The organism is Candidatus Berkiella aquae, assembly GCF_001431295.2.
Taxonomy (GTDB): Bacteria; Pseudomonadota; Gammaproteobacteria; order Berkiellales; family Berkiellaceae; genus Berkiella; species Berkiella aquae.
This window is the reverse complement of sequence record NZ_LKAJ02000001.1, coordinates 576,716-692,058: the sequence shown is the minus strand read 5'-3', so window position 1 is coordinate 692,058 and position 115,343 is coordinate 576,716. Positions and strand designations below refer to the sequence as shown.

Below are 115,343 nucleotides of genomic sequence, written 5' to 3'. Positions count from 1 at the left end.
AAATCTTCTTCAAAGCGCTGTGAAGGGGTTTCTTCTCCTGGCTTATTCTTATTGTCTGACATCGTTAACCTCGCTCAAAGCTAATCTTATTTAAATGCTGCGCATTCGGGTAAAAAGTACATATGGTGACTAATTATCGTGTTTCAAGAGTGTTTCTAATATTTTTGCTGTTAATTCAACTATTGGAATGACTTTGTCATAACGCATCCGGGTAGGGCCTATCACCCCCAATACCCCAACGGTTTCACCGTCAATCTTGTAGCATGAGGTAATCACGCTGCATTCACGGAAGGCATCATAACCGGATTCCTCGCCAATAAACATCTGAACACCTTCGGTTTGTAAGCAATGATCGAGCAATTGCAAAATATGCTGCTTTTGTTTAAAAGCATCGAAAACCCGTTCAAGCTGTGTAATACCCCCAGGCGTCACTAAATTTTGGTGACCAGCTAAATAATATTCTTCTTGTTGCTTTTTGGGGATAAAAGCTTGGCTTGCCACATCAACCACCGCTTTCATTAAGCTATCCATTTGGGTTCTATCTTGGCTTAATGACTGCAGCAGCTCCTGACGAGCCGCATACAAATCTTTACCAGCAAAGTGCTGGTTTAAAAAATTACTGGCTTGGGTTAATTCACTCGCTGTGTATTTTTGCTGCGTGACAATAATACGGTTTTGTACTTCGCGATCATTGAAAACCAACACCACAAGAACGCGATAATCGGCTAACGGCAAGAATTCAACATGGCGCAGGATCTGATGCTCCCGATGGGGCATGGTCACAATCCCCACCATGTGGGTTAATTCAGAGAGCACATTGGAGGCATTCACAATCAAATGATTGGTGGGTTGTGACGGATCGAGCTGTTCCTCAACCTTTCTCGCTTCTTTAGCATCAAGGGGATGCACCGACAATAAACTATCAACAAAAAAGCGGATCCCTGCCGTCGTTGGGATACGCCCAGCCGAGGTGTGGGGTGAGGCTAAAAAACCCTTTTCTTCCAGATCACATAAGACCTTGCGCACGGTAGCCGTACTCAAACTCGGAAACGCTTCGCAAACAAGCGTTTTTGATCCCACGGGCTGGCCATCTCGGATGTATAATTCAACAAGATGCTTTAGCAGCAGTTGTGCACGTTCAGATATACTATTTGCTGTCATTTTCTAAAATGTGGCTATCCACGGTTATGTTTGAAGGTTACCTAAATTCATAATGTCCTTCATTTTAAATGGTTGATAGCTAAAGATCATCCCATCTTGGCGGGAGTTTTGCTGTGTTAGTAGGAGAGCATTGATATGGCCCCGATATTTTCTACCATTGGCTTGATAGGTAAACATGCTAATCCAGAGGTACAAAGCACGCTGGCCTCACTGGTCACATTCCTGCAAGCCCAAGGGATTGAGGTATTGATGGAGGCCTCTTGTGCCCAGGTCATGTCCCCCAGTTTGCCTATCAAGGCCATCTCTCGTGAGCAATTAGGCGCATTATGCGACTTAGTTATCGTTGTTGGCGGTGATGGCAGCTTACTCGATGCCGCACGCTCGGTGGTTGATCATGACGTACCTGTGGTTGGCGTCAATCGAGGACGCCTTGGATTTCTTACCGATATTTCACCCCAAGCACTCACCCAATCACTTGGCCCCATCTTACGGGGTGAATTCCAAGAAGAATTTCGTTTCTTTCTCGAAATGCAGCTTGTACGTGAAGATAACATTGTTTCAACAGGGACAGCTTTAAATGATGTGGTTCTGTATTCTGGTGATATCGCTAGAATGATGGATTTCCAAGTCATCATTGACGATCAATTTGTTTATCGGCAACGCTCTGATGGCTTAATTACCGCAACACCCACAGGCTCCACGGCTTATGCCCTCTCGGGCGGTGGCCCTATTTTACATCCTTCACTCGCTGCAATTGTGATGGTTCCTATGCATCCGCACACCCTCAGTTCTCGTCCCATTGTCGTCGATAGCAATGCCAAAATTGAATTACACATCATGCCAGATAGTTTACTCAATCCCAGGCTCAGTTGTGATGGCCAAATCCATTTTGATGCCAAACCAGATGATAGAATTGTGATTAAACGTAAAAGCAAACAATTACGGCTCTTGCACCCTACCGACTATGATTATTATTATACGCTGCGTAGCAAGTTGGGCTGGAGTGCATAGCAATGTTGCAACATCTTTACATTAAAGATCTCGCCGTGGTCGCCTTTGCAGATATTCATTTTGCAACCGGTATGACGGTTATCACCGGTGAAACAGGCGCCGGCAAAAGTATTTTGCTTGATGCCCTAGGGCTTGCTATTGGTGAACGCGGCGATAGTCAGATGATTCGCCCAGGCGCCGAGAAGGCAGAAATTGCAGCTACTTATGATGTTAGCTCTCTGTCCGGTGCAATCTTATGGCTGAGCGATCTCGATCTTTGTAATGATGACGGCTCACAACTTTGTATTATTCGACGAATACTGTATGCCAACGGTCGCTCTAAAGCATTCATCAACGGCCGTCCTGTCACCAGCACCCAGCTACGATTATTGGGTGAATATTTGGTGCAAATTCATGGACAGCATCAGCATCAATTATTATTAAAACCGACGGAACAATGTCGTTTGTTAGATGCCTTTGGCCAACATGAAGCCCTGGTTAGCCAAGTCAAAACGGCCTATAAAGATTATGATCATTTGTTGCAACAACGTCAGCGGTTACTAAATGCCAGTCAAACAGATGAAGCAAAAATTGATTTACTGCATTATCAAATTGCTGAGCTACAAAATTTGCAACTTGGCGAACAGGAACTGCAATTACTCGATAAAGAATACGATCAACTAGCACATGCTCGCACTTTTGTTGAAAGTGGCGAACAAGCGTTAGCCTTATTAGAAAATGACCAAGAGGGCAATATTTTACAGTGGCTAGCGCAACTTGAAATTATTTTACGCCCTTTAGCGGAAAAGAATCATCGCTTGAAGAATGCCTTTGAATGCGTTGAAAATGCGAGCATTCAATTGCAAGAATCACAAAATGATCTGACTGCTTTTGTCAGCCAATTAGAGATTGATCCCGAAAGATTACATACTGTGGGGCAACGCTTAGAACGCATTCATGAAGTTGCTCGTAAACATAAAGTAGAAGCAACCCATTTATTTCAACATTTTTGCCAGTTACAACAACAAGCTTCTCAATATGCTAATCAAGAACAGCTGGTTGCTCAATTAGATCAAGATATTGCACTGGCGAAAAAACAATATCAACGGATCGCGCTGCAATTAACGAAAGCGCGAAAACAAGCCGCAACACAGCTTGCGCATGAAGTCACCGCTTGTGTACAACAATTAGCTATGCCAGGTGCCATTTTCACGATTGAATTACAAGCCTTTCATAATGATGAACTGCATATGCAAGGCAATGAAACCATTTGTTTTGGTATCAGTGCCAACCCAGGTCATCCAGCACAACCCTTACATAAGGTCGCATCCGGTGGCGAGTTATCGCGTATTAGTTTAGCGTTACAATTAATCACCGCAAAATTCGTTGCGACTCCCTGTTTAGTGTTTGACGAAGTCGATGTGGGAATAAGTGGCAAAGTCGGCGCGCTGGTTGGCAAAGCTTTACAACGTTTAGGACAAGATGCACAAGTCCTTTGTGTCACCCATTTACCGCAAGTCGCTGCCTGTGGAGATAATCATCTACAAGTGGTTAAAAAACGCTCAGAATCGCAAACCATCACTGAAATAACCTCCCTGTCACAAACAGAGCGTGTCGAGGCAATTGCGCATATGTTAGGCGGGGTTGATGTGACAGCACAAGCGAAAGCCAATGCGAAACAATTGCTACGTCAATCAGAGAAGACCGAAGCTTAACCTTTATTACTGGTCATACATCCATCACTTCATCCCATGCGCTTGAAAAGGATCGTTTAAAAGCCGATAGCCTTAGCATTCAAACCAGACTCATATCAAGTGGCATGCTAAAGTTATTCACAGGTAAAACCATTCTTTTATTAATATTGAGCATTGCCGCAGGTAGTGTCGATACCATTGGTTTTTTAGGATTTGAAGGATTATTTGCGGCTCATATTACTGGCAATATCGTGATTGTGGGTGCTCATTTTGTCACTGGAAAGTTTAGTCAAACAGGCCCTTTGCTGGCCGTACCGGTTTTTATGTTAGTGCTGTGTTTGGTCAGTGCGGCCGCAGGGCGCATTGAAAAAGCCGGCATTCCTGTATTAGTACCATTGCTTATTTTACAATCTTTATTGCTTATTTTTTCTTGGGTATTAGCGATTTGCTTTGGTCCTTTTGCTAATATCGATGGCGCTGTGGCTGTTTTAACTGGCATGCTACTGGTAGGCGCCATGGCAGTACAAAGTGCGGCGGTGAAATTAGCTATCAAAGGCGCTCCTTCTACCGTTGCGATGACTAATAATGCCACTCAATTAAGCTTAGATCTAGCGCTCTTAGCTCATCAACATCAAGCAAGTGAAGAAAAAACAATTGCTGCCAAACAACAAGTTAAGTTGACCAGCAGCAGTCTATTTGGCTTTATTATCGGTTGTGGGTTAGGGGCTGTGCTACAAGTGTTATTCGACTTGAACGCATTATTGCTTCCGATTGTCATGGCATTTCTTTGTATTTTTGTGGCATTAAAAATAAAAAACGGCACTGATTAAGTGCCGTTTCAAAGATATCACTATTTGCAATAATGATGTTCTAATTTGTCATTAATCTTATCTGCAATTTTTTTATAACCATCTTCTACCTTATCTAGTCCATCGTCAATAACTTCTTTTGTTTTATCAAAATAGTTTTGATCATCTTCTTTATGACCACCCGCAATTTGTTGAGTTTCATTGATTGATAAATTTTTCATGATTTTTCTCCTTATTTATTATGTCGTTATTAACCTAGTTAATCATTTAGCGTATCGTAATAATATTCCACATTCCACTTCTTATGCCTTTTACACCATCTCTTAGAGTGTTTCTTTTCATGGCTATTATTCAATGCATAGGAAAAATTATCTGATTCTTCTGAGCGTTTTTCTTTTCTTTTATGTTTTTTCATCATATATCCTCCCTATTAGTGTTGAACTTCCCAACCATAGGCTTTTATAAATTTCTTAATTTCAATTTCAGCACGCTCTTTAGTATAACCATAACGTTTGCGTAACAATGCACAAAGTGACTCAGTTTTATCTTCTAACATGGCAACATCATGCTGAGTAAATTCACGCCACCATAATCGAAGCTTTAATTTAACTTCCTCCCAATGAACTTGAATCAAATCGTTTGCATCTTTAATTTTATATTGATAATAATTGCGATTATTCAAATTTGAGCCTCCGTTTTTTCCGTAAAAGAATATGTTTTTTGTATAATGCATAACTCCTCCTTTTACTCATTAACTAAGCAAGCCAAACTTTTAATTCGGAACGCACTGCTCTGACTTCTTTAATGCTTTCAACTAAATTCAAAGCGACATTTTCTTCAAACTGGGTATCGACCTCCCCAGTTAGCACCACAATTTGCTCTTGCGTGTTAACATGAATATCGCGAGCTGACAAGGTTGGCTCTTGAATAAAAAGGGCCTTGGCCTTGACAGTAATCATCGCATCAACTGCAGCATCTTCTAGCTGAAATTCTGCTTTTTTGAACGATTCTTCCACTTTTCTTGATGCATTCACATTCAACACAATTAAGACAGGAATTAACAGTGCGAGAAATATGGCAATTTTTAATTGTTTCATTTTACCTCCTTGTTCATCATCTTTATGTCGAGTTAACAAAAATGATAACGAATGCCTATAGCGGTATTATTGGTAGGTAATCGTGAATGTTCCATTTCATCATGTCGATGACTGGTTTGAAATTCATGTGCAAGATAAGCATTCACATTAGGCGTAACATCGTAGCCTACCCCTAAAACAAATTTAGCGGCTAATCCATCTTTATGATTTTCAGAAGTCATCCCATTATGGTTGTATTTAAATTTCTGAAATGTTGCAGAAGGGCCTGCCTTAGCAAAAAAATCGACTACGGGCGTTACATAAACATCTAAAACCGCTAAAGCATCTAAGCCTATTCGTCTCACTGAACCAACATCATTTGCAGCTTGATTAGAGATTGTATAATGTGCATTTTCAAAAAAATTGATCCCCCCTTCAATGCCGACCTTAGTATCTTGATCATATCCCCATTGGTATCCTGCTGCGACTCTACCTTGCGCTTTTCTTGCTTCAAAATCAGAATAAGGTTTTTCTGCAATCTCTATTTGTGCACTGACATAAGGGGTTTCTGGCATAAATTCTGGAATACAAGCATATGTCGTTGGAATGATTGAAGAAACTAATATACCGAGGATGTTTGTTTTTATATTATTTTTCATATCTAACCTCCTTTTGAAAAATATTATTTTTTTATTCGGCCTCTAAAGCTATTTTTACCTTCCCTTATTTCATTTTTCATGTCAACCCAAAAAAATTATTTTATTTTTCGAATGCTTGTTTTTTTATTTTGAACATTTATTTGAAATTTAAGTAATTTTTTTTCAAATTCATCATCGCTTAAATTCGATAAAATATGCATGATTCTCATTTCTTTCCATGCACGATTCATTTGAACAATTGTTGAATTCCAATTGCTTTTAGGCATCGTCGATCCCTCACGAAAATGTCATCAATTCAATAACCATTTCTATTGGTAATTAAAAAATGAAATAGAATAGGCTTTAGAATTTAAGGAGGTAAAATCTTAATGCTAGGTAATAGGTGTATGAGTTTTGATATATCTAGTATTTTCATAAAAAGTCTCCAAGCGATGTTATTTTTCTGTTTGCAATGTAATTTATTTACATTGTCATCACTTTGTTTATTTTTATTTAGTTACTAAAAAAATTTAGCAAGGAATATCAGCTTACGCTTTTTTGCGATAAATGACAACCCTTTGCTTTAGTTAACAAACCTATCCCCTGTTAACTAAAGGTACTCAAAGAGTACCTTTAGGCTAATTTTCTCACTCTTAGGCTTTCAAACGAGCTTTTTTTCTTACTGGCATTTCATTTAACAAATGAAACATTTCTTCTTCAATAAATTTCTTTGATTCCTGCATTTTAATATTTTGGTGTAATAAAGCTTCAGGCGTTTCACTTAATTTAACGCTACTAGCATATGTGTTAAACATCGTTACCCAAACCTTGCCGCTTTTCAATTGCTTTCTAAACAAATTACGTCCTGGCTCTGTATCCAATTTTGTCAGATCATCACCCAGCGATAATAATCTCTTAACACAGACAAAGTGATTATATTCAAATGCAATCTCTAATGCCGTTCGACCTAATCTATCTCGATAGGAAAATTATTTTTGTTTTAATGAAGGTGAGGCATGATCAAGTAAATAAGTGGCCATTTCAGGTTCATTTCTGAACACAGCATGATATAAGTGGTTTTCATGTTGAGTAAGTAATTCAGGGTTAATCTTAATAAAAAGGGCACGGAGTGAGTACCCTTTTTTATTTGGTGAATGATTTTACAACGTATTTGCTTTGCAAATAGCGGTTGCTTCTGGTGTTGCATGTTGAGTCGCAAATCTTTGGAAAAATTGCTTTTGCTTTTCTTTATCCATTTTTGCAAGAGCAGTAAAAACTCTATCAAAGCATTCATGATTCACTAATTTTTCATGCGCGGTTGGTGTAAATTTCCCTACTTCTTCTGCCGCTTCTGGATTTTCGGCAAGAAATGCTTCTAATTTTTGTTTATGTGCTTCAATATCATCTAGTGACACAATACGTGCAACGGGTATAGCCGTGGTATCAACAACGTGAGTATTAGGTTTAATTTTGTTACGAACAACTTGCCCACCTTTTTGCGCAAGGGTTGTCGCCGCTTGAATCACAACAGGGGCACCTAAATAACCAAAGCCCTCTCGTGCAATCACATAAGGAACATAAGTATAAGGTGAGGTAGGACGGCCAACCGTATTATCAACAACCATGTCAAAGAGCTCTCTTAAGTAAGGCGCTGTAAACAAGCTTGCTGCTAAGGAACCTACATATTTAACGTTTTCTACGAATTTGTCTTTGAATGCTGCCCAAGTCATTATATCGAACCTTTAGTAAAATCAAGTTGGCTGACATAGTATTGGATAGCCCAGCAAAAAGCTAGCTTTCAAATAGCGCTTTATCAGGGGATAAACGGTCTAGTCGATAAGCTGCTATTCCTGGCAGCTCTTGCACGTACCATAAAGATAGAGGCAATGCTCTGTGATACTGAAACCAAATTGCTTAGCAATCGCTATCTGGCGTTCTTCAATAACCTTATCAACAAATTCTTCAACCTTCCCACATTTGATACAAACCAAATGGTCATGGTGATGCCCTGCATCGAGCTCAAATACCGCGTGGCCGCCCGTATCAAAATGATGGCGAATAACGAGTCCTGCGGCTTCAAATTGGGTTAGAACGCGATAAACCGTTGCCAGGCCCACATCATCACCGGACTCTAGCAAGGTTTTATAGACATCTTCGGCACTGATATGTCGCTGTTTGGCGTTTTCTAAGATACTTAGAATCTTCAAACGGGGGAGCGTTACTTTCAATCCTGCTTTTTTGAGTTCTTTATCATCAAGTTTATCTTCTGACATTTTTTATAAAGCATCTCTTTGATTTTGACTTGCCAAGGCTATCATTTCCCAGCACTGCATGCATCCCCACTAACTTGATACCCTGCTTGGGAAATGTTAGCCTTGCTCCCATTATAGAGTCTACAAAGTTATATTAAGCTTACTAAGATAATACGATGAAAGTTCAACCCCGTACTCTACGACAATGTGCCTGTTGGTTACTTTTAAGCTTGAGCTTAAGCGCTTGCTTTGTACGCCCCTATCGCTTCGATCTGATTCAAGGAAATGATATCTCAACAGAATCTATTTCATTGATTCATGCGGGCATGAGCGAAGAAGAAGTTCGCTATATTCTCGGTACTCCCATGTTACATGACGTTTTTCATACCAATCGTTGGGATTATGTCTATCTTGAAAAGCCGAATGAAGGTGAAGAAATACGTCGTCATTTAGCCATTTATTTTGAAAATGGCTATGTTGAAAAAATTACGCAGGATCCTTTGCCCGAAGTGGCTTAAATTTTTTCTTTTTGACCATTTGTATACGATCTTTTCTCGCTTGCATTGGATCTTTATGTAAGGGTCGATAGATTTCAACTCTATCCTCTTCACTTAAGATGTGATCGAGTGTTTTCAATTCCCCAAAGATCCCAACCTGATTTCGTCGCTTTAAATCCTCGGTGAAAAGATCGATTTCAGGAAAAAACGATAATAACCCCGAGCTTTCGATGGCTTGTAAGAGCGTCGTACCCGCAGGAACCGTTAAATCGACTATTTTGTATTGATCAGAAGCCGCTGCAAAAACGACTTTGACGGCAAGGTCATTATCCGGCATAAACTTGATGTGCTCGTTTGGTAAAAGATTCAACCATGCTACTGGCCATTTGATGAAAGAAAGGCCCTAGGGCAAAAGCTAATAGCTTATTGTTAAATTCAAATGATAAGTTCAGAGTAACTCTGCTACCTTGATCGGCAATGGATTCAAATTGCCATAACCCTTCCAGATGGCGAAATGGCCCTTGGAGCAAACGCATTTCAACACGTTTATGGGGTAGCAAACGATTGACGGTGGTAAAGGATTTAGCAAGCGCCCCTTTGGCAAAATGGACAGTTGCTTGGATTTCTTCTGATGTCCGGCTCAAAATCTCGGTATTTGGGCACCAGGGCAAGAATTGGGGATATTGTTCAATATCGTTCACTAAATCGTACATTTGGGCACAACTGAACGGTACAAAAGCGCTACGAAAGATGGTTGCCATCGTCTTTTGTCTCCCCCTTTATCATTTATTGGGCCTATTATAATAGTAATGATTTATTTTTCTAAGCACCCACGTATAATATTCTGACTATGAGTAAGAAAAAACCGTCAAACGACAATTCGCGGATTGCTGAAAACCGCAAAGCCCGCCATGAATACAGCATTGAAGAAACCTTCGAAGCAGGCGTGGTCCTGCAAGGTTGGGAAGTGAAAAGCTTGCGTGCTGGTAAAGGTGGTATTGCAGATAGTTATGTCATCATTAAAGGGGGCGAAGCGTGGCTATTAGGTGCGCAAATTACTCCTTTACTCAGTGCATCAACGCATATACACCCTGAACAAGGCCGTACTCGTAAGTTACTGCTGAATAAAAAAGAGCTAAGAAGGCTGATTGGTGCGGTTGAACGCAAAGGCTATACCATCGTTGCATTAAACATGTACTGGAAAAATAGTTTCGTCAAAATCAATATTGGCGTTGCTAAAGGTAAGAAATTGCACGATAAACGCCAAACTGAAAAAGAAAAAGATTGGCAACGCGAGAAGCAGCGGTTAATGAGCTTAAAGCGTTAGTATACTCTCGTAGGCTAAGGCCCTTAAATTGATTTTTGTAGTTATAAAGCGTATCCTATTTAGTTGGGGGCGACCTGGCTTCGACGCAGATCGTGAAACCCAAGGTGCATGCCGAGCATACAGTTTAATCCTCGTAAAACTTAACTGTCTTGTTATAGATGCAAACGACAACATCTATGGAGCTGCCGACAAAAAAGTCGCGTAAAGCTCTCCTTCTACCAGCTGTGCTTATGCGGTTGGCTAGGGGGTCGATTACATAAGACCGCTTAACTGTTTGCTCTCGTCAGTTGGGCTAAATAAACTGAGAGCTGGTTTGATGGGTCCCCGCTAGATCAGGACACATTGAACGACAACGATGGTCTAGATAAGCATGTAGACCCTTCGGCATAACATGTGCGGACGCGGGTTCAATTCCCGCCGCCTCCACCACATTCACTTCCAACTAAATCTCATAACGTCTCAAAACCCTTGTAAATAAAGGGTTTTTCGTTTATAACATTGTCCCACAAGATCTCACCAATACCCCCTACATCCCCACTCAAATTGGGGCCCCTGTCGGGGCACAATAACAATTGCTGAATATAGGAGCCCCCAATGGCCCTAAGCGACACTAAGGTTCGAAGCCTTAAACCCCGCGAAAAAGCTTACAAAGTAGCAGATGAGAAAGGGCTTTATCTTCAAATCACCCCAACTAATGCAAAGTACTGGCGCTTCAAATTCCGCTTTGCGGGTAAAGAAAAAAAACTCGCATTGGGCGTCTATCCTGATGTTTCATTAGCTGATGCCAGGAATAAAAGAGATGAAGCTCGCAAACTGTTGGCCAATGATGTCGACCCTAGTTTTCACAAAAAAGAAAAAAAACGTTCACTTAAGCTGTTAGCAGAAAACAGCTTTGAAAGCGTTGCCCTCGAGTGGCACATCAAGTTTTCAAACAAATGGACGCCAGATCATGCTGATCGGATCCTGCAACGACTAAAAAAAGATGTGTTCCCTTGGATCGGTAATCGCCCTATCTCAGGGATAAACGCTCCTGAGCTGTTAAGTGTGTTACGACGAATTGAAGATCGAGGTGCAATCGAAACGGCACATCGCACTCTCCAAAATTGCGGGCAAATCTTTCGATATGCTATCGCCACTGGCCGCGCTGAAAGAGATATTTCAAGCGATCTTCGAGGCGCTCTTCAACCGGTTAAACAGCGCCATCACGCCAGCATCACTGATCCTAAAGCAATTGGGAGCCTTTTAAGGGCCATCAATGATTACCAAGGCCACTTTGTTACCAAATGCGCTTTGCGCCTTGCCCCCCTAGTTTTTGTAAGACCCGGGGAACTGAGACAGGCTGAATGGGCTGAATTCAACTTTGAAACGAATGAATGGCATATACCCGCCCAGAAAATGAAGATGCGTGAAAAGCACATTGTGCCTCTTTCCCGCCAAGCGCTCACCATTTTAAATGAGCTCAAACCGCTAACCGGCAACGGCAAATATTTGTTCCCAGGAATTCGCACCCCCAACCGTCCAATGTCTAATAACACCGTATTGGGGGCTTTACGCCGTCTCGGTTACACAAGCGATGAGATGACGGGACACGGGTTTCGCAGCATGGCATGCACACTTCTTAATGAGCAAGGCTGGAATCGTGATGCAATTGAGCGACAGCTTGCCCACGCTGAAAGGAACTCGATTCGCGCAGCATACAATTACGCAGAGCACCTGCCAGAACGAAGAAAGATGATGCAGAAATGGGCTGATTATCTTGATGAATTAACAACCCTAAGGTAGCAAAAATGGATAAAAATACGGACATTGGTTTTTTAACTTTGATTTGTAAGCAAGACGAAGTCAAGCAAATTATTGAGCATCATGCAATCCATGGTGGTTTAACACTCTTTGTGAAAAAAGGAAAAAACAAGCAATACCATCAATTAACAGACGAAGATTTATATAATGTCCGCAGGAAACACCCGCATAAAGCAAAAATTATGATTTTACCGCCCGGCTCAATCAAACTGGGGGGTATTCGTTGTGAAGAGGGGGAGTTTTTAAAAATTGGGATAGATGACATATTGGTCGATCTGTCAATAGCCAGTGAATTTTTAGCTTTACAGCAACAAAACGAAAACAATTATGATAAGGATAACAATCCTTCTACTAATGAACGCTATAACAGATGGCGAATAGCAGCAAAAGAAATTAAAAATAAACACCCTCGCTTAACCAAGGAAGAAATTGCTAAGAAGGTTTTTGACAAGCTTAAGCAAGAGAATCCGTCTTATGTCACGAAGAAGGATGGCTCATACTACGAACCAACCTACATTGCGAGACAATTCACACTTTAATCCCCTTTTACCTACCGTACTTTAAAGTTGCCTCAAAGAGGCAACTTTAGGCAACTTTTGCCTCACGCTACTAGTTGATTTTTAACGTAATTTTTTTTACGGTGGGGCTCTTTTGCCTCATTTTTGCCTGTGTGATTCTTTAAGCGTTAAAAACGTTCTAAAAGGATCTTTTATGTCTAATCAGCTTCAAAGCATTTTAAGGCTGCCCGCCGTTAAACAACGGGTGGGACTTTCCCGGTCAAACATCTATTTAAAAATATCTCAGGGCAGCTTTCCGCACCCCATATCATTGGGCTCAAGAGCCGTTGGCTGGCTAAACACCGACATCGAAGCATGGATACAAATACAAATCAAAGAAAGCAAAAGCCAATATAAGAAATAACATGGCAAAAAAAGAAAAAGCCACCGAGGGTTACGCACCCGCAGCAGCTTCTAAAACAGACATCGAGATAAATAATAACGCAATTCATGCCTTCATAAAAACAGTAATTGTGTACCTCGGTATTAGAAGCCTAGTGCCGACCAATGTGGCCGATTGGTTGATTAAAAACTTAGGTTTAAAAGGTGCATGATGCAAAACGTATTAGAACAATTTCGTAACGCGATGGTTGCAGCTGGTGTTAATCCGCCAGCAACCATCGTAGCGGATGGAAAGATTCATCGCTTTCCAACTAAAAACAAAGATAGAGACAACGCCGGGTGGTATATTCTGTTTGAAGATAACATTCCAGCAGGTCGATTTGGGGATTATCGCAAAAATATAGATCAAACATGGCGTGCTGATATAGGCCGAAGCCTATCTATTGAGGAACAGACCCTATACCAAGCAAAAATGGAAGCCATACTCCAAGAAAGAAAAGCAGAAGAACATGAACGCCATGCCAAAGCTCGCAGTAAAGCTGAAAAGATTTGGAAAAAAGCTACCAAAGCACCAAATGACCATCCTTATCTTGTAAGCAAAAGAATAAAAGCGCATGGAGTACGGGTTTACCGGGGAATGCTCGTTATACCCATGCGTTATGAAGGTGAACTTCACTCATTACAATTTATAAGCCCCACGGGCGAAAAAAGGTTTTTAAGAGGTGGTCGTACAAGTGGGTGCTACTTCAGCATTGGCAAACCCGATAAGATTTTGTGCATTGCCGAAGGTTATGGCACTAATGCAAGTATTTATGAGGCAACGGGCTACGCTGTTGCTGTCGCTTTTAATGCTGCTAACCTAGTACATGTTGCAAAATACCTACGGCACAAGTTCCCAGATATCCAACTGATTTGCTGTGCTGACGATGATATCGAAGTGAAAGACAATCCTGGCCTTGCAAAGGCTACTGAAGCGGCCAAAGCAGTAAATGGTTTATTAGCTATTCCTGATTTTGAAAAAGAACGCCCCCAAGGGATGACAGACTTCAATGACCTGGCCTGCTATCAATCGCTTGAAGCGGTGGCTAATTGTTTAAAAAATGCTAAATCACCTTTCGACGTCAAAGTTGATCATAAAATAGACTTGAGCTCTCTCAATAATGAGTGGCCCGAGCTAGTACCTTTGAACACGCCTAAACTACCTAAACTCAACCTTGAAAACTTACCTACGTGGGTTGGCGGCTATGCTAAAGCATTGACTGACTTCACAGAAACACCCCCAGAGCTCGCAGCTGGAATGGTGCTTGTAAGTTGCGCCACGGCAGTTTCACGCCGCTTAAAGGTGATGGTAAAGCCGGGTTACGTAGAGCCTTGTAATCTATGGTTGGTCGTTGCGTTAGCGCCGGGAAATAGAAAAAGCTCAGTGCAATACGCTGCCACTGAACCATTAATAGCATGGGAGCGTGAGCAATCGGAAAAAATGACTCCTGAGAGAAAACGACTAGCTAGCGAACGCAAGACCATGGAAGCAAGAATAAAAGAAATTAGAATTAAAGCAGCTAAAGCAAAAGATCCATGTGACGCAAAAAGGTGGTGTGCTGAAGCTGCAAGCTTTGAAGAAGAACTTCCTGAGATACCCATTCTGCCACAACTTTGGACATCTGACGCCACACCAGAAAAGTTAGGTTGTTTATTAGCAGAGCAAGATGAACGCATGGCTTGGTTATCCTCTGAAGGTGGCATTTTTGATTTATTGCAAGGTAGGTACTCAAATGGTATACCGAATCTCGATTTGTATTTGAAATCGCATAGTGGCGATCCTGAAAGAGTCGATCGAACAGGGCGATCTCCGGTTTATTTACAAAACCCATTACTCAGTGTTGGTTTAAGCCCCCAACCCGATGTTTTACGTGGGCTGACATCTAAACCTAGCTTTCGTGGCCGTGGCTTACTAGCCCGCTTTTTATATTTACTACCACCTTCACCCCTCGGATTTCGAACATCGATGACCTCACCCATTCCCTCCAGTCTGAGTGAAGGTTATGCAAATGGGTTGAAAGCTATGTTGAATTGGGAACCTGCTGAAAATGAAAATGGCAAGAAAGTACCTCACATTTTGCAAATGAGTGAAGAAGCATATTCTGAATGGCATGCTTTTTATGATGCTATTGAAAAACTAATGCGACCTGGGGGCGATCTGGAGCATTTCACTGATTGGGCCGGTAAAGCGCCTGGGGCTGCTGCGCGTCTTGCAGGGGTGCTCCATGGAATACTTTATGCACATGGCAAACCATGGGAACACCAAATTTCTGTTGAAACAATGAATAACGCTCTAGACCTAATGGGAGTGTTTATGCGGCATAGCTTAGCGGCACTTGATTTAATGGGGGCGGATCCTAGTATTGCTTCAGCTAAACAAGTTTGGGAATGGATCGAAAGAAAAAAGCTGCCAAGTTTCACTATTCGAGAAGCATTTCATGCACTTCGAAGTGCATTCAATCGTGTTAAGCATCTTCGCGCAGCAATTGATGTACTCGAAGAACGTGGATATGTAGTGGTAGATGAACCGATAAGCTCTGGTCCAGGGCGACCACCATCACCCACAATCAGAATTAGGCCAGAAATTTTGGAGGGTTGGAAATGAGTTGGCGTAACATTCTTGGTATAAACAGCTCAACCGATACGCAGAATCCGCAAAATGTACAGAAAGAATGTATGCCAGTCAATAATGCGTATTCTGCGAGTTTTGCGTCTAAGGAATCAAAATTATTAGATGCTCTTACCGCACTCTGTCAAAACCTACCCATCACACCGAGGGAAGTCTATAAAGAGCTTTCTCAAGAGGATGTTGAGGATTGGCATATCGGTAAACTGAATACTAGTGAGTTAAGGGCCTTTGCGCGATCGCTAGTGCAATTTGAGAAGATGGGACAAGGAACGATTCCAGCTCATTTCACAGAACATGCCACTTGCAGTGGTTGTGGGCCGATTTGGCTTTGGTATTCTGGCGAGGTGTTAGGTTGTTGTTGGTGCCATGTTAGAGGGGCTGGCAAACCCATCCCTCGCCCACTCAGTGCTAAGTGCAACAAAATTGCTTAATGATTTCGATAAAATCCGAGAGATCTAATGGGTGAGAGAGGCAGTGGTTGGCAATGGAAATGGGACTAAAAAGATACAACCGATGATTATCTTACAATCGGCATTCGCTGTTGGCAGCGCAAAACGGTGTTACAGCCAAGCCAATCCTTCGTTGCATCACGGCGTAATTGCCTCTTTAGTTTAGTGTTGATTCATCCCAATACTTAGAACATTCAAATGGTGGAATATTCATGGTTGCAAATCAATAAGGACGTTTATGACAAATAAACCTGCACAAAAGCTCCAAACTAAAGAAGAAACCAAATCTGAAGAATCTCTTTTAAATTTGTATACAAGAAGAGCAGCTTTACCACATTTTCTTGGTGTAACAACTCAGCAACTCTATACCGAAGAACTCGGTTCACTTGATTTTATGGGGGCGATTAACAGACTTGTTGAAGAAGGCAAACGGATTCAAGATGGCAACTTAGTCCACGTCGAACGAATGTTGCTAATACAAGCACAAACGTTAGATGCCATGTTTAACAACCTCGCATGCAGAGCAACTACGACTAATTTTGTTGAGCCAATGGAAGCATTACTCCGAGTGGCTCTTAAGGCACAATCCCAATGTCGAGCAACTTTGGAAACGCTAGCTAACATTAAAAATCCTCCCCATATTGCATTCGTGAAGCAAGCTAATATTGGGCACAACCAACAGGTTAATAACAACGTTAAACCTGAACCAAAACCTGTTTCGCGCGCGAAAAAAATTAAAAATCAGCAAAACCAACTATTGGAGGAAAATCATGGCAAACGGTTGGACATCAGCTCGAAAGGCAAGGCAATCAAAGCTAATAAGAAATTGGCGTCCTTGGGAAAAATCAACCGGACCAAAAACAAATGAAGGCAAAGAGCGTTCTGCAAAAAGAAGCTTCAAAGGTGGCCAATTAGCTAATCTCAAGCAACTAAAAGCTGCATTAAAAGAGCAGGCAAAATACTTAAAAGAATATTTTCAGCATACCGTTTAAGCGTAATATTTTTACTTTTATAGGAAATATGGAACTTTTTTACCAATGTGCTTGTATTATATTATATAAGAAGGACGGAGAGAAAATGATTAAATTGAAGAATCGAAATAAAACTGATGATTTTGCAGCCTTTTTTATTAAAGAAACGGATTGCCAATCTATTGAAATAATGGTGTATATGCTCTTTTTATTAGACTTAAACCATTACTTTCAAACAGGTCGATGTGCAACGAATATTTCCTATAGACTAGCTAAAAATATTGAAATTGAATTTCAGCTAGAACAGCATTTAAAAGCCCTTATCAATAAAAATAACTTGGATTATGATAAAGACAAATTGAGTAAGCGAGAATTTCAAATCTTGCAACAAATAGCTAATGATTGGGCTAAAGCCGCTCCGGGTGATTTTTTAAATTACTTTCGAAGCAAGTTTAATATATCAACAGTTCAGAATCATTATGTCTCATTTAGTCAAACTCTTAAAAACACATCTGAAACAACGTATGAAATGCTAAAAGAAAACATAGAGGACCATGATAATTTCTTGAAAAATTTTTCTAGTCCAACAACCGAAGATGCACCTCAACAATGCGGCCGGGCCAAGTCTTAATTGACGATCAATTTGTAACAAGTGATGGCTCAGTATTGAAAAAATACTGCGTCGTCTTAGCACAAATAAGCACTAACAAGTATATATTGGTTAAAACCACATCAAGAGAGCGCCGATATTCTAATGCGCCCAAATGCCAACTACACCCTAATTTTCATTGCTACCACATCCCAAATGGCTCTGAACCAACCTGCTTTTCAAAAGCCACCTGGATACAGCTGGATGAATTTTATGAGACAGAAATTTCTTCAGTCATTCAAAAAGGCATTGAAAAAATTATTAGAAAAACTGATGTTATCTCTAAAGCAAATTTAAAAGCTCTATTGATTTGTGCAACGCATTCTCAGGATATAACGCCAGAACAAGAAAGAATTTTGAATACGACAATCAGCGCGCTAATATAAATTCACTGGTGCATGCACTCATGTATTTCAAGATACCTATCATCTGACACAAGGGCTACCTATCAAACCTTAATTAAAGCAGAAAATAAGATAAATGCTCTTTAATCTTTCGTTCGACCGCATTTTTCACGATGGATTGATGATGTAAGCCTACTGTTTTAGGCTCTTTAGGAGAAAATGAAAGGTGCATCAATTAAGAACATTTTTAAGATATTTTCCTTATCTATCTAAAATATCTAGAACTTTCAGAACGACATTCAGGATAAAAACAGTCAAAAACATACACTGATGCAACCACAAGCATTTATTAATTTTTAGACGTTCCCCACTTGCCAGCAAGCTTCTGTGCTTCTGAAATTTGCTCTTTACTCATTTTTTCGGAAATTTCATTTCTATATCTAGCGGCTTCAACATTACCTTGAGAAGCACTTAAGTTATACCACATATGTGCCTTTACATAATCTTGGGTTATACCTCTTCCATCTTCATACATTAATCCAAGCAATGTTTGAGCAGGTTGATTACCTTGGTTAGCGGCTTTTGCATACCATTTGACTGCTTCATAATAATTTTGAGTTACACCATCTCCAAGCTCATATTTCACACCCAAGTAGCCTTGGGCACGATCATCACCGTTCTCTGCAGCTTTATGAAACCATTGAATAGCCTTCATTATATCGCGTTGTACGCCTTGTCCATCTTCATACATTGAGCCTAGATACATTTGAGCTTCTGCATCTCCTTGGTTTGCAGCCATTTGAAAATATTCAACCGCCTTTGAGTAATTCTGGGACACGCCTTTCCCTTGGTGATACATGACACCTAAGTGAGTTTGACCAAGCGGATAACCTTGAGCAGCAGCTTTTTGAAATAATTTAACCGCTTCAATATCGCTTTGAGGAACTCCTTTACCATCATGATAAAGATTTCCAAGACAAACTTGGGCGCCTGGATGGTTTTGTTCGGCTGCTTTGCGATACCATTTCAAGGCCTCCGAATAGCTTTGAGGGACATCTTGCCCTATATCATATTGAGTTCCTAGGTAGGCTTGAGCTATTACATCACCTTGCTCTGCGGCTTTATGAAACCATCTGAATGCTTGAGATTTATCTTGAGTGACACCAGCGCCTGACTCATACATAAAGCCAAGTATACGCTGAAATTCTTTATTGCCGTTTTTTGCACCATTTATTACTTCTTTAGCAGTAGGTAATTGTTCTGATTTTACTGTGGGCAATGCCAATGCAATTGATTTCACTGATAACAACACACAAAAAACTAATAAAATTCTAAACATAGGTAATTTCTCTGTAACTCAAGCTAGGTGTAACTCAACCAATTTGGTTGGTTTTCAAGCAAAGATGGATGCTAAGAAATCCTTAGTATCGTGTCAAGCAAAAAACTAAGAATATCTTAGCTCACTCTCAAAATAATGTGAGTTATTGACTTTGACATTTAGCAAAAATTTAGTAGCAAAGCGGCTCAAGGAGGCTCGATTAAAGGCAAAGCTATCCCAAAAGAAACTGGGCATTGCAGCCGGCATTGATGAATTCACCTCGAGCGCGAGAATGAATCAGTATGAAACTGGCAAACATATTCCTGATTTATTGACCCTAAAACAAATCGCAAAAGTGTTAAATGTTCCTATCTCTTATTTCTACGCAGAAGATGATTTAATTGCCGAGATACTTATTTACACAGAAAAAATGAATAAAGTTAATCGCGCAAAACTACTAAGATACATCCAATCGTTATAAAGCAACCTTTCTGACAAATATATTTTTTGTAAATTCTATATCAATCTGTTTGCTCGACTGTATAATTAGCCAGTCATGTTTCCATCTCTGCTATCCGATAGAAAAGCATAAAAAGGAATTAATGAATGGGCACATCTACCTCGCAACCTTCTCCCATTGGCCGTACAGAGGTCGGGAGAAAATGGCATAATGTTAAACAATGCCTCAAAATTGGTGCTCCTGCTCGGGAAGTGGTACTTGCTATCAATAATGCATTTACTGCTGAATACGGAGAAAATTCTCCCCTTTTAGACAAGGGGGTAAAATTAATCATTTCACTAATCAAAAGTATTGAAAATAAACAAGTTGAGAAAATACCAACATTTATTGCCGAAGGACGACGAATTCTTGCATTAGAAGGATGTAATTCTTTTTTTGCAGAATTAGCTCTTACTTGCGCAGCAAAATCCCTTCTAAAAAATGACACAGATATTCATCAGCAGTTCACAAAAGAATATTGTAAAAAAGCCATTGATTATATTATTTCTCGTGATCTTGCTTTTACTATTGGTTCAAAAGGATTAACCAATCTTTATTCGGTTGAAGTCACATCAAAATCAATTAGCAACTATATTGACTCAATGGCTAATACCAACAAACATTTAAATTTTGAGCCAGAAGCCCTAATAAATAAAATCTTTAATTCTTTAAAAGGATCACCACTATGAAGTATCATATTATTGGTGATCGCACTAAACATAAACTTGAAATAAATGGGCAATCTATTCACTTACCTTTTTCTAATCGAAGTAAATTGCATACCGATTTATTAATGCCTGCAAAGCACTCCCCTGAAGGGAAAATCCCCCCTATCGTCCAAGATTTAATTGATGTAGCAACCATGATCTATCATGCAGATAAATTATGTAAACGAGGAGAACGAGAGCAATGGATAAGAAATTTTTCATTAGAAATTCAGCTACGTTGTCCAAAACAATTTGACAAAATAAAGTCAAAACTAATTGAGTGTCTCTCAATTCTAAGTTCAGATAATTTTAAATTCAGCTTTTTACCTGGCAAATTTAAACAACAGCCAATATTCTCCCCTGATAAGGACATTAATGACTGGGGAACATTGACAGATATAAGTTTATTGTCAGGGGGACAAGACAGTTTGGTTGGTGCATCAAGATTACTCGCAAATGGCAGAAATCCCTTATTTGTCCATGTTTTTACGCGAGACAAAGCACCTGCTGGCGAATTAAAAGACCGACTCAAAAAGCATCACAAGAGAAACAATATTGCTTATTTTAACCAAGTTATATCATCCTTAGCAACGACTCAAAAAGAGGACAATGAAAATTTCCAAGTCGAACCTAGCCAAAGACTAAGATCATTTTACTTTCTTTCTATTGCTTCAGCACTTGCATATTCCCATTCAGTAAAGAATATCTATATAAATGAAAATGGGATAATGGCTATTCATTTACCATTAGACACAGCAAGATCGTCCTCTTTTTCAACAAAGACCGCTCATCCTGCATTTCTTAAATTATTTGAAGAAATAATTTCTGAATTGTTTGAACAGCAAATGCATATTTTAAATCCATTTGTATTAGAAACAAAAGCAGAAGTAATAGAGAGAAGCAAAAAGCTAAAAATAGAAAAGCTTATGGGTTTAACTGTTTCTTGTGCTCATTCAGCAACTATAGAAAACAGTATAAAAAAGAATAAACATAAAAGAAATATATTAAATCCTTCCGCCCATAATAATCATTGCGGATATTGTTTTCCTTGTATTCTCAGAAAAATTTCAATGTGGGCAGCAGGATTAGAATTAAAAGATGTGCGTTATTGTTACGATCCTTTCATAGCTTTTGTTGATGCTGAAGCAGATGACTATGATTTTATTTATGAAGCAATGTCTGCAATTCTTGGGCTTCTAAGGATGACGACAAAAATCGAATCATCAACGGATGAAGAGCTTTTAATTGAATACCCTCAACTATTAGATTCAGCATCCAACTTAGAAAATGTTTCCGCTCATGCGTTGATTAAATTTCATAGAAAATTCGCTCAAGAAGTAAATTCATTTATCGTTAAAAAGGTGCCTTACTTAAAATTTCTTCTCGATCATAACGCCTCTCATACATTATCAATGCGCGTTAATGCCCTTCTTACTGAAGCAAATCTCGATGATTTAATTGCTGTCAATCAAAAGCGCTCAGTCACTGATGCATTTTATGAAAATTTTTTCAAAATGATAGAGCGATGGAGAATACATCTTCAGATAGCACTGTTTGAAAAAACATTCAGTGAAGCAAGTATTAAAAAAATGATGAAAGAAATTTTTCAAGAAGTTATTCCTAGAAACCAACCAAAAATCACTAAAAATGATCTTTCTCCATTGAGGGAAGGAATTTGGAAAAGGCTAAAAAGCAGGGATTGTCCACCATTTTGGGAAGCAAATAAATGACAGAAACAAAAGCAGCAGAAACATATGCAACTACTATTACAAACTTGGTTACTATTTCAGCAGCGGGCTTAGCAGGTTCTGTTGCATTATTTCAATTTTCCAGTAAGTCGTGGCTATATATTGTTTCAATTGTTTGCATGTCTGTCTGTCTGCTCGGTTGCTTTTTAACTTTGGCTGGATTAACAGGGGAAATAAAAAATGAAAAACCTAATTTGTTTATTTGGAATATTAGATATCCCTCTTTGCTTTCTTTCTTCGTGGTGGCGATAGGTTTTATTGCAATGGCATGGGGCCTCTGGACAGACAGCTCAGCAAATGATAAAAATCCAACATTATTAAAAATGCTCGAATGTCGTCAGATTAAAGAATCAGAAACGAGCAAAAAATCCACATGCTATGATTCCTATGTTGACTCATACTTAAATAAAGAACAGCTTAAAAATGCCTCCTTAGATACATTAAATGAAGAAGATAAAAAATGGGTACAACTGATTATTTTAAAGCTATCTTCTGAAAAAAAATAGTAAAATACAATGTGATGCACATACAAAAATTATTTATAATTTCAAAGGGCTATGATTTCATCATCAATTAGCCCTCAATATAGTGTGTGAATTTAAACATCTCCAACGGAAAGGTTGGCATGCAGTAACAGTACATCAACCATAATATGGTATTCATACTCATTAAGCGGCTGGCCTGCATTTAATTTACTGTAGATGCTGTTGAATAACTCATCATGCTGGTCTTTTGCTGGTATATTGTAAGGTACAAGATCAAGCGCAAGTTCGAGCGTTTTTCCCGTGAGAGGTTCATTTCTCGATAGACGTCGCTTTACATGGCCATAACTAGCCCCCCTAGATTTGCGTGCTTTTCTTCTTTCTTCATAATCCATACTCGATATAAGATCATCCATCACATAAATTTCATATTCACTCAGTGACTGCCTTGCAATCATTCTACTGCTTATATTATTTAAGAATTTAGAAAAAATATCTTCTTCATCAGCTCTATTGCAATTGCGGAGCAAGCAAATTTGAATGCTATTAAGAGCAATCTCAAGCATCTTGTCTGTAAGCGGTTCGTTTCGTTTTAGACAGTCAACAATTTCCTTTTGTTTTTTTTGCTTTTCTTCATAAACATCCATCTTGGCACCCTCATTGTTATTGAAGCGCGCATTCTACAAGTCCAATTTAGCCGTAACAAGTCTAAAAAATTCGTGATTATATATGTGCGGACTGACACCAAAGTAAAAAAATATTTTGCTCTCAGTTAAATACCCAACAAAAAGATCGCCAATTTAATGTGCGATAAACAATTCATGCTATATAATGCGTGCTCGACCCAAGAGGTATAATAAGGTTCTGGATTCAATTTAATAGCCAAGATAGATTTTAGGGGCCTTTTTGGGGGCCTAATTTAAAATAACTTTCAGATTATCTTTTTATTTCAATAGCTTAATGAACCTACTCAATTCCCGCCGCCCCACAGTTTCAAAAAAAGGCCACTCGATGAGTGGCCTTTTTTTTTTGAAACTGAAGAAGACAGGGGGAATTAAATTGCGGACATCGGACGCGGGGTGGAGCGCTTAAAAAAGCACTGCTTTTTTAAAGCGGAGCGCCCGGCCACGGATGGCCGGGCTGGGGTAAATAAAGAATGACATTGTTGCGCCAGGGAGGGCAGTGAAGCTTTGCCATACGAAGCCACGAAATCCTAAATCCCCCGCTTGTTTTCAACAAGCTGCCCCCTTTTATCAAAGTGGGCGAATGGTTCGCTATGCTCACCTTTAAATAAAGCAAATGAAGCGTCGACACCTTGGGCGCACCAGAAGTTGAGAAATTTTGTCTTACAAAGCCACGAAATCCTAAATCCCCCGCTTGTTTTCAACAAGCTGCCCCCTTTTATCAAAGTGGGCGAATGGTTCGCTATGCTCACCTTCAAATAAAGCAAATGAAGGATCAGGTATACCGATCCCACAAAACTCTAAATAACGTCATCCCGGAATTTATATTTTAATTTCTGCAACCTGGATCCCCGCTTTCTCGGGGATGACAAAATGGTTGATTTTTACAGTATTAGATTTGTGTGGATACCTCAGGGTATGCTAATGACCTTTCTTCACCAAGACAATCTAAGTAGGGTCATCGGTATACCTGTCCCTTTCTCTTTTTGGGCAATCGTACCGTGTCTGCTTCCGTAGACTCTGTCTTGTCGTCTTTTGCTTTCCTTTTAGTTAACATCACCTCTTCAGAAGGAAAATGCTCATCTTGCAGTGCCGTTGTCAGTGCTTGCTTACCATCGACCACATTATTCACCACATTTCTTAAGGAAACTCCCATATCTCTCATGGGTGTATATTGAAACTGATGATAAAGAGAATCCCATAATAACGCTTTTTCTTTTAGTGTAACCTCTTTAGCCTTTTGATAATCGATGATTAATATTTCAATGCGCATTAGTGTTTCTTGGGTAAGGCCATTTTCCTTCAAATGTGAAAGCGCTTCTGCAAATTTACCATTTGCAAGATATTCTGCTGTTTGCAAAAGCAAGGTATTACAATTTTCTAGCGATAACGATTGAAAGCACGGTCGTAACAAAGTGATGGATTGCATTTTGGTAATTGATTGTATTGAATTTGCATCCAAAAAATAAGTGTAAGGATTTTCAAGTGATTCATCTTTACTTTTTCTATAAATATCGGCTAATGCATGCGAAATCCACGGCCCACCAATATTCATTAATAATGCCATGACATAAAGTTCAAATTCTTCTTGATTTAATGCTCTTGACCCTCGTTTTTGTAATGCTTGATTTAAGGTTGCATATAATTCACCATAATTTCCTAAACTATCTCTAAATTGCTGTCTTAAAAATACGTCTTCATCTGAAAAATTAGCTTTACCTTCGATAATGTCACCCGCATTATATTGACTTAACATGACTAACGCATTGAACAATTTAGCTTGATCTGCTCGTGGAAGATTTTGGAACTTTTCTATTGCTAGCGTGCGTAGTTCTTCAACCAAGAGTTGAGGTACATCTGGAATGACGCTTTTACTATGCGCTATCCAAGTATCACCTGCGCGCGATATGCTACCTGGTAAACAGGAAGGATCATCAACGCTAAAGGCATTTTGATTATGAGCGCGGCGCGTCTCTGCTACTTTAGCAATAAAAGTCGTTTCTCTTAATTTCTGCTCTTCGATGGTACCTTCTTGATCCGTTACTAATAAATAGCTATAGGCAAACATCTCTCTGACGAGATCACTCGCCGTTTGAGTCGTCGGCGCTTCTAATCCAACTGAGTTGACGGTGAAAGCCGCTTTATGATGATTCTGTAAAGGTGGTGTCAACAAGTTAGGCCAATCTCCTCCCACTGGTGCCCACGGATCATAAGCCCTCCACGCCGTTTGCGCCTCGCTTTGCGTGCTATTAAAAACCGTTCTCGCTTGTGCCATTGTTTCTTCATCAGAGCCAAATAGTAAACGTCGTTTAGTATCACTATCCAACGAATCAACATATTCAATAACTCGACTCATTTGTGAGTCATCTTTACTCTTTTCCTTCGCTTCTTCCATCATCGCATTAAGCAAAAGCATTCTGATTTCTATCTCAATTGGATATAAACGTAGCCTTTCATACTTTTCTTGAAAATGAGGTTTTATTATTGCCAAATAATGTTTTCTAACAGCATCAATACGTTGTTCATCATCCACATTATTAAATCTTTCACGATTACGTTCTCTTTGTGCCTGTTGATATTTATGATTAGCAATTAATTGTTCTGTATAGAGAATTCTAACCGCTTCTATTATCGAAACAGATGCACCTTGTTTTTCTAAATACAGAATAGGTTGATGAAAGAAATCTTTTAAACAGTTAACTTGTTCCTCTGAAGCAATATCTTTTAACAACCAAGATAAAGGTACCCCGTATAGTGTCAGCGTCTCGCTCACCACAGATCGATATGCTGGGAATTTTTCAAAAAAACGGATAAGATTATGGTTGTCACCATCTGAAAACAGTTGTTGTTTGACTTCAGGAATATGGAGTAACTCTTTAACGATTCCGCCATTAAGATTGATTGATGCGGCTTTATACAAGATGAAATTATTTTCCACATTAACATTTTTTCTCACCGCAGGAACGGTTAGTAACATTTTGACAATATTAACATTTCTGCATTGAGCTGCGATATTGAGTACAAAATTATTTGACACATGTGCTCTCGCTCGTACCTGAGGCTGCATTAATAATATTTCTACTATTGCGGGATGACCATTTATTATTGCTTGTCGAAGGGCATAATTATTATCACTATGTGCATTTTCATTGATTCTTGGGATGGTTAATAATAATTTCATTATTTCAATATTCCCAGAAGCAGCTGCAAGTGAAAGTGAATTTAATTGAATACTGCTCCTAACGCTAAGAATAGCCAATAATTTTTTACAGACGCTCACATTGCTTTCTTTTATTGCAACATTAAGTATCGCTTGAGTTAATATCTGTGTATCAGGCCGTTCAACAAACATATTAAGATAACATTGTAAATGCTTGTCGTTTAATAGAACCGTTTTAATTAGAACATCTGTAAGATTAGGAAATTTTACAAAAAACTCAATGATATTATTTCCCTCAACTTTCATCAATCCTTGTTGTACATTGGTATTCTCCAACAAGCTCATAATTACATCTAACTGTGATCGAAACATAAATCCTGGATGTAACATTTCGAATAGTATTTCATTGGTCATTTTTTGCGACACATTAGGATGTAATAATAAGGCTTTTACAATTTCCCAATGCGCATTCTTAGCTGCAATCAACAAAGTTCTATTATTCTTTGCATGAGCGTTTTTTGCCACTTGAGGAATAGCTAGCAAGAGATTAACCATCCCAATATTTCCTGCCTGGGCAGCTAAATAGAGCGCTTCATTACTTTGTTTATGAGCATTTTCTTTCACACTTTCAACTTCTAATAATCTTAGTACGAATTCAACAGGAGCATAAACAAAGTGACAAAGCTCATTATTACTTTTTACTTGGAACGATTGTTTCACTGCAGGGATCGTCAATAAAATTTGAATGATTTCATAATGGTTATTAGCGATGGCAACTCGCAGTATTTGATTATCGACGAGATGAGCATTGGCACTCACCGCAGGTATCGCTAATAGGACTTGTACGATTTGTGTATGTCCTTTTTGAGCCGCTAAGCGCAGTGCTTCATTATTTTTAACATGCGCCGTTTCCTGAACATGAGGTAATGCTAGCAGAGTGGTAACCAGATCAATTTGACCATCATGGGCAGCATAGTGAAGTAGCAAATTGGCATTAGCATGTGCATTACTGCTCACAGTAGGGATCTTTAATAATTCTCTTATCAATTCGTGCTCATGATTTTGAGCACAGCGAAGGAGTACTTCATTGTTATGAAGATGAGCATTTTCTCTTACTGCCGGAATCGCTAAGAGCATTGCGACAATGCGAGGCTCGCCTTTGTCAACGGCTAAACGAAGGATGTCATTGCCATTACCATGCACATTCTCATAAATTTCTGGAATACTTAATAAGGCATTGACTCTATCAATATCCTTTTTTTGAATCGCAGAATAAAGGGATGCTAAAGTAGGTGGTGATCTCTTGGGCATAATACTTTCCAAAGGCAATGTTCGAACCTTTGCAAAGGGTAACCATTCTCAGCAATATGTAAAGCTATTCCCGACAAAATGACATTCTTGATAACTTATTTACGATAAGTGCATCAGCACAGATGAATAGTTAATTAATGTGCCCAAAATCTCCCTTTATTTTGTGTAAATTTACAATTAAAAACTAAATTTACACAATTCTGAATAATGGACCTAAACAACCCACTCTAAACCCCAAATTCTTGCTTAATAGTAGCATTCACCTTTTCATAAGCGTCATTAAGCAAAGGCTCTCCATGTGCACTCAGAAGATGTTTAAAAGACATCAATTTTAATCTGGCAAAATCTTGAGCTTTAATATTGCAGGCTTGTTGCCAAATTTTAGAAATGGTAGCTTCGCCTAAAAATCCTAAACTTGCATATAATTTCCCCGTTTCTTCACTGAAAAACGGATCGATGCTCGTCCAATTTTTAATACTGTCGCAGGTAATAAGGATACCGCCCTCTCGACTTACATGCAGGATGGCTTCAGGGTGCGTGGAAGTTTCAAATATAAACAAAGCACAATCTGGAAATGGCATTTTACCATGAGAGCTAAGCTCAATATCCTTCACCCCATTTAAAGCCCACAACTTTGCCTGATACCTATCAAGATAAAATGCATCGTGCCTTCCATGAAATGCCCCTATTCTCACCACGTTAGTGACTTGGCCTAAATTATCAAGGGCTGCAAGACCATTTTCATTCAATCTAACGGTATTAATCAGCGTTAATTCATTACCATGCTTTACTATGACCATATTACAACTATGTTGTAGCACGACGCCCTCATGGATAGTAACATTAGTGCCCATGACAAAAAATAGATTAGGAAAAACTTCCTTAAGTTCACCATGCGGCCAAGCTGGAGAATATTGAGTCATTCATTTACCTTTTAATATTTTTAAGTTTCAAACTATTTTCTCAAGGATTACTTAATTATGGCAAATAAAACCTCCCCAGGTAGTCAAAGTTACGCATTAGCAACGGGAAATGATGGCGCAAAACGCTTAAGCATACAAAACAATTTATTGAGTCCATTCTCTCAAGACTTATTAGCAAAGGCTGGACTAGCCAAAGGAATGCAGGTTTTTGATATCGCTTGCGGTAATGGCACAATGACATCGTATTTAGCAAAAACGGTTGGCTCACAAGGACATGTTTATGCTATTGATATCAGCCAAGAACAATTAAACGTCGCAAAAGAACAGATTGCTGCAGAAAAATTGACCAATGTGACTTTCATCCATGCCGATATCATGGATCCTCAAATCCTACCCCAAAATAAGGCTAATCTAATCTATGCTCGATTTCTGTTAATGCACTTAACTGAACCTGTTCAAGCGGTACAGCACATGAAATCGCTTTTAGTCTCTGGTGGCAAAGTTGCCTCTGAAGAAGCAACTAAAAATACTACCTTTAGTGCTTACCAAACGGCTCATTTTGCCGATTACATCGATAGTGTAATAAAACTCGGCGCCAGCTTAGGCGTGGATTACAACATTGGAAGACGTTTATACGATATTTTCCAACAAGCTGCATTCTCAAACGTGGAAGTCTATTATCAACAAAAAGACATGACGATTGAGGAAGCAAAAGCTCTATTTTCACATTCTTTGCAAGAACTCAAAAATAAGCTGCTTCAAGCTAAGCTTGCAACGCAAGATAAGATCAATCTGTGGGAACAGCTTTTTGCTAATATTCCTTTGGAAGATAATTCTTTATTATTTCGATACGCGGAACAAGCTTATTTAATTGCGCAAAAATAATTCGAATGGTTATACCATAAAATATGACATCGCTCCCCTATCGTTGATGAGAGCGGTGTCGACAATTTTATCACGGACAAGACATTCGATTGAGAGAGGATGGAGCCTCTTCCAATTTTTCTTTTATTGTCGGGGATGAATGCAAGAATGCCTTATAATAATTTAACAATTCACCCATGATTTCATAATGATCTTTCATTCCCGCTTTTCGAAAAGAATCCACATAACGAATATTTTCATAGTCACAAATTCGCTTTAAAGCATTTTCAAACTTATCAGCACTAATAGTAGAATTGTTATAATGTAAATACATTTTTCCCGGTCGTTCTATTGGGTAATGACGTAAATTCGAATTTTGATAGATAACATTGGTATTGCTGATAAGGCTATCTTCTGGAAAACTTGCTTGATAGAGTGTTAATAATTTACCCATTATTTCATAATGATTGGCCATCGCTGATTTTCGAAACGATTCAATAGGATTTAATCGATAATATTCACAAATTTGCTGTAACGACATTTCAAGCTCAGCATCATGTGTGAAATATCCTTTTTCAAATGCAGGTACTAAATAGATTTTACCAGGACGTTCTTCATATTCAGCAACCTTGGCGCCTTCTAAGATTCTTTCAGAGTGGATAGCAAAAGCGAAATGATTGTGCTTCGATGTGCGCAGTTGATAAAGACCGTCAAGACTCATGAACATGTTCTCTAAAATGTTTAAATGAAATAATGAATTGATTATATTTTTTATGGCACATAAGTAACTTCATTTACGACAAAGGTAAGTGATTTTCAGATGGCCACACTAATAGCAACAATATAAGCAAAATTCCTAGCAAGGAAAAGTGTTATTGTCATGACTACGCTTCTTTACTGTAGCGTAATTCTCCCGCAACATAGGTCGCTTGTACAGCTCTGTCATCTCCCATCATCATTTGAATGAATAACGCTTCCTGAATGTCTTCTGCAAACTGCATACGATATTGAATAATCGGCGTAGATTTCATATTCAGCACAACAACATCTGCCTCCATGCCAGGGGCAATGCTACCGACTTTATCTTCAAGATACATAGCCCGTGCGGTGCCACGGGTTGCCAAATAAAAGGCATGGCCTGCAGTGAGTTGATTGCTGTTAAATTGTGCTGCTTTATAAGCTTCACTCAAGGTTTGTAATATTGAAAAAGTGGTACCCCCGCCCAAATCGGTGCCCAGCCCAACTCGTACCGGCCTGTCATTTTGCATTGCGCGATGAATATTAAAAAAACCACTGCCAAGAAAGAAATTGGATGTCGGGCAATGTGAAATAGCAGAACCTGAGCGATGCATACATTGCATTTCATCATCATTAAGATAAATACCATGTCCAAAAACGGCTCGAGGACGACATAATTTGTGATAATCGTAAACGTCAAGATAATTTTTACGTTCAGGGAAAAGCGCTTTGACCCAAGCCACTTCGTTTTTGTTTTCCGACACATGGGTTTGCAGATAGCAATCGGGATATTCACTCCAGAGCGCCGCTGCAGATTCGAGCTGCTCTGCTGTGCTGGTGGGAGCAAAACGAGGGGTAATGGCATACATCAATCGGTTTCGACCGTGCCATTGATTGATTAGCGCTTTTGAATCATCATAGCCAGTCTGCGTGGTATCTAATAAATAGTCTGGCGCATTACGGTTCATCAGCACTTTACCGGCGGCTATGCGCATACCAAGACGTTCTGCTTCTTCAAATAAGGCATCGACAGATTGTGGAAACACTGTGCAATAAACACAGCTTGTAGTGATACCATTTTTTAGACATTCATTTAAAAAGACTTTGGCAACAGCACTTGCAAATGCTTTGTCAGCATATTTACGCTCAATGGGATAGGTATAGTTGTTAAGCCAATCTAACAGTTGTGCACCAAAAGCAGCAATCATCGGTATTTGTGGAAAATGTACATGGCTATCGAGAAATCCAGCTGAAATAAGCGAATCCGATCCATAGTTCTTGATCGTTATATCCTGAGGTAATTGCGACTTAATTTTATCTGCGGGACCAAAGTGAGTAATGTAACCGTTAGCAAATGCGACAATGGCATCGGGCTCGTAGATCATCGTCTTTTCTAATCCGTCTTTAAAGGCATCACCTTTAAAAGTGAGCACGGGACCTCGAATGGCATGGCTTGGTCCTGAGAGCTTGATAGTCATGCGATTCTTTTCCCCTTCCTTATAGGATTAGCGCCGCATTGAAGTATAGTTGAGGAATGGCCGATTAATCCATAGGCCGCTATTGCAGCCTATGGTTCTCGTTTCTAATGAGGTTGGGCAGATTGCTTATTTCTATCACTTTTTAACCTGTCGCAATTTAACAACGCTTTTGCTTCAGGAACCGTTGATTCCTCTAACCATTTCTGCAAATCACCATTGAATGCGGCATATTCCTTCATTTGTAAATTTGAAAAATGAATATCTGCATTGTGCTTATTGATTAATGTGGCAGCAACTGCATAGTCGCCTTCTAAAATCACCCGCGCTAACGAAGCCGCCGAAATTTCTTTAGGTACTTGGTTATGCAACAGCTTATCGAGTAATACCATGCCCGTTTCTGAATTACCCATAATGAAAGCCGTTTCGACAAATCCCTGTAAGTCTTCTGGTGTAAAATCTCTTCCATCGATTCCTTTTAAGCACAAGGTAGGTTGGATCATCTTGGGTTGCTCTTGACGATAGTGATTATAGCCCCAGTAATTATAATTCGCGTTAGGGTCTACCGGTGCAGGAATCGGTGCAAGTAATTGAGGAATCATTTGATGATTACCTGTTTGAGCGATGAAATCGAACAATGAAGTACCCAATAATTTCTCAATCTTTATTTGATCGAGAAAGCGTTGTCTTAAACCATAGTTCATTAGTGATTGAAGCATTGCATTGATAGTTATCACCGATGGATGAGTGCTATCAATCCCTCCTTGGTGCAATTTTTGCAAATGTTGCGACAACATCGTAAGCATTTTCATCAAATCATTTTCACATACAAAAGTCTTATTGAAATTTGCAGAAAATGCATTTGCCATTTTAGTCATTGCATTTAAATCAAGATCTTCTCTGCTGGGTGTCAACACAGGCAAAATCGAAGCCAAAATGGATATTGGATTAGTTGTAACCGCATTAACAAGATATGATAAATTGATAACAACCTCTAGATCAAAACGAGGCGGTAATGCTTTAAGATGATTTTCCCAAGTCATCATAATTTGCGCTATCGCATCATGAGTATGATGGCTTAAATCAGCAATAAGATTACCTATGGTTTGTGCCATTCCTTCGCTAATTGGTTTCATTTCGACGACAAGAGCGATTGCTTTTTGGATAATAGTTTGCAAAATTGCAACATCATCTTCTCTGCTTGATGAAAATTCATTATGCGTAGCAAACGCTAATAATAAATCATCTCTTAATGCACTCATCGTAGCAAAATCATCATTCTTTACAGCATCCTTCATCAAATTCAAGATATTATTGGCTGCATTTTCAAGAAAGAATTGTGTCATAGGCTTTTTATTATAAATTTTCTCACTCGCTCTGAAAGCTTGCGCATCGGTTATCAGTTTACTCATTCTGCCTTGCTCTAATACTAACAGAATGGCCTTTTGCGTTTTTGTTATTGCTTGATTATCTTTTTGATCACTTTCTAGCAAACGAGTCATTTTTTGCATTAATACGGCAAGTAAATAAGCATCAGGAAAGCAAGTACGTTCAGAAACAACTGGAGGAAGGCTCGCTAAATGTCTTATAGCCGTTTCTTCATGTTCAATAATATTGCAATAATTCTGATAACGTTGAGTTTCTTTAATTTCACTGACATTTTCAATCTCTACATATTCTATAAAATCTGCATTCAGTGCTTCTTTAGAGGGAATATTGGTGCCATGAGTCAACATATAAGCAGCCATTTTCCAATGTTTATTTTTTAAAGCATAAACCAGACAATCTTCATCAAAAATGAGAGCCAAATCAGTCGCCTCATATCCAGGTAAAATGATTGGTAATTCTGATTCAAGCTTTGCTAAATCACCTTTTTTCGCCATTTCACGCAATTCTTCCCAAGCAAAATATTCTAACAATGAAGTTCTGGCAGAATCACTGTCAACCATTTCCATAATCCCATTTTCTGCGATTGCCACAGCCAAGGGAATGCCTAATAAATCACTAGTACGTTTATATAATATTATTTGTAATTTTTTGTTTATATTATTATCTCTAGCTAAGATATTATTGAGCTTTTGTGCATCATTTTTAGTAAAGTGCTTTATTAATTCAGCAAGTAACCCTGCTTTATCAAGCGGAGGAAATTCCTTATTTTGCGTGTCTATATTTTTTTTAGTTAAAATTGTGTGCCTGTGCACATCAAAATCCGAAATTTTTGTTTTAGTAACATAAGACATCGTTTGAATCATATAAAGGTTTGATAAGCAATTAAGGATTGATTCATTTGCTCTTTCTAAAAACTCTTTTGCATAAAGATCTCTAATGGATTGAATACTAGCAAGTGGATTTTGTTCAAAAGACTTATTTAAATACTCATACAGAGGATAAATCAGTCCTTTATCCATTAATATTTCTGCGGGTTGTGCTAAATATTGTTCAACCCCTGCAAAATAAACACCTTGTGCAGCAAGGCGATGAATAAATGGCTTATATTGCTCTATCATGCTAAACCCATCGCGATGAGCGGGTAGCGAAGGAGATTTTTCAATTATTTTAGCGAGATTCTGTGGTGTTAAAAGTGTTGCTTTGGCAGCCACTTCACCATAGCGTTGATGATACTGAGAATAGTAGTTTTCAGCACTTTGAAGATGGCCATTATTTAAAGCCGCGATAAAACATTGAATTAACATTTGATTTCCCCTAATGAATACCGAACCTGGTAGATAGCTAACAGACTACGTTTTTTACATTATCAAATGTGTCAGGAATATTTTTGTTTGGATGAAGGGAGTGACTAATGGGAAGATTGCAAAAATAGCAATAACCCGTGTGCTAGCACGCATTTGGGGTTTAGACGAGATAAGGGATATTTTACTATCCCTTATCTCCATTTTTCTGTGCTCCTCGCAGATTACAGCATCTTTTTTCTTCTACTTTGCATCGCATTGGTAACGTCATGATTGAAATCTTCATAGCGACAAGCATCACTTAAAGATAAATTACTTTTCAAGTAAGGGAGCCACCCTCTGGCTGATTGTATTGTATTTACTTCTTCGACGGGTGCTTTCGCCTTATCACAAGCTAAAGCTTCAAATCGATAAGCGGCATTAGCCTGTTGACTGGACTTAACTTGATAGCCAATACCATACCTATCCGCCAGGTTATTTCCGGCCATTCCGCCAAGCATTCCAGCACCCGCAGCTAAAAGAAAACCTGCTCCAAAAAAATGAGCAGTAAGCGCAAAGAGAGTGATACCTGCTAATATTACACCATGTCGTTCCCAACTATATTCTTGATTCTTTGACATGGCATCTGGATGCACTGGAGTAAAAGTGGTCTTAGAGGTTATATCACAGGTGGTAACATCATCCGTATTTGCTCCAGAAGAACTAAAATAATCGGGTAAAAAGCGATAAATCCTTTTGCCTTTGGCTTTCTCATCTTTAACAACATGCGCTAACATTTTCGCTATCTGTCGCCCACCCATATTACTTGGCTCTATTTGACCTTCATAATTCTCGCTAAAATGGGGATTCAATGAAGAAGTCACATCTACCACGCAGATATTGCGTTTTCGCATACTTTCATCAGTACTGATAAATTTAAGAATACCGTTATAAGCATCTTTCATCACCTCAACGATGGTATCTTGTGCTCGGCCCTTGCCTAAAGCTTCTCCCATTTCAGACATAAAATCGTAAATATTACGATTGATCAGCATTTTCTGATTAATCGCAGGGTAATATTGTGTCATTAAGATAATCTTCGCTTGAGGATTACGTCTTGTAATTTCTTTAAGAATATTTTGATAATCCAGCTGCATTTTGTTGAATACTTTTGGATATTCATTTTTAATATACTCTTTTCTTTGTTCTTTATTACCAGAATTTAAAGCATTTAACATGAATTCTCTTAAGTTATTGCCGCCAATGCTTAAGATAATATGATCGGCATTTTCAAGTTCTGGTGTTTCCATCGGTTTAAACATTTCATGAGGAAAAAATCGATGGATTCCTCTGCCAAAGACTTTATCTTTGTAATCGCCGTTTAAAATACTTTGAGTGGTAAATCCGTCATTCGTTCTATCGACGATATCAATATCGGGTAGTTGCGCTGATAAGTTTTCTACGACCGATTTAGACTTAAATGGATTAAAGAAATCGATGAAATTAATGACTCCAGACACAATGGGAGCAAAACTAGACAACATGCTATTCGCAAATAGATGGTATTTCTCTTTACCCAACCAAACACGATTATCTATAGTCGAGTCACCTAGTATCAGAATTTTTTTTGCATTCGATGGCATGATTCCCTCTTGCTTTACCACAGATATTGGAAAATACAGGAGGGAAATTATATTGCAGCTTGCAAACTAAATCCATAGGAAAAGAACTTAAAGCGAGTAATATCCCGGATATACTTTAGGATTATTTTTTAATACCCAATGCATTATAACTTGTCATTAAATTACGATAATCAGGGATATGATTAGAAAACAAGGTTGCAAGACCTTCAACATCATTGCGCCAATCACGATGTAACTCACAGGCAACACCAAACCAGGTCATTAATTGAGCACCGGCTTGTGACATGCGATCCCATGCGGCATAACGAGTGACTTCATCAAAGGTACCTGATGCATCCATGACCACAAATACCTCAAACCCTTCTGCTATCGCAGATAATGCAGGAAATGCGACACAAACTTCGGTGACAACCCCTGCAATAATGAGTTGCTTTTTACCTGTTGCTTTAACAGCTTTAACAAAGTCTTCATTATCCCAAGCATTAATGTTACCTGGTCTTGCAATATACGGTGCATCGGGAAATTGTGCTTTTAATTCAGGGACCAAAGGACCATTAGGGCCCGTTTCAAAACTGGTTGTCAAAATCGTTGGTAATTTAAAATATTTGGCTAAATCGGCTAAAGCCAATACATTATTTTTAAATTTATCGGGTTCAATATCACGCACTAATGAAAGTAAACCAGCCTGATGATCCACCATCAACACGGCAGCATTATTTTTATCTAATCGAACATAAGGTCTGCTCATGGTGGTTTCTCCTAACAATAATAGCTTTTGACAACCCATTCTGTTGTTTCGGCATTTCCAATAAATTCTCAATTATAAAAATACTTGATTTGTTTGCTAGTTAACTATACAGTCAATTTTTACAAGTCATTTTGGGAGAAAATAGCATGCGAACATTATCGAATAATGAAATAAATCAAATCTCAGGTGCCAGTTATCAAGAAGATATTATTACGGCAGCCGCAAGCATTTATGTGGGCTCTGCTATTGGTAGTGCCGCTTCAAGCATTACCGCCGCCACTTTCGCTGGTGCAGCTAATGTATTCAGTGGAACTTGTGCAGCCCCGCTCGGATTTGCCCTTGGTACGCTTAGCTCAGTAATTACTCCTATTATGTTTGTTGCAGCCCCAGTTTTAGTTTTTGATGCTGTTTATCCTGGTGTTATTGCTGAAAAAGTTGAAGCGTATTTTAATTAATTTTAAATCAGAGAGCCCCTCTTTTGCAGGGGCTTTTATAAGCAATTTATTCACATCATTCCTTTGAGGGCTTGCTCTCAGCCACGCTAATAGATTTGTCGCAGAAAAAGAATTTGAAAGCATCCAATTGCTGGTCGAAGCAAAAGCCAATATTAATCATCGATTAAAAAATATCGATACATTTAAAGAACTAGAAGATGACTATCTATTAGAAAAAGTCGATAGTTGCACCCCTTATATTTATAGTTTACGGTATGCATCACCTGAGATAAGTAACTATCTTGTTGCGATGGGTGCCGATTCTCAGACACTAACACCATCGCAATATCAAGAATGGATTAAGCACTAAATCCACCATCAATATTAAATGAGGCGCCCGTAATATAAGATGCATCAGGACTTGCCAAAAAGGTGACTAAGGCCGCTACTTCATCAACGGTGCCATAGCGTCCCAGGGGAATACCGGCCATTAACATCTTTGCTAAATCACCCGTTGCAGGATTCATATCCGTGTCAATTGGGCCAGGTTGAACATTATTAACGGTAATCCCTCTTGAGCCAAAATCCCTTGCCCAACCACGCGTATAGCCTGCAATAGCCGCTTTGCTTGCACTATAATCTCCCATCCCAGGACCAGGCGTATGCTCGCCTGCAACAGAGCCAATCGATATAATTCGGCCATTCTTCGCGATATGCTTGGCTGCTGCACGCACAGCCGCTGCAACCCCTGTGACATTCACTGCAAACTGATGTTCAAAGCTTTTTGCATCATAAGAAGCATCGTCCGCCATTCCGGTGACAAAGACACCCGCACTATTCACCAAAATATCGATACGACCATGCTTGCTAACGACTTCTTCCACCATGCTCATAATGGCTTTGGGATCAGCGCTATCTGCGCGCACCGCCGCTGCATTTCCGCCTGTATTTTTAATTTCATTGACAACTGCTTCTGCTTTATCTTTGCCATTAATGTAAGTAATAGTGACATTCGCACCTTCACGCGCCAAATGTTTTGCAATAGCAGCACCAATACCACGCGAGCCACCGGTAACGATGGCAATTTTATCTTTTAGTTTCATAGAAATAACCCTTATTAGAATCTTGCTGGAATCACTGCTACCGTAATACGGCTAATACAAACGAGTTTTTGATCTTCGGTTACTATTTTAATTTCCCATACTTGAGTCGTTTTGCCAATATGGATAGGTACTGCGCGGCCAATCACTTTTCCTGTTTTTACTGCCTTAATATGATTAGCATTAATATCAAGCCCTACGCATTGCGTTCCTTCGGGTGCACAAAGTTGCGCGCCTATGCTTCCTAGCGTTTCTGCTAGCACAACGGATGCGCCACCATGTAAAATGCCAAACACCTGATGCGTTCGATGATCAACCGGCATTTCACCTTCGATTAAATTTTCATCTGCTTGGGTGATATGAATACCTAAATGTTCCAACATGGTATTCTTACCGAGCTCATTGATTTTATCAATACTGATATTTTTTAACATAATTAATGTGTGCTATCCCAGGTATAACCAAATCGATCTCGATTATTCACAATGCCTTCATCTTCTCTATCGTAGCCATAGTAACTTCTGAAACCCCTGGTTTGTAAATTCTCAAAACGATAAGCTGCAAATCCATCATTGCGATTATCATAGCCAAAACGATTGTTATATTGTAAATAACGATCAGCATGACTGTCACAATCACACGCAATGGTTGCTAAGGGAAAAGCAACGCTGGCAATGAATAATAAAGCATAGGATTTCATTCAGTTTCTCCTACTTAAGATAAGCTCACCCCTATTGAGAATAGACCCTATCAATTCTTTTATGTTTAAACATTAGGTGCATATACATTCATTTCTATTGTCTTCAAAAATGAGAGTGCGTATTATCTGAAGAGTGCTTGCAAAATGTGTGTATCGGCACCTAATTTGCATGGCGTTTTTGAGTTAATTATTGGAGTCAAAAATGGCAGTTACCGGTGTTAAAGGTATTAGAGAATTCCGTGACGATAAAGTGATTGCTTTATTAGGAACCAGTCATCAATACGACCTCACCCATCTTACCCTCTCGCAAATCGAAGATCTCACTTTTAGAATTAGAGAATTAAACATTACTTACTCAAAGATCTTAAGAGGATTAAACGCTGAACAATGCCAAAAATTGAGTGACGCATTTCGAGTCCATAGTACCCGTGCACTTGCGCAATGGTCTGAAACACAACCAGAATTTAAAGATCCCGCTCAGAAGCAGAAACTGGCAAGCGTTTATCACCGTGCCCCACATGGCGCAGAAATGCGAAAAGATGCAGAATTATTCTTGCAGCAAAAAAATATGCAAGCACTCTTTCTAGAACCTCATCACCGATTATTATTTATTAAAATGGCAGAAGCTGCTCATGCCATGCATGATGTAATTCAAGAATTTGGCCCACTTAAAAATGAAATAAAAAGCTATTTAGTCTTTATTGCGCATTGTAAACAAATTTTCTCAGATGCGTTTGATAGTCAGCTCCTTTCTGAAACAGAACGTGATGCTTTATATACTGCATCAAAGATTTTTGGTTGGGAAGTTATTGTTGTTGGTACTATTTTTGATTTTAAAGAAAAAATGCCATTAATCGATATTTTAAACAAGAAATCAGTACAAGAACAATTACAAGACACACCAACCACTTCCAAAGCCCTATACCCTGCCCAACCTGATCCCGCTATTGGTTGTGCCGCCTTTGCCGCTGGCAAAAACGATACTCGCCGGATGGAAGTGGTTCTGGATAATTATCTGACCGATGCCGGATTAAAAGCACTCATTAACGAACAATTTGAAGCAACCGGTGGTGCAAACAATACTTTCATGCGTTTCATGGCAGCTAACCCTCAATGCACCGAAAGAGAGTTAATCGCGTTTCGTCATATGTTAGGGCAAAACTGTCGCATGATTTGTGAAATTAAAACACATTTTGCCAAGAATAACGATGATGTTGAATTTGCAGAATTTTTTGCTAATCTGATTGCCAAAGCATCAGAACAATTCGATAAAGTACAATGGGAAAGCTTAAAATCTCTTTTTGCCGAATTAGATGATGAAACCCTTTCCGATTACTATCAAAAAATCATTGCCTCCTTTGAAGGACCATTTGGTGAGATTGCTTTTGCGAAAGGCTTAAACTCAACCATTCTGAATGATTCTATTTCGAATTTTAATCAACTCTACCCCGAATATGCCTTTACGAGATCAAAAAGCAATGAACTGTGGGGCCGTTATGCAGAGGTTTTAGAAGCCTTTATTCCCCATCTAAAAGCCCAAATTGGACAAACAACCAATGGGAAAACCGATAAAAAATTAGATAGAAAGAATATGGTACGCACCATTATTGATTTAGCGCTTTATGGCGGCCATCAAATTGGGCATGCCTTGTTACGATTAGATCATGATTTAACCGCTGAATATGAGATGGTTATTGGACGTATTCGAGAAATGACGCAAAAGATGTTCCATAAGCCTTTACCTTCGAACAAAACGATGCTTTTACTGTTAGTAAAATATCAAACCGCTCAAACGGATAATCTTAGCTCCCAGTTAAACCAATTGCTGCTTGATCCCGTACATAAGACACTAGGCAGACCAGAATATACGCCAGATGAAAAGCGGGCAGGTTTACATATGCTTTATAAAGCAACGGAAGAACAACAGCGTCTTCAAGCTCAAAGAGAAAATGCAGAGCAAGCTGCCAAGCGAAGGAATCGTTCAACCTCGGCTCCAACGTCACCAGCACCTAAATGACAATCTTCAATGGGTGTGGTATTTTATTGCTTAAGATATCACACCTGTGTTTTCAGGAAACATTGATTTATGAAATTATTTATTCTCACACCTTTTAATCCCAAATGGCCTGTCCATCAATTTAAAAAGCTGGATAACATTATTGTTCGTGCGGCTTCTGAAGCAAAAGCACGCCAACTGGTGAAGAGTGTGACCTTTAATTCTGAGAAATCTAAAATTGGCGGTCAAATTCATAACCCTTGGCAAAATCCTTCATTCTCGAAATGTGAAATTTACCAAGGCACGGATTTTTCTCAAGCAGGTAAAGAAGAAGTACTTGCACCGCAGAGTTTAAATGAACATTTTAAGAAGCTAAACAAATAACAGGCGAAAGGTGACTTATTTTGTCACCTTTCGTTTTTTAATCTCTTCTTTTTTGCTTTCACCGTTGCTATTAGTCAGAGTCAAAGAAATAGAGGATTCTGTCTCTGTGTGCAGTGATTCATTGTTAGCACTACTTTTCCTCAGTAATTCTTTTCGAGGCGAATTACTATTCACACTACTTTTCCTAAGAATTACCCCTTGCGAAATGTCATTGCCACCGCTTATCTTCCTAGGGGAAGGTTTGAGAACTGAGGTTGATTCTGTCGCACGAGGTGATTCACTGTTACTACTTCTTCTAAAAGGCGTTTTAGGAATTGAGAAGATAGTTCTATTAGGTGATTTCTCTTTTTTACTGAACATCAGCGTCGCATTATATTCATTGTCCGGAAGTGGCATATTTTTAAGATGCGCTTCTTCCCTTGTCGTTAGAGTATCCTTAATTTCATCACACGTTAGTCCTCCTAAATCTTCCAGTAAGGATGAAAATGCTTTCTTTTCTTTTGCAAATTCTTTCTGCTCACTATTAATATACATTGTCACATCAAAAGGGAGCGCAAAATGGGGATTTTTAATCAGTAAATATAAGATATTGGTTAAGCACACCAATTCTTTTTTAAGTTGATGCGTACCATAACGATCGACATTTGATCGTGTCCCAATTTTTCCTGTAAATTCTAAAGCATCATCGATACAGCTTGATGTTACCTCCGCTAAATTCCAAGAATGCATTTTATTAACATCTTTAGCTAAAGACGTTTTATGCAATAAATGAATAAAATTATGAAAGGCTTTTGCGGATTCATTTTGTCTCAACTGACACAGCTGGCCTAAGAAATTTTTCCAATTTTCTACTAATTGATTTTCAATCTCATCTTCACTACCTGCTTCAGGCTCTTCATCATTCAATAGATAGAGGGAATTATGTTTTATTGTATGTAGCAGGACTCTCCAAGCAACATGAACATCAAAATTACTCAAATCCATCAGCTGTGCATTTTGCATCACATGAATACATACCATTGCCCAGTCACGCGGTTCAATCAAATCGAATTTGTTCTTTTCACTTTCTTCACTATTGCTGCTTTCTGCTTTATTCTTTTCATCTTTATCACACTTTTCAGTACATTCAACAGAGTCTTTTTTTTCTTTTTTCTTCAAATCATCTAGAAAAATATCTTGCGCAGAACTGCACAATTGTTGAAAGGTATTATAATCATCTACTGCACCGACTACGGAAGTAAATAATCCTGATTTGACTTTTCCGACAGGAAATAATTTTTCTTTTAAAAGATCGAGAAACTTATTAAACCCCGTCACAGAACCATTTTCTCTGAACAAACCCACCTCTTGCATCTGAAGTTTATCGAGCAAAAACAATAACATGAGATTAACTTGCTTGGCGGTATAAAGATGTTGATTCATAAAATGAGTCCTCTAAGCTAATTTGCAGCTGAGCATAGGGCAAAACACATAATCCATTCAACTATCTCTAAGTTACTGCTTAATTTTCCAGGATATTTGTTAGTGCTTAACTATTTATTGCCCGCTGCTGCGCTGTTTTACGTAAGTTGCGTGCCACTAACACTGCCAAAACCTCTGAAAAGGGAATTTCACGAGCTCTTAACAACACTAATACGTGAAAAAGTAAATCTGCTACTTCTTCACAAAGCTTATTACCTTCAGACAATACTCCCGCTAAAGCCACTTCAACTCCCTCTTCGCCAACTTTTTGCGCTATTCTCTCAAGGCCCAAGCTAAATAATTTTGCTGTGTAACTTTCAGTCGGCATCTGTTTTTGGCGCTGCATTATAATCTTTTCTAATTGCTCGATAACGGTACTTATATTGTTGCCCTCACCATAACAAGAGTTTGTTCCTTGGTGACAGGTTGGTCCTAAAGGCTTGACCATCAATAACAGAGAATCATTATCGCAATCATTTACAATCTCACAAAATTGCAAGTAATTACCTGAGGTTTCACCTTTGACCCATAGTGTATTTCGACTACGACTATAAAAAGTAACGATCTTGGTACTTAAGGTTTGCTGAAGTGCTGCTTGGTTCATATAGCCTAACATCAATACTTTTTGGGTATTGATATCTTGTACAATCGCGGGAATAAGACCATTCATCTTATTCCAATCCAGCTTATTGATGAGTTCATTCATTGTCTTACCCTTACGGAATTCATCTTGAGATATTGTTTAAGTTCAGGAATTTCAATCAATTTTTTATGAAAAACACTCGCTGCCAATGCGCCATCGACATTCGCTTGCGCAAATACCTGAGCAAAGTCTGACAAAACACCAGCTCCACCGGATGCTATTAATGGCACATCGGTGATCGCTCGAATTTGTTTAAGATGCGCAATGGCATATCCCTGACGGACGCCATCTTGATCCATGCAATTTAAGACAATTTCGCCAGCGCCTCTAGATTGTACTTCCTTAACCCATTCTAAAGTCGATTTTGTCGTCATTCTTGTCTTATTGGCATCACCCGTATATTGACAAGCAAAATATCCAGCATCCGTTTTAATGCTATCAACTCCAATCACAATGCATTGACTGCCAAATACATTGACGAGTTCATTAATCAATGCCGGGTTTGTTAATGCGGGAGAATTGATGGATATCTTATCTGCCCCAGCATTGAGTATCGTCTCTGCTTGTTTCACTGACGTAATGCCGCCTGCAACACAAAATGGAATATCGATATTTTGCGCTATGCGTGATATCCACGTTTTATCGACAGAACGTTGATCACTACTAGCCGTAATATCATAAAAAACGAGTTCATCAGCACCTTGTGCTGCATAATACGAAGCTAATTCGAGAATATCTCCCACAATTTGGTGGTTACGAAACTGTACCCCTTTAACCACTGCATTATTTCTGACATCTAAACAAGGAATAATCCGCTTTGTTAACATGATTCCACCACCTGCATGGCTTCTTTAACGGTAAAGCATTTTTCATAAAATGCTTTGCCAACTATCGCACTATACACATTCATTTGTTTAAGCTTGATAAGATCTTGTAGCGTCGAAACACCACCTGATGTCTGCCAATTGATTTGGGGGAACCGCTCTACACACTCTTTATAGAAAGCAAAGTTAGGAGAAGATAAAGTCCCATCTCGACTAACATCGGTACATAAAACCGTTTGCAAACCTGAACTTTCATATTCATCAAGCAATTGCCACAAAGTCATCTTTTCATTTTGCAACCACCCGGCAGTGACTAATCCAGGTTGGCCTAATTCATCTAGCTTGACATCTAATGCCAATACAATCGATTCTGGTCCTAGTTTTTTTATCCACTTGGTAATTTTTTTGGGCTCTTTGACAGCAAGACTACCAATCACAACCCGAGAAACACCTTGCTTTAACAGCGTTTCAACTTGTTCAAATTGACGGATCCCTCCTCCCATTTGAATTTGTAAATTACATTGACTCGCTATTTCTGCAATCATAGAGGTTGATGTCATCATGGCATCTTTTGCACCATGGAGATCGACAATGTGAATGTCAGTCGCACCCCCTGCTTCATATTGTTTGGCCATGGCTAAAGGGGTTACGTCATATTCGGTTATTTGATTAAAATCGCCTTGAAACAACCGAACACACTTACCGAATCGGATATCAATTGCTGGAATTACTTTCATTTCATCACCCTACATCGCTAAAAAGTTAGCTAATATTTTAGATCCCACCGCACCTGAACGCTCAGGGTGAAATTGTGTACCAAAAAAATTATCTTTTGCCACGACCGCTGAAAATAGTTCACTATGCTTTGTGCTTGCTACCGTATCCGCATTAACGGGTGCTGCAAAACTGTGGACATAATAAACATCGCTTTGATCTGCAACACCATTCAATAATGCACAATTTTTATTAAGAATATGGATGTTATTCCAACCCATATGGGGTAAATAAAATCCATTGCTCATTTCAATTTTTCTTACTTTTTCATTAAATAATCCTAATCCTGATACATTTCCTTCTTCACTCCAGTCAAATAAAATCTGCATGCCCGAGCAGATCCCAAGAACCGGCTGGGTCAGTGAGCGAATAGTATCGACTAATCTTGCTTGCTTAAGCTGCATCATGGCACGCGACGCCGTGCTCACTCCGGGTAAAAGGATATAGGCGGCCGATTTTATTAATTTTGGATCAGATGAGAGCATGACTTCTTTACCTAATCTTTCACACGCATATTGCAATGAAGCGACGTTCGTCCCCACATTGTTAACAATCACTATCACAAAACCCCCTTGGTACTTGGTAATATTTGCCCATTTTGCGCAATAGCTTGACGCAAACTTCGTCCAACCCCTTTAAAAATGGCTTCAATCATGTGGTGCGTATTCTCACCAGTTATCTGGATGTGCAATGCTGCACCTAAAGCTTGTGCAAAGGAACTAAAAAAGTGTGGTACACATTCTGTGGATAGCTCCCCTACTTTTTCTCTTGAAAAGGTTCCTTGAAATACAAAACTTGCCCGACCGCAAAGATCCATCGCTACTTGCGCTAAGGATTCATCCATCGGCAATAAAAAACCATAGCGACCAATACCTCGTTTATCACCTAATGCTTGGGCAATAGCTTGTCCAATCGTTAAAGCAGTATCTTCAACCGTGTGGTGATCATCCACCTCCCAATCTCCTTTAACTACGGCTTGCAAACCAAAACCGCCGTGGCTGGCCAATTGACTTAACATGTGATCAAAAAAAGCAATGCCGGTTGAAATTTCAAGCATGGTACTATTATCCAAATCAACCTTAACGCAAACATCAGTTTCTTTGGTTTTACGCTGAATGCTAGCTCTTCTGGGTTTATTTAAAATCGTGTTGGCAATAGCTTGCCATGTTTTATTATCACCTTGCCCTAGTTGCAATCCTTTGATGCCCATATTATCTGCCAATGCCAAATCGGTTAGTCTATCGCCGATGACATAAGAATTTTCTCTGTCAATTTTCTGAGAGTTTAAATAATCCAGTACCAAGCCAATTTCTGGTTTGCGACAACGGCATTTATCTTGCTCAAAGTGGCGACAAACGCGTATTGCATCGAAGGTGATGCCTTGTGAGGAAAAAACGTTTAACAGTACTTTTTGCACTTGGTTAAAATCATTTTCAGGATAGTCCGTTGTTCCTAAACCATCTTGATTCGTGACCATCACTAAGCGATAACCCGCATCAATGAATGACAGCAACGCACTAATCACGCCTGGTAACAAAGTCAATTTGTCTAAACTATCGACTTGATAATCTTGTGGTTCAACAATCAAGGTGCCATCTCTGTCAATAAATAATATTTTTTCTTGATTCATGTGGTTTACTCATTTTTTTAAAACTGCTAATAATTGTTGATTTTGATTTTCTAACCCAATACTGATACGTATCCCATTCATTAACCCAGGTATCGCAGAAAAATCACGTAGATAGATATTATTTTGTTGACAACTTTCTAAAACAGATGTGGCATCTTTGAACATCACTAATAAGAAGTTGGCTTCACTGGAATAGATCTTGTCAACACACTTTAATTTGCCAAGTTCACTTAGCATCCACTCTCGCTGTTGCTTTATTAAGGCAATGTTCTTGTTGACTTGCTGAAGCTTATGTTGACTCGTTGCCATGTTAATTATTTTTAAAGTCATCGCTGAAAAGGGATAAGGCGGCATTAAGTTTTGCAACATGTCAATCAACGGCGCTTGACTGATCACCATGCCACAGCGTAAATCCGCTAAGCCAAACGCTTTTGATAAGGTACGTAAAATAACCAGATTGCTATATTGGCTAATATAGCTTGTCATACTCTCATTTTGCGCAAATTCAATATAAGCCTCATCAATCACAACCAAGACTTTTTCATTCACAAAATTTAGCAATGCTAAAATTTCTTCAGGTGGGATGACATTTCCTGTGGGATTATTGGGTGAACAAATGAATATCATTTTGGTATTTGACGAAATGCTTTGTTTAATCTTTTGCAGATCCCATTGGAATCCTTTATCTACTAGTAAGGGCACGGTGACTAACTTTGCACCTTGTAACTTGACACTTTGTTGATACATCCCAAATGTCGGTGGGCAAATAATCACTTCATCTTGATAAGGACGGCAAAACAATCGCACTAAAATGTCAATGCCTTCGTCACTTCCTCGGGTTAATAGCAACTGATCGGCTTGTACTTGATAGATGGCACATAATTGTTCTAACAACAATTGTGTTACCTGCTCAGGATAGCGATTGACATTTTGTACAAACATCACTTCGTTGATATCCCAAGGAGACTCATTGGCGTTCAACCATATTCCTGGTGCGCGCACAGGGATATCGTAAGCTGTTAATTCTCTTAATTCGGGGCGGATTAATTCACGCATGGTTTCACCTTTTGTAAGCGGATATTGACTGCATTCTCGTGAGCACTTAATGCTTCTAATCGGGCAAGTTGTGCCGCATGCTTGCCTATTGCCAACAGCCCTTCTTGAGACACATATTGAAAACTTACCCACTTCATAAAATCTAATACCGATAAGCCACTTAATGAACGCGTAAAACCGGCTGTTGGTAATACGTGATTAGAACCTGTGTTATAATCACCCAACGCTTCTGCTGCCCATTCTCCCATAAATACCGTTCCTGCATTCTTAACGTTTGAACCGTATTGTTCGGGCTGAGGTAACTGAATACTTAAATGTTCTGGCGCGTAAAGATTACTTACCTCAAACGCTTCATTAGCCGATCCCACAATAATCGCTTTACTATTCTCAATAGACTTAGCAGCTATCTGATAACGTGATAACGCTTTTAATTGTTGATAAAGGCATTCTTTCACCTTTTCGGCAACCGATTCATCGGGTGTAACCAATATAACCTGTGCACAAACATCATGTTCTGCTTGCGAGAGTAAATCGGCCGCGACAAAATCAGGATTGGCGGTATCATCGGCAATAATAAGCAATTCAGAAGGGCCTGCTGGCATATCAATGCTAATACCGGCATTCTGTGCACAAAGTTGTTTTGCTTTGGTTACCCATTGATTGCCGGGGCCAAATATTTTATCTACCGCTGGAATGGTTTGAGTGCCATAGCTCATGGCAGCAATGGCTTGTGCACCACCGATTTTATAAATGGTTTGTATGCCACATTCTGTAGCTGCGACCAGAATACTCGGTTCAATACTGCCATCGGGTCGAGGCGGTGTGCATAATATGCGTTGTTCACAGCCTGCAATGCTTGCTGGGACACTTAACATCATCACAGTTGAGACTAATGGCGCGGTTCCACCAGGAATGTAAAGCCCCACGGCATTAATTGGCCGTATTTGACGTTCACAAATAATCCCATCTTGGCTATCAAAAAAGCCGTTTTCAGGTAGTAATGATCGGTTATAAGCGGTTATTCTTTCAATACTACAACGAATCGCTGCTAATGATGCTTCATCAACCTGATTATAAGCCTCAGATAATTCTTGCTCGGTTACCGCTAGCTGCATCAAGCTCGCTTTATCAAACTTTTGCGTATATTGAAACAGGGCTTCATCTCCCTTTTGCTTAACGCTTTCAATAATCTCTAACACCTGTGCATTTAAGGTATTATTCTCCATGGTATTTCTTTGCAAGAATTGTTTCTTTTGTGCCGCACTCAGTGCGTTCCAATATTGTATTTTCATTGCCTGAATTCCTAATACATCATTTTTTCAACAGGGAGCACTAAAATGGCAGTGGCGCCTGCCTCGCGTAATTTTTCTAAGGTTCCCCAAAAAACGGCTTCTCTGGATACCACGTGAATAGCCACTTTCTCATCATTGCCTGCTAATGGCATAATGGTTGGCGTTTCATTACCTGGCAGTAATTGTTCGATGCGAGCAATGGCATTTTTGGGAGCATGGAACAAAATGTATTTACTTTCTTGTGCTTGCATAACCCCGGTGATACGTCTTAAAAATATCTCAAGGATCGCTTGTTTCTCTGTCGATAATGCGGCTTTGGCTTTTATTAATGCCGCTTGACTCTGTAAAATCACCGCGACTTCTTGCAAATTATTTTCTTCCAAGGTTTTACCGGTAGAGACTAAATCGCAAATCGCATCGGCAATCCCTAATTTGGGTGAAATTTCAACTGAACCTGAAATTGAAACTAACGATGCTTTAATATTGTTAAGCGATAAAAAGCGTTGCAATAAATTAGGATAACTGGTTGCAATTCGCGCATTTTGTAATTGGTTAATATCATTGAAGCTCGTATCTTTAGGAAGTGCAATCGATAATCGGCAACGGCCAAATCCCAACAGTTTTAGGCTTTCATATTCATTTTCATCAGAAACTTGTTCTTGAATAACGTTCTCTCCCACTATACCCAGGTCACAAACACCATCTCGGATGAGAGTGGGGATATCATCATCTCTAACCAGTAAGATATCGATGGGAAAATTTTCAGCAGAGTAGAAAAGGGAAGATTTTGAAGATAAGAGCTTTAAGCCGCACTTTTTTAGAAGTTCGAGTGAATCGTTATTGAGTCGTCCCTTTTTCTGAATGGCAAGGGTAAGCCGTACATTAGATTGCATGGGTGATCCTTTTGCTCGGTTACTTTGTAATATAAATGCTCGGGTTCTTCGTTGTTTGCCACTTGGGCGTGTTTTGATTTCATGGTCGCTCCTTTTGTAATAATGTAATAATGTGTTAATACGTAAAGACAATAGCCTACGTAGGCAATGGGTGTCAAGCTTGAAGGAAGATGAGGAGATGAACGGTAAAAATGGCTAAAGAAAAATAGTTAGAAAGATGGATATTGTTCTTTCTGCGGGAAGTAGGAACGGATTCATTATTGCCTCACACTCTGCGATCTTCTCAAACTCGGGTCTTGTTGAATTTTAATAGCTTTTATCAGCTCATTGGCATTGACGAGGAAGGAACCAACGGAAGGATCTTTGGCCACTTTCTTTTGTGCACGTTCGCAATAATTTTCTAACACACTTAATTGCTTATCCGTGATTTTTCCTTCCTGTTTGATAGATTCCAATAATTTCATCACCTGGGATCCATTTTTGCCAAACACTTTTTCAAGCATTACTTGATTAGTGTTAAAACTTAATTTTGAAGTGGGTGAGGAAGGTTTACGATTTAATGAATGAATAAGGTGCTCTACTTGTATCTTTTGCGAATCATCCAAATTTATTTCAACATGATTGGTGAACAACGCTTTTTTAACGACATTATCAAACATTTCTATAGCAAGCATTCCATTCGCATTCTTTACAGTTTGTGATGTGGGAGATAACTCACTCCCATATACATTCGTATTGTGGCCAACTTTAATAGGTGTTGGGGGTTTTCCTTTAGGATAGGAAATGGCTGTCTCTAATCTTCTGTCTTTGTCATCAAATTTACCAAGCGCTCCTGCCAAACCCGCTTTATCTGCAGGAATGACTGTATCATTGACTGCAAAGCAAAAATCTTTATAAGCATCGGGAATTTTCTTCCATGCTTTTAGCGAGTCGATTTCCCAACCCGTTGCTTTGATAATACTTGCGGCAATACTGCCGAGCCTGCCTCCTCCTAGCATCTGTTTTGCCGCCGTGCTTAGCTTTGAAAATGAACGTTGATTATACAAATGAACTCTATGTCCCTCCTGGTGAAATTTGGCTGCAGTTAAAGTCGCAACCCCACCACCAATCGATTGTCCTTTGAGTAAAATGTTTTCTGCGGGAACCCCCATATCAAGTAATCGTTGTACTTGTGCCATGCCTGCATCGACCAAATGCTTGCTTTTGGTCGATTTTCCTGTGCTATCTCCTACACCCGGGTAGTCAAAATTAATGACAACACAATTATTAAATGACTCGTCAAAACCCAAAAAAGTTCCTAGGGATTAGTCTTCAGCTGTGTGCAATAACCACCGCTTAAGCTGCTGTATAAAATAGTTTTTGGTAGGCGTTTCATCCAAACTGTGATCGATTGCTAGTTTATCAACATACGTTGTTTGTTTGTCAGTCCTCAATAAAGCAGCACCTACTACATCAACCCCGTGATAAAGCACAATATGTTTGAGTGTCGACTCTTTTTCCTGATTAAGATCCATATTAAGCAAACGATGATAGGTAGACCATTCTCTTGGCGTTAAAGCATGAACCATTCGATAGCCATTAAAACCAGTTTGAGAATCAATTTCTTTAATTAAAGCATCTTTAGCAAGCGTATATTTTGTAATATCATTCGTTTTGGTTGCTAAGTCTCTTTTTAAATCGGCATATTGTTGCTTATAGCGTTCGTTATTATTTAAATATTCACGAAAACGAACTAAACGATCGATTTCTCCACTTCCTTCTTCATACACATGAACATTGCAAGCAGGAACAGGTACCACACGTTGAAAAAAACGGCGAAATAACATGCCATGCTCACCTTTTGCGGTATATCCCAAGGATTGCATCGCTTGATTTTGCTGTTCAACCGCAAAGATATCTTTAACAACAGGGATCATGTCAATAATGGGTTTTGCCCATAAACCCGTAATGGCAGTGCTGCCCACATGATGAATGGTGATGCAATTTTCACCCAAAATAGTTTTTATTTTTTGTGATTCAATTTGAAACATTTTTGGCCAATGAGGATCATAAGGAACAACTTCAATGTTAGTTTGATTAGACATTTTTATCCATTATTTTCATTTATTGTTTAACCATCGCAACATGTTCAATCAATGATTTGTCAAAATCAGCAGGTAAGGTATTGCTTTGGGCATATTTATAAAACATCGTTTGTAACGTTCCTGCCATGACATTCGTGAAAGCAATCATGAGTGCAGCAAGAATTCCTAATACCCAATAAACGATATTTTGATAAGGAAAAGGCGGCAAATGACTCACACTAGCTGCAATCAGCCCCAATGGTAACAAAAAGAGAAACACGAACAAAGAGGCGCCGATTATTTTGACCACACCATCGCCCCAAACCTTGTTAATTAAGTATTTGGATTGCTCATATAAACCTTTAGGACTTGCTATTCCCTGAAAGCAAATGATAGGAATAATAAAATAAGTCACCGCTCCCCAGCCCACATCTAAAATGGCCGATAAAATAGAAGGAATATGCAGTTTTTCTTCGAGTGCTTCAATTAATCTAATTAAAATTCCAACCGAACCTGTGACCAATGTCCATACCAAAATGGCAGGGATCCGATTCGTTGCCACATTAAATGCCTCAAGCAATGAAGCTTTACGTTGTTCTAAATAATCATTGACCATTTTTACTAATACAACGTTAAAAAAGATTGAGATAAAAATACAAATGAAATAGCCACCAATAATCATTAACCATACAATATCGGTTTTTACATTTTCAGCAGCTAAGAATAGTAAAACAACGGCCCCAATCATGGACAGTACCGAAAGAAAAGGAAGAAGTAATAAGGCTTTATGTTCAAAAGCAAATCGACAACTATATAAACCGAGGTTCCAACCTGCTTTTAGATTCTGCAAAAAAGCCATGAGCTATTTATCCTTAGTTATGCTTAGTTATGCTTACGTTTTTGCTTTTTCTTATCCGTGTTATCATCTAGATTACGTGACATGGTTCTAGATAACGGTGCTTTTTCTGTATCATATTTGTGTGATCTATCAGTTCTTGGCGATGTGTCAACATTGAGTCCACTAAAATGCACTCCTCGTCTTGACTGAGAGGGTGATGATGATGGTGATGAAGACGACGACAATGAAGACGATGATGAGTACGACGATGATGAGTACGACGATGATGCAGCAGGCGAAGGAGTGGATGAACCTGAACTATGCGTTGAGGTGGTACTTGTAGAATGAGGGCTCTCTAAACCACTGATTTGATCTCTTCGTCGTTGTAGATCAATACTTATCCCTTTGATCATTGAATCATATACGTTCTGGGAAATTTGTCCGTTTTCATATTGCTCGACCAGATTTTGTAAACTTTCTTCTAACTGCATGACAATCCTTTCTATTTCCATCTGTTTTTGCAGCTCGTTCGTCCCAAATCGATGGGTAAAATGATTTGATTTAATCACATCTTCAGCGGCCGGTGTTGCTTTACCCGTCAAACTCATCAATTCCATCGGATCATTCGTAATCATAATATTGTTGTAAAATAACGGACCAATTGCGGCAACCGCTAAATTTTCTGGCGTCATTCTATTACTATTAACCTCTTTTGAGGCTTTATGTGCCAAATAAATATAGGTATGAAGTATCTCAGCAATGATCTGATCTTGCTTATTTCTAGCCGTGGTCAATGCTAGAATTAATTCACTGATAGCAAGCCCTGCCTTATGAACGCTCTTTGGATCTATCGTATCGACATTATCCAATGCTCTTTTTAAATTAGAGATATGAGGATCTTTAAAATCAAGCAACACATTTCTTTCTAATGCTTTTTTTAAGCATCCAATTAAATCGTTAACGGGAACACCTTCTTTCGGTAATTTACCATTTTTAATAATATATTTAAGTATTTTAGGGATCTCTCCTGATCTGCCCGACAATCTAAAAACGCCGTCTTGTTGCAATAATTCAGGATTTTCATCAAAATGATTTGCTATTACACGAAAGACCTTCAGTACATCTTTATGAGATGGTGTAACACCTTTTTTCATGACACTCGTTCCAATACTGTATAAGCTTCTTCTACAATATAATCTATTTATCTTAAATAAAATGTGGATTAAGCATAGGTCTAAACAAAATATTTTACTTCTCGTGTGGCTACATTTAATATGGGTTTTATTTTAATAAAGACCCTTTTGAGGAATACAATGCGATACTTACACGCCATGGTTCGCGTATTTGATTTAGAAAAATCGCTGGACTTCTACGTGAACAAATTAGGTCTAATAGAAATTAGGCGCTCTGATTATGAGAAGGGCCGTTTTACCCTTATTTTCCTCGCGACTGCGCCTCATGAACCCATGATTGAATTAACTTATAACTGGGATCAACCAGCACCTTATTCTATTGGACGTAACTTTGGGCATCTTGCTTTTGAAGTGGATAATATTTATACCTACTGCGAACGTTTGCAACAATTAGGCGTTACCATCTTGCGGCCGCCTCGTGATGGTCGTATGGCATTTGTTCGCTCGCCGGATGACATTTCGATTGAAATTTTACAACGGGGTCAGGCACTAGAACCACAAGAGCCTTGGATTTTGATGGAAAATTCAGGTGAATGGTAAGCTTACTCATACTATATCCATTACAGAAGTAACCCTACGCGATGGAGGTTATCAGGCGGCATTTCCCCTCTCTCGAGAGAGGGAAAATTTAATTAATAGTAATACTCATACATTGGCTGACGTCCCCAATAACCACGTGAACGTTGACGTTGATGCCATGGCACATATTCTTCATCATCCGTTGCTATCATACGTTGCGATAATGAAGTTGAGTATTTCTCAACTGGTAATTGTTTCATATTATCTGCCACTTTCGTAAAATCAGGCATCGTAGAACCTTCTGCTTGATGTTTTAAGCGTTTGCTCTCGACATATTGAAATACCACACTCCCTTTGTTATTGGCGCTTCTTTTGATGCGGCAAATATTATTTTTGACTTTTAAATTACCCATATCAAACTGTATAAAGCGGATAATTAAATCTGAGCGATCGGGGGTTAAACTTTCGACATCAACAATATCAACCCCTTTCTTGCCTTTGAGATCCGTTGCAATTTTATTAGGATCGTTTTTATCTGTCACATGGGTAATAATGACTCTTGCAGCTGAATTACGACTTTGTGGCGCATATTCTGCCGCAATTGATCGACCTTTGGTTCTTTCACTAATTTTGTAATAACGTGCCCCGTCAAACGATAATTCATTAGGGCCAATTGCATAGCTTGCTGTCATAAAGGTAGAAAGAACCAGTAAAGACAATATTTTCTTCATGATGTCATTCTTCGTAAAAATAGGTGTAGCTTAAAATATCGACTTTTTCATTGAATTCTTTAACAGACCCCTATCTGTAAATATTTATAACAAAGATAGCATTTTCCTACGCCCCTACGAGGCTTGTGTGGAAGAGATATGGCTCATTACCCCACGTTGCGGGACATTTGCTTGCGCAAATGTACCTTACGCGGGGCTATTATCCTACGCGGCTACGCCGCTAATAAATAAGCCTCAACAGCCCCATAGAGGCGCAAGATAATAGCCTCCAGCTTCGCATAGCGAAGCAATCGCGGCATGGGGTAAATTGCAGCGTGGGGATACATACCGATTAGTCATTCTATCAAACTATTAATATGAGCCACCACAGAATCCGCAATTGCAGTTAAATGATAGCCCCCTTCTAATGTAGAAATCATTCTACCGTTGGCATATTTATCTGCAATCTCACGCAGTTTTTCTGTGACATAGGCATAATCTGACGTTTGTAATTTCAAATCCGCTAAAGGATCTAATTGATGGGCATCAAAGCCTGCCGATATAAATAAACATTCTGGTTTAAATGCTTCAAGCAACGGGATTAATTCTTGATCAATCTTACCGCGAAATAATTCTCCTGTTGTTCCTGCAGATAATGGACATAGATGAATATGCTCAGGTTTGCCATTTAACTGTGTACCCGGATAAAAGGGATGTTCAAAACTTGACCAAAAGCACACGCCAGGTTCTTGCAACATCATGGTTTCGGTGCCATTACCATGATGAACATCAAAATCGATAATCGCCACCCGTTGACAATAATTTTGCGCTAAAGCATGGGCAACTCCCACAGCAATATTATTAAAAAAGCAGAATCCCATCGCACGATCTGGCTCGGCATGATGCCCAGGTGGTCTAACCAAACAAAATGCTTTTTGAGTTTCTCCGTGAAATACCGCTTCTACTGCGGCAACCACCGAACCTGCCGCATGCAATGCCGCTGTTAATGAATAAGGATTCATCACGGTATCAGGATCGAGTGACAGGTAACCTGTTTGCGGGGCAACTTTAAACAATTTTTCAATATAATCTTCATGGTGAACTCTGGCCAACTGTGCTTTTGTCGCTTGTGGTGGCTCTTGCCATATGAGTTGTTGATGGTAAGGGGCTTTTTCAAGTGCTTGTTGAATGGCTTTGATTCGCTGTGGGGATTCCGGATGTCCCACACCCATTTCATGTTTAACAAAAATAGGATGGGTAAACACGATAATTGACATACTTTCTCGCTTTTTACAAATTGCCGAATGTAAATGCATAAACTTCAAGACCAGAAACTTGGCATTGAATTTCTAATAACCCTTGCTTCACAGCAGGCAAATTGAGAATTTCATATAATTGATGTCCCCTGACTTCTATTTCATTAACGCTTTTACCATCTAATAAAATTCGTATCGTTATAGGCTTTTGGGTTTGGTTTCCCATGACTAAATAAACTTGTTTTGCTTTAAAATGAAGACGAATTGCAACATTGGTGCCAGTTGAAACAATTTTTTCACTTTCAAAGCGCCATTCGCCTTCTAAGCTCCATTGATGTAATCGCAGGCGTTCAGGAAAATGATAATACGCTGATTGGTTTTTAGTGATAGAATCTTTATTGACAAAATTTTCTTGGCGGATGTAACCAAGATATGTTTCTGACGTTTGATCGCTTAAATAGTGCTGCGTTCCTTCACTCGTGTTCTTCTCTTCTTTTCCCAAATTTAATAATACCCGAATATTATGCTCGGTAATTTCATCTTCGCCTTCGCCAAAATGGGTATAAACCACACGTCCATTTCGATCAATAAGATAGTGTGCCGGCCAAAAATGATTTTGAAAATTTTGCCATGTTCTCAATTGATTATCTAATGCAACAGGATAAGTGATATCAAATCGCTTAACTGCATCTTCCACATTATTGATATCTTTTTCAAAAATAAATTCCGGTGAATGCACCCCTACAACAACCAGGCCATACTGACGATATTTTTGATCCCATCCTTTCACATAAGGTAAGGTACGAATACAATTGATACAAGAATAAGTCCAAAAATCAATTAAAACGACCTTACCAATTAATTGCTTCATCGTCAGGGGAGATGAATTTATCCATGCCTGTATGTCAGAAAATTCAGGCGCTTGATAACTGATAGGCAAAGGATTGATCAATGTCTTTTGATCATGAAGAGGATTCACTTCTTTGGTTGCTTGAAAATGGGGCAATGTCATTCCCATAGCAATATAGATAACCGATAGAATAATGAATAACCCTAATACTTTTCTCACTGTCTCAACATGTTTGATTAACCAATCCCAGCGCATCAATAATGTTTTACCTGTTAAAGTAATGATTAACATAGGGATAGCGACACCCACTGAAAATGCAAGAATCATGAGTAGACTATTTACATCATTTTGTTGCCGAATAATCTGTATTAAAGCAGCCGCTAAAATGGGTCCTGCACAAGGCGTCCAAACAATACCAATTAAACTGCCTATAATAATACCACTGACAAAACCTTTTTGTGGGACAGCACCTAAAAGCTGAGCTTTGTTTGATAGCGGTGATGTGACTCGGCTGAACCATGCTGACAATGTTGTTGACAACATAAAACAGCCTAATAGAAATAAAATAGCCAAAGAAACATTTTTAACGATTGTGAGATCAAGAGAAAACCACTTGATTAAGGTTGCCGAACTCAACGCAAAAAGACTAAATGAAAGAATAAACCCAATAATAATGCCATAAGGTCTTAATTTACCCGTATCAACAGCAGCACTCAGGACGATAGGTAAGACAGGCAAAATACAAGGCGAAGCGATCAAAGCAAGACCTTCGACGAATACAAGGCCTAACTCAATCACATTCAATGACATAGCTATCCATTTTTCCTGGCTAAATAGCCACGAATATGCTGTTGAATGACCGTTGCAGCTGCATCCATTTCAACACCTCTTATATTAACAATATCTTGAGCCAATCCTCTTAGTGTAGGCCCAGCTAATGATTTTTGCCCCCATAAGAGCTGGGTTTGATTTCGTTCAGCAATTAACTCATCATATAAATGGCCCATTTCTTGAGAAGTCACTTCAAATGCGTTGGTTGTTAAATCAAGCAATTGATAATAACTTGTCACTTCTGTATTGAGACGTTTCTCAATGAGTTGATTAAGCGCTTCAATTGGGGTGATATCCATCTTTTGATCGTTAAGATCGAGTTTTGTCCCCATAAATATCTTGTCTCTTAATCTTGCTAAAAATGCATTGGTATTTTGATAAGGGCCTATCATGCGTGGTAGGCGAATAATATCAACGGCCAACGTTTTATTTTGTTTTAGCAACTCTTGTGCATGCCATTTACTAAAATGATAATGCTCACAACTTTTATGTTGCAAATTACTTGTTGGAATAATTTTTCCTGCATAAATAGAACTTAAATAAATAAAGCGAATCGTTCGATTGGCTGCTAATCCTGCTTCTTCACAAACATCAGCAACCTTTTTTGCGCCATTCGCATTGATTTGATAAGTTGGGGTATGTCCCCAGTAAAGGCAACGCCCATACTCTGCTTGTGCTTTTTTGACATCCGGTTGCCCTGCTGCATAAATCACTGTATCAATCTGATTTTTTTGTAACCACTGCGTTGAAAGTGTCTCTTTCGTTAAATCACCAGCTAATATTCTATCGGGCGGTAACCACGGTGCCAGTGTTTTAAGTTGTGCCTGACTTGGTTGATTTTGTTCTATTTGGTGAACAAAGCCATAAACATGATGCCCATTTTCAGAAAGAAATCTAACAAGGTTTTTGCCAATAAAACCTGTGGCGCCCATAATCAGTATTGCCATATATTTTTCCTGTTTTAGATAATTTATCTCCAAAGCCCTAAAATAATGCCATAGACTACAAATTGTATAGCATGATAGCCTGCATCAATTAAAAACAACTTAATACTGCGATTAGCATAGGCATAGGTGATCCCTAATGAAGTTCCCACCCAACAGAGTCCAGCCAATATGCCAGTATGCAGCGCCATATAAAAACCCGGCTTACGTGCTAATAGCAAAGCCATTGCCAATGCAGCAATAAATGACAACATAAAAAGGTAACAATATTGGCTTAGTTTAAATGGGGCTCGCTTGGGATTTACTTCAAAGCAGATATACCATATTTTGCTGATCACCAAAGCCGACAATGCTGCCACAATCACCGCTATAATATTAATGTGCTGAATTAACATAACAACTCTCTAGTTTGATAAATTAGTAATAACTGATCATTTAAGGAAAAATAATGGCTGGGAGCAAAGCAATATACCATCAAAACATGCAAATAGTGCAAGAAAAGTTACAGAACGAACCCAAAAATTATGTATTCAAGTTGCTTAAAAATGCTGTGTTACTTGAATACAAAGGGAATAATAAGGAAGCGCTTGCCATTTATACCCGTTGCCAACACGACGGATTTGCACAAGAACGCATGAAAGCGTTATCGCGCTATAAATTATTAATCAATCAATTTGATCACCTAGATACACGTTTAACGACTGAAGAAGAAATTGTACTTAAATCTGTAAAAACATTTTTAAAACGTCCTTATACTTTAACGCAAGAAGCATTGATGAAAAAATTGCGTTACACAAAAGATAAAATCGCATTCATCATCGAAAATTTGCAGTTTAAAGGTTATCTTTATAGACCTTACAAAGAATATAAACACCTCGAAGTTTTAAGAGAATTAGATGGCACCAAAGCATCTACGGTGCTTTTATTTTCATTTAGACCACGTCAATTAACAACCATTAAACCAACAGAGACACCTCAAGTAATGCAAACTTTAGCATCGCAAACATTACGCAACTCATCACGCCGAAGCTAAATCACGCCACAGGCGGTTTAGCGAAGGCGGACAAAAACTTATCATGCCATTTACTTAACATTAACAATGAAGCTACTGTGCCAATAAAGGCACAAAACATATCCTTTTGGGTATCCCAAGGATCGCCTTGGGTTCCTAAAAAGGAGTCTGCTGCCTCACCTGTGAATGCGGCAACACCCCATTCTAATATTTCATAAGTAGCACTAATCCCCAAACAGCTAAAAACAATGATAGCAACGAGCCATTTTCCAGCTTGCAAGGGCGATGTGCGCAACAATAATTCTCGAATCGCTATCGCAGGAACAAAGCCTTGAGCAAGATGCCCAATGCGATCATAATTGTTACGCGAGAATTGCCAATACTCTCGCAGCAAATCAAAAAATGGCACTTTGGCATAAGTATAATGCCCGCCTATTAATAAAATCACACAGTGAATTGCTATTAAGGCATACAATAAATTCGTTAAGCGAAACTTTTGATAAGTTAAGATTAATAACGGTATCACGATCATCACCGGAAATGATTCTAAATACCAAGTAAATCTATCGTAAGGGGCAATCGCCGACCAAATAAAGATGATGCTAACTACGATTAAATAACCTGCCGGATAATGCCACTGTGATCTAGTTTGATTCATCGGTTACCTCTATAGGTAGGTTGAATGATAACGTAAATGATCTTCAATAAACGTAGCAATAAAATAATAACTATGATCATAGCCTGTTTGTAAGCGAAGTTGCAGTTCCACTCGTGCTCTTTGACAAGCCTGTTCCAATAATGATGGTTTTAATTGCTCTTCTAAAAAGGCATCTTCGGTTCCTTGATCAACCAATATAGGAGGTCCTTGCCAACCCCGGGTGCTGATTAACTCGCAGGCATCATAAGCTTCCCAAGTGGTTTTATCATGACCTAAATAAGCCGAAAATGCTTTTTCTCCCCATGGACTGTGTATCGCCGAGCATATTGGCGAAAAGGCAGAAACGGTTTTATAAATATGAGGGTTTTTCAATGCAATGGTTAAAGCACCATGCCCTCCCATTGAATGACCTAAAATGCCGACTCTTGCCTCATCGACATGAAATTGCGAATGAATGATTTGTGGTAATTCTTGCGTAATGTAAGAATACATTTTGTAGTTCTTTGACCAAGGTGTCTGAGTGGCATCGACATAAAAACCAGCGCCTTCTCCCAAATCATAGCTTTGTTTTTCACCTTCAAGGCCCAAGCCACGCGGACTGGTATCTGGAATGACTAGCATTAATCCTAGTTCAGCAGCAACGCGTTGTGCTCCTGCTTTAATCATAAAATTTTCTTCAGTACAAGTGAGTCCTGAAAGCCAATAAAGCACTGGCATTGGCTTATTTTTGAGTTGAGGGGGTATAAATACCCCAAAACGCATTTCTGAACCTATTAATGCTGAATGATGACTATACGTAATTTGCATTCCATTAAAACATTTATATTGGGAGTGGATGGTCAGCATTGATTTATTTCCTCACGTTAAAAGGTAACAACCGAACGAATTGATTTACCGGCATGCATTAAATCAAATGCTTCATTGATATTTTTTAAAGGTAATTGATGTGTGATTAAATCATCAATCTTAATCTTACCATCCATATACCAATCAACGATTTTAGGCACATCGGTTCGCCCACGTGCACCACCAAAGGCCGAACCTTGCCACACTCTTCCTGTCACTAATTGAAATGGACGAGTCGCAATTTCTTGGCCACTGCCTGCAACTCCTATAATGGTTGATACGCCCCATCCTTTATGACAACACTCTAATGCTTGACGCATTAATTGCACATTACCTACACATTCAAACGTATAATCAGCGCCTCCCTTGGTTAAATTAACCAGATAAGGAACCAAATCACCCATGACTTCGTTAGGATTAACAAAATGGGTCATCCCCATTTTTTCTGCAAGCGCCTTACGTTGTGGGTTAATATCGACACCAATAATCATATTGGCACCAATCATTTTGGCTCCTTGAATGACATTTAAACCAATGCCACCCAAACCAAAAACAATCACATTACTACCAGGAGTTACTTTGGCCGTATAAATGACGGCTCCAATGCCGGTGGTCACCCCACAACCAATAAGACACACCTTTTCTAAAGGAGCATCTTGACGGATCTTCGCAAGGGCAATCTCTGGTAAAACGATATATTGCGAAAAAGTCGAGGTGCCCATGTAATGAAATATTTTTTCTTTGCCGATGCTAAAGCGACTCGTGCCATCTGGCATTAAACCTTGACCTTGCGTACTTCTAATCGCTTGGCATAAATTGGTTTTTTGCGATAAACAATATTCACATTGTCGACATTCAGGGGTATACAAGGGAATCACTTTATCGCCGGGTTTTAAGGTTGTGACCTCTTTACCCGTTTCTACAACAACACCTGCACCTTCATGCCCAAGAATGGCGGGAAAAATACCTTCCGGATCGCTCCCTGATAAAGTAAATGCATCGGTATGGCATACGCCGGTTGCTTTGATTTCTACTAATACTTCGCCTTGACGGGGGCCTTCTAGATCAACGGTTTCAATAACTAAAGGCTTACCTGCAGAATAGGCAACCGCCGCTTTTACTTTCATGGAGATCCTCTCAATTAGCTTGGTAACTTGTTACTATAAGCTGCTTTAGTACCACTTTACCATGAGCCATGTGAGAGAATAAAATACAGCTTTAGATATCAGCTAATTAGCAAAATTATTATGCTTTTTTAATAAATCGATCTAATAAATTGAATAGCATTGGGTTTAGCAGAATAGAAATAATCGCTCCTGCGAGAATGATATCTTGCTGCTGCGCAGAAACAATATTTAGCTTTACCCCCAGTTCTGCCAAAATAAATGAAAATTCACCAATTTGTGCAAGGCTCACTGAAATGGTGAGCGCAATCGCAGGAGGATAACGAAATGCAACAACTAACACGTAAGCTGCAATCGATTTTCCCAGCACAATAATTAAGACCGTCGCAAGCACCATCAATGGTTCAGTAATTAATATATTAGGACTCAGCAACATGCCCATGGAAACAAAAAATAATACGGCAAAGGCATCACGTAATGGCAACGATTCTTCTGCTGCCTTGTGACTGAATTCTGATTCACTCAATATCATTCCTGCAAAAAAAGCACCTAGCGCAAATGAAACACCGAATAGTTTAGCAGCGCCATAAGCCACACCCAATGCAATCGCAAGAACACATAAACGAAATAATTCAGCCGATTTGGTTTTTTCGGTGACTCTCAATACCCAGGGAATAAGCCTCTTGCCAACCAGCAACATTAGCGCAACAAAGGCAATCAGTTCAATGAACGTGATCCCCAAAGAAAATATTAATTCTTGATTGAATAATGAGGTGCTGGCATTGCTTGTAGAATGACCCTGCCCAAGTTTGGCAATTGCCGGTAACACAACCAAGGTAATAACAACCGCGAGATCTTCTACAATGAGCCACCCTACGGCAATTCTGCCACGATCAGTGACTAAAAGATCTCTTTCTTCTAACGCTCTTAATAGGACAACGGTACTTGCTACCGATAACGAAAGGCCGTAAATAATACCAGCACCATGTGACCAGCCCACTAATTGAGCAACCCCCCATCCCATCAAGGTCGCGATTAGAATTTGGCAAATGGCACCAGGAAGCGCTATTTTTTTCACTTTCAGCAAATCTTGCCATGAGAAATGCAATCCCACCCCAAACATGAGTAAAATCACGCCAATTTCTGCTAACTCATGGGCTAGCTTCATATCCGCGTTATAACCGGGCGTGGTAGGGCCTATCATGACCCCAGCTAAGAGATAACCCACAATGGGTGATAATTTCAGGTAATGAGCTATCATCCCAAGAATAAATGCCAGGCCTAAACCAGCGACAATCATTGTAACAAGCGGCATTGAATGTAACATAGGTGTTCTTTATTAATAGAAACTCTCTCTAAGTATGGTGAGTGTCATCAAATTCAACAATACCTTTTATATCAATGCTGTTAATTTGTTTCTGGATAAATTCACAACAATTTTCTTATACTAAGCAAAAAAACCTTAATGACCATTCATCTGGGTATACCTTATAAGTAAGGATAAGAAAGCAGAGGAGTGTATATATGTTATCTTGGGTCGTTATTTTTTTAATCATTGCATTGATAGCGGGCTTTTTAGGCTTTACTGGTGTCTTTGTTGCCGCTGTTGAAATCGCAAGGATTCTGTTTTTCATCTTCCTAATTTTATTTGTGATTTCTTTGGTTTACTACCTTATCAGCGGTCGTAAACCTCCCGTTCCGTAATGCTTTGATTAAATCACCCATATGAGAGAGTGCCTGTGTGCTTGTTTTGGCACTCTCCTGGTGATTTAGTTTGATACTCTTTTCACCGCTATAATTAACTCATCATTCTTTATTTATCTTTTTCTATATAAACATCCAGCTAAGGTTAAATAACATGTTCAAAAAGATACTCGTGCCAATTGATGATAGCAAAGCTGCTAATTTGGCCTTAGCAAAAGCTATTAAACTGTGTCAAAACTATAAAGCAAAGCTACGAATTGTCCATGCCATCGATTATATTTCTCAAAGTACAGGTATTGAAGGCGTTGATCCTGAAACGTTTCGTGAAGAATTAAAAAAGTCTGCACAAACAATGTTACTCAAAGCACAAAAAAAAGCAGCTAAACAAAATATCAAAGCTCAAATTGAATTAATTGAATCTTACAAATTAGCCGATCGCATCGATCAGTTGATTTTAAAATCAGTCAAAAATTGGCATCCTAGTTTGGTGGTGGTTGGCATGCATAAGAAAGAAGGATTAAGCAAATTACTCTTTGGCAGCCATTCTGAAAAAATCATTGACGCCATCTCTGCTCCTATTCTGCTTATCAAGCATAATCCCCCTGCAAAATGAATGAAATCCTATTTTTTATCATTTTAGGTTTTGCAGCTCAATTAATTGATGGCGCGTTAGGACTCGCCTATGGCGTTATTAATATGACGGTACTACTTGGCATGGGGATCTCCCCTACTGCTGCAAGTGCCGCTATTCATACCGCCGAAATCTTCACTACAGGATTTTCAGGAGCATCACATCTTGCCTTTAAAAATGTTGATTTTCGCTTGTTTAAACGGCTTATCATTCCAGGTGTTATCGGGAGTGTGATAGGTGCTTTTTTATTAACTAAAATTCCTGAAAAAACCATTAAACCTTATATCTCTGCCTATTTATTAATAATGGGATGTATGATCCTCTATAAGGCTTTTAAAGAAGCTGCTTGGTTCGAAAAAGTTCGCCATCTTATCAATAAAGCGTTAGATCGTGAAAAACCTTCGCATAAACCCCAACGGGTAATTCCACTAGGATTAGCCGGTGGCTTTTGCGATGCCATTGGTGGTGGTGGCTGGGGCGCCATTGTGAGTTCAAGCTTACTGGCTCAAGACGCAAATGATCCCCACTATACCATCGGTACGACAAATTTGGCAGAATTTCTGATTGCTTTAAGCTCTTCTATCGTTTTCTTTACCGCGATTGGCATCACGCATTGGAAAATTGTATTAGGTTTGATTCTTGGCGGTATTTTTGCTGCTCCCTTAGCGGCCATTGCGGTCAGAAAACTTCCTGCAAAGGTAGTCATGATTTGTGCTGGATCATTAATTTGTATTATTAGCACTTATACTATTACTAAGCACTTTTTTTAGCCTTCACTTTTCGTTTGGGTTTAGGCTTGTTCAACAAGAGTGATTTAATTTTTAGCTTAGCTTTTTTTCCATTTTTTTTCAAAATTTCATGTAATGGTTTCTTGTTCTTCTTATCTTCTTTTTTAACCTCTTTTTCCATTTTCTTTTGTAATCGTTCCAACAAATTCATTTTCTTTTCAAGATCACGCGCTATCGCTTTAACTTCTTTGGTGAGAATTTTGATATCCTTTTTTAACAAACTCACTCTATCCATATCTTCTCCTCTTTATATCTCATAAAAAAATATGCACTTAATATATATTAAGTGCATATTTAATTTTTTGCATATCGATAGTCGAACTACGTTTTTTTAGTGTTCTTTATCATCAAGTCTATTTGCTTTAATAAAGTTATCTAATTCTCTTTCAACTCTGTCTTTTTGATATCCATATTTCTTTTGGATTAAACCGCCTAATTCTTCTCGGGTGCCCTTGAGACGTTGTACTTCATCGTCAGTGAGATCGCCCCATTGTTGTCTGACTTTACCTTTTAGTTGTTGCCAATTACCTTGGATAATATCTTTATTCATAACAGCCTCCAATTATCTCTCGTTTATACACTCGTTATTTTGGTGGATTTGGTTGTTTCGGCCCACCCGGGGGTGGAACCGTGGGTGAAGGTGTTTCAGGTGGTGTAATGGGAGAATTTGGATCTTCTGGCAAAGAAGGTTTCTCAGGATCTGGCGTTGGATTTGGATCATGAGGCGGATTAATAATTGCGCTTATTGCCATTGAATTCAATTTTCCAGCTAACATCTAATCACCTATCTCATCTTCACTTTTCATTTACCCTTATCAATATAGTTGAAGATTTATCATAAAAACGATTTATCTTTGAAATTAACAGTGATTTACAGTAAAAAATACAGCAATAACTGAAATTAATATCGCTGTTTTTTGCTGTTAACTTAGCAATTACATTCTTTTTGCAAAGGTTAAATTCTTGTTATTTGAAGCACGTTCTGTCATTGATGATGATGACCGTGTTGGTACGGGTGTTGATATAATAAGAGCACCTTGTCTTGCAATAGCTTCTCCCGTTTCTTCTGCCTCCTCTTCTGAAGAACTTATTAGTAATTCCTCTAGTCGATTTATTAAGTCATTCATTCCATCTGGTTTTTCAGTTAATAATTCAATCATTTCCTGTTGATGATTCTCTGTCGCAAGTATAGTCGCATATTGCAATAAATCTGGACTGACTGTTTTATACTGCAAATACCATTTTACAATGATTTCATGACCTTGTTCTGCAGCAACGGCAAAAGCAAATGCCCGCCACGTATTTCTTGAACAATGATCATATAAATATTTAACGATAGGAAGAGAGCCGTTTTTCGCCGCTGCAATTAAACACTCACCGACGGTTGAATCTTCGCTTAAATCTGATTTACGGACACTGGGATGTGCTTTCCATTTCTGCAATAATACTTTGACCTCCTTGAGATCGGCTTTTGCGATAGCACCCCGAAGCTGTTGTACCAATTGTGCCGAAGTGCAGGCTACGATTTGCTGTTGTATGACAATCTTCCCAATCGTTAACCACTGATGACGATATTGCTTACCGAGTTTGATAACCGGTTTTTCTTCAAGCCTCTTTTCTTTAGTCAAGCGTTGCAAATGGATAGCGTCTAAACTTATCCATCCGGCTACGGCTCCAACGATTGATGCTCTAACGACATTCGCCTGATATAAGCTTGATGATGTATCATCATTCACAAAGCATCCCACGTATTTTTTAAAATAAGTTAAGATATTGTTTAATAAAGTCACATTTTTTCGCAAAGCAACTTGTAAACTCTCTTTATCTTTAACTTGTCGTGTCTGCCCTATTTCTATTGCATGCGTGATTGTTTCATTAAAATACGGTTTTTCTCGTTCAGCAGGTTCAACACTCGCAAATAAAAGAGGCGGATAGAATTCTTCACCATGTATTTTATGGAGTTCTGTTCTGCAATACTCATATAAATAGCCAAAAAAGGGAGTTAAATTATTGTGTTTTCTGGTGTTTAATTGGGCAAATACTCGGGGTGCATGATAAAGGGTACTTCTAATGCCGCTTAATACTTGAAATGGAAGAATTTTTTTACCTAATTTATTTTCTGAATACAGTAGCGCTTCAAATATCCGCCCGGTGGCGCCTAAAATGGCAAGACGTCGCATCGATACCTCTTTTCCTTTATATGAATAATAATTCATTTCAAGTACCGTATGCCATTCCATCATGCAACGGCTCACATTCGTATCTTCAGGTAAACTTTGTGGATAACTTTTAGGCTGGAAGAGTGCAGATAAATAAGATTCTGTTATGGCGGGGCCTTTTTTCATGTTTTATCTCATCAGCAATTAATTTAGGCGAATTATACCTATTGCGGTTTTAAATGCGAAGAGGGGTTTAGGTCATGGTGATTAATTTGTGGCAATCATTGTTTCACTGCTGCCGCAGTTCGGGTGAGAAAAATCTTCTTTCCTCCCATTACGGCTTCGCCTTCATGGGGGGCTAGCGAATTTCCTCGCTGCCGCGAGGAAGAAATGTGAAAATCTGCGCAGCGGGAGCTGCGCCAGTTGCTAGCCCCCCATGAAAGCATGAACGGCGTTAGCCGTGAATGCTGGAATGGGGGGAAACTCACCACGCAAGTAAACTGCGGCAGCGGTGCAACTATCATTTCGCATAAACCACCAAAATATCTTTCCACTGGGTGGTATAAGCAGGCGATCTATTTTCACTCATACTCACCCAAGGTTTATCAAAACCACAAATGGCAAACTGAATCATTTGATTGCCATATTTGACGTTGATATTATCCATCGCTTTCATTAATGCCGGATTATTTAACTGCTTGCTATCGATAAATAAATCCGCTTGTTCGGTTTTTTTAGGAATTAAATCCAGCAACATGGTGCCCGCTTTTTTATACTGATACCCTTCCCGAAAAATCGCATTTACCCCCCGTAATGCCGTTTGCAGAATGACCATAGTATTATCGGTTTCTTTAGGAAATGGCAAGGTAATTGAATTGGTATACTGCAATTCACTGTTGCTAAATAAACTGGTTCTAACAAACACCATTATGCTTGACGCAAACGAATGTTGTTGACGGCATTTTTCAGCGGCACGACTAGCATAATCGGCAACCGCTTGACGCAATTCATTTAACTCCACAATAGGTCTACCAAATGAGCGAGAAACCATAATATTTTTTCGCGGCATGGTATGCTCTAAGGAAAAGCATGCAATCCCTTTCAACTCTAATACCGTTCTGGCTAACATCGCATTGCATTTGCGTTTAATTAAATGATGATCGGATGTTGCTAATTGTAATGCCGTTTCAATGCCCATTTGCTTTAATTTTTCTGACCAATTGCGCCCCACTCCCCACACTTCACCAATTGGCACGCGTGATAACATGTTATTGATCTGCGTTTGATCTTTAAATTCACAAACCCCTTCAAGCAAAGGATATTTCTTCGCCAAATAATTGGCGATTTTGGCTAGCGTTTTGGTTGGCCCAATGCCAATTGAAACGGGTAATTTTAACCCTTGGTAGACTTTACGGCGTATATTTTTGCCATATTCCATTAAATTCCAATGCTCAAACCCTTTTAAATTCAAAAATATCTCATCGATAGAATAAATTTCAAAATCAGGAGAAAAACGCTGTAACAGCCGCATGACGCGATTAGACATATCACCATAAAGCTTAAAATTAGAAGAATAAACCCATACCCGATGTTTACGCACTAAATCCCGTTGTTTAAAAATAGGCGCGCCCATTTTAAACCCCAGTGCCTTTGCCTCATTCGAGCGCGCCACAATACAGCCATCGTTACTGGAAAGCACTAGCACAGGCTTACCTTCTAAACGAGGGTTAAATACCCGTTCACAAGAAACATAGAAATTGTTGCAATCAATCAGGGCGAACATGGCTTTCTCGGTTATTTTTATTTGATAACTGTGCATTATTCAAAATATAGCAAAGTCACCACTCAATTCAACTATTTATCTTGATTTACCAGAAATTGGTTTGTTAACTAGTTACTTGGCATTCTTTGCACGACTTTGCCCATCTTTTATTGAATAGGCATAATCCCTCAGAATAGGTGATTAACGTGCAACTGCCCGTTTTGGGAACCTCTTTATCAATTTCATTGTCTTCCTTATAGAAGACGTCACATATGGGGCAAAGGTAAACATGCTGAATAGCGCTGATAAAAAAGCATTACTGTTAGCGTTAATTGACACGCTCGATCCTGAGCAAGCCGTCGATGAAGCAGAAACGGAACAAAAAGCACTAGAGCTGATACAAACTCATCGTGAATTGTTAGGCATGCACAGTGAAGCCGATCAAAATATCACTCCCCTAATTGCTTCCGTGATGAGCCCCGATCGTTGTGCCAGTTTACCTTTATTTAAACAGCTGCTACAAAAGCCAACCGATGTGAATGCAGTGCAAGATGCTAATATCACTGTCACCCATTTTTTAACACTTTATAATCGTCATAAACATTTACAAGCCTTGCTAGCAGAACATCTTGAAACGCTTGATGTGAACGTACAAACGGCAGCAGGTGCAACTCCCATTTATTATGCCGCTTTAAAAGGCGCCAGCGAATCAACCGCTTTATTAACCCAATTAACCAAAGCAGATGTGAACATACCTAATAAAAATGAGCAAACACCGCTGCATGTTGCTTGCTTTTTTGGTCAATCTGCCGGCGGCAAGCAAATTATTCCTATCTCGCCTGAATTAGCACAAAACTATATCGATACCATTCAATTATTACTCTTAGCAGGGGCCGAGGTCGATGCTAAAGATAAGTGGGGCTCAACGCCAGCGCACTGCCTTGTGGCAGCCGATATTCCACCTGAAATGAAAGCAACTGCCTTGAATTTATTGATTGAGCATGGTGCCAATCTTGAACTGAAAGCGAATAATGAAAGTAGTGTTTCGACGATCGCAAACGCTTATGATTATCAAAGCTTTCGTCCCATGTTACAACAACAAAAAGTACCACCTTTAAAAATATTGGCGGCTAAAAAGGTACTTGAAACAGAATCCGAGAAATCACACAGCATTTTTGAGGATATCGCTGATATCCTCAAAAAGCTTACCTTAGGAAAATCCAAACCTAAATAATTCTTACTTCACCCCTCCTGGTTTAATAGGAGTAGGAGTCTGTGAGGGTTCCGCAACTTGCGCATTCTCAGTTTTCTCTCTCATCTGCGCTAACATGCCTGTTGATTTAAGAGCTGAAGAATTAAGAAAGGCATGCGATTGTGTTGCTTTCGCTTCAGTTTTAGCTTCAGTTTTAGCTTCAGCACTGATGGATGCTCGCGCATCAGCACGTTGTCTGCGTCCCATTTCGGTTGGCTGTTGCTCTACTCTTGATTGTAAGCCTCCCGTGATCTCAGGTTGAGCCGAAAGTAAGGATGATAATCTGCCCGATAAATCGGGTTGTTGCGGCTCCGGTTTAGGCTGTGCTTGTCTATCCACCATCCAAGCAGGTCTACCTTGTATTGCTCTAGCTTGTTCACGTGTTATGCGTGGATAACGTTCTTTAGTCCCACCTTGAGGACGTTGTGGACGCGTCGAAGTTTTTGCCTGAGGTTCAGGGGGTTTCCCCTCTTGTGAAGGAGGCATTGATTGTTGCTCTGTCACAGCTTGTGTGGATGGTGACGTCACTGCGTTAGTCTGCGCTGGTTTGGCTAACTCTGGTGGCGGTGTCAGTGGCTTAGGTGGAAGCATCCACGCGGGTGTAGCAACTTTTGGCTTTGTCAAAGGAGGCGTGACTAAAGTCGGTGGCGGTGTCAGCGGCGGCTTAGGTTGTTGCTCGGTCACAGCTTGTGTGGGTGATGACACTGTCGCGGTCGCTTCGGTAGTCGGTGTCTTTGGTAAGGGTGGCATTTGTGGTGGATTAGGCAACGGTCTGCCTACTTGTGGTCTGCCTACTTCTTGATTTAATTTTGTTTGTAATCTTGTCACTGCCTGGCGTGCCTGTTGTGGAGTCTGTGGTTGTGGCGGTTTAATCTCAACCTTTTGAGATTGGATTTTCACCAAAATCGATTGAGCTGGACCTTTGAAAAGTTTATCTGAATCATTATCTGACTTAGAAAGCGCTTCAATATACTCTTGTGCTCTTCTTTCTTTTGTTGGCGAATTTAATTTCTGTATTTCTTCTATCTTCAGCAAAACAGCATTAGCTGGTTTATAATCCACCCCACGGATTTGAAAACGGGTCTTAATTTTGATAGCTTCACTTTTCAATTCTGCCAACCCGTCAATTTTAGCTTTGGGTACCGCCGGTTGAGGAATAGAGGGTTTCGCATCTGGTTGTGTGGATGTCACCATCGAAGCGTTTGTCGATGATGCAGAAAGAGGAGGCGTGACTAAGCTTGGTGGCGGTGTTAGCTTAGGTTGTTGCTCTGCCACAGGTTGGGTTGGTGTTTGTCGCGGTGGTAGCTCAACCGCTTTAAGAACATTTTGAGCCGTAGATTTGAAAACCGTATCTGACTTAGAAAGCACATCAATATACTCTTGTGCTCTTTTATCTTTTTCTGGCGAATCACTTAGTTTCTGTATTTTTTCTATATCTTCTACAAGGGCTCTAGCTACTAGATGATTCAGGCTACCGGTAGAAAATCCTCGCGTTGCCTCTTGAATTTTCTTTTTCAATTCTGCTAACCCGTCAAGTGCATTTATTTTCTCTGGTGGTTGAATTTGTATTTTTGCTTCTGCAAGGCTTTGTACTTTTTGTTGTAAGCCATAATTACTAGTCACTTTCATCGATGCTTCAACGCTAGGATCAACCTGTTTTTTAATAGCTGCAATTTGATCGGCTGCAGGTATGACCGTGCCACGACTATTGAGGATATCTTTACCATTTTTATCATATTCATGTAATATTTCAATAATAGCTTCTACTGAGGTGGCACCCTCAATCTTTTGTTTTAATTCTGCTTGATCTTTTTGTCTTTGCAGCATTATTTCATTGAAATTTTTAACAAATTCTTGATATTTTTCCGCCGGAATTTGTTTGCTTTCAAAAGAGATCGATGTTGATGAAACATCGAGTTTAACTCCCAATTTAGCTAATACATCTTTGGCTTTTTGAATATTTTCAGCAGGAATGTCTCGGTATTGTGCATTTGGATTATTGGGTGGATATGAAAAAGAAGCATACATCGTATATATTTCTAATATTTCTCGGAGTTTATAATGCATATCTTCTTGCAGTTTTTCTTCAGGCGTTTTTTTGGTTTGATCTTGTTGAGGCTTAGAGAACAATTTGCCTGCTTGTTTATTTAATTTTGCTTGCAATCCGGCCTTTGGTGTAGATGTTTTGAGATCTCTAATCGCCCCTTGACGTTGTAATGGTGGACGCTGTGGGCGTTCTGGAAGTTCTGGACGCTGAGAAGAAACCGAAGCCTGTGGCTGTGGTTCTGGTTGTTTGGTCTCGGTTGTCGCCTGTGATGGTGTTGACACCGTTGTATCTGTTACGGGTGATGCCTCTTGAGTTTTAGCTTTAGGGGGCTTTGGTGTTTCCACTAACAGTGAATCAATCATAACGCCTGACGCTAATATAGCAATTTGACGTAATTCAGGTTCTTTAAATTTGGTTTCTGATATTTCTTTAATTCTTTCCATTGTTTTTTCGTTGATTTGCTCAAGACTTAAACTCGTCCTGTTGTAATTTCTGAATTCGTTTAAAATCGATTTTGCTTGTTTAGCTACTAGATCATCTGGGTTATTCTTTATATTTTCTGCAAGTTCTTGTAATTTCATCTTAAAATCATTTACATCAAGAGTGGATGCTGCTACAACCTGCTCGTAATTATTATGTCTCTCGGCTTCATTAAGTATCTTACTAAATTGAGATATTTTCTCAGCTGCAGTGTTGAACTGGTCAATATTCTCTGGTGAGTTCTTCATTATATCTCGGATGAGTAGATTATACCGAGGACCACGTTGTACCGGTGTAATTAATATTGAAGATATATTATCTGTAGTTCGATGAATTTCCTTAAACAACTCGTTGGCTTTGTCTGGTATAGGTTTAGTGCCTATTTTGTTATACAAAATCGTATATTCAGCATAAGCCTGATTTGCTGATTTAAGTGCTTCTGCCCATTTATTCGGGTCAGCCTCTAATAGAGACGCTGTAACTTTTTTTTGTGCTTCTTTAACAGCAACCAATGCATCAAACATCTCAATTGCTTCGGCGCGTGTCATTTCAGATTGATCAGCTGGACTATTTTTATTTTTATCAGCCGGATTTACAGGTTCGTCAAATTTTCTTAATACTGCAACCATCGTTTTTAAATCAAGCGTGTCTATCTTCTGAAGATAATTCTTTTCCGAACTTATCAATTCACGATAAACATTATTTCCTAACCTATGCTCTTTAATACCACCCTGTTCATCTGAACCTAAACGTGTAAATCCAAATAATTTTACATTATCTGCAATTTTCTTTTCTTGTTCTTCAGCTGCTTTTTCCGCTGCTTTTTGCTCTTCTTCTTTGCTAATCGTAGCCTCTTGCAAGATGGAGGGAGGTGGTGTGTTAGGCTGAACCGTTTCAGGCGTAGCTTCTCTTTTTGCACGAATGTTGTTTATAAATTCCTCTCGGCTAACAGTCTCTGGAGGCCAATAAGGTGGGTTTGGCTGCGCTTGGGTCTTGGAACCTTTTATCTGTCCAGCCCGTTGAAATGCCTCTTCTGAAGTTAATCTTAAACCTACTGTAGGTAAGCTAATTTCTGGTAATTTCTCTTCTAGAATTGCTTTATTCTGGAGCTTCAAATATTTTTGTGAAATGGCATCGAATGTTGCCGCTTTGCTTACAGGTACAGCTATTTCATCAGCTCCTGTTATTTGTTTTAATATAATTGACATTTCAGGAATAGGTTTATTTTTAGCATTCTCTTCGATTGCTGCAATTAGATTCTTATTATTTCCTGCCGGGTTGAACAAATCGTCATGCTTAGCTAATATCTTCGCAGATTTTGTATCGTCTAGAATGATATGATCTACTAATTTGCTTGATCCTGGTGCTGTTTTAAGCACATTATAAATTTCATTTGCAGTAAAGTAATCGCCATTTTTTGAACATTCAGCCAGCAGTTCTGCGTAATATCTAACTTTCTGCCTTTGTTCTTTGGCAGAGCCAGCAAGTAAGATGTCATCACGAATGGTAGCGTTAAGCTCGGCGGAATGTTCCTTCATGGCTGTAACGTTAGGTGCCAGTATAGGTCGTACTGCTTCTTTGCTAAGCGCTGCTAGTACAAATTCATCAGGCTCAATTTTAGCAAACATCTGCTGGTGTAAGTTTTTGAGCTCAAGGGCCAATTCTTTGGGGGATTTTGCTTTAGGAGCCATGTAAATCCTCTCATTGAGGTAATCAAACTTCTCCCATTCTATGCATGTCTCATAACTGAGTTATATCGTACTAAAGTACAGTATGTAGATACACGGATTTCTCGGGAGAAAAATCATTGCGAGCGTTGGTGTGAGGCATCGAGATGGAATACCGCGGACAAACCGCGGGAAGTAGGAATAGAGAACGCGACTTGCCGCGGCATCCAGAACTCAAGATTAGGATCCCGCAAGGCTATAAAGCGAAGTTAAGCTTGGGGGAGAAGGAAATATTAGCCTTGTTGGATCTCAGCTAATTTATCAATGATATCTAAAGATTCGTGCATATAAACGTCATCGATCTTTAAGCAAGGAACTTGAGTACTACCCGTTAGCGCTACCATTTCTTGATTAATCGCTTCATTGGCCCAAGCATCTTTAATTTCAACTTCCATGGGATGCTGCTCTAAATAGTCAGTCACCCTTTTACAAAAACGGCAACCGTTGCCAACATAAAGCGTTAATTTAGGCTTCATCATTTTTCCTTACAACGACTAGGTTAAAGTGCTAGCGAGGGAATCTACTAAAGGAGGTTGGGATTGTCAAATAAAGGGCATCGCTGCAAAGATTAGGAATTAAGATAAAAATCCCCCGCTCGCCTCCTGCTACGCAGGAGAAGCGCGAGCTGCCCCCTTTTAATCAAAGGGGGCTTAAGATAAATTTTTTGACGAGCGTTAAATATGCTTCTTCACCCACTCAATATATTTGTCTAACCACCCTTGCATAAAGGCTTTGCTCGCTTCACCAATATTACCCTCAGCATCAAATAACCCTTCTTTCATCTGCAAGAAAACCTCAGGCTGCCCAAGGGTTGGCATATCAAGATAAGCCAGAATATTACGCAAATGTTGTTGAGCGAGAGCGGTACCTATCGCTCCAACAGAAACACCAATCACACTTGTCGGTTTTCCTGCCCACGCATTTTGACCATAAGGACGAGAAGCATGATCAAGCGCATTTTTGAGTACACCAGAAATGGAACGATTATATTCCGGTGTAACAAATAATACGCCGTGGGAAGCAGTAATTTCTTCTTTTAAACGTTTAACAGCAGGTGCCTGGTTCGCATCATCGTCTTGATTATAAAGCGGTAAATCGCCAATGGTTAATTGCTTAAAGGTCACATCAGCAGGTGCCATTTTTGCTATTGCACTAGCTAATTTCTTATTAAAGGACTCTTTACGAAGACTACCAACAATAACGGCTATTTGTATTTGACTCATGATTCATCCTTAATTCGCTTGAAATGAGGTAAGTGGGATATCCCACTCGCCTTGAAGACGCAAGATTTTCAGTAATATGGCTTGTTTGAATGCTGCACAGTTGGTATATAACTGTGCCTCCCTTTCGCATTAATCGAGTATAGCAGTAGCAGAATGACAAAAAAATCATTGAATGACTTTAAATTGGTGCTTTCAGGCATCATGGACAACGCAGCTAATGAGAGCGCTAATATCCTTCATGCTGCTTGGATAGAAACCCCTTTAGGGCCTATGCTAGCCATCGCCAATGAAAAATCACTCTTTCTGTTAGAGTTTGCTGATTGGCATGGTTTAACCAAAGAAATTCATTGCCTGAGAAAAGAAACCCATTCTGTGATCCTCCCTGGAAAATCAGCAGCTTTAACCTCCATTCGCAACGAATTAGAACACTATTTTAGTGGCAAGCTAAAAAACTTTAAAACACCCTTGCGAAAAGTCGGAACCGATTTTCAAAATCAAGTCTGGACCGTCACCAAAAAAATTCCTTATGGGCAGACTCGCTCTTATTATGATATTGCCATGTTACTCGGCAAACCCAGCGCATTTCGCGCGGTGGCCAATGCCAATAGTAAAAACAAATTTGCCATTGTCATCCCTTGCCATCGGGTTATTAATCATAATGGTGGTATAGGCGGCTATGGCGGTGGCATCCCCAGAAAAAAATGGTTGATAGAACATGAATTATCTTAATATGGCTGGCCCTTCTTTTTTATCACCTTTGTTAACTTGAAGCGGTTCTTTTTGCTTTTCAGCATTCACAACTGGTTTCATCTCAACTATCATCGTATTTGCCGGAGTCAAAAGTTCCGCTTCAGTTGACTCTGATAGTGTTAGCATTTGCATGTTTTCTATCACATTCTTCATTGATTGTGTCGACAATCTCACATATTGTGCACTCAAACCCGGGTCGTTTGCATGCCATTTTGATAAGGCAATATAATCCTGCGCGGTTAATAAAGGATGTTTATAAGCCTCATTGCACTTTAGCCACTCTCGACAAAGTAATTTGTTTTTTAAAACTTCCATCGCAAAAGCACGATTTTCTTCAAAATAAAGAAAGGTTATTTCAAGAAAATCATGAAATTGGACTTTTTCCAACATCATTGATTGAGCCTCGAGATTCCTCACCAAGAGATATCGTAGCGTATCCTCTGCCCAGTGTGCATTTTCTTCGTCATTAAAAATAAGTGAATTAATTCTTAATAATAAATTGCGTGCTTTGAATGGCTCTAGCGCCAAGATTTTTGCAATCTGAACCGAATCTAAATGAACGAAAAAATTTGGATCTGTTGTCACATAATGAGCTAAAAACGGATTTGTGCTGATCAATGGAACAAAATAAGAATAACTTAATACTCTACACCATTGCGGATTCTTGGCGATCAGGACAACGGTTTGCTGGAGGTTTCTAACAACATGTTGTGCTCTGTCGAAATCAGTGAGTTGTGCTGATTTTAACTCACGGACCATGGCCTTAAGCAGTCGCTCCAGCATTTCACATAGTTCATCATGATAAATAAACGGATTTAAATGTGGATTGCTCAAAAAAGATTGCCAACAATTGGTTTGTATCGTCTTGGTTATCAACTCATATATTTCTTTAGCCTCTTTGATATTCGTTGCATGGCTAAGTAATGTTGCAGCCGCTCTAAATTGCTTTAATTGATATAACTGCTTAAATAACGCTAAAGAAAAAGGACCAGACAGTGACATATGTTCTCCTAGTGCACTTTACAAACAATTCTATTTTCTTGAACTTGATAGGATTCAGGAAACAGTGGCGTTATCTCGCCAAGATATGCTCGCAGTTTGGCATCACCCCACTCATCTGCACGCTCTTCTTGAAAATTATCCGGAACGAAACCATTATTCAATATGGTATAATCCACAATCTCTTCTATTAATTTCTGCAACAGTTCTCGTTCAGAGAACTCTTTTTGCTGAAGATAATCCAGAAAATGATTAAAAAGATCAATCTTAAGTTGTGCCGCCCCAAGCAGTTTTTGCAACCTTACGATGATGAGCGGGTGTTTGCTATTTTCTATTTGCCGGTTTAATTGTGCCATTTTTGCAACAAAAGGATTTTCAATATCATCCTTCTCACCAGCAGCAGTGAACGGCACCAATAAGCTCATTAATGCTTGTTTAAATTTTGGAGATATTTCTTGTTCACATTCAAGAGAATCGATTAAATCCTCTAGCCAGGTGGTTCTAGGGTTATCAATAAACACAGGAATTTTCATCGTCAAATATCCAGCAAGCGCCTCTAATTGATGAAAACTGTGGTTATATTGGGGTACCATATTATAAAATACCGATAGCAATTGTCCTAATAGATCTCTGGCCACAGGCTGTTCATCGGTAAAAGGATTTAAGGTTTGAAGATCATCTGCATTAGGTATTCTATCTGAAGCCTTTCGAACCATTTCTTCTAAAGCCAAACCAATATCACCTTTAGTAATATCAACTAGATGCTGTTGAATATAGATTAGATCTTCGTTATCTAATGGATAATGACTTTCTTGTTTTATTTTTTCAAGTAATTTTATTTCATCTTCGAATTCTGATATAAAATCTTGACGAATTTTTAATAAATCTAAAGGATAACGTCCAGGATTACAGGCTATTTCTTTAGCCGTTAATTGATTCAGATCAACCAGTGAGCGCAGTAATGGTTGTTGTTCTTGCGCGCTTAAGTGCTTCATCTTTTCTTTAAATGCTTGGCTTACCTTAGCGCGGAAAAATTCAGCTAATATACTTTTCACATTATGAGGTAATGCGGCAACCGGATGAAAATTTCCCATTTGCGCAATACGCGTTAAATACCCAGGAAAACAAGAAGGATCATCTTGGCCATGTGCATTGCGAATGTCTGCTAACCAGTTGATAAAATTTACCAGTCTATTTTGGCGGGTATCTTCATCACCTACTGTGCTATCTATCACCGCTAAATAGTAATAAGCAGTGCGCTCTCGAACAATCTCAGAGGCTTTCATATTATCCAAGTTGCCACCTTGATGAGAGGCTCGCGTGGAAAAAACAACTTCTTTTTCTTGAGGTTTGGTGTACAAATTAGGCCACTTGGCTTTAACCAAAGCAAAGGGATTATAACCTCGCCAAGCTGCCTGTTCTATGCTCGATTGATTCAACACAGCAACCGATCGCTTCATGGCTTTAGGCTCAGCCATAATTAAATTTTTTCGATTCTTAGAAATAAAATGGATGGTGGTTTTATCGCCCTGTGCAACAGCTTTTTTCTGAATAGAATCTAAAATCGTGGCACGTATCGCCTCTTCTATTTTTTCCAGCTGTTCTTGTGAACCATTACCAAAACTTGCAAATTTTTCCGCAAAATGCGGTTTAACCACCTCGGTAAAGTGATGATTTGCCTCCAAAACGGCTTTATCATCCATCGCACTTTCATGCCCCAGATTTTTATTGCGTTCGTTTTCTGTCACCTGTTTTTCCATCTCTAAAATGGCAAGTGCAGCTAAAACCACAGGGAGACACAGTGAATGCGCTTCTAAATACGTTAAGGGTTCTTTAATTGAAAGGAAACTCGTCATTTTTTCAATCGAATCAAAATAATTAAAATTAACGATTACTTTTGACAACGGTAAGCCTAGCATCTGTCTTGCTGACATCACTAATCTTGCAGTTACCACATCTTTTGTTCTTAACGCGGTGCGCATGATACTCTCATTGTTGATTCGAGTCGCAACATCAATACCCGGTAAGGCGATCAATCGCTGAATCAGCGCATGATTTTTCGCGATAATCGCTCTTCGTAAAAAAATATGTAAATAATCTTTAGCCCTTGATGCATCATAAAATGGTAATAATAAGATAAAGGCATCAACATTATTTTCTTTTATCGCTATATCGATAGCAGAAATATTTTTTTTATCTTTTTGCTTCACATCAATCTGGGGGACTAATAGTAACCGCGCAAGAGCAGCCATTTTATTTTCACGAACCGCAAAATGCAGCGCTGTCTCTCCACGGCGATTTTTAAAATTAACATCCGCTCCCGCACTTTCTAGTAAGGCAATAGAGGCAACATTATCCTCTATCGTTGCGTTCATTAATGCTGTTTTTCCGTACACAAGGCTCTCTAAAGAGTCCCCTCGTTGTTTAATTTTTTGCAACAGTTCAAGAGAGCCTCTATCTAAAGCAAAAGAAATCGCATCGTCACTGTGTGGGGGTAGCTTATCCATAGCAGGATTAAATCTTTGTCCAAATGCATATAATAACATCGACCACACTCGCCTATTTAGTTGTCTACCTAGAGTTAAGGCTCTCTATTTTAAAGGTTTTGGTGTGGAACAGGAAGGTGAGAGGATTGATCACTTAGGTCGATTTTTGGCTATTGAAGTATTTTCAGCTTCAAGGAATTTATCTCTTGAAAAGAAAGGGGCTTTTCTTTCTCGCTGGATATCAAAACTCTTCAAAAAAGAATGATTTTCTTGGTTGTCAGCTTTTGCTACAGTTGATTTATTTTGTGGTGGTTTATTTTCCTTCTCATCTGAAAGATTTTGGGCTTGTGGCGGCAGTGGTGGTAACGGTGGTAAATTATCAGACGGGAGCTCAAATCGAACGCTGGGTTTGCTAACAACTGGCTCTACTTTCACTGCAGTGTTTTGAGTAATCATTTGTTCGGGTTTTTCTTGAGAACGAGGGTGTTTATCATTGATTTTAGAACGAAAGCTATTTCTAATTGCTCTTAAACCATTTTTTAAATCATTCGTTGCCTGCGCTATCCTGCCGAGAGGTTGCTTTTTACCATTAACAGGATTTTGATTGGGCTCTATATTACTTTCTGAACGAAAGCTATCCCTGATTTCTTTTAGATCATCTTTAAAGTCACTCTCTGATCGAGCTATCTTTCTACGTGGTTGATTTTCATTATTAACAGGATTTTGATTGGGCTCTATATTACTTTCTGAACGAAAGCTATCTCTGATTTCTTTTAAATTATCTTTAAAGTCACTCGCCGATCTAGCTGTCTTCCTACTCGGTTTCGTTATATCAGGATATTTAACACTTTGTTCCACAAGTGCTTGTTGCTTCCAAGCACTCTTATCCATCCAGGCTTTAAGTAAGGTTTTATTATCGGGCTCTCTATCAGGATTCTTAGCTATAAATGCAGTTTTAGCTGCAACAAATTCATTCTTATATTTTTCAAAATCTCGTTCCAAAATGCCCACCATATCTTTATTCCATTTATCATTTTTATCAGCGAGTTTCCACCCACAAGGCTCTGCTGGATCGGGTTTTATAAAAGTAAACTCACTCTTCACTGTCACACAAATGCGAGGTTTACCATCAGCTTTTAATTGATTATAGTTATCAACCGCTTGTTGAGATAAGACGGTTCCTGCTTTGAAATGATCATGATAAGCTTTTGATTCACAAGGAGGCTTCTTATTCATGCCAATCTGTGATTCGGTATAATTATCATCGGTATTCCAAGCACGTGAATTTCCATTCTTAGCAACATTGGCATGCTCTGCCTCCACAATACCGATGGCAACTATCGCTGCGCCATCATCTACTTTATCATATTTAGCAAAATCGCTTTTTCCTACAGTTCCTTGTGGATAATTCAATGCTTCATCCGTATAAGTTTTGGGAATAACAAGGTTCAAACCTTTTGTCGCTAAAGCGGCTTCTTCTACTATCTCTTTCACTTTCACACTAGATTTATTCTTATCTAAATCGGTAATGCCGTAAAATCCTTTGGCAACTGCCAGTTGCAAAACCATTCCTCTCATTTGCGAAACTTCGCGTTCTACCCCACCATCAACAGATACTATAAAATTACCCTCTTTTGCGCCGGTTCTAGGAATCACTTTGTCGATTTTATCTAAAAAATCTTTCTGCGTTGCACTCTTGCCTGCGGCTGAAGGACCAGCATAAGGGGCAATAACGCGATTTGCCCATGTCTCACCGGGGCGGAAGTTAGATGATTTCTGAAACACCGCATCGCGAAATGCTTTGCTGTTTGCCTCTTCTTCAATAGCAGCTCTATATAACTCTAATCCACGTGGGCCTAAAAAATCTTCTAACTTGGTGCCTTCCATATTAGGAGGATTCTTTCTTTGGGCCTGCATTTTTTCATCTTGTAAAAAATCGAGAAAAGCTTTACGCGCATCTGTTTTCGGTGTTTCATCACAGCCTTGGTATAAAATGTTGTATTTTGTGAATTTATTTAATTTTCCTAAACATTCTGCTTGTTTGTCTTTCATCTCTCCAAAATTATCAATAGCGTCAGACCAGCGAGGCACTTCAGGCAATGGCGGTAGATTAAAAGATACTTTGGGTTGAACTATTGACCCTGCACTCACATTATTGTCAGGTGTCGTTTGATTCACCTTATTATTGTTTTTTAGATTTTCTCTTCTATTTATGGCGGAACTTATCCTCCTCCTAAATCCATTTTCACTGGAAGAGAGTCTTCTACCCGTGTTTGGGTGTTGCTCTGATGCTTTTACAATGGGTGTCACATTTGGTTTTTGTCTCCAAGCATTACCATTTTCATATACCATCCACTCTTTTAATAAGGCCTTTTTATCGGAACGTAAATAGTGATGCTCAGCTTGATGTGCCTTAAACTCGATCTCATATTTTTCGAAATCTCTCTTTAAAATGCCAACCATGTCCTTATTCCATTTGTCTTTTGGATCGGCCAGTTTCCAGCCACAAGGTGCTGTTGCATCCGGTTTGATAAAAGTAAACTCACTCGTCACTCTTACACAAATACGTGGTTTATCATCAGCCTTTAATTGATTATAATTACTAACTGCTTGCTCCGATAAATTGGTTCCTGCTTTGTAATGATCATGGTAAGCCTTTGATTCACACGGCGGCTTTTTATTCATCGCTATGTTATCTTCGGTAAAATTATCATCCGTATTCCAGGCGCGTGAATTACCATTTCTCGCAACATCTGCATGATTTGCTTCAACGATACCTATAGCGACGATGGCTTTGCCATTATCGACCTTATCATATTTAGCAAAATCTTTTTTACCCACGGTGCCTTGCGGATAATTTAATGCTTCGCTGGTATACGTTTTAGGAATGACAATATTCAATCCTTCTGTCGCTAGAGCGGCTTCTTCCACGAGTTCTTTTACTTTGACACTGGATTTATTCTTATCTAAATCCGTAATGCCATAAAACCCTTTAGCAACCGCAAGTTGTAAAGCCATCCCTCTAATTTGCGATACTTCTCGTTCTACACCACCATCAACGGATACCACAAAATTACCATCTTGTTTACCCGTTTTAGGAACGGCTTTATCTATCTCATCTAAAAATGACTGCTGCGTCGCACTCTTGCCTGCTGCTGAAGGACCTGCGTAGGGAGCAATAACACGATTTTCCCATGTCTCACCCGGTCGATGGTTTGATGCTTTTTGAAACACGGCTTTACGAAATGCTTTACTGTTTGCTTCTTCTTCTATTGCTGCTTGATATAACGCTAAACCCTGTGGCCCGAGAAAGCCTTCTAACGTCGTTCCTTCGATATTCGGAGGGTCTTTTCTTTGCACCTGCATCATTTCATCTTGCAAATAATCAAGAAATGCTTTCCTAGCATCTGTTTTAGGTTCTTCATTACAGCCTTGATATAAAATCTTGTATTTTGTGTCTGTACTTAATTTGTCTAAACATTCCTTTTGTTTAGCTTTCACCTCACCAAAATGATCAATTGAATCTGACCACCGCGCAGGCGGTATTTTTGGCAAAGGTGGAAACTCTGCAGGAATCTCAAAACGTACTTTTTTTGTGTCGTCCTCGCCCATGAAAATCCCACCTTAGTACAAACCTAATAATCAAAGTAGCATTAGTAAAGAGTGGGATTCAATGCGACCTTGGTTCAAACATTTGCAAATACAGTAAAAAAAAATCGCATATACAGTGATTATTTTACTGAAAGTATCGTGTAATTTAACGCTTGCCAAAAATGGAACCTAATATGCCGCGCACAATTTGTCGCCCTAATGTATTGCCAACACTACGGGCCGTTGATTTTAACATGGCTTCTGCAATCGTTTGCCTTGGTCTACCCACTGCGCGTTTTGGTGTTTTAGTGGAATCTTCACTCTCTTCTGGTTGATAAGATTTTTGAGCTGATTGAGAAGGTGGATCAGGTTGGTGTCTGCGTTGTATTTGTTCATACGCTGAATCTCTATCAAGTGCTTTTTCATAAATCCCTGCATAAGGAGATTGTTTAACAATCGTTTGATGTTCAGCATCACTTAAAGGACCAATCCGAGAAGTAGGAGGATAGATCTTGACTTTCTCGACGATACTGGGTGTACCTGTAGATTCTAAAAATGAAACTAATGCCTCACCTACTGCTAATTGTGTTAATAATTGTTCCGTTTCTAGTGCAGGGTTCTGTCTAAAGGTTTGTGCTGTCACTTTCACCGCTTTTTGATCTTTAGGCGTGAAAGCGCGTAAAGCATGCTGCACTCGGTTCCCTAATTGACCTAACACGGTTTCTGGTACATCTAGCGGACTTTGCGTCACAAAATAAACCCCTACACCTTTTGAACGTATCAAACGGACTAATTGTTCAATTTTTTCGAGCAATGGTTTGGGACTTGAATTAAACAACAAATGTGCTTCATCAAAAAAGAATACCAATTTGGGTTTTTCTTGGTCACCCACTTCTGGTAAGGTTTCAAATAATTCTGATAAAAGCCAGAGTAAAAAAGTACTATATAACCTTGGATCGTTAATCAGCTTGGTTGCATCAAGCACATTAATATTACCGTAACCATTCGCACTGGTTGCTATTAAATCTGCTAATTTTAAGGCTGGCTCACCAAAAAACTGCTCTCCCCCTGCTTCATTTAAACCAAGCAACCCTCGTTGAATCGCCCCTAATGTGCTTGCGCTGATATTACCATATTTCAATTTATATTCTGCAGCATGCTGCCCCATCCAATCTAATAAACTTCGCAAATCTTTAAGATCAAGTAATAATAACCCTTCATCATCCGCTAAGCTAAATGCCGCTAACAGCACACCCTGTTGGGTATCATTTAAATTTAATAATCGCCCTAGTAATAATGGCCCCATGTCACTGACCGTTGTACGCAATGGATGACCGGTTTTGCCATAAATATCCCAAAATACAACGGGACATTTTTCAGGTTTAAATGCTTTAATACCCAGCTCTTGAATGCGCTTTGTTAGTTTATCGCTTAAAGAGGCAGGATAGGCAATGCCTGACAAATCGCCTTTAACATCTGCCGTAAAAACAGGAACCCCAGCTTTTGAAAAATGCTCTGCCAATAACTGCAACGTCACTGTTTTGCCTGTACCTGTTGCCCCTGCAACCAAACCATGACGATTTGCCATCGCAATATGAAATGGTGTCTCTTTCATATTACTGTCAAGGCCAATGATAAAATCGTTCATTTTTCACCCATTATGATTTGATGTCAGAAACATGCGTTTATAAAATTGATACCAGCTACTTTGGAATCGCTCATCGGGATCATATTTTAACTTCATGGCGAGAAACTGTTGAAATTGAGGATAAGCTTGCAAAATTTGATCTTTTCTTGCATAGCGATGATACGTTAAAAAGAAGCTCCCATTCCAAGATAATGCATGGTCAATCAAACCTGAAAAGTAAGCAGCTGCATATTGAAACCCACTGTTGGTATGAGGCACAAATAAATTAAAAATAATGCAAGCATAGTCTTGTTTCGCCCAAGGTAGAAAGGTTTCATCATCTTGTTTAATGAGCCTCACCGTACCATAAATAATGTTCATCGTGCGTAATTGAGGATCATTGGCTACCGTCGTCATAAACTCAGTGATTTTACTTAACGGTACATAAATTTCGGTAATCATTAATGAGCCTTGACGCCAATCGGGTGAAAAAGATCGAATATATTCTATATATTTTTCATTATAAAAGCCTAGCTGATGCGTATCAGACCAATAGCATTGCCCATCCGTACTCAGATAATAATCACTATAACGTTTAAACGCTTCTGCTTTGTTCACATGGGCGAGCAATAGTAATTTATTCCAATCTTCTTTATTTAAGAATCGATTATCTTTTTCTGGCAAAGCAACTGTAGTGGGTTGATAACAAGAAAAAACGCCCTTTTGCAAATAATCAGATGACTTTTCGTCAGTCATAAACTGAAAATCGCCATAAAGAAATCCTTCATTTATACGTTCTTGAAAGCTTTGTGCTAAAGATGTTACGGGGATGATAGTTACTTTTCGTTGTAGCACTTGGCGTTTCACTAATTGTATTTCAACGTTTGGCACGACACCAAACAGTCCATACCCACCAATCGCTAATGAAAAAAGTTCTTTATTCTCTTGCCTTGAAACAGGCAACAACTCACCCTGGGCATTGATTAACTCAAATGAAACGATATCCTGGACAAAAGGTTTCATGCACAATCCTCGACCATGAATATTGGCGCTTAAAGCCCCTCCAATCGTTAAATCATCGGCTCCGGTTTGTTTTTGGGCAAAAGTCCAAATGTCTTGTTTGCTTGCTTGCGTTTTATGCAAATAATTCAATAATTTTGGCCAGGTAATACCTGCTTGTACCTTTACGCGCCCCTTATCAGGATCTAAGGCTAATACTTTGTTTGCATTGGTGGTGTCTAACAAAATGCTATTTTCTGCAAACTGTTGTCCGCCCATTGCGTGCCGAGCGCCACAAATGCTCAAGGGTTGATTTTTATTTTTAGCTTCGACAATGATATTTTTTATCGCATCGACACTTTGAGGATTTACAATCTTACTGACAACCGTTTCATTCATTTGGGAGTGAAGATCATTAACGTAAACTTCTTTAAATCCTTCCGTATTATGTTTCATCAGTACCGCAGCGACGGCAAGATAACATAAATAAATACAGGGAATCATGATGATATTGTATAATAAACTACCCGGAACATTTTCAACCGACACCATGGATTGTTGAAACAGCGGCGCTAAAACAAGCAGTACCATTGCAATAATGCCATAACGTATTTGCCTATTTTTTGTCTGACGATAGGCAATTGTCAACGCATAAAATAATAATAAGGCACACGGCGCATAATAATAAATCGCAATGGCGTATTCAGGAATGTGTCGTACTAATTCAATATAACCTATGGTAATCAAGGTAAAGACGATTATCGACCAGCGATGATACTGTGGCCATAAAATACCTAATGCAGCACTACCTAAACCACCTGCAACCACGCCTACTATCATTAAAATCACTTTCCAAAGCGTGTCTCCCCCTTTTATATGCCAAAGGGCTGATAAAACAGAAGCAACACTAATCCCCAGTAGAATGATGATACAGTCGTAACGAACGGTACTTCTTGAAGGGTGCTTTATCAAAAACCAAGCTAGGATGAAACTTTCAATTCCTAAAATCAGATTAGTGATAGCAACACTAATCATGTTTCACCCGTGCTAAACAAAGCCATTCACCTTGCGTTTTCGGTGGCGCAATGTCTGTCGCAGGGTCGAGCAACTGTAATTGATGATAACCCAATGGCTCTAAAAACTGTTTTTCAAGTAAATTTGGCGCAATCCCCCAACGAAAAGTTTCATTTTGCATTTTTAACCACACATCAACCATAAAGCTTGCATTGGCGAATTGGATACTGCCATTTTCTCTTTGTTCCATAAACGTAAAAATAACGTGTAAGTCGTTTTGAAAAAATTGCTGTAAGTCAGAGAAAATGTTTTTGACGATGGGCTCATGAAAATACATGGTTAACCCTTCAACAATAAACAAGGTTTTTTTGCTAGGGTTAACGTGTGCGGATAAGACAGATAACAATGTTTGCTTTGCTAAATCTGCCGATACAAATTGCACATTGGCAGCAGCGGCATTTCCTGCCATAAAAGCTTTTTTCTTCACTTCTTGGGTCGCAGGATGATCAATTTCGACAAAGAGAACATCAGGATAACGTGAGTAATACTGCTGCGTTAAAGCATCAAATCCTGCTGCTAAAACAATCACTTGCTCGCATTGATTTTCAAGACTGTTTTTAGTCCACCTGTCTATGATCTGCTTGCGAGCAGCATAGTGCTTAAAAAGCCCCGGAATTGTAAAATATTCAAGTAAACTAAAATAATATCGATACCATGGATATTTTAAACAGGATAGCCACGAAGGTTCGGCAAGATTCACGCAATCTCGCCAAAGAGCGATGCTTTTGTCATCTGCGCCTACTAATTTTCCCGTTAGGTTGAGATACAACAACCCTTTGGCAATCCAGACTGCAGTTTGGCTCGGTTTCGTATTTTTCATCTAATAAAATATAGATGAGAAACCTACCTTAAGTACGGTGATTTTCCTCGCGGTTCAGCTGGATATCTTTACTATTTATCGTTAATATATCCTGAGTCATACCCCCATGGGGCGATGACTCAGGTGATAAATTTGATGAGGAGATAATCATGGCTAAATCCCAAGAAGGGCAGAAAAAACAAGCTAAGAAAGAACCTGTCCACAAAGATATTAAAGCAAAGCGTGCAGCTAAAGCTGCTAAAAAGAAAGAAAAGAGCTAAGCTTTCTTGCCTCTGCCATTCCTTCTTCGAGGAATGGCAGTTGTTATCTCCATAAGTTCGTTTTTGCCAGCTCGTACACTTCGTCTCCCTTGCCGTTCATGATGGCTTTTAGCATAAATAAGCCGAATCCTTTCATCTGCTCCACAGTTATAGTTGGTGGCATGACCAACTCATTGCGATTGACCACAATATCGACCACTGCCGGTCCTTTCTCCTGAAGTGCACTCATCAGACCATCTTTGACATCAATGGGGTTTTCAATCCGCACTCCTGTGATCCCAAGTGCTTTTGCCATATTTGCAAAATTCGGATTTTTGAGTTCTGTACCAAAGGGCACCATGCCAGTAGCTATCATCTCTAGTTCGACAAACCCAAGTGTTCCATTGTTAAAAATAATCACTTTTACCGGTAGCTGATGCTGTGACAACGTTAAGATGTCACCCATCAACATTGAAAAACCACCATCGCCACACATGGCAATCACTTGTCTGTTTTTGAATGTGGCTTGCGATCCAATCGCTTGTGAAAAGGCATTTGCCATCGAACCATGATTAAATGAACCTAATAAACGGCGCTGCCCATTCATTTTCAAATATCTGGCTGCCCAAACGGTTGGCGTACCAACGTCGCAAGAAAAAATGGCATCTTTTGCCGCCACTTCATCAATTATTTTTGCAACATACTGCGGATGAATCACTTTACCTACACTGGCTGTTGCTAAGGCATCTAATTCTTGACGCGCTTTTTTGTAATGTTTAACCGCTTGATCAAGATGTGCACTGTCAGTTTTCGCATGTAATAAAGGCAACAAGGAAGTTAACGTTGCTTTGATATCACCAATGACGCCAATATCAACAGGCATGCGTTTACCCAATTGTTCACCACGAATATCGATTTGAATTACTTTGGCATGGGTTGGATAAAATTGGCGATAGGGGAAACTCGTTCCTAATAACAGTAAAGTATCGCAATCTTCCATCGCATAATAACCTGATGAGAATCCAACTAACCCCGTCATTCCAACATCATAAGGATTATCAAATTCTACCCACTCTTTGCCACGAAGCGCATGTACCATAGGCGCTTTGAGTTTTTTACATATTTGCATTAATTCGGCATGTGCATTTTTGCAACCACTGCCGCTAAAGACGGTAATTTTTTTCCCTTGATTCAATAAATTTGCAATCTTTGCTAACTCTGTCTGGCTTGGCGTTATCTGCGGCTCAGATTGAATATTCAAGGGCATTGTTTTGGATTCAGTTGCCGTTTTTAAGGCAATATCCCCTGGTATCACTAACACGGCAACGCCTTTTTTAGCAATAGCCGTTTGCATTGCAATCTGTAGTAATCTTGGCATTTGATCTGGCGAACTAACGACTTCACAAAAATGACTACATTCTTTAAATAAAATGTTGGGGTGCGTTTCTTGAAAATAATCCCCACCAATTTCTACGGTTGGAATATGAGCGGCGATTGCCAAAACAGGCGCACCACTGCGATGACTATCATATAAGCCATTAATTAAATGTAGATTTCCTGGGCCACAACTACCCGCACAAACGGTTAACTTACCGGTTAATTGGGCTTCTGCTCCTGCTGCGAATGCAGCAGCTTCTTCATGTCGCACATGAATCCACTCTATTTCCTTTTTTTGATTAACTGCATTGGTTATTCCATTTAAAGAATCACCGACGATACCGTAAATTCTTTGTATTCCTGCGGATTGTAAAGTATCAATCAAAATATCAGCAACAGTTGCCATATGATGTTCCTAAAGGTGATGGGGGATCTCGTGTGCTAGGCGCACCATGAAGGGGCAACAAAGCATAATCATAAAATAGAAAAAAATAAAGTTCACTATCACTAGTATTTTTAGTACTAACAATAGTGAACTTATGTCTTACAGATTAAATTTGCTTTATTAGTAGCAAACTTTTCTGCAATGACGTTTGCAGCAACTGTCATACCAGCATTTTTTAACACAGCAAGCTGGTTTGCAGCATGGTGTGCAACATGGTGTCGCATAACGCCAAGTGACTGGCGAGTAATTATAGCAAGGGCTACAATTGCTTGGCGCAGGCGCACAACGTGATGGACATGATGGTTTACAGGGATTACCACAAGGGGAACCACAACCTGCATAAGCAGCAGCAGCAAATGTGGTCATAACACCTAACAGCACTGTTGATACAATTTTCATATTTAACTCCTTTGTCGTTTTACAATGTAACTAATCGACATGTAATTCATCTGCAAGTTTGATATAAAATTTAAGGGCATTTCTGAAAATATAGACAGGAAAAATGAGGTTTTTTGAAAAAAAAGTCAAAAAATTGTCGTTTTCTGGCTTTTTATCTAGTTGAATTTAGGATTTCCTAAAAATGAAGAACGTGATTCTTAATAAAAAATTAGGTTTTTATTCAGTAAATACGAGCGAGAGATACTGTGCCTATACTGTATACTATAAAATCAACGAAATAAAAGCGATGAAGGTACAACAAATCGATGAATACTAAACCCGAAAGCCCAATAAAATGTCGATTTGCGCACCAAGATGATGTGCCCTTTATCTATGAGTCACTCACACAATTAATGCAAGAACAAAATACACAAGACAAGTTTTCACAAACACCAGAAAGCTTATTCTATGCCTTATTTTCTGAAGATAAGTTTGCAGAGTGTATTATTGCCGAGGTAAATAATACATCCATTGCCATGTTGCTCTTTTCAACTTCCCACATGAACTTCACTGTTTTCCCAAGCCCTGGCATTTATGTCCATGATATCTATGTTAAACCCGCTTTTAGACGCCGTGGGATTGCGAGCTTATTGGGCGATCATTTAAAAGCCATTGCGTGTGATCGAAAATATAGCCGAATCGATGGTATTATTTTAAAAGATAATGAAAGCGCTATGGCGTTTTATCATAAAATTGAAGATATCAATGTGTTAGATTATATCCATTACATGCGGCTTAAATTATTTTAAAGCCTAATGTCTTGCATCCCAATAAGCGCGACTATCTTCTTCTCTTAAATTTTGCTCTGCATTATCGACCGCACGCTGTGCATCCATCATGTCTTGATAGTGCTGGTTGGGTGAAATACTATTGGGCCCTTGCCCACGGATATAAAGCTCGTTGGTTCTCGCATTTTCAAGGGCATCGTTTGCATCTTGTACCCGATTTTGCGCATCACGACGTGCTTGTTCTTGGCGACTTGCATTATAGCTATCACTGACACTACTACCACCACTAAAACCGCTACCACTTTGCGCACCGTGCTGAATTCTCACCAACTCTCTTGCCGACACCTCAAGCGGATATACAAGCAACATCACTGCCATACTAATAATGACAATGTCAATTAACCATTTGCGGATTTTTTGATGATGCGATAACCACATAAAGAACGTTCCTGTATGGGGCGTGATATTAATGTGACCAACGCGAAGGTAAAATAGTTCTCTTTTTTCATTCGTGGTTTCATAGGTGTAGGTGTACATTTATTAAATGAAATAAATACTGAACTTATCCTCTTCTCTGGCGCTCCTGAGCGCAAGCGCAAATGTTTCAGCAAATGATTGATGCGAGTGCGAGAGAGCAACATAAATCAAAGAATGCCCCCAAATGAAAATTCAGTCTGATAGCGATATACAAAAGAAGCATGGGCCAAGAACCTAATAAGGTTTGTTTAATCTTTTTGCGCCTGTTTTAACCAAGCTTGTTCCTTTCCTCGGTAGTGCTTAGGCAACCGTTTAAAACGTTTGCGCATATGTTTTAGCACTTCTTCTGCGCGTGTTTCATGATTCAATTGACGCAGATGTTGGAAATAGTAAAACGATGCCTCTAAACCAACATAATAATTATGTAAATGTTCAAATTCACGGTTCGCTAATTGATATTCGCCTAATGCCGATAAGGTGCGTGCAAATAATAGGTGTGCTTCGGCTGCCGTTGAATGATTACCCACACTTTGATTGAACAGATTTTCTAAAACAAACTTGGCTTCATGGAATTTTTCTAAACCAAATAGTGCTTTGGCTTTATCCAATAATAAATAAGGATCGCGGCTAAACTGATTTTTCAATAAATTATCTAATAATGCTAATGCCGCTTGGTAATGCGATAAATCGAGATACGATTTTGCGAGACAATGCAGATTTTCAATCGTTGGCTTTTCATAAGCCATCTGCTCTCTCAATGCTAATTCATGATAGGGATTTGCTTTGCGGAATTTTTCAATATTACGAATAATGGCGTGTTCATATAGTTTAGGGCCAAATTCAACCAGCAAATAGCCAATCGCCCCCACCACAGGCACTAATAAAACCATCATGACGAAAGTATGGGAATAACCTTGATGTAAGGCATGGATCACGCAACCTATTTGCACTAATAAAATGCCTAAACTTGCAATACCAATCAAGTGCATCATATTTCCCCTCTGAACTACAGAGTATGCAAGTTAACTTATATGGAAATATTAAGCAATTCATCAGAGATAAACGGAGTCTAACACGAGATAGAGTTTAATCGTTTACCTACATGGTTTGAGGTTTGAGCAAAAAATACCAAATCGATTGCAAGAAAATGAGATGATAAAAATAGATATGCAGGGAATACCGAGAAATCAACAATAGTGGAAACAGCAACACGCGAGGGCAAGGTAACACTTTTTGTTGATAATATAACAGCAGCAAGTAAACCCCTAATGTCAGAAACGCAAACGAATAAAGCAAGGTCGTTTGAGCTAGATAGGGAAATGCCATAATTTGCCAAATGAAAAAAACAATGTGTGCTAACCCAAACCAAAATGGTGCTTGCGGATCTTTAATGGCAACCATGCGCGCACTATAAACAAACATAATGCTTAAAGCGCCATATTCAACATGAGAATAAAGCAGCGCATTCACAACCTGTAATAGCAAAAAGAAAACCCAACGCCATAAAGTTGAAATACGTTCTACCGGGAAATGGTGCAACAATACTTGGCAGACAATAAACGTCAGTAAAATATCAATCCATAATTTGTGATATAAGAAACTGCCTGAACATGAAAGCAGAATACCGTAAACAATCAGAAACTTATTCATTCGCAGTTTATTGACATAGCCAATCAAAAAATACCACATAGGCAAGCCAATTCGGCCAATCAAACGAAGCCAGTGATTATCAGGGAATATATAATCGCCCACGTGATCGATAATCATAATGACAATCGCAAGCACTTTGATAAAGTCATGCGTGTTAAATGATTTTCCGTAGCGATAGACTGTTTGTTGTATAGATGACACAATGTTTGCTTTTTATCTGTGTTTCATTTTAAGCATAATTCAACATTCCCATTGTGTATACCTTGAAAAAAACAAGGTAATCCGTAAAATGACAACACTTTAATTAAACACCTTATTATCATGTATTCTCTGCGGTACCTCACTTCGATAGTTGTTATCACCTTCTTCTTAACGCTGAGTGGTTGCGCTCATGCGCCACAGCCTATGCTCGTTCCTATGCCTCTTACCCCTCCTCCTGCACGCCCCCTTCACAAAGTGAAAGTGGCATTGGTGTTAAGTGGCGGTGGAGCCAGAGCGTTAGCCCATGCTGGAGTGATTGAGGTCTTGGAAAAAAACCATATCCCTGTCGATCTGATTGTGGGTTCAAGCGCAGGTAGCATTATTGGTGCCTTATATGCTGATGAACCCAATGCCGATAAATTGCGCGAAAAAATTATTGCGCTGAATAAATGGGATCTCATTGAGCTCAATTGGAAATCCGGAGTCAAAATGTTTTGGCAGCTCAGAGGCCCTGTTGAAGGTAATGCGTTACGCTGCTTTTTACAAAAGAATATGAAAGCCTATCACTTTGATGATCTCCATATTCCCTTAGCTGTCGTCACAACAGATGTCCATCATGGCGATGCCTTTGTGATCCGCAGTGGTCCCTTAGTGCCTGCCATTCATGCTTCTAGTGCCGTTCCCATGGTATTTAGCCCTGTACAAATCTACGGCCGAACTTTAGTCGATGGTGGGGTAGCAAGTCCTGTTCCTGTTGAGATTGCTAAGCAGTTTCAACCGGATATTATCATTGCGGTTGATATTGGAACTAACCCCGATCATGGCTCTGTAAAAAATGCTTATCAGCTGGGTATGCGCAGTTTACACATTGCTTATTACAAGTTGTCGGATTGGCAAAATAAAGCAGCTGATATTGTGATTCATCCTGCGGTCGATCAATTTGGCATGTTTGACGATCATGCCAACGAACACTTATATCAAGCCGGTCAACAGGCTGCCTTTGCTGCGCTCCCCCAAATCCAACAACTATTAGAAGCTAAGCAAATCCCCTCTAAAAGGCGTCCATCCAGTACATGTGAAAATGAACGGGTTGACTTTAATTTCGTAATTAAGTGTAATGACTAAATAAATGCTATGGAAAGCGCCGCCCCTAATGGGTGTAATTCAACAAAACAACAAAAATTAATGAAAAGGCGCATTTTATGACCACACCATTACACCCTTTACGCAATAAATTGCAGTTAATGCTTATGCGATACAAACAAAAATGGCATACCTTACAAGAAAAAATTCATCGTTTCCTAGCACCCCTATCTCAAAATGAAGATAAGGACTGGCCGTCGTTAGACGAGCTGACGCTAGCACCGATTGAGGAAGGCACTACCATGGCTGCGGCACATTGGCCACTTGATGATAATCACAGCAAAATTGAAGCGCATAAAATGGTGGTGGTTGAAGTGAAATATTACCCAAGCGATCCTTACCATACGCAACGCATGACGGAAAATGATGATCCTAATTTACGGATCACCCATTATCCGCCCAGTAATCGGTTACATTAAAGAATACATAATTTGTTAATGAATTAAGATAAAAATCCCCCGCTCGCTTAAAAGCTCGCAGCCCCCTTTTATTCAAAGGGGGCAGCTTGGTGCAACTTGTCCGGCGAAGCGTTAGCGAAGACGGAAGCACCAAGCGGGGGATTTTTATCCTAATTAACTTCGCCATAGGCTACGGCAGGATAAGCCCCCATTCAGCTCGGTTACATGGGAGCTCGCTCTCTTCTATTTGTTCATTAAATTCATTTGTTTCGCCGCTACCGCGGCTCTAGATGGGAGGGATATCTTCTCCCCCCATTACGGCTTCGCCTCCATGGGGGGCTAGCGAATTTCCTCGCTGCCGCGAGGATCTTAAGCAGCGGTAGCTGCGACATTCGCTAGCCCCCCATGAAAACATGAAACGGCGTAGCCGTGAATGTTGAAATGGGGGGAAATAATCATAATCAATTAAAACCGCGGTAGCGGTGTCACAAAAAACAAGCAAAAAAAAGCAGGCATTGCGCCTGCTTTTTTAACGATTAACAATATTACATTGTTAAGGAAGTTTTGTTTTCTGCTTTTGCTGCAGCATCAATGATGCGGCTTAACATTAAAGCAAGTTGGTGATCCGTTGTTGCTGCAAAAGCATCCTTTGCAACCAACTTAGGTGCATGCTTCTCTAATGCTGTAAGCGCTGCTTTATTCATTTTAGCAAGTTCAGCTTTCGCTTCTTCACCAGTACGAATTTTCGCTAATACCGCTCTTCCAGCTTCGGAAACTAAAATCGTATCAGCTAATTCAACGGTAGGTTGAACAGGTGTTGAAGAAGCCGCATTTGAAGTACCAACAATAGAAGAGAGTACAGGAACGATTACACCCTTCTCTACTAAATCTTCACCGTGCTCAAGATCACTTGGCTTAACTGCAGTTTCTAAAGCGTGAGCAAAACCTGCTAACTTCATCTTTGCCATCATGGCTAATGAACCTTTGCTTAATGCTTCAAGTGCTAATAAAGCTCGGATATCTTCTGCTTTCAATGCGTTAACCAGTGCAACCTTTGCTTTATCGCCTTTAATTGCTTCAATCAATTCTAACGCTTCTGGTGAATCTTTCAATTCAGCATAAATTTCAGGCTTGATTAAAGATTGTGCTGTTGCACGCGCATTGCGTAATTTGTTGATTGCGAAAATGCCTAAGCCAGCAGATAATAATGTACCTAAACCACCCATCGCGTAACCAAAGTAAGAAGAAGCTTCAGAAGCATCTGCTAACGTAGGAGCATCAGCTAATGTGCAAACATCTTTCGCGTTATTAAATAAACCTTCGCTTATGTGACACATGTTTTCAGGATTGAAAAAAGCTTTTGCAACTTCTGGCAAAACTTCTTTCGCAACAGATTCTGTTGTACCTAATGCGCTACCACTGGTCGCAACTTCTTTGAGTTCTTCGCCAACGGTTTCTGCAACTTCTTTTACCGTTTCGGAATTTAAAGCATTATGAATGTGGCCTGCAATATCCCATAATGCAGTTACAACTTCTTTCTCTGGACCTGACTGTGCCATGATATTTTCCTCTCTTAAGTAATAATGAATAGATAAGTTAACTGTTAACATTTCTCTAAAAATGTAGAGCCTATTATATTTTTTTTGTTAGTCAGTTCAATAAAAAACAGCTGATTTAGGATGGAATGAAAGGTTTAGCCGCTCGGTGGTTGCGTGTAGCAACCCAGGGTTTTAGCATGAAAAAAGTCCAAAAAAAAACGGCAAAAATAGTCTTTTTGCCGTTTTTTCAAAGTAGCTAATACGTTAGGAAATTTTAGCTCGTTGGGGCATAGTAACTTGTAAATGCGCTAAATCCAATTGCCTTAATACTGCATTATAACGCTCGCGCTCTGCTGATAAGGTCGGAACCTTGCCATCAATAGGCAACTTTAATAATCGAAGAACACCTTCATTTAATTCTGCTTGCGTAACTGCTTTACCCACAATGCGTTGTTGGCCAGGAAATGCTTGTTCAAATACCCAATTACGTATTTGCGTTGCATTCATTTGTTTTTCTGCTGCTTTTTGCGCCAAATAAGTGGAAACAATGGTTTGTAATGGCATATTTTCAGCCGTTTTCATATCCGCAATTTCTTGCGCCAGATCTAAATCGGTATTGGTGTCCGCAATCGCTTCTCTTAAAGATTGACGACCACGTGTTTGCATACGAGGAACAACAACGGGTTGTGCATGGCGATTTCTTGAGAAATATAAACCACCAACCGTTGCCAATAACGTGCCTCCTAAGGTTAACCCTAATGCGATAGCCGGATTCGATCCCGCCCATTCACAAGCGCTATTGAGTGCTTCTGAACCAAGTTGATCACAAATGTCTGTAAAGGATAGCATGTGTAAATACCTCGAAATTAGTTAGTTGAATAATTTGTTTCGAGCCAATTTACCAAAGTCTTTCGAAGAAGCAATTAAAATAAAATGGTAGTGGATAGAAGGCTAAAAAAAGGGGCTAAACGAGATGCCCCCTTTTACTCAAAGGGGGCATTATGCTTAAAACTCAACTTCAGTTGTTGCCTTGTGTTCATTGTTTTTCTCAGGTGAACGTCCGTATTGATCGTCTAAACGTACAATATCATCTTCCCCTAAATAGGCCCCTGATTGCACTTCAATGATCTCTAACGGAATTTTACCGACATTTTCCAAACGATGATTCACACCAATCGGAATATAGGTTGATTGATTTTCTGATAACAGAAAAACTTCTTCTCCCCTTGTGACTCTTGCCGTACCTTTCACCACTACCCAGTGTTCTGAACGATGATGATGACGTTGTAACGACAATTTTTGTGAAACCGCAACGGTAATGCGTTTTACTTGAAAACGTTCCCCATCATCAATTGATTCAAATGCACCCCAAGGCCGATTCACGCAGCGATGAAAAATCACTTCTTTGCGCGCGTTATCGCGCATTTGATTAACAATGGGTTTAATTTCTTGTGCTTTGCTTTTATCTAAAATCAAAACGGCATCCGGCGTTTCAACGACCACTAAGTTATCGACGCCCACCGTCACGACTAAACGATGATTCGCTTGAATCAAAGAATTTTGGGTATGACTTGTGATCACATCGCCTTGTATAGCATTGCCTTGTTGATCTTTGGCTATAAGTTCTGCTAATGCATCCCAAGCGCCCACATCATTCCAAGCACTCTGCAAAGGGATCATCGCGCCATTAATGGTTTTTTCCATTACCGCATAATCGATGGAGTCTGCTGGGCTCTTATCAAACTCATTAGAAGAAGGACGAATAAAATCTTCTGAAAAACGCGCATCACAGTAAGCAGCTTTTGCAGCATCGAATATAGCAGGATGATGCAACATCAACTCTTGCACAAAAGCGCCTGCAGAAAAAAGAAACATACCGCTATTCCACCAATATTGCTGACTCTCAATATAGGTTTTGGCCGTAGACAAATTAGGTTTCTCAACAAACTGTCCAATTTTGAAACCGGTACTGCCAGCGAGGGCTTCACCCTTTTGAATATAACCGTAACCCGTTTCTGGATGAGTTGGTTCAATACCAAATGTTACTAGCTTTCCTCTTTGCGCAACTTTAACGCCTTCACTAACGGTTGCTAAAAAGCCTTTGATATCTGAAATGACATGATCGGATGGTAAGACCAGCAACAATACATCTTCATCGCACTCATTCAATGCATGCATCGCGGCAAGCGCAACGGCAGGTGCCGTGCCTTTAAACATCGGCTCAAGCAGAATCGCGCAATCAGGCCGTTTTGACTGCCTTACTTGTTCAGCAATGAGAAAACGATGCTGCTCGCTACCCATGACAATAGGTGTGCCACACCCTGGAATTTCGGCAACCCTTGCCAGCGTGTTTTGAAATAAACTTTGGCCATCAAACAATGAAATAAATTGTTTCGGATGGCTTTCTCGAGATAACGGCCACAAGCGTGTGCCTGAGCCCCCTGCGAGAATCACTGGGATCAACATGCTCCCTCCCTTTCTTGGCGCACCACAAAAACTTTCATCCTAACGTTAGGTGCTCCCCTTCGCAACTGTGCTTTGTAGCCGCACACCAATACTAGATGGCAAGCTAACTTTTAATTAGTTACTTTTAACGCATTACCCCCTCACGTATACTCCGTTGGAGTGTAAAAGGAACTTGGGAAAGGCATGGTAACTCAACATCAATTTCAGCTATTTGGCCTGCGCCGATTCTTTCCCTATTTCTGCACCCAATACCTTGGCGCATTAAACGACAATATTTTCAAAGCCTCTTTGCTCGTATTAATCAGCATGACTTTTGCGCATGAGTACCCTGACAAGGCTAATGTCTTAAATAATATTGCAGCCGCAGCATTTATTTTTCCTTTCTTTTTATTTGCAGCAACCGCAGGGCAACTTGCCGATAAATATCCCAAATTTCGCTTAATTCAAATCATTAAATTAGCGGAAGTCATTATTGCAGTACTCATCGGTATCGGATTTTATTTAGATCATTTTAACTTTTTATTGTTAGTACTCTTCTTGCTAGGAACCCAAGCCGCATTTTTCTCTCCTGTAAAATACAGTATCTTGCCGCAGTATTTAGCCAACGAAGAATTAACCGGCGGCAATGGCTTAGTACAAATGGGTACTTTCGTTGCTATTCTGATGGGAACCATCCTGGGTGGGTTGCTTATCAGTCTCCCGGGATGGGGAAAATGGGCAATCAGTGGCACAGTCTTATTCTGTGCCCTAGCAGGACTTGTGTTTAGTTTATTGATCCCGCCGCCTTCGAATTCTACACAAAATGTCGATTTAAAAATCAATTGGGAACCCTTTTCTCAAACTTATCGCACACTCGCCAGCGCCATTAAAAACCCTTTATTGTTTGCTGCAATGATTGGTATCTCTTGGTTTTGGTTGCTTGGCAGTGTTTTACTCACCCAAATTCCGAATTTCACCAAACTATTTTTGGGTGGCGGCCCTGTGGTCATGACCGCCTTGTTAACCCTCACCTCCCTTGGGATTGGTGTTGGATCGTTACTCTGTGAAAAATTGTCGCGTCATCGAGAAGAAATTGGATTAGTCCCTTTTGGTGCGATTGGTTTAACTTTATTTACCGTTGATCTGGGATTCACGCCAATTATTCATGGTGATTTCTTGCATCATTGGCAACATTGGAGGGTCTTAATCGATTTATTTTTAGTCGGGCTCTTCGGTGGTTTTTATATTGTACCGCTGTATGTCATGCTACAAACCAGAAGCCCTGTCGAAATACGCTCGCAAGTGATTGCAGCAAATAACATTTTAAACTCTCTCTTTATGACGCTAGCCAGTGGCATTGCCATCGTTTTACTCAAAGTAGGCTTGACCATCCCACAACTCTTTTTAGTCACGGGTATCGCGAATGCCTTATTAGTTACAGGTCTTTGTCGTGCGCACCCTGAATTTATCACTCGATTTAAATGGTGGCTCTTTAGCGCTCGTCAACCCAAAAAAAGCTAAACTACTCTACATAAGCGTATGACTATAAACATGATTGAATAATCAGTGATAAGGCCAGCCTTATGTTACAGCATGCATCACAATCCGCACGTGGTAATATTTTATTTGTTGACGATGAAGAAAATATTACCAGGACATTAGAAAGACAGTTCAAACCTTTGGGCTATAACGTGTTTGTCGCGAATAATGGTGTAGCCGCACTGCATATTCTGGTCAATGACCAAATTGATGTGGTGGTTAGCGATATGCGTATGCCAGAAATGAATGGGGCTAATCTGTTAAAAGAAGTCGCCCTTAAATGGCCGGATGTAGGGCGCATTCTACTCACGGGATTTGCTGAGGTTGATGCGGCTATTGCGGCGATTAATGAAGGGAAAATCGATTGCTATTTGGAAAAACCCTGGAATGAAAATTATCTTGAATCGGTCATTAAAAACGCAGTTGAGAATAAACATCTAAAAGATAAGACCAAGCTGTTACAAAAAGAAGTCTATCGGCAAAATCAAGAGCTTCTTACGCTCAATCATTCGCTTGAAAGTACCGTAACCGCAAGAACCAACGAGCTTAATAAAACCTTAGAATCGTTACATAGAAATCAATTAGCCACCCTCAACGTCTGCTCTAATCTCATTGAAAACCAACTTCCTCATTACCGAGGCCATGCGAAAAAAGTGGCCGATCTGGCAAGACAAATTGCATTAAAGCACAAGCTTTCTCAAACTGAGGCGAGTCTTATTTATTATGCAGGCTGCCTTTATGCGCTAGGTAAAATTGCGATACCCAAACAAATTTTAAATACGCCCTATCGTATTCTGCGGGGAGAAGAAAGAAATGTGTTTCATCAATATCCTGTGATTGGTGCAACCGCTTTATTAAGCAATGAACATAATGATTTTGAATGGGTTGCTGAAATTGTTTTAGCGCATAGGGAAGCCTTCAACGGCAAAGGATACCCCCATAAGCGCGCCGGGGAAGATATTCCCATTGGGGCGAGAATTTTATATGTTGCCATTGATTATGAGCAGCTACAATCGGGGATGTTATTACCCGACAAATTAACTAATTTTCAAGCAATAGAACTCATTAAAGCTTCAAAAGGCATTCTCTACGATCCCAAAGTGGTAGACACCTTTTGTGAGATTATTGCAATGCTGCCTGCAGAATCGATTAAAACAACGCGAGAAAAAATGTTGCCACCTGAATCCTTAAAAGCAGGCATGAAGCTCTCGCGCGCACTACTTTCAAGCACTGGCATGTTACTGCTTCCTGAGGGAACGGTATTAGATGACAGAGCCATTCACAACTTGGTTAATTTGAAAAATATTGTTGCTTATATTCAAATCGAAGATTAAGGACATGGTCGATGTTAACGCATCATGAATCACCTGGCCCAAATCCTAACCACCCCATTGAGCTGATTGACAATAGTAAACAGCTAAAAGGCTACGAATTATTAATTGCACTCATCGATTATGCACAAAGACGGCATATCGATCTTTCTGACATTTTAAGATTTTATCTTAAAAAAGTCTGCAAATTTTCCAAATGGCCTATTGGGGTTATTTATTTTTTGCCAGAGAAAGATCCCAACGTTTTAGTCACCTCCGATATTCATTTTATAAAACACGAAAAAAAATTCACCCCCACCATTAAATATCTTTTCAAAAAAGGGGAAGATTTAGCCTGGCAAACCATCCACCAAGACAGGCCGCTTTCCGACTCCTTAGTCATTGAAAACAAAGGTTCTATTATTTCTTCTATCACTTGGTCTTATGCTTTACCCTTACATTATCATGACAAAGTGATTGGTGTTGCACAATTCTTCTCCAAACGAAATCATCAAGATAAAACCGAACAGCTTGACTTTGTTGCACATGCTACGCGTCATATTAATATGATTATCGAAAAGGACACTTCCGAGAAAAATATTAAATATAATAATATCAAACTCGAAGCCATGCTAAAAAAAATGAAAGAAACGCAGCTACAATTAATCCAGCATTCCAAAATTATTTCTATAGGGCAATTAGCTGCTGGCATGGCCCATGAGATTAATAACCCCATTAGTTATGTGCAAAATAATTTATCCTCATTGAAAAAATATGTCACGGTCTTGTCAGAAGGGGTTGAAAATTATCAGAAACAATATGGCCAATTAGAGAATCAGCAAAATATTGAATTTATTCTCTCTGATATTGACAATCTCTTTCAAGAATCTTTCGAAGGTATTCAACAAGTGATTAATATTGTGTCTGGATTGAAATCTTTTTCACGCACAACCGATACTGAATTTAGTTCTTGTGATATCAATCATTGTCTTGAAAATAGTCTGCAAATGGCACGCAATGAATTGAAATATAAATGCCAAGTCGAAAAAGAGTTATCGGTATTACCACCTGTCATGGGCAATCTTAATCAATTAACGCAAGTTTTTGTTAATTTATTGGTCAACGCAAGCCAAGCAATTGCGACTAAAGGAATCATCCAGATCAAAACGGCGTTAGAAGGTAATAAAGTGGTAATAGTGATTGCTGATAACGGTTGTGGTATTGCGCCCAAATATTTATCGAAAATATTTGATCCCTTCTTTACCACTAAACCCATTGGAATTGGTACAGGGCTTGGGCTTTCCATCTCATATGGGATTATTAAAGATCATGGTGGTAGCATTCATCTTGTTACGCAAGAGAATATTGGCACCACCTTTACGATTAAACTGCCTATTGCTAGGTCTTCCATTTGATGGGGGTTGGCTTGCCTTGTTTATCGATAGCAACGTAAGTAAATAATCCTTCGGTCACTTTTAATTTAAAATGATCTTCCATCCGCTCTACCCACACTTGCACATTAATACCGACCGAAGTGTTACCGCGTTTAACAATACTGGCATAGCAAGAAACCACATCGCCCACATAAACGGGGCGGATAAAAACCATTTTATCAATCGCAACGGTTGTCATGCGTGAATGTGAACATTGATGGGCAAGAATGGCCCCACCCAGATCCATTTGTGAAACTAGCCACCCACCAAACATATCTCCATAGCGATTGGTATCACGTGGCATAGCGATGGTCATGATCACCAATTCCCCAATAGGGATATCGTCTGATTGGGTTGTTGCAACGGTCATTATTCTCTTCCTTCGCATCTTGAACTGCAGTTGGTATATACTGCATTAAACTGGTTTGTTTAATTGCTAGTATAGTCAATACTATTTCATCCTATAAATACAATGATAAAATCTGCCCCTTACAAAGAAAGTTTTCTAAATACAAAAACAAGCAAGCTTAATCCCGCTACCTGGCGCCTAATGCTCATTTGTTCTCTCTTTGGACTTTTAACGGCAGGGGTAGCTACCCGTTTAGTTCACTTACAAGTTACCAATACCGATTTTTTGCAAGCACAAGGTGATGCCAGAACCTTACGCATTGTGGATATCCCTTCTTACCGAGGGATGATTACCGATCGCAGAGGCACCCCTATCGCTATTAGCACGCCTGTGCATGCTATTTATGTTAACCCTTCGCAATTTAGCGCTAAACCAACTGAATTGAAAAAATTGGCTAAATTACTTGGCTATACTTCGGCTGATCTCAAGAAAAAAATTGAACAACATCCTCATCGGGTTTTTATCTATCTCAAACGTGGCCTCACCCCGGATATCGCCAAACAAATTAAAGCCTTAAATATTACAGGTCTTGGAATCAAACGTGAATTTCGGCGCTATTATCCGGCAGCATGGCAAACAGCCCAACTCACCGGCTTCACCGATATAGACGATCAAGGACAAGCAGGACTTGAATTAACTTTCGAGCAAGCATTAAAACCCACGATTGGTAAAAAACGTGTCTTAGAAGATAGAACCGGCCGCTGGGTTAAAGATCTTGATTATTTTCAACCAGCGCGTTCTGGAGATGAAATTGCATTGAGTATTGATCTACGGATCCAAGGATTTGCTTATCGTGAACTTGAGCAAGCCATTCAGAAATATCAAGCAAAATCCGCAACCTTGGTGATGATCGATATCTCAACAGGTGAAATTCTCGCGATGGTTAGCGCACCGTCTTTCAACCCGAATAATCGCCAAGAATGTCACGGCGCACACACGCGTAATCGCGCCCTGACTGATCTCTATGAACCGGGTTCTACCATTAAAACATTTACCATCACCAGCGCCTTGGCGAGTCGAGAATTCACTCCTGAATCAATTATTGATACCTCTCCTGGCACATACCGAATTGGCAAACATTTGGTGAGAGATATTCATCCGAATGGAGTGCTAACACTAAAAGAAGTATTGAGTAAATCCAGTAACGTCGGGATCAGTAAAATCACGCTTGCGCTACCTCCTGAAACGTTATTAGAAACTTTCCGTCAACTTGGCTTAGGCGACAGTATTAATACGCCGTTTCCAGGAGAGCGAAAAGGCATGCTGCCACCCCCACCTAAAAATCCTTTTATGCATGCCACCCTGGCTTTTGGTTATGGCCTCTCTGTTACCCCATTGCAGTTAGCGCATGCTTATGCCACGTTAGCCTCAGGCGGTATCAAAATCCCCGTATCTTTAACCAAATTACCGCCTAATACAGTGTTTAAAAAAGAGCGAGTGATCCCAGAAGATGTAGCCCTTTCTACCTTGCAAGTATTAACCGAAGTAATCAGTCGCAAAGGTACAGGCTCAAGAGCGGATATTCCAGGTTACAAAACCGCAGGAAAAACAGGGACGGTGCGTGTTGTAGGCCCCCATGGTTATGATCCCAATCGCCATATTGCACTTTTTGCTGGCATTACGCCGGTTGATCAACCACGCCTTGCTACCGTGATCGTGGTCGAAGAGCCTAATGAAAAGAACTACTATGGTGGTTTAGTGGCAGCGCCTATTTATCGCAATGTGGTGGGTAAAGCGTTATATCTGTTAAATGTGCCGCCGGATAATACGGCGTGAGATGACTTAAATCTGTGTAATTGCACAGGTTTCTCTTTATATTATTCCAAAATTCGCTTTTAATATTTTTTAGTATTCTAATATTCTCATTTTATGCTAAATGATATCCCAATATTCGCATTTATCGCTTGTTAGTATTCCAATATTCGCATATCATTTCATTATAGTATTCCAATATTCACATCAAAATGGCACAGCTATACTTTGCATTCGATAGTAATGAGGCTAAGCGCCTCTCTCGTTTATATACACAATCTAAGCTACGACGTATTTATCGAGCTATTTATACGGATGATTTAAATACCCCTATCGAAAATATTGTTAAATCAAATTGGATGCAACTTGTACAACACATTGTCCCTAAAGGCATTTTAAGTTTTAGAACAGCAATTGATTTAAAGCCTATTCCTTACAAAGAAAATCAAAATATTGCATTCATTACAAGTTCATATGTCAAAACTATTTCATTACCAGGACTTATTATTAAAGTATCAAAGGGAGATAATACTTCTTATATAGAACAAATATTACCCAACTTAGCTAGGAGTAGTGTTGTTCGTTCATTACTTGAAAATTTATCATCAACTAGAAGTGATTATAGTAACGTTAAAACGATCGGCGAAGAAGGCGTTGAGAATTTTTTAGCTAAAGAACTGCGAATACGAAAAGAAACAGCTTTAAATCAAATACGCAAAGAGGCATTTATAATAGCAAACCACTTAGGATTTCAAATAGAGTATAAAAAACTTAATCAAATAATAAGTGCTTTGTTATCGACACACCCAGAAGCAGACTTTTTAAAAACACCTTATGCTAAAGCAGTCGCAAAAAAAGAACCTTATGATGCAAGAAGATTGAAACTATTTGAAAATTTATATCTTTATATAAAAAAATGTACATTTAGAGAAAGAGCATACCAATTTAATCTTTCTTCATTAAGAAATCTTTCTTTTTTTGAATCATATTTTTCAAATTATATTGAAGGTACTAAATTTATTATTGATGAAGCAGAAGATATTGTATTTTCTGGAACCACTATAAATCATCGACATGCTGATAGCCATGATGTGCTAGCAAATTATCAATTAACAAATGATCCGTCGGAGATGATTCTAACACCTAAAAATACTAATGAGTTTTTAGCCTTATTAAAAGAAAGGCATGCTTACTTGATGAGAGGACGTCCAGAAAAAAACCCTGGGGAGTTCAAAACGGGGGCTAATAAGGCAGGAAACACATTATTTGTTGAGCCTGAAGATGTGATAGGCACATTGTGTCACGCATTTGAGTTTTATCAATTATTAGAGGAAGGATTACCCAAAGCATTATTTATGCAATTTATTATCAGCGAAGTACATCCTTTTGTTGATGGTAATGGTAGGCTTTGTAGAATAATGATGAACGCAGAATTATTTAAAGCAGGCCTTTTTAAAATTATTATTCCTACTGTACATCGAGATAATTACTTGAATGGCTTGAGACAAGCCAGTCGAGATCAGTATTTCTATACTTATTGTAAAGTGATAGACCAGGCGCAAGCATATACTGAAAGTATTAATTGGATGGAATATGACACCGCCAGAAATAAAATCGAGTCTGATCATGCAGAGAAATCACCGGAGGAAGGATTACCTATTTTTAATAGGGCATTAAGAAATCTTGAATTATCAGATTTACCAAAGGCGTAGATATTGCAGCTACTCTTTGCGTTATCTCTGTTAAATGTGCCACTGGATAATACGGCGTGAATTAAGATAAAAATCCCCCGCCCGCTTTTCAAGCGAGCTGCCCCCTTTTATTCAAAGGGGGCCAATTAATTAAGCGCACTGGATCTTAAATTCGATTTCAAAACAAATCTATTAGTTGGTACTCGATTCAATTGAGCCATCGCCCCCTTTGAATAAAAGGGGGCAGCTCGCACATTGCGAGCGGGGGATTTTAAATAAAAACTACAAAGTCCCGAACATGCGGTCGCCCGCATCTCCCAACCCCGGTCGAATATAACCATGCTCATCTAAGCAGCGATCAACACTTGCCGCATAGATATTTACTTCAGGGTGCGCTTTATAGAACGCTTCTAATCCTTCTGGTGCAGCAAGCACGCACAGGAAAGTAATACTTTTAACACCATGTTCTTTGAGTGTGTTAATAGCACGAATAGCAGAGCCACCCGTTGCCAACATTGGATCACAAACATAAAAAGGCCGCAGATGACTATCTTCAGGAACTTTGAAGTAATAGCCCTCAGGTTGCAATGTCGTTTCATTTCTGAATAAACCGATATGCCCCACTTTCGCTGCTGGCATTAACGATAATAAAGCATCAACCATACCGACACCTGCGCGTAAGATGGGCAGAATAACGGGTGATGGTCCTGCTAAAAAGGGAGATAAACAAGTTTCCATGGGGGTATGAATTTCCATGGTCTGCGTTACCAAATTTTGTGTCGCTTCGTAGCCTAACAACAAGGTTATTTCATGAACCAATTCACGAAATAATTTATGATCGGTTTGCTTTTGTCTTAACAGGGTTAACTTGCCTGCAATTAAAGGATGATTTATTTCATAGAAATTTTTAAATTTTTCATGGTGTTTTATCACCGTCATCGCAACTTTCTCCAAATTCGGTCAATGATTACTTAGCCCCTCATTGAATTATCAAGAAGGGAGAACGTCCATTTTTTGAGACAAGAAGGGCGCTCACTGCGGTTAATGATAAATCGACCTATCTTCTAGTAGCATGGTCGCTGCAATACTAGCTTTGTAAATAATGAAAGGATCAGCATGATTTAATCCAGCATTAATATCTTTAATGTGGGGATTTTCATAACCGATAATTTGCCAATACTCTGCTAAATTTTCGATTGATTCTCGCAAAAAAATGAGATATTCATTAAATGATTTATTTTTATTCATGCATACATCTTATAAAAAATGAGCGATAAAACCTATCAATCCACCGAATACACCACCCCACACGACTAACCATCCTAGATGTTCGCGGATCATTTTTTGAATAATATTTTTTACCATTTTAGGGGTTAGTGCATCTAAACGATGCTCTACTATCCCTTCAATTCGTTTTAAAAATTCTTCATCTTGTTGTTGAAATTTATTTAGTATTTGTTGCTGCAGCTTTTCATCTTCTAGCGTTTCTCGAATGACTGCTTGCAATTTACCTTGTACGGGTGCGCGCAATGATTCAATGGCGCTTTGCCCACCCACCATCGCTAACAATTTTCCCATCTGCGATTCTAACAGCCCTTGGGTGAGTGCATCGTACATTTTGTCGTAATCAAGTTCATCAGCAAGTGCGCCCCATTTTTGCGAATGATTACCCAAAGAAACTACGGCATTGACATTTTCCTGAGTAAAAAATTCTTGCATGATGAGATTGCGAATTCCTGCTTTAAAAGATTCAAACTGCTCTGGAATCACACCCGAACCATACAGAAAGGGCACTTTCTCAAATAGCATGTAGATAGCTAACCAATTTGTTAGCGCACCAGATAAGGCATAACAGCCTATGCTACTAAGTGCTGCTTGGTAAGGCGTATTAACAAAGCAATAGCTCAAACCAACGACGGCGGCTGCAATTGCATTCGTAGCAAAACTAACATTAAAAAAGCCACGAACTTCATTGCCTGAATTCATTATGCTAACCATAAAAAGGAAGTACTTTCAAAAAGTTAGGGAAGTGTATCAAACGAGGTTTTGAATGTACACACTGAATAGGATAGAAGGTCTTAGCACACGGCCAAGTCGACAATCAACCAAATTTAGTCATTTTGTCGGGATTTTCGTCTAGCTCGCAAAAATGCCACTTCTTTACGCATAATATGCTGTACCAGACGTTCTATATCTTCATCACGAATCGTCGTAAAATCCACATTCATGCGATAAATCTGCGCGTTTTCGTCTGTTTGACTTTCTATGGGTAAACAATCAACCACAACGGCAAAACACAAAATATAAATTCTTTCGGGTATTAGCACCATTTCAAGCTGAATATCTTGATCCTTGTTTACCGCTTCATTGGTTTCAAATGATATGCCACTGGCGCTTAAGCTCACGGGTTGTGCTTCCTCATCCAGTAAAGTGCTGACCGAATTATTCAAGGGAATACATCTTGCAAATAGGTTAATTTTTCGATTAAGCAGATCGATTGCCTGAGCCATTTCAGGTTGCTTTGCTAACGAATGGATAACATCAATTAAATCTGCTTCCATTGACAAAAAGAGCCCTGCTGTATCCGGATAATCGATTTCACCGCGTTGAATGCGCGCAAGACCCTGCTCTTTTTCTTGTAAAGTAATTTTACGCCATGTCAGAATGACCTCATCTTCGATACGAAAATATCGGCGTCTTTCATCTTTCATAAGCATTCCTTGCACTTACTCTACATTAACTGGTTTATCCTGAGCATTTTTTGTCGATGGATTCACATAAATTTCACGTACTTGTTTTTTCACTTTGTCTGCATCTACGGGGAAGTTTGCCGGTTCATAACTTGGATTATCCCCTTGAATTAAAGTGATTTCGACACGGCGATTTCGTAAACGATTCTCTTTGGTATCATTAGGGTAAAGAGGCCTTGCATCACCATAGCCTAAAATCACAATCCGGTTTTTATTCACATCTCTATCTTCAGTTAAATAACGAGCCACCGCAATCGCTCTGCCTGCAGAAAGATCCCAATTTGAACGATATTGTCTATTAGAGACGGGCGTATCATCGGTATGACCTGCAATATCAATTTCACCAGGTACTAAATCTAAAAAAGTTGAAATTTTATTTAAAATAGGAATAAAGGATGGCTGAATCGTATCATCACCATCGGCAAAAGATCCTTGTTCTAATACCCTTATCACAATGCGCTGGTCTTTTGCTTCAATTTCAATTAAACCTTGCATGATTTCTTTGGCTAAGGTTTTGGCCAAGGTTTCCGTAATTTCAATGCGTTTTTGTTCTTTAGATTTTTGTATTGCAGCCATTTCCTGGCTTGAGATCCCTTTTTCCCTGCCTCCTTGGCTGACATCACGCCCCTCAGCACCTTGCATGGGAATACGTTTTTCATCAAAATCTAAAGTTAATTTATTTTCATCCGTGGTTTTTTGTCTGACTTCATTTAGCACCGTTGGGGAAGGTTTACCCGGACTAAACTCTTTGGCAACGATACTAGTTCCTTTCGGAATTTCGTAGGAAACAATTTCTCTTTGTACCCCAAAGGCTCTCTCTAATGATCCACCGACCTCTTTAAATTTGGCACTATCTTGTTCAGAAAACGATAACATTAATACGAAAAAACTCATTAACAATGACATCATATCAGCGAAGGTTACAACCCAGCCTTCTGCTTTAGCCGCATGGCCTCCAGGCGGGCTATCATCGTCATCCTGAGCTGCATGAGACATTATTTTTCTTCTCCGCGTCCTTTACTCGGTAAATAGTTTTTCAATGCTTCTTCAATGACGCGGGGATTTTGCCCTGCTTGAATACCAAGCAAAGCATCAATGACCAAGGCTTTTGCCGTACGCTCTTCGGTTGAACGTAGTTCTAATTTATCGGCGATGGGTATCGCTATCATGTTAGCTAAAACAGCGCCATAAAAGGTTGCTAACAACGCAATCGCCATTGCAGGACCAATCGATTTAGGATCGCTCATGTTGGACATCATGAGTACTAACCCCATCAAGGTTCCTATCATCCCCATGGCTGGGCCTGCTTCTGCGATAGCACGAAATACCTTTTGACCCCATAAATGGCGTTCAACGGTAAGATTCATTTCTTTAGAGAGGATTTTGCGCACTACATCAGGCTCATGACCATCAATCAACAGCTGAACCCCTTTTTTCAGAAAGGGATTTTGTATCTCCATTCCTTCTAATGATAACAAGCCACCTTTACGAGCAGCTTCTGCGATTTTTACTGCCTCATTAATAATGTCTTCGGGACTAAATTTTTTAAAAACAAACGCATGAATGGCGGTTTTAAAGGCACCTAGAAACCGTTTTACCCCAAATTTCATTAAGGTAACAACGGTACTGCCTCCAATCACAATAACAATTGGATGGGCATTTAAGAAAAGCCCGATACTACCCCCATCCGCAGCAATTGCCCAATAGATAATGTAACCACCACCCAAAAGGCCCAGTATTGTCCCTATATCCATCGTTACTTCCTGTTAGAACATTCAGTTTCCAAAGATTTTACGGCTCTTCACTATTGTATATTCTAGTTTGCTTAATCATAAAATTCCTGTTTGACCATTGACCCAAACCTTGGTCTACGATAAGTTCTTGGTTTTGATTGAAAAAATAAATCTAGTGGCTAACAAAAAATCAAACCCAACGCCTGTTCCCGACTTTGAAGGGTCAATCCAAAAGCTAGAATCCATTGTGAATAAAATGGAAACAGGAGAGCTCAGCTTAGAAGATGCGTTAACGCACTTTGAGCAAGGCATCGCCTTAGCCAAACAATGCCAACAGGCACTAAAAGAAGCCGAACAACGTGTTCAACAGCTCATGAGCGAAAATGAACCCGATTAATAAGCAAACATGCCAAGCACGCCTAGAAACCTTACTGGCTCGCTACTTACCCCCTGATGATGGTTCTACTTTAATAAAAGCCATGCATTACGCCTGTTTGAATGGTGGTAAGCGCCTGCGACCTTATTTGGCCTACCAAAGCGCTGCTTTGTTTAATACACCGCTAGAAATCATTGATCCCATCGCGGTGGCGATTGAATTTATTCATTGTTATTCATTGATCCATGACGATTTACCCGCCATGGATAATGATGAACTGCGGCGCGGCAAGCCTACTTGCCATAAAGCGTTTGATGAGGCGACCGCCATTTTGGCGGGTGATGCCCTACTCACTCTCGCATTTGAAGTGCTGGCACAAGCGCCCATTAGAGAAAATTATTTAAATAACTTAAAAATTATTCATAACCTTGCCCAAGCTGCAGGCCCTACCGGAATGGTAAAAGGACAAGCACTCGATCTGGCTGCGCAAGGGAAACAACTTTCTTATGAGCAATTATGTCAAATGCATCGCGCAAAGACTGGGGCTCTGATTGCAGCCAGTGTACAATGTGGCGCAATCGCCGGTGATGCTAGCAAAACTGATTTAGAAGAATTACATAAATTTGGTCTAGCAATCGGCCTCGCCTTTCAAATCAAAGATGACATTTTAGATGCATTAGGAAAAAGTGAGACAATGGGTAAAACGCCAGGGCAAGATGTGAAAAATCAAAAATGTACCTTTGTGACACTTCTTGGGCTTCATCATGCTGAACAATCTCTAGCAGAGTGTTATACACAAAGCCTGGCTCACCTAGCCTCTTTTGGTCAAAAAGCAGAAGCTTTACGCAGTTTATCTGCCTACATTGTTGGGCGGGAAATTTGAGTGCGCATCCCTGATTTTATACAATCACCGACAGATCTCCGCAAACTGTCGCTAGAGGAACTTCCAAGCGTTGCCAATCAACTGCGACAATTTCTCTTAGAATCGCTAAATGAAACCGGTGGTCATCTTGCTGCAGGCCTTGGGACAATTGAGCTCACCATTGCATTACATTACGTTTTTAATACTCCCCAAGATAAATTAATCTGGGATGTGGGGCATCAAGCCTATCCACATAAAATTCTGACTCAAAGAGCGCCGTTATTTCATTCTATTCGACAAAAGGATGGCTTGGCTCCTTTTCCGCGCCGCGAAGAAAGCCCTTATGATGGCTTTGGGGTGGGTCATTCAAGCACCTCTATCAGTGCGGCACTGGGTATGACCATTGCTAAACAAATATCCGGCGAATCAGGCAGAGCTATTGCGGTTATCGGCGATGGCGCGATGACAGCAGGCATGGCATTTGAAGCCTTAAATCATGCAGGCGATATTAAAGCCGATCTGTTAGTTGTCCTAAATGATAATGATATGTCTATTTCAGGGAACGTCGGCGCGTTATCTAATTATTTTGCCCGCATTCTCTCGAGCAAACTTTATACCACCGTGCGTAAGGGCAGCAAAAAAGTCCTGAGTCGCATGCCCCCTGTTTGGGAATTTGCACGTAAAACTGAAGAGCATCTTAAAGGCATGATCATGCCTGGCACGTTATTTGAAGAACTGGGCTTTAATTATATTGGCCCTGTTGATGGTCATGACTTAGCCAGCATGGTGAAAACCCTACAAAATGTTCAAGCATTAAAAGGGCCACAATTGCTGCACGTGATTACGCAAAAAGGCAAAGGCTATCCGCCTGCCGAAGCCGATCCTATTAAATATCATGGTGTCACCAAAGGCTTTTATTCGCCTAAAGTAGAGACTAAAAAACCAAGCACACCAAATCCCACTTATTCTGAAGTATTAGGCAATTGGTTGTGCGAAATGGCAGCGATTGAACCTCGTTTAGTGGCTATCACGCCTGCCATGTGCGAAGGTTCAGGATTAGTGGATTT

General features: G+C 39.5%; 116 protein-coding genes, 1 other RNA gene and 1 pseudogene (2 of these 118 running past the window's edge). 42 read left to right on the top strand and 76 right to left on the bottom strand.

Features of this window, described 5'->3' with window-relative positions; genetic code table 11:
* Positions 1 to 62: the 5' portion of a nucleotide exchange factor GrpE gene (gene grpE / locus HT99x_RS03385; RefSeq protein ID WP_075065673.1), read on the bottom strand. Its footprint begins 541 nt before the window's first position; only the first 62 of its 603 coding nucleotides appear in the window; its start codon is at positions 60 to 62; the stop codon falls past the left edge of the window.
* Between the two features lie 67 nt (positions 63 to 129).
* Positions 130 to 1,161 carry a heat-inducible transcriptional repressor HrcA gene (hrcA, locus tag HT99x_RS03380; protein WP_075065674.1) on the bottom strand — a complete coding sequence of 344 codons (1,032 nt, stop codon included), beginning with the start codon at positions 1,159 to 1,161 and terminating at the stop codon, positions 130 to 132.
* Between the two features lie 135 nt (positions 1,162 to 1,296).
* Here hrcA and HT99x_RS03375 point away from each other — a divergent pair, with 135 nt between their 5' ends.
* From HT99x_RS03375 to HT99x_RS03365, 3 genes are all read left to right on the top strand, one after another.
* Entirely contained in the window at positions 1,297 to 2,172 is an 876-nt protein-coding gene (locus HT99x_RS03375) for an NAD(+) kinase (protein ID WP_075065675.1), read from the top strand.
* 2 nt (positions 2,173 to 2,174) lie between these two features.
* Complete coding sequence (gene recN, locus HT99x_RS03370) at positions 2,175 to 3,866, top strand: DNA repair protein RecN (RefSeq protein WP_075065676.1); 1,692 nt, start codon at positions 2,175 to 2,177, stop codon at positions 3,864 to 3,866.
* Between the two features lie 104 nt (positions 3,867 to 3,970).
* Positions 3,971 to 4,675, top strand: a complete 705-nt coding sequence (locus HT99x_RS03365) for a DUF1275 family protein (RefSeq protein WP_075065677.1) — start codon at positions 3,971 to 3,973, stop codon at positions 4,673 to 4,675.
* A gap of 20 nt (positions 4,676 to 4,695) precedes the next feature.
* Here the strand turns inward: HT99x_RS03365 and HT99x_RS03360 are convergent, their stop codons facing one another.
* From HT99x_RS03360 to fur, 9 genes are all read right to left on the bottom strand, one after another.
* Entirely contained in the window at positions 4,696 to 4,875 is a 180-nt protein-coding gene (locus tag HT99x_RS03360; RefSeq protein WP_075065678.1) for a hypothetical protein, read from the bottom strand.
* Between the two features lie 38 nt (positions 4,876 to 4,913).
* A complete protein-coding gene (locus tag HT99x_RS03355) occupies positions 4,914 to 5,072 on the bottom strand; it encodes a hypothetical protein (RefSeq protein ID WP_158003361.1) in 159 nt (52 codons plus the stop codon).
* Positions 5,073 to 5,084: 12 nt separating this feature from the next.
* Positions 5,085 to 5,387, bottom strand: coding sequence for a CsbD family protein (locus tag HT99x_RS03350; RefSeq protein ID WP_083482819.1), 303 nt, complete (start codon positions 5,385 to 5,387; stop codon positions 5,085 to 5,087).
* Between the two features lie 22 nt (positions 5,388 to 5,409).
* Entirely contained in the window at positions 5,410 to 5,751 is a 342-nt protein-coding gene (locus tag HT99x_RS03345; protein WP_075065679.1) for a BON domain-containing protein, read from the bottom strand.
* 32 nt (positions 5,752 to 5,783) lie between these two features.
* Positions 5,784 to 6,389, bottom strand: a complete 606-nt coding sequence (locus HT99x_RS03340) for an outer membrane protein (protein ID WP_075065680.1) — start codon at positions 6,387 to 6,389, stop codon at positions 5,784 to 5,786.
* Positions 6,390 to 6,484: 95 nt separating this feature from the next.
* Positions 6,485 to 6,655 (bottom strand): hypothetical protein, encoded by a 171-nt coding sequence (locus tag HT99x_RS03335; RefSeq protein WP_158003362.1) that lies wholly within the window; start codon positions 6,653 to 6,655, stop codon positions 6,485 to 6,487.
* Positions 6,656 to 7,021: 366 nt separating this feature from the next.
* On the bottom strand, positions 7,022 to 7,183 hold the full coding sequence (locus tag HT99x_RS03330; RefSeq protein ID WP_158003363.1) for a hypothetical protein: 162 nt from the start codon (positions 7,181 to 7,183) through the stop codon (positions 7,022 to 7,024).
* A gap of 345 nt (positions 7,184 to 7,528) precedes the next feature.
* Entirely contained in the window at positions 7,529 to 8,098 is a 570-nt protein-coding gene (locus HT99x_RS03325) for a hypothetical protein (RefSeq protein WP_075065681.1), read from the bottom strand.
* Positions 8,099 to 8,212: 114 nt separating this feature from the next.
* Positions 8,213 to 8,641 carry a ferric iron uptake transcriptional regulator gene (gene fur, locus HT99x_RS03320; protein ID WP_075065682.1) on the bottom strand — a complete coding sequence of 143 codons (429 nt, stop codon included), beginning with the start codon at positions 8,639 to 8,641 and terminating at the stop codon, positions 8,213 to 8,215.
* A 155-nt stretch (positions 8,642 to 8,796) separates the two neighbouring features.
* Here fur and HT99x_RS03315 point away from each other — a divergent pair, with 155 nt between their 5' ends.
* Positions 8,797 to 9,138 carry an outer membrane protein assembly factor BamE domain-containing protein gene (locus HT99x_RS03315; protein ID WP_075065683.1) on the top strand — a complete coding sequence of 114 codons (342 nt, stop codon included), beginning with the start codon at positions 8,797 to 8,799 and terminating at the stop codon, positions 9,136 to 9,138.
* Here HT99x_RS03315 and HT99x_RS03310 read toward each other — a convergent pair.
* The gene (locus tag HT99x_RS03310; RefSeq protein ID WP_075065684.1) at positions 9,107 to 9,454 is read right to left on the bottom strand and encodes an RnfH family protein; all 348 of its coding nucleotides are present in this window, start codon (positions 9,452 to 9,454) and stop codon (positions 9,107 to 9,109) included. The two genes, HT99x_RS03315 and HT99x_RS03310, sit on opposite strands and share 32 nt — an antisense overlap.
* Positions 9,444 to 9,878 (bottom strand): SRPBCC family protein, encoded by a 435-nt coding sequence (locus tag HT99x_RS03305; RefSeq protein ID WP_075065685.1) that lies wholly within the window; start codon positions 9,876 to 9,878, stop codon positions 9,444 to 9,446. The genes HT99x_RS03310 and HT99x_RS03305 overlap by 11 nt, the downstream gene beginning before the upstream one ends.
* An 89-nt stretch (positions 9,879 to 9,967) precedes the next feature.
* On the opposite strand from HT99x_RS03305, the gene smpB reads away from it, so the two are divergent.
* The 11 genes from smpB to HT99x_RS03250 all read left to right on the top strand — a co-directional run bounded on the left by smpB (position 9,968) and on the right by HT99x_RS03250 (position 18,266).
* The gene (gene smpB / locus HT99x_RS03300) at positions 9,968 to 10,444 is read left to right on the top strand and encodes an SsrA-binding protein SmpB (protein ID WP_259565357.1); all 477 of its coding nucleotides are present in this window, start codon (positions 9,968 to 9,970) and stop codon (positions 10,442 to 10,444) included.
* A 65-nt stretch (positions 10,445 to 10,509) separates the two neighbouring features.
* Positions 10,510 to 10,873: a transfer-messenger RNA gene (gene ssrA / locus HT99x_RS03295) on the top strand.
* 165 nt (positions 10,874 to 11,038) lie between these two features.
* Positions 11,039 to 12,226, top strand: coding sequence for a phage integrase central domain-containing protein (locus HT99x_RS03290; RefSeq protein ID WP_075065687.1), 1,188 nt, complete (start codon positions 11,039 to 11,041; stop codon positions 12,224 to 12,226).
* Positions 12,227 to 12,231: 5 nt separating this feature from the next.
* Entirely contained in the window at positions 12,232 to 12,783 is a 552-nt protein-coding gene (locus tag HT99x_RS03285; protein ID WP_075065688.1) for a hypothetical protein, read from the top strand.
* 172 nt (positions 12,784 to 12,955) lie between these two features.
* Entirely contained in the window at positions 12,956 to 13,165 is a 210-nt protein-coding gene (locus HT99x_RS03280) for an AlpA family phage regulatory protein (protein ID WP_075065689.1), read from the top strand.
* Between the two features lies 1 nt (position 13,166).
* Positions 13,167 to 13,355, top strand: coding sequence for a hypothetical protein (locus HT99x_RS03275; protein WP_075065690.1), 189 nt, complete (start codon positions 13,167 to 13,169; stop codon positions 13,353 to 13,355).
* Positions 13,352 to 15,787, top strand: a complete 2,436-nt coding sequence (locus HT99x_RS03270; RefSeq protein WP_200957104.1) for a DUF3987 domain-containing protein — start codon at positions 13,352 to 13,354, stop codon at positions 15,785 to 15,787. The genes HT99x_RS03275 and HT99x_RS03270 overlap by 4 nt, the downstream gene beginning before the upstream one ends.
* The gene (locus HT99x_RS03265) at positions 15,784 to 16,242 is read left to right on the top strand and encodes a hypothetical protein (protein ID WP_075065691.1); all 459 of its coding nucleotides are present in this window, start codon (positions 15,784 to 15,786) and stop codon (positions 16,240 to 16,242) included. The genes HT99x_RS03270 and HT99x_RS03265 overlap by 4 nt, the downstream gene beginning before the upstream one ends.
* A gap of 256 nt (positions 16,243 to 16,498) precedes the next feature.
* Entirely contained in the window at positions 16,499 to 17,128 is a 630-nt protein-coding gene (locus HT99x_RS03260) for a hypothetical protein (protein WP_075065692.1), read from the top strand.
* Positions 17,129 to 17,337: 209 nt separating this feature from the next.
* Entirely contained in the window at positions 17,338 to 17,862 is a 525-nt protein-coding gene (locus HT99x_RS03255) for a hypothetical protein (protein ID WP_075065694.1), read from the top strand.
* Entirely contained in the window at positions 17,841 to 18,266 is a 426-nt protein-coding gene (locus HT99x_RS03250; RefSeq protein WP_075065695.1) for a hypothetical protein, read from the top strand. Before HT99x_RS03255 ends, HT99x_RS03250 begins: the two co-directional genes overlap by 22 nt.
* Before the next feature lie 307 nt (positions 18,267 to 18,573).
* On the opposite strand, the gene HT99x_RS03245 is transcribed toward HT99x_RS03250, so the two are convergent.
* Positions 18,574 to 19,524 carry a tetratricopeptide repeat protein gene (locus HT99x_RS03245; protein ID WP_259565350.1) on the bottom strand — a complete coding sequence of 317 codons (951 nt, stop codon included), beginning with the start codon at positions 19,522 to 19,524 and terminating at the stop codon, positions 18,574 to 18,576.
* 190 nt (positions 19,525 to 19,714) lie between these two features.
* Here HT99x_RS03245 and HT99x_RS03240 point away from each other — a divergent pair, with 190 nt between their 5' ends.
* The 4 genes from HT99x_RS03240 to HT99x_RS03225 all read left to right on the top strand — a co-directional run bounded on the left by HT99x_RS03240 (position 19,715) and on the right by HT99x_RS03225 (position 23,002).
* Positions 19,715 to 20,023: a helix-turn-helix domain-containing protein gene (locus tag HT99x_RS03240; RefSeq protein ID WP_075065833.1), complete on the top strand. Its 309-nt coding sequence runs from the start codon at positions 19,715 to 19,717 to the stop codon at positions 20,021 to 20,023.
* Positions 20,024 to 20,148: 125 nt separating this feature from the next.
* On the top strand, positions 20,149 to 20,730 hold the full coding sequence (locus HT99x_RS03235) for a hypothetical protein (RefSeq protein ID WP_075065697.1): 582 nt from the start codon (positions 20,149 to 20,151) through the stop codon (positions 20,728 to 20,730).
* Positions 20,727 to 22,478 carry a 7-cyano-7-deazaguanine synthase gene (locus tag HT99x_RS03230; RefSeq protein WP_075065698.1) on the top strand — a complete coding sequence of 584 codons (1,752 nt, stop codon included), beginning with the start codon at positions 20,727 to 20,729 and terminating at the stop codon, positions 22,476 to 22,478. The genes HT99x_RS03235 and HT99x_RS03230 overlap by 4 nt, the downstream gene beginning before the upstream one ends.
* Positions 22,475 to 23,002, top strand: a complete 528-nt coding sequence (locus HT99x_RS03225) for a hypothetical protein (RefSeq protein ID WP_075065699.1) — start codon at positions 22,475 to 22,477, stop codon at positions 23,000 to 23,002. Before HT99x_RS03230 ends, HT99x_RS03225 begins: the two co-directional genes overlap by 4 nt.
* Positions 23,003 to 23,094: 92 nt before the next feature.
* Here the strand turns inward: HT99x_RS03225 and HT99x_RS03220 are convergent, their stop codons facing one another.
* From HT99x_RS03220 to HT99x_RS03210, 3 genes are all read right to left on the bottom strand, one after another.
* Entirely contained in the window at positions 23,095 to 23,625 is a 531-nt protein-coding gene (locus tag HT99x_RS03220; protein WP_075065700.1) for a hypothetical protein, read from the bottom strand.
* A 994-nt stretch (positions 23,626 to 24,619) separates the two neighbouring features.
* Complete coding sequence (locus tag HT99x_RS03215; protein WP_075065701.1) at positions 24,620 to 28,132, bottom strand: ankyrin repeat domain-containing protein; 3,513 nt, start codon at positions 28,130 to 28,132, stop codon at positions 24,620 to 24,622.
* A gap of 227 nt (positions 28,133 to 28,359) precedes the next feature.
* Positions 28,360 to 29,055, bottom strand: a complete 696-nt coding sequence (locus HT99x_RS03210; protein WP_075065702.1) for a hypothetical protein — start codon at positions 29,053 to 29,055, stop codon at positions 28,360 to 28,362.
* Positions 29,056 to 29,112: 57 nt separating this feature from the next.
* On the opposite strand from HT99x_RS03210, the gene HT99x_RS03205 reads away from it, so the two are divergent.
* Positions 29,113 to 29,940, top strand: coding sequence for a methyltransferase domain-containing protein (locus HT99x_RS03205; RefSeq protein ID WP_075065703.1), 828 nt, complete (start codon positions 29,113 to 29,115; stop codon positions 29,938 to 29,940).
* Between the two features lie 70 nt (positions 29,941 to 30,010).
* Here HT99x_RS03205 and HT99x_RS03200 read toward each other — a convergent pair whose 3' ends face one another.
* The 5 genes from HT99x_RS03200 to ycaC all read right to left on the bottom strand — a co-directional run bounded on the left by HT99x_RS03200 (position 30,011) and on the right by ycaC (position 37,192).
* Complete coding sequence (locus tag HT99x_RS03200; protein WP_075065704.1) at positions 30,011 to 30,640, bottom strand: hypothetical protein; 630 nt, start codon at positions 30,638 to 30,640, stop codon at positions 30,011 to 30,013.
* Positions 30,641 to 30,803: 163 nt separating this feature from the next.
* On the bottom strand, positions 30,804 to 32,135 hold the full coding sequence (gene guaD, locus HT99x_RS03195; RefSeq protein ID WP_075065705.1) for a guanine deaminase: 1,332 nt from the start codon (positions 32,133 to 32,135) through the stop codon (positions 30,804 to 30,806).
* Between the two features lie 104 nt (positions 32,136 to 32,239).
* Positions 32,240 to 34,825 carry a hypothetical protein gene (locus HT99x_RS03190; RefSeq protein WP_075065706.1) on the bottom strand — a complete coding sequence of 862 codons (2,586 nt, stop codon included), beginning with the start codon at positions 34,823 to 34,825 and terminating at the stop codon, positions 32,240 to 32,242.
* A 221-nt stretch (positions 34,826 to 35,046) separates the two neighbouring features.
* Positions 35,047 to 36,444 carry a hypothetical protein gene (locus HT99x_RS03185; protein WP_075065707.1) on the bottom strand — a complete coding sequence of 466 codons (1,398 nt, stop codon included), beginning with the start codon at positions 36,442 to 36,444 and terminating at the stop codon, positions 35,047 to 35,049.
* Positions 36,445 to 36,565: 121 nt separating this feature from the next.
* Positions 36,566 to 37,192 (bottom strand): isochorismate family cysteine hydrolase YcaC, encoded by a 627-nt coding sequence (gene ycaC, locus HT99x_RS03180; RefSeq protein WP_075065834.1) that lies wholly within the window; start codon positions 37,190 to 37,192, stop codon positions 36,566 to 36,568.
* Between the two features lie 146 nt (positions 37,193 to 37,338).
* On the opposite strand from ycaC, the gene HT99x_RS03175 reads away from it, so the two are divergent.
* Complete coding sequence (locus tag HT99x_RS03175; protein WP_075065708.1) at positions 37,339 to 37,647, top strand: hypothetical protein; 309 nt, start codon at positions 37,339 to 37,341, stop codon at positions 37,645 to 37,647.
* Between the two features lie 127 nt (positions 37,648 to 37,774).
* The gene (locus HT99x_RS03170) at positions 37,775 to 37,996 is read left to right on the top strand and encodes a hypothetical protein (protein WP_075065709.1); all 222 of its coding nucleotides are present in this window, start codon (positions 37,775 to 37,777) and stop codon (positions 37,994 to 37,996) included.
* Here the strand turns inward: HT99x_RS03170 and HT99x_RS03165 are convergent.
* The 3 genes from HT99x_RS03165 to HT99x_RS03155 are packed head-to-tail and all read right to left on the bottom strand — an operon-like array spanning position 37,986 to position 39,426.
* Entirely contained in the window at positions 37,986 to 38,729 is a 744-nt protein-coding gene (locus tag HT99x_RS03165) for an SDR family oxidoreductase (protein WP_200957105.1), read from the bottom strand. The two genes, HT99x_RS03170 and HT99x_RS03165, sit on opposite strands and share 11 nt — an antisense overlap.
* Before the next feature lie 14 nt (positions 38,730 to 38,743).
* Complete coding sequence (locus HT99x_RS03160) at positions 38,744 to 39,160, bottom strand: hotdog fold thioesterase (RefSeq protein WP_075065711.1); 417 nt, start codon at positions 39,158 to 39,160, stop codon at positions 38,744 to 38,746.
* 2 nt (positions 39,161 to 39,162) lie between these two features.
* Positions 39,163 to 39,426 (bottom strand): hypothetical protein, encoded by a 264-nt coding sequence (locus HT99x_RS03155; RefSeq protein ID WP_075065712.1) that lies wholly within the window; start codon positions 39,424 to 39,426, stop codon positions 39,163 to 39,165.
* Positions 39,427 to 39,628: 202 nt separating this feature from the next.
* Here HT99x_RS03155 and HT99x_RS03150 point away from each other — a divergent pair, with 202 nt between their 5' ends.
* Together HT99x_RS03150 and HT99x_RS03145 are read left to right on the top strand one after the other, a co-directional pair.
* Positions 39,629 to 41,443: a hypothetical protein gene (locus HT99x_RS03150; protein ID WP_075065713.1), complete on the top strand. Its 1,815-nt coding sequence runs from the start codon at positions 39,629 to 39,631 to the stop codon at positions 41,441 to 41,443.
* A gap of 69 nt (positions 41,444 to 41,512) precedes the next feature.
* Positions 41,513 to 41,806: a hypothetical protein gene (locus HT99x_RS03145; protein WP_075065714.1), complete on the top strand. Its 294-nt coding sequence runs from the start codon at positions 41,513 to 41,515 to the stop codon at positions 41,804 to 41,806.
* 15 nt (positions 41,807 to 41,821) lie between these two features.
* Here the strand turns inward: HT99x_RS03145 and HT99x_RS03140 are convergent, their stop codons facing one another.
* The 13 genes from HT99x_RS03140 to HT99x_RS03080 all read right to left on the bottom strand — a co-directional run bounded on the left by HT99x_RS03140 (position 41,822) and on the right by HT99x_RS03080 (position 54,434).
* Positions 41,822 to 43,228: a Rho GTPase-activating protein gene (locus tag HT99x_RS03140; RefSeq protein ID WP_075065715.1), complete on the bottom strand. Its 1,407-nt coding sequence runs from the start codon at positions 43,226 to 43,228 to the stop codon at positions 41,822 to 41,824.
* Positions 43,229 to 43,334: 106 nt separating this feature from the next.
* The gene (gene hisIE / locus HT99x_RS03135; RefSeq protein WP_075065716.1) at positions 43,335 to 43,973 is read right to left on the bottom strand and encodes a bifunctional phosphoribosyl-AMP cyclohydrolase/phosphoribosyl-ATP diphosphatase HisIE; all 639 of its coding nucleotides are present in this window, start codon (positions 43,971 to 43,973) and stop codon (positions 43,335 to 43,337) included.
* On the bottom strand, positions 43,970 to 44,737 hold the full coding sequence (gene hisF, locus HT99x_RS03130; RefSeq protein WP_075065717.1) for an imidazole glycerol phosphate synthase subunit HisF: 768 nt from the start codon (positions 44,735 to 44,737) through the stop codon (positions 43,970 to 43,972). Before hisF ends, hisIE begins: the two co-directional genes overlap by 4 nt.
* Positions 44,731 to 45,471 carry a 1-(5-phosphoribosyl)-5-[(5-phosphoribosylamino)methylideneamino]imidazole-4-carboxamide isomerase gene (gene hisA / locus HT99x_RS03125; RefSeq protein ID WP_075065718.1) on the bottom strand — a complete coding sequence of 247 codons (741 nt, stop codon included), beginning with the start codon at positions 45,469 to 45,471 and terminating at the stop codon, positions 44,731 to 44,733. Before hisA ends, hisF begins: the two co-directional genes overlap by 7 nt.
* Positions 45,472 to 45,480: 9 nt before the next feature.
* Positions 45,481 to 46,071, bottom strand: coding sequence for an imidazole glycerol phosphate synthase subunit HisH (gene hisH / locus HT99x_RS03120; RefSeq protein WP_075065719.1), 591 nt, complete (start codon positions 46,069 to 46,071; stop codon positions 45,481 to 45,483).
* A complete protein-coding gene (hisB, locus tag HT99x_RS03115) occupies positions 46,068 to 47,138 on the bottom strand; it encodes a bifunctional histidinol-phosphatase/imidazoleglycerol-phosphate dehydratase HisB (protein WP_075065720.1) in 1,071 nt (356 codons plus the stop codon). The genes hisH and hisB overlap by 4 nt, the downstream gene beginning before the upstream one ends.
* Positions 47,139 to 47,147: 9 nt before the next feature.
* On the bottom strand, positions 47,148 to 48,194 hold the full coding sequence (hisC, locus tag HT99x_RS03110) for a histidinol-phosphate transaminase (RefSeq protein ID WP_075065721.1): 1,047 nt from the start codon (positions 48,192 to 48,194) through the stop codon (positions 47,148 to 47,150).
* Positions 48,182 to 49,486: a histidinol dehydrogenase gene (gene hisD / locus HT99x_RS03105; RefSeq protein ID WP_075065722.1), complete on the bottom strand. Its 1,305-nt coding sequence runs from the start codon at positions 49,484 to 49,486 to the stop codon at positions 48,182 to 48,184. Before hisD ends, hisC begins: the two co-directional genes overlap by 13 nt.
* Before the next feature lie 11 nt (positions 49,487 to 49,497).
* Positions 49,498 to 50,379 (bottom strand): ATP phosphoribosyltransferase, encoded by an 882-nt coding sequence (hisG, locus tag HT99x_RS03100; RefSeq protein WP_075065723.1) that lies wholly within the window; start codon positions 50,377 to 50,379, stop codon positions 49,498 to 49,500.
* 257 nt (positions 50,380 to 50,636) lie between these two features.
* The gene (locus HT99x_RS03095; RefSeq protein WP_075065724.1) at positions 50,637 to 51,668 is read right to left on the bottom strand and encodes an alpha/beta hydrolase family protein; all 1,032 of its coding nucleotides are present in this window, start codon (positions 51,666 to 51,668) and stop codon (positions 50,637 to 50,639) included.
* Between the two features lie 15 nt (positions 51,669 to 51,683).
* Positions 51,684 to 52,463: a GrpB family protein gene (locus HT99x_RS03090; RefSeq protein WP_075065725.1), complete on the bottom strand. Its 780-nt coding sequence runs from the start codon at positions 52,461 to 52,463 to the stop codon at positions 51,684 to 51,686.
* A 19-nt stretch (positions 52,464 to 52,482) separates the two neighbouring features.
* Positions 52,483 to 53,301 carry a DUF6159 family protein gene (locus HT99x_RS03085; RefSeq protein WP_075065726.1) on the bottom strand — a complete coding sequence of 273 codons (819 nt, stop codon included), beginning with the start codon at positions 53,299 to 53,301 and terminating at the stop codon, positions 52,483 to 52,485.
* A 23-nt stretch (positions 53,302 to 53,324) separates the two neighbouring features.
* On the bottom strand, positions 53,325 to 54,434 hold the full coding sequence (locus HT99x_RS03080) for a Rho GTPase-activating protein (protein ID WP_075065727.1): 1,110 nt from the start codon (positions 54,432 to 54,434) through the stop codon (positions 53,325 to 53,327).
* A gap of 159 nt (positions 54,435 to 54,593) precedes the next feature.
* Here HT99x_RS03080 and HT99x_RS03075 point away from each other — a divergent pair, with 159 nt between their 5' ends.
* Positions 54,594 to 55,013: a VOC family protein gene (locus HT99x_RS03075; protein ID WP_075065728.1), complete on the top strand. Its 420-nt coding sequence runs from the start codon at positions 54,594 to 54,596 to the stop codon at positions 55,011 to 55,013.
* Positions 55,014 to 55,105: 92 nt separating this feature from the next.
* Here the strand turns inward: HT99x_RS03075 and HT99x_RS03070 are convergent, their stop codons facing one another.
* The 5 genes from HT99x_RS03070 to HT99x_RS03050 form a co-directional block, all read right to left on the bottom strand.
* The gene (locus HT99x_RS03070; protein ID WP_075065729.1) at positions 55,106 to 55,723 is read right to left on the bottom strand and encodes a hypothetical protein; all 618 of its coding nucleotides are present in this window, start codon (positions 55,721 to 55,723) and stop codon (positions 55,106 to 55,108) included.
* 335 nt (positions 55,724 to 56,058) lie between these two features.
* Entirely contained in the window at positions 56,059 to 56,979 is a 921-nt protein-coding gene (locus tag HT99x_RS03065) for an arginase family protein (RefSeq protein ID WP_075065730.1), read from the bottom strand.
* A gap of 13 nt (positions 56,980 to 56,992) precedes the next feature.
* Entirely contained in the window at positions 56,993 to 58,618 is a 1,626-nt protein-coding gene (locus HT99x_RS03060; protein ID WP_075065731.1) for a redoxin family protein, read from the bottom strand.
* A 2-nt stretch (positions 58,619 to 58,620) separates the two neighbouring features.
* The gene (locus HT99x_RS03055; RefSeq protein WP_075065732.1) at positions 58,621 to 59,586 is read right to left on the bottom strand and encodes an NAD-dependent epimerase/dehydratase family protein; all 966 of its coding nucleotides are present in this window, start codon (positions 59,584 to 59,586) and stop codon (positions 58,621 to 58,623) included.
* A gap of 23 nt (positions 59,587 to 59,609) precedes the next feature.
* On the bottom strand, positions 59,610 to 59,978 hold the full coding sequence (locus tag HT99x_RS03050; protein WP_075065733.1) for a DUF1761 family protein: 369 nt from the start codon (positions 59,976 to 59,978) through the stop codon (positions 59,610 to 59,612).
* A 53-nt stretch (positions 59,979 to 60,031) separates the two neighbouring features.
* On the opposite strand from HT99x_RS03050, the gene HT99x_RS03045 reads away from it, so the two are divergent.
* On the top strand, positions 60,032 to 60,616 hold the full coding sequence (locus HT99x_RS03045; protein WP_075065734.1) for a hypothetical protein: 585 nt from the start codon (positions 60,032 to 60,034) through the stop codon (positions 60,614 to 60,616).
* Position 60,617: 1 nt separating this feature from the next.
* Here the strand turns inward: HT99x_RS03045 and HT99x_RS03040 are convergent, their stop codons facing one another.
* From HT99x_RS03040 to HT99x_RS03025, 4 genes and pseudogenes are all read right to left on the bottom strand, one after another.
* Entirely contained in the window at positions 60,618 to 61,253 is a 636-nt protein-coding gene (locus HT99x_RS03040; protein ID WP_075065735.1) for a DUF2238 domain-containing protein, read from the bottom strand.
* Between the two features lie 9 nt (positions 61,254 to 61,262).
* A complete protein-coding gene (gene fghA, locus HT99x_RS03035; RefSeq protein ID WP_075065736.1) occupies positions 61,263 to 62,099 on the bottom strand; it encodes an S-formylglutathione hydrolase in 837 nt (278 codons plus the stop codon).
* A gap of 17 nt (positions 62,100 to 62,116) precedes the next feature.
* Positions 62,117 to 63,226 carry an S-(hydroxymethyl)glutathione dehydrogenase/class III alcohol dehydrogenase gene (locus tag HT99x_RS03030; RefSeq protein ID WP_075065737.1) on the bottom strand — a complete coding sequence of 370 codons (1,110 nt, stop codon included), beginning with the start codon at positions 63,224 to 63,226 and terminating at the stop codon, positions 62,117 to 62,119.
* A 136-nt stretch (positions 63,227 to 63,362) separates the two neighbouring features.
* Positions 63,363 to 64,550, bottom strand: a pseudogene (locus tag HT99x_RS03025) (cation:proton antiporter domain-containing protein); the annotation flags it as partial.
* Positions 64,551 to 64,747: 197 nt separating this feature from the next.
* Here HT99x_RS03025 and HT99x_RS03020 point away from each other — a divergent pair.
* From HT99x_RS03020 to HT99x_RS03010, 3 genes are all read left to right on the top strand, one after another.
* Entirely contained in the window at positions 64,748 to 64,927 is a 180-nt protein-coding gene (locus HT99x_RS03020) for a DUF1328 family protein (protein ID WP_075065739.1), read from the top strand.
* 154 nt (positions 64,928 to 65,081) lie between these two features.
* The gene (locus HT99x_RS03015; protein WP_075065740.1) at positions 65,082 to 65,540 is read left to right on the top strand and encodes a universal stress protein; all 459 of its coding nucleotides are present in this window, start codon (positions 65,082 to 65,084) and stop codon (positions 65,538 to 65,540) included.
* Positions 65,537 to 66,328, top strand: coding sequence for a TSUP family transporter (locus HT99x_RS03010; protein WP_075065741.1), 792 nt, complete (start codon positions 65,537 to 65,539; stop codon positions 66,326 to 66,328). Before HT99x_RS03015 ends, HT99x_RS03010 begins: the two co-directional genes overlap by 4 nt.
* On the opposite strand, the gene HT99x_RS03005 is transcribed toward HT99x_RS03010, so the two are convergent.
* The 5 genes from HT99x_RS03005 to HT99x_RS02985 all read right to left on the bottom strand — a co-directional run bounded on the left by HT99x_RS03005 (position 66,312) and on the right by HT99x_RS02985 (position 70,288).
* Positions 66,312 to 66,581, bottom strand: a complete 270-nt coding sequence (locus HT99x_RS03005) for a hypothetical protein (protein ID WP_075065742.1) — start codon at positions 66,579 to 66,581, stop codon at positions 66,312 to 66,314. The two genes, HT99x_RS03010 and HT99x_RS03005, sit on opposite strands and share 17 nt — an antisense overlap.
* Positions 66,582 to 66,677: 96 nt before the next feature.
* A complete protein-coding gene (locus tag HT99x_RS03000) occupies positions 66,678 to 66,896 on the bottom strand; it encodes a CsbD family protein (RefSeq protein WP_075065743.1) in 219 nt (72 codons plus the stop codon).
* Positions 66,897 to 66,930: 34 nt separating this feature from the next.
* On the bottom strand, positions 66,931 to 67,122 hold the full coding sequence (locus tag HT99x_RS02995) for a hypothetical protein (RefSeq protein ID WP_075065744.1): 192 nt from the start codon (positions 67,120 to 67,122) through the stop codon (positions 66,931 to 66,933).
* A 159-nt stretch (positions 67,123 to 67,281) separates the two neighbouring features.
* On the bottom strand, positions 67,282 to 68,691 hold the full coding sequence (locus HT99x_RS02990) for an ankyrin repeat domain-containing protein (protein ID WP_075065745.1): 1,410 nt from the start codon (positions 68,689 to 68,691) through the stop codon (positions 67,282 to 67,284).
* Between the two features lie 334 nt (positions 68,692 to 69,025).
* On the bottom strand, positions 69,026 to 70,288 hold the full coding sequence (locus tag HT99x_RS02985) for a translesion error-prone DNA polymerase V subunit UmuC (RefSeq protein ID WP_075065835.1): 1,263 nt from the start codon (positions 70,286 to 70,288) through the stop codon (positions 69,026 to 69,028).
* Positions 70,289 to 70,556: 268 nt separating this feature from the next.
* Here HT99x_RS02985 and HT99x_RS02980 point away from each other — a divergent pair, with 268 nt between their 5' ends.
* Positions 70,557 to 71,501, top strand: a complete 945-nt coding sequence (locus tag HT99x_RS02980) for an ankyrin repeat domain-containing protein (RefSeq protein WP_075065746.1) — start codon at positions 70,557 to 70,559, stop codon at positions 71,499 to 71,501.
* A 3-nt stretch (positions 71,502 to 71,504) separates the two neighbouring features.
* Here the strand turns inward: HT99x_RS02980 and HT99x_RS02975 are convergent, their stop codons facing one another.
* The 3 genes from HT99x_RS02975 to HT99x_RS02965 all read right to left on the bottom strand — a co-directional run bounded on the left by HT99x_RS02975 (position 71,505) and on the right by HT99x_RS02965 (position 76,996).
* Positions 71,505 to 75,737 (bottom strand): RasGEF domain-containing protein, encoded by a 4,233-nt coding sequence (locus HT99x_RS02975; RefSeq protein ID WP_075065747.1) that lies wholly within the window; start codon positions 75,735 to 75,737, stop codon positions 71,505 to 71,507.
* Between the two features lie 269 nt (positions 75,738 to 76,006).
* Positions 76,007 to 76,252, bottom strand: coding sequence for a glutaredoxin domain-containing protein (locus tag HT99x_RS02970; protein WP_083482822.1), 246 nt, complete (start codon positions 76,250 to 76,252; stop codon positions 76,007 to 76,009).
* Between the two features lie 195 nt (positions 76,253 to 76,447).
* Positions 76,448 to 76,996, bottom strand: coding sequence for an NAD(P)H-dependent oxidoreductase (locus HT99x_RS02965; RefSeq protein ID WP_075065749.1), 549 nt, complete (start codon positions 76,994 to 76,996; stop codon positions 76,448 to 76,450).
* Between the two features lie 153 nt (positions 76,997 to 77,149).
* Here HT99x_RS02965 and HT99x_RS02960 point away from each other — a divergent pair, with 153 nt between their 5' ends.
* The gene (locus tag HT99x_RS02960; RefSeq protein ID WP_075065750.1) at positions 77,150 to 77,725 is read left to right on the top strand and encodes a methylated-DNA--[protein]-cysteine S-methyltransferase; all 576 of its coding nucleotides are present in this window, start codon (positions 77,150 to 77,152) and stop codon (positions 77,723 to 77,725) included.
* Here the strand turns inward: HT99x_RS02960 and HT99x_RS02955 are convergent.
* From HT99x_RS02955 to HT99x_RS02920, 8 genes are all read right to left on the bottom strand, one after another.
* Entirely contained in the window at positions 77,717 to 78,748 is a 1,032-nt protein-coding gene (locus tag HT99x_RS02955; protein ID WP_075065751.1) for a hypothetical protein, read from the bottom strand. The two genes, HT99x_RS02960 and HT99x_RS02955, sit on opposite strands and share 9 nt — an antisense overlap.
* A gap of 8 nt (positions 78,749 to 78,756) precedes the next feature.
* Positions 78,757 to 81,291: an ankyrin repeat domain-containing protein gene (locus HT99x_RS02950; protein ID WP_075065752.1), complete on the bottom strand. Its 2,535-nt coding sequence runs from the start codon at positions 81,289 to 81,291 to the stop codon at positions 78,757 to 78,759.
* 90 nt (positions 81,292 to 81,381) lie between these two features.
* Positions 81,382 to 84,843, bottom strand: a complete 3,462-nt coding sequence (locus HT99x_RS02945) for a hypothetical protein (RefSeq protein WP_075065753.1) — start codon at positions 84,841 to 84,843, stop codon at positions 81,382 to 81,384.
* A 145-nt stretch (positions 84,844 to 84,988) separates the two neighbouring features.
* Positions 84,989 to 86,470, bottom strand: a complete 1,482-nt coding sequence (locus HT99x_RS02940) for a helicase HerA-like domain-containing protein (protein ID WP_075065754.1) — start codon at positions 86,468 to 86,470, stop codon at positions 84,989 to 84,991.
* A 3-nt stretch (positions 86,471 to 86,473) separates the two neighbouring features.
* Positions 86,474 to 88,483, bottom strand: a complete 2,010-nt coding sequence (locus HT99x_RS02935; protein WP_075065755.1) for a DUF6962 family protein — start codon at positions 88,481 to 88,483, stop codon at positions 86,474 to 86,476.
* A complete protein-coding gene (locus tag HT99x_RS02930) occupies positions 88,476 to 89,342 on the bottom strand; it encodes a class I SAM-dependent methyltransferase (protein WP_075065756.1) in 867 nt (288 codons plus the stop codon). Before HT99x_RS02930 ends, HT99x_RS02935 begins: the two co-directional genes overlap by 8 nt.
* Before the next feature lie 303 nt (positions 89,343 to 89,645).
* Positions 89,646 to 91,364 (bottom strand): ubiquinone-dependent pyruvate dehydrogenase, encoded by a 1,719-nt coding sequence (gene poxB, locus HT99x_RS02925; RefSeq protein ID WP_075065757.1) that lies wholly within the window; start codon positions 91,362 to 91,364, stop codon positions 89,646 to 89,648.
* A 131-nt stretch (positions 91,365 to 91,495) separates the two neighbouring features.
* Positions 91,496 to 91,723, bottom strand: coding sequence for a hypothetical protein (locus HT99x_RS02920; protein ID WP_139016571.1), 228 nt, complete (start codon positions 91,721 to 91,723; stop codon positions 91,496 to 91,498).
* A 384-nt stretch (positions 91,724 to 92,107) separates the two neighbouring features.
* On the opposite strand from HT99x_RS02920, the gene HT99x_RS02915 reads away from it, so the two are divergent.
* A complete protein-coding gene (locus tag HT99x_RS02915) occupies positions 92,108 to 92,590 on the top strand; it encodes a GNAT family N-acetyltransferase (RefSeq protein ID WP_075065759.1) in 483 nt (160 codons plus the stop codon).
* Positions 92,591 to 92,593: 3 nt separating this feature from the next.
* Here HT99x_RS02915 and HT99x_RS02910 read toward each other — a convergent pair whose 3' ends face one another.
* The 3 genes from HT99x_RS02910 to HT99x_RS02900 form a co-directional block, all read right to left on the bottom strand.
* Positions 92,594 to 93,007, bottom strand: coding sequence for a hypothetical protein (locus HT99x_RS02910; RefSeq protein ID WP_139016572.1), 414 nt, complete (start codon positions 93,005 to 93,007; stop codon positions 92,594 to 92,596).
* A 287-nt stretch (positions 93,008 to 93,294) separates the two neighbouring features.
* Positions 93,295 to 94,038 carry a hypothetical protein gene (locus HT99x_RS02905; RefSeq protein WP_139016573.1) on the bottom strand — a complete coding sequence of 248 codons (744 nt, stop codon included), beginning with the start codon at positions 94,036 to 94,038 and terminating at the stop codon, positions 93,295 to 93,297.
* Positions 94,039 to 94,144: 106 nt separating this feature from the next.
* Positions 94,145 to 94,897 carry a TraX family protein gene (locus HT99x_RS02900; protein ID WP_075065762.1) on the bottom strand — a complete coding sequence of 251 codons (753 nt, stop codon included), beginning with the start codon at positions 94,895 to 94,897 and terminating at the stop codon, positions 94,145 to 94,147.
* 216 nt (positions 94,898 to 95,113) lie between these two features.
* Here HT99x_RS02900 and HT99x_RS02895 point away from each other — a divergent pair, with 216 nt between their 5' ends.
* Positions 95,114 to 96,022 (top strand): patatin-like phospholipase family protein, encoded by a 909-nt coding sequence (locus HT99x_RS02895; protein WP_259565305.1) that lies wholly within the window; start codon positions 95,114 to 95,116, stop codon positions 96,020 to 96,022.
* Between the two features lie 77 nt (positions 96,023 to 96,099).
* Complete coding sequence (locus HT99x_RS02890; RefSeq protein WP_075065764.1) at positions 96,100 to 96,459, top strand: hypothetical protein; 360 nt, start codon at positions 96,100 to 96,102, stop codon at positions 96,457 to 96,459.
* Between the two features lie 524 nt (positions 96,460 to 96,983).
* On the opposite strand, the gene HT99x_RS02885 is transcribed toward HT99x_RS02890, so the two are convergent.
* The 3 genes from HT99x_RS02885 to HT99x_RS02875 form a co-directional block, all read right to left on the bottom strand.
* Positions 96,984 to 97,997: a hypothetical protein gene (locus HT99x_RS02885; RefSeq protein ID WP_075065765.1), complete on the bottom strand. Its 1,014-nt coding sequence runs from the start codon at positions 97,995 to 97,997 to the stop codon at positions 96,984 to 96,986.
* Positions 97,998 to 98,240: 243 nt separating this feature from the next.
* On the bottom strand, positions 98,241 to 98,825 hold the full coding sequence (locus tag HT99x_RS02880) for a hypothetical protein (RefSeq protein ID WP_075065766.1): 585 nt from the start codon (positions 98,823 to 98,825) through the stop codon (positions 98,241 to 98,243).
* 156 nt (positions 98,826 to 98,981) lie between these two features.
* A complete protein-coding gene (locus HT99x_RS02875) occupies positions 98,982 to 100,442 on the bottom strand; it encodes a mannose-1-phosphate guanylyltransferase/mannose-6-phosphate isomerase (RefSeq protein WP_075065767.1) in 1,461 nt (486 codons plus the stop codon).
* Between the two features lie 183 nt (positions 100,443 to 100,625).
* On the opposite strand from HT99x_RS02875, the gene HT99x_RS02870 reads away from it, so the two are divergent.
* From HT99x_RS02870 to HT99x_RS02860, 3 genes are all read left to right on the top strand, one after another.
* Positions 100,626 to 101,942: an MFS transporter gene (locus HT99x_RS02870; protein ID WP_075065768.1), complete on the top strand. Its 1,317-nt coding sequence runs from the start codon at positions 100,626 to 100,628 to the stop codon at positions 101,940 to 101,942.
* 62 nt (positions 101,943 to 102,004) lie between these two features.
* Positions 102,005 to 103,294: a response regulator c-di-GMP phosphodiesterase, NosR family gene (gene nosR, locus HT99x_RS02865; RefSeq protein WP_075065769.1), complete on the top strand. Its 1,290-nt coding sequence runs from the start codon at positions 102,005 to 102,007 to the stop codon at positions 103,292 to 103,294.
* An 11-nt stretch (positions 103,295 to 103,305) separates the two neighbouring features.
* Complete coding sequence (locus tag HT99x_RS02860; RefSeq protein WP_075065770.1) at positions 103,306 to 104,685, top strand: ATP-binding protein; 1,380 nt, start codon at positions 103,306 to 103,308, stop codon at positions 104,683 to 104,685.
* Here the strand turns inward: HT99x_RS02860 and HT99x_RS02855 are convergent.
* Positions 104,669 to 105,073, bottom strand: coding sequence for a hotdog domain-containing protein (locus HT99x_RS02855; RefSeq protein WP_075065771.1), 405 nt, complete (start codon positions 105,071 to 105,073; stop codon positions 104,669 to 104,671). The two genes, HT99x_RS02860 and HT99x_RS02855, sit on opposite strands and share 17 nt — an antisense overlap.
* Positions 105,074 to 105,253: 180 nt before the next feature.
* Here HT99x_RS02855 and HT99x_RS02850 point away from each other — a divergent pair, with 180 nt between their 5' ends.
* Positions 105,254 to 106,888 (top strand): peptidoglycan D,D-transpeptidase FtsI family protein, encoded by a 1,635-nt coding sequence (locus HT99x_RS02850; protein WP_075065836.1) that lies wholly within the window; start codon positions 105,254 to 105,256, stop codon positions 106,886 to 106,888.
* Between the two features lie 188 nt (positions 106,889 to 107,076).
* On the top strand, positions 107,077 to 108,576 hold the full coding sequence (locus HT99x_RS02845; RefSeq protein WP_075065772.1) for a Fic family protein: 1,500 nt from the start codon (positions 107,077 to 107,079) through the stop codon (positions 108,574 to 108,576).
* Between the two features lie 261 nt (positions 108,577 to 108,837).
* Here HT99x_RS02845 and upp read toward each other — a convergent pair whose 3' ends face one another.
* The 6 genes from upp to pomA form a co-directional block, all read right to left on the bottom strand.
* Positions 108,838 to 109,494 carry a uracil phosphoribosyltransferase gene (gene upp / locus HT99x_RS02840; RefSeq protein WP_075065773.1) on the bottom strand — a complete coding sequence of 219 codons (657 nt, stop codon included), beginning with the start codon at positions 109,492 to 109,494 and terminating at the stop codon, positions 108,838 to 108,840.
* Positions 109,495 to 109,596: 102 nt separating this feature from the next.
* Positions 109,597 to 109,803, bottom strand: coding sequence for a hypothetical protein (locus tag HT99x_RS02835; RefSeq protein ID WP_075065774.1), 207 nt, complete (start codon positions 109,801 to 109,803; stop codon positions 109,597 to 109,599).
* Positions 109,804 to 109,812: 9 nt separating this feature from the next.
* Positions 109,813 to 110,541 carry a DUF445 family protein gene (locus tag HT99x_RS02830; RefSeq protein WP_075065775.1) on the bottom strand — a complete coding sequence of 243 codons (729 nt, stop codon included), beginning with the start codon at positions 110,539 to 110,541 and terminating at the stop codon, positions 109,813 to 109,815.
* Positions 110,542 to 110,666: 125 nt separating this feature from the next.
* Complete coding sequence (locus HT99x_RS02825; RefSeq protein ID WP_075065776.1) at positions 110,667 to 111,266, bottom strand: PilZ domain-containing protein; 600 nt, start codon at positions 111,264 to 111,266, stop codon at positions 110,667 to 110,669.
* A 15-nt stretch (positions 111,267 to 111,281) separates the two neighbouring features.
* Positions 111,282 to 112,301: a MotB family protein gene (locus HT99x_RS02820; RefSeq protein WP_075065777.1), complete on the bottom strand. Its 1,020-nt coding sequence runs from the start codon at positions 112,299 to 112,301 to the stop codon at positions 111,282 to 111,284.
* Positions 112,301 to 113,059 carry a flagellar motor protein PomA gene (gene pomA, locus HT99x_RS02815; protein WP_075065778.1) on the bottom strand — a complete coding sequence of 253 codons (759 nt, stop codon included), beginning with the start codon at positions 113,057 to 113,059 and terminating at the stop codon, positions 112,301 to 112,303. The genes HT99x_RS02820 and pomA overlap by 1 nt, the downstream gene beginning before the upstream one ends.
* A gap of 154 nt (positions 113,060 to 113,213) precedes the next feature.
* Here pomA and HT99x_RS02810 point away from each other — a divergent pair, with 154 nt between their 5' ends.
* The 3 genes in view from HT99x_RS02810 to dxs are tightly spaced (each overlapping or abutting the next) and all read left to right on the top strand, a layout consistent with a single transcriptional unit that may run on beyond the window.
* Entirely contained in the window at positions 113,214 to 113,435 is a 222-nt protein-coding gene (locus HT99x_RS02810; protein WP_075065837.1) for an exodeoxyribonuclease VII small subunit, read from the top strand.
* Positions 113,422 to 114,297, top strand: a complete 876-nt coding sequence (locus HT99x_RS02805; RefSeq protein ID WP_075065779.1) for a polyprenyl synthetase family protein — start codon at positions 113,422 to 113,424, stop codon at positions 114,295 to 114,297. The genes HT99x_RS02810 and HT99x_RS02805 overlap by 14 nt, the downstream gene beginning before the upstream one ends.
* Positions 114,298 to 115,343, top strand: partial view of a 1-deoxy-D-xylulose-5-phosphate synthase gene (dxs, locus tag HT99x_RS02800; protein ID WP_075065780.1) — the 5' portion only. 838 nt of this gene lie beyond the right edge of the window; the window shows 1,046 of its 1,884 coding nt (coding positions 1-1,046); its start codon is at positions 114,298 to 114,300; its stop codon lies off the right edge, out of view.

Bases quoted from the DNA above. Each gene is read 5' to 3' on its own strand.
- HT99x_RS03360 (WP_075065678.1), bottom strand. From the start codon at position 4,875: ATGAAAAATTTATCAATCAATGAAACTCAACAAATTGCGGGTGGTCAT.
- pomA (WP_075065778.1), bottom strand. From the start codon at position 113,059: ATGGATATAGGGACAATACTGGGCCTTTTGGGTGGTGGTTACATTATC.
- HT99x_RS03265 (WP_075065691.1), top strand. From the start codon at position 15,784: ATGAGTTGGCGTAACATTCTTGGTATAAACAGCTCAACCGATACGCAG.
- fur (WP_075065682.1), bottom strand. From the start codon at position 8,641: ATGTCAGAAGATAAACTTGATGATAAAGAACTCAAAAAAGCAGGATTG.
- hisIE (WP_075065716.1), bottom strand. From the start codon at position 43,973: ATGAATGAACTCATCAATAAGCTGGATTGGAATAAGATGAATGGTCTT.
- HT99x_RS02845 (WP_075065772.1), top strand. From the start codon at position 107,077: ATGGCACAGCTATACTTTGCATTCGATAGTAATGAGGCTAAGCGCCTC.
- HT99x_RS03230 (WP_075065698.1), top strand. From the start codon at position 20,727: ATGAAGTATCATATTATTGGTGATCGCACTAAACATAAACTTGAAATA.
- hisC (WP_075065721.1), bottom strand. From the start codon at position 48,194: ATGCGTGAATTAATCCGCCCCGAATTAAGAGAATTAACAGCTTACGAT.
- HT99x_RS02875 (WP_075065767.1), bottom strand. From the start codon at position 100,442: ATGTTGATCCCAGTGATTCTCGCAGGGGGCTCAGGCACACGCTTGTGG.
- HT99x_RS03210 (WP_075065702.1), bottom strand. From the start codon at position 29,055: ATGACTCAATATTCTCCAGCTTGGCCGCATGGTGAACTTAAGGAAGTT.
- HT99x_RS02950 (WP_075065752.1), bottom strand. From the start codon at position 81,291: ATGTTATTATATGCATTTGGACAAAGATTTAATCCTGCTATGGATAAG.
- hisA (WP_075065718.1), bottom strand. From the start codon at position 45,471: ATGAAAGTAATTCCAGCAATTGATATCCGATTCGGTAAGTGTGTTCGG.
- guaD (WP_075065705.1), bottom strand. From the start codon at position 32,135: ATGACTATCAAGCTCTCAGGACCAAGCCATGCCATTCGAGGTCCCGTG.
- HT99x_RS03375 (WP_075065675.1), top strand. From the start codon at position 1,297: ATGGCCCCGATATTTTCTACCATTGGCTTGATAGGTAAACATGCTAAT.
- HT99x_RS03090 (WP_075065725.1), bottom strand. From the start codon at position 52,463: ATGTCTAATCAAACTAACATTGAAGTTGTTCCTTATGATCCTCATTGG.
- HT99x_RS02945 (WP_075065753.1), bottom strand. From the start codon at position 84,843: ATGGGCGAGGACGACACAAAAAAAGTACGTTTTGAGATTCCTGCAGAG.
- HT99x_RS03085 (WP_075065726.1), bottom strand. From the start codon at position 53,301: ATGGCTTTTTTGCAGAATCTAAAAGCAGGTTGGAACCTCGGTTTATAT.
- nosR (WP_075065769.1), top strand. From the start codon at position 102,005: ATGTTACAGCATGCATCACAATCCGCACGTGGTAATATTTTATTTGTT.
- HT99x_RS03190 (WP_075065706.1), bottom strand. From the start codon at position 34,825: ATGTTAATTCAATGTTTTATCGCGGCTTTAAATAATGGCCATCTTCAA.
- HT99x_RS03345 (WP_075065679.1), bottom strand. From the start codon at position 5,751: ATGAAACAATTAAAAATTGCCATATTTCTCGCACTGTTAATTCCTGTC.
- HT99x_RS02905 (WP_139016573.1), bottom strand. From the start codon at position 94,038: ATGATGCACTTGATTGGTATTGCAAGTTTAGGCATTTTATTAGTGCAA.
- hrcA (WP_075065674.1), bottom strand. From the start codon at position 1,161: ATGACAGCAAATAGTATATCTGAACGTGCACAACTGCTGCTAAAGCAT.
- HT99x_RS03225 (WP_075065699.1), top strand. From the start codon at position 22,475: ATGACAGAAACAAAAGCAGCAGAAACATATGCAACTACTATTACAAAC.
- HT99x_RS02820 (WP_075065777.1), bottom strand. From the start codon at position 112,301: ATGTCTCATGCAGCTCAGGATGACGATGATAGCCCGCCTGGAGGCCAT.
- HT99x_RS03005 (WP_075065742.1), bottom strand. From the start codon at position 66,581: ATGGATAGAGTGAGTTTGTTAAAAAAGGATATCAAAATTCTCACCAAA.
- HT99x_RS03330 (WP_158003363.1), bottom strand. From the start codon at position 7,183: ATGTTTAACACATATGCTAGTAGCGTTAAATTAAGTGAAACGCCTGAA.
- HT99x_RS02935 (WP_075065755.1), bottom strand. From the start codon at position 88,483: ATGATTAGTGTTGCTATCACTAATCTGATTTTAGGAATTGAAAGTTTC.
- recN (WP_075065676.1), top strand. From the start codon at position 2,175: ATGTTGCAACATCTTTACATTAAAGATCTCGCCGTGGTCGCCTTTGCA.
- HT99x_RS03185 (WP_075065707.1), bottom strand. From the start codon at position 36,444: ATGCCATCGAATGCAAAAAAAATTCTGATACTAGGTGACTCGACTATA.
- HT99x_RS03350 (WP_083482819.1), bottom strand. From the start codon at position 5,387: ATGCATTATACAAAAAACATATTCTTTTACGGAAAAAACGGAGGCTCA.
- HT99x_RS03070 (WP_075065729.1), bottom strand. From the start codon at position 55,723: ATGAAGAAAATATTGTCTTTACTGGTTCTTTCTACCTTTATGACAGCA.
- HT99x_RS03270 (WP_200957104.1), top strand. From the start codon at position 13,352: ATGATGCAAAACGTATTAGAACAATTTCGTAACGCGATGGTTGCAGCT.
- HT99x_RS02830 (WP_075065775.1), bottom strand. From the start codon at position 110,541: ATGAATTCAGGCAATGAAGTTCGTGGCTTTTTTAATGTTAGTTTTGCT.
- HT99x_RS03055 (WP_075065732.1), bottom strand. From the start codon at position 59,586: ATGGCAATACTGATTATGGGCGCCACAGGTTTTATTGGCAAAAACCTT.
- HT99x_RS02955 (WP_075065751.1), bottom strand. From the start codon at position 78,748: ATGTCACTGTCTGGTCCTTTTTCTTTAGCGTTATTTAAGCAGTTATAT.
- HT99x_RS03040 (WP_075065735.1), bottom strand. From the start codon at position 61,253: ATGAATCAAACTAGATCACAGTGGCATTATCCGGCAGGTTATTTAATC.
- HT99x_RS02960 (WP_075065750.1), top strand. From the start codon at position 77,150: ATGACAAAAAAATCATTGAATGACTTTAAATTGGTGCTTTCAGGCATC.
- HT99x_RS03000 (WP_075065743.1), bottom strand. From the start codon at position 66,896: ATGAATAAAGATATTATCCAAGGTAATTGGCAACAACTAAAAGGTAAA.
- HT99x_RS03220 (WP_075065700.1), bottom strand. From the start codon at position 23,625: ATGGATGTTTATGAAGAAAAGCAAAAAAAACAAAAGGAAATTGTTGAC.
- HT99x_RS03160 (WP_075065711.1), bottom strand. From the start codon at position 39,160: ATGTTAAAAAATATCAGTATTGATAAAATCAATGAGCTCGGTAAGAAT.
- HT99x_RS02870 (WP_075065768.1), top strand. From the start codon at position 100,626: ATGGTAACTCAACATCAATTTCAGCTATTTGGCCTGCGCCGATTCTTT.
- HT99x_RS03080 (WP_075065727.1), bottom strand. From the start codon at position 54,434: ATGAAAAAAGGTGTTACACCATCTCATAAAGATGTACTGAAGGTCTTT.
- ycaC (WP_075065834.1), bottom strand. From the start codon at position 37,192: ATGAGCAGACCTTATGTTCGATTAGATAAAAATAATGCTGCCGTGTTG.
- HT99x_RS02835 (WP_075065774.1), bottom strand. From the start codon at position 109,803: ATGAATAAAAATAAATCATTTAATGAATATCTCATTTTTTTGCGAGAA.
- HT99x_RS03305 (WP_075065685.1), bottom strand. From the start codon at position 9,878: ATGGCAACCATCTTTCGTAGCGCTTTTGTACCGTTCAGTTGTGCCCAA.
- HT99x_RS03290 (WP_075065687.1), top strand. From the start codon at position 11,039: ATGGCCCTAAGCGACACTAAGGTTCGAAGCCTTAAACCCCGCGAAAAA.
- HT99x_RS03060 (WP_075065731.1), bottom strand. From the start codon at position 58,618: ATGTCATTGAATGTGATTGAGTTAGGCCTTGTATTCGTCGAAGGTCTT.
- HT99x_RS03365 (WP_075065677.1), top strand. From the start codon at position 3,971: ATGCTAAAGTTATTCACAGGTAAAACCATTCTTTTATTAATATTGAGC.
- HT99x_RS03335 (WP_158003362.1), bottom strand. From the start codon at position 6,655: ATGCCTAAAAGCAATTGGAATTCAACAATTGTTCAAATGAATCGTGCA.
- HT99x_RS02880 (WP_075065766.1), bottom strand. From the start codon at position 98,825: ATGCTATCCTTTACAGACATTTGTGATCAACTTGGTTCAGAAGCACTC.
- hisF (WP_075065717.1), bottom strand. From the start codon at position 44,737: ATGTTAACAAAGCGGATTATTCCTTGTTTAGATGTCAGAAATAATGCA.
- HT99x_RS03215 (WP_075065701.1), bottom strand. From the start codon at position 28,132: ATGCCCAAGAGATCACCACCTACTTTAGCATCCCTTTATTCTGCGATT.
- HT99x_RS02890 (WP_075065764.1), top strand. From the start codon at position 96,100: ATGACCACACCATTACACCCTTTACGCAATAAATTGCAGTTAATGCTT.
- HT99x_RS02855 (WP_075065771.1), bottom strand. From the start codon at position 105,073: ATGACCGTTGCAACAACCCAATCAGACGATATCCCTATTGGGGAATTG.
- HT99x_RS02805 (WP_075065779.1), top strand. From the start codon at position 113,422: ATGAACCCGATTAATAAGCAAACATGCCAAGCACGCCTAGAAACCTTA.
- HT99x_RS02980 (WP_075065746.1), top strand. From the start codon at position 70,557: ATGCTGAATAGCGCTGATAAAAAAGCATTACTGTTAGCGTTAATTGAC.
- HT99x_RS03260 (WP_075065692.1), top strand. From the start codon at position 16,499: ATGACAAATAAACCTGCACAAAAGCTCCAAACTAAAGAAGAAACCAAA.
- smpB (WP_259565357.1), top strand. From the start codon at position 9,968: ATGAGTAAGAAAAAACCGTCAAACGACAATTCGCGGATTGCTGAAAAC.
- HT99x_RS02940 (WP_075065754.1), bottom strand. From the start codon at position 86,470: ATGAACGATTTTATCATTGGCCTTGACAGTAATATGAAAGAGACACCA.
- HT99x_RS03065 (WP_075065730.1), bottom strand. From the start codon at position 56,979: ATGTCAATTATCGTGTTTACCCATCCTATTTTTGTTAAACATGAAATG.
- HT99x_RS02885 (WP_075065765.1), bottom strand. From the start codon at position 97,997: ATGGCACAGTCAGGTCCAGAGAAAGAAGTTGTAACTGCATTATGGGAT.
- HT99x_RS02970 (WP_083482822.1), bottom strand. From the start codon at position 76,252: ATGATGAAGCCTAAATTAACGCTTTATGTTGGCAACGGTTGCCGTTTT.
- upp (WP_075065773.1), bottom strand. From the start codon at position 109,494: ATGACGGTGATAAAACACCATGAAAAATTTAAAAATTTCTATGAAATA.
- HT99x_RS03075 (WP_075065728.1), top strand. From the start codon at position 54,594: ATGCGATACTTACACGCCATGGTTCGCGTATTTGATTTAGAAAAATCG.
- hisD (WP_075065722.1), bottom strand. From the start codon at position 49,486: ATGAAAATACAATATTGGAACGCACTGAGTGCGGCACAAAAGAAACAA.
- HT99x_RS03145 (WP_075065714.1), top strand. From the start codon at position 41,513: ATGAAATTATTTATTCTCACACCTTTTAATCCCAAATGGCCTGTCCAT.
- HT99x_RS02850 (WP_075065836.1), top strand. From the start codon at position 105,254: ATGCTCATTTGTTCTCTCTTTGGACTTTTAACGGCAGGGGTAGCTACC.
- HT99x_RS03285 (WP_075065688.1), top strand. From the start codon at position 12,232: ATGGATAAAAATACGGACATTGGTTTTTTAACTTTGATTTGTAAGCAA.
- HT99x_RS03310 (WP_075065684.1), bottom strand. From the start codon at position 9,454: ATGCCGGATAATGACCTTGCCGTCAAAGTCGTTTTTGCAGCGGCTTCT.
- HT99x_RS02985 (WP_075065835.1), bottom strand. From the start codon at position 70,288: ATGTTCGCCCTGATTGATTGCAACAATTTCTATGTTTCTTGTGAACGG.
- HT99x_RS03205 (WP_075065703.1), top strand. From the start codon at position 29,113: ATGGCAAATAAAACCTCCCCAGGTAGTCAAAGTTACGCATTAGCAACG.
- HT99x_RS03275 (WP_075065690.1), top strand. From the start codon at position 13,167: ATGGCAAAAAAAGAAAAAGCCACCGAGGGTTACGCACCCGCAGCAGCT.
- hisG (WP_075065723.1), bottom strand. From the start codon at position 50,379: ATGCAATCTAATGTACGGCTTACCCTTGCCATTCAGAAAAAGGGACGA.
- poxB (WP_075065757.1), bottom strand. From the start codon at position 91,364: ATGGCAACTGTTGCTGATATTTTGATTGATACTTTACAATCCGCAGGA.
- HT99x_RS02910 (WP_139016572.1), bottom strand. From the start codon at position 93,007: ATGTGGTTATCGCATCATCAAAAAATCCGCAAATGGTTAATTGACATT.
- HT99x_RS02860 (WP_075065770.1), top strand. From the start codon at position 103,306: ATGTTAACGCATCATGAATCACCTGGCCCAAATCCTAACCACCCCATT.
- HT99x_RS03030 (WP_075065737.1), bottom strand. From the start codon at position 63,226: ATGAAAGTAAAAGCGGCGGTTGCCTATTCTGCAGGTAAGCCTTTAGTT.
- HT99x_RS03250 (WP_075065695.1), top strand. From the start codon at position 17,841: ATGCGGCCGGGCCAAGTCTTAATTGACGATCAATTTGTAACAAGTGAT.
- HT99x_RS03340 (WP_075065680.1), bottom strand. From the start codon at position 6,389: ATGAAAAATAATATAAAAACAAACATCCTCGGTATATTAGTTTCTTCA.
- HT99x_RS03165 (WP_200957105.1), bottom strand. From the start codon at position 38,729: ATGAAACTAAAAGATAAAATTGCCATCGTTACCGGTGGCTCGCGTGGT.
- HT99x_RS03175 (WP_075065708.1), top strand. From the start codon at position 37,339: ATGCGAACATTATCGAATAATGAAATAAATCAAATCTCAGGTGCCAGT.
- HT99x_RS02965 (WP_075065749.1), bottom strand. From the start codon at position 76,996: ATGAGTCAAATACAAATAGCCGTTATTGTTGGTAGTCTTCGTAAAGAG.
- HT99x_RS03150 (WP_075065713.1), top strand. From the start codon at position 39,629: ATGGCAGTTACCGGTGTTAAAGGTATTAGAGAATTCCGTGACGATAAA.
- HT99x_RS03020 (WP_075065739.1), top strand. From the start codon at position 64,748: ATGTTATCTTGGGTCGTTATTTTTTTAATCATTGCATTGATAGCGGGC.
- HT99x_RS02930 (WP_075065756.1), bottom strand. From the start codon at position 89,342: ATGAAAAATACGAAACCGAGCCAAACTGCAGTCTGGATTGCCAAAGGG.
- fghA (WP_075065736.1), bottom strand. From the start codon at position 62,099: ATGCTGACCATCCACTCCCAATATAAATGTTTTAATGGAATGCAAATT.
- HT99x_RS03315 (WP_075065683.1), top strand. From the start codon at position 8,797: ATGAAAGTTCAACCCCGTACTCTACGACAATGTGCCTGTTGGTTACTT.
- HT99x_RS03235 (WP_075065697.1), top strand. From the start codon at position 20,149: ATGGGCACATCTACCTCGCAACCTTCTCCCATTGGCCGTACAGAGGTC.
- HT99x_RS03200 (WP_075065704.1), bottom strand. From the start codon at position 30,640: ATGAGTCTTGACGGTCTTTATCAACTGCGCACATCGAAGCACAATCAT.
- HT99x_RS03155 (WP_075065712.1), bottom strand. From the start codon at position 39,426: ATGAAATCCTATGCTTTATTATTCATTGCCAGCGTTGCTTTTCCCTTA.
- HT99x_RS03045 (WP_075065734.1), top strand. From the start codon at position 60,032: ATGGCTGGGAGCAAAGCAATATACCATCAAAACATGCAAATAGTGCAA.
- HT99x_RS02990 (WP_075065745.1), bottom strand. From the start codon at position 68,691: ATGAAAAAAGGCCCCGCCATAACAGAATCTTATTTATCTGCACTCTTC.
- HT99x_RS02975 (WP_075065747.1), bottom strand. From the start codon at position 75,737: ATGGCTCCTAAAGCAAAATCCCCCAAAGAATTGGCCCTTGAGCTCAAA.
- HT99x_RS03015 (WP_075065740.1), top strand. From the start codon at position 65,082: ATGTTCAAAAAGATACTCGTGCCAATTGATGATAGCAAAGCTGCTAAT.
- HT99x_RS03255 (WP_075065694.1), top strand. From the start codon at position 17,338: ATGATTAAATTGAAGAATCGAAATAAAACTGATGATTTTGCAGCCTTT.
- HT99x_RS02825 (WP_075065776.1), bottom strand. From the start codon at position 111,266: ATGAAAGATGAAAGACGCCGATATTTTCGTATCGAAGATGAGGTCATT.
- HT99x_RS02915 (WP_075065759.1), top strand. From the start codon at position 92,108: ATGAATACTAAACCCGAAAGCCCAATAAAATGTCGATTTGCGCACCAA.
- HT99x_RS03325 (WP_075065681.1), bottom strand. From the start codon at position 8,098: ATGACTTGGGCAGCATTCAAAGACAAATTCGTAGAAAACGTTAAATAT.
- HT99x_RS03280 (WP_075065689.1), top strand. From the start codon at position 12,956: ATGTCTAATCAGCTTCAAAGCATTTTAAGGCTGCCCGCCGTTAAACAA.
- HT99x_RS02895 (WP_259565305.1), top strand. From the start codon at position 95,114: ATGCCTCTTACCCCTCCTCCTGCACGCCCCCTTCACAAAGTGAAAGTG.
- HT99x_RS03355 (WP_158003361.1), bottom strand. From the start codon at position 5,072: ATGATGAAAAAACATAAAAGAAAAGAAAAACGCTCAGAAGAATCAGAT.
- HT99x_RS03010 (WP_075065741.1), top strand. From the start codon at position 65,537: ATGAATGAAATCCTATTTTTTATCATTTTAGGTTTTGCAGCTCAATTA.
- hisB (WP_075065720.1), bottom strand. From the start codon at position 47,138: ATGAATCAAGAAAAAATATTATTTATTGACAGAGATGGCACCTTGATT.
- HT99x_RS03050 (WP_075065733.1), bottom strand. From the start codon at position 59,978: ATGTTAATTCAGCACATTAATATTATAGCGGTGATTGTGGCAGCATTG.
- HT99x_RS02995 (WP_075065744.1), bottom strand. From the start codon at position 67,122: ATGTTAGCTGGAAAATTGAATTCAATGGCAATAAGCGCAATTATTAAT.
- HT99x_RS03140 (WP_075065715.1), bottom strand. From the start codon at position 43,228: ATGAATCAACATCTTTATACCGCCAAGCAAGTTAATCTCATGTTATTG.